This is a genomic window from Prauserella flavalba (assembly GCF_003202235.1).
In the GTDB taxonomy this organism is placed as follows: Bacteria; Actinomycetota; Actinomycetes; order Mycobacteriales; family Pseudonocardiaceae; genus Prauserella_A; species Prauserella_A flavalba.
In genome coordinates this window covers 1-114056 of sequence record NZ_MASU01000018.1, presented here as the reverse complement: position 1 = coordinate 114056, position 114056 = coordinate 1, and the positions used below count along the sequence as shown (strand labels likewise).

Annotated in this window: 93 protein-coding genes, 2 tRNA genes and 4 pseudogenes; 51 read left to right on the top strand and 48 right to left on the bottom strand. The window is 69.5% G+C overall.

The genetic code is table 11. The features are described from left to right. Positions 1-11: 11 nt before the first annotated feature. Together BA062_RS34900 and BA062_RS34895 are read left to right on the top strand one after the other, a co-directional pair. Positions 12-1307, top strand: a complete 1296-nt coding sequence (locus BA062_RS34900) for an MFS transporter (RefSeq protein WP_110343411.1) — start codon at positions 12-14, stop codon at positions 1305-1307. Between the two features lie 57 nt (positions 1308-1364). After that, on the top strand, positions 1365-2747 hold the full coding sequence (locus tag BA062_RS34895; RefSeq protein ID WP_110343410.1) for an APC family permease: 1383 nt from the start codon (positions 1365-1367) through the stop codon (positions 2745-2747). Between the two features lie 117 nt (positions 2748-2864). Here BA062_RS34895 and BA062_RS34890 read toward each other — a convergent pair whose 3' ends face one another. Next, a complete protein-coding gene (locus BA062_RS34890) occupies positions 2865-3440 on the bottom strand; it encodes a TetR/AcrR family transcriptional regulator (protein WP_110343409.1) in 576 nt (191 codons plus the stop codon). Between the two features lie 66 nt (positions 3441-3506). On the opposite strand from BA062_RS34890, the gene BA062_RS34885 reads away from it, so the two are divergent. Beyond that, positions 3507-4424, top strand: a complete 918-nt coding sequence (locus BA062_RS34885; RefSeq protein ID WP_110343408.1) for an aldose 1-epimerase family protein — start codon at positions 3507-3509, stop codon at positions 4422-4424. Positions 4425-4430: 6 nt separating this feature from the next. Beyond that, positions 4431-5642 carry an amidohydrolase gene (locus BA062_RS34880; protein ID WP_110343407.1) on the top strand — a complete coding sequence of 404 codons (1212 nt, stop codon included), beginning with the start codon at positions 4431-4433 and terminating at the stop codon, positions 5640-5642. Positions 5643-5712: 70 nt separating this feature from the next. Here BA062_RS34880 and BA062_RS34875 read toward each other — a convergent pair whose 3' ends face one another. Then, positions 5713-6861, bottom strand: a complete 1149-nt coding sequence (locus tag BA062_RS34875; protein ID WP_110343406.1) for an acyl-CoA dehydrogenase family protein — start codon at positions 6859-6861, stop codon at positions 5713-5715. A gap of 70 nt (positions 6862-6931) precedes the next feature. Here BA062_RS34875 and BA062_RS34870 point away from each other — a divergent pair, with 70 nt between their 5' ends. The 4 genes from BA062_RS34870 (at position 6932) to BA062_RS34855 (ending at position 12058) form a co-directional block, all read left to right on the top strand. Then, positions 6932-7537 carry a TetR/AcrR family transcriptional regulator gene (locus tag BA062_RS34870; protein ID WP_110343405.1) on the top strand — a complete coding sequence of 202 codons (606 nt, stop codon included), beginning with the start codon at positions 6932-6934 and terminating at the stop codon, positions 7535-7537. Between the two features lie 93 nt (positions 7538-7630). Beyond that, positions 7631-8551 (top strand): carbohydrate kinase family protein, encoded by a 921-nt coding sequence (locus BA062_RS34865; RefSeq protein WP_110343404.1) that lies wholly within the window; start codon positions 7631-7633, stop codon positions 8549-8551. Between the two features lie 235 nt (positions 8552-8786). Next, complete coding sequence (locus tag BA062_RS34860; RefSeq protein ID WP_110343425.1) at positions 8787-10100, top strand: citrate synthase; 1314 nt, start codon at positions 8787-8789, stop codon at positions 10098-10100. Between the two features lie 185 nt (positions 10101-10285). Further along, positions 10286-12058 (top strand): bifunctional metallophosphatase/5'-nucleotidase, encoded by a 1773-nt coding sequence (locus tag BA062_RS34855; RefSeq protein WP_110343403.1) that lies wholly within the window; start codon positions 10286-10288, stop codon positions 12056-12058. Between the two features lie 186 nt (positions 12059-12244). Here BA062_RS34855 and BA062_RS34850 read toward each other — a convergent pair whose 3' ends face one another. From BA062_RS34850 to BA062_RS34835, 4 genes are read right to left on the bottom strand one after another with little or no spacing between them, the layout of a single operon-like run. Then, positions 12245-13444, bottom strand: a complete 1200-nt coding sequence (locus BA062_RS34850; protein WP_110343402.1) for an ABC transporter permease — start codon at positions 13442-13444, stop codon at positions 12245-12247. Beyond that, entirely contained in the window at positions 13441-14352 is a 912-nt protein-coding gene (locus BA062_RS34845; protein ID WP_110343401.1) for an ABC transporter ATP-binding protein, read from the bottom strand. The genes BA062_RS34850 and BA062_RS34845 overlap by 4 nt, the downstream gene beginning before the upstream one ends. Before the next feature lie 58 nt (positions 14353-14410). Continuing rightward, complete coding sequence (locus BA062_RS34840; protein WP_110343400.1) at positions 14411-15961, bottom strand: glycerol-3-phosphate dehydrogenase/oxidase; 1551 nt, start codon at positions 15959-15961, stop codon at positions 14411-14413. Then, positions 15958-16599: a TetR/AcrR family transcriptional regulator gene (locus tag BA062_RS34835; RefSeq protein WP_110343399.1), complete on the bottom strand. Its 642-nt coding sequence runs from the start codon at positions 16597-16599 to the stop codon at positions 15958-15960. The genes BA062_RS34840 and BA062_RS34835 overlap by 4 nt, the downstream gene beginning before the upstream one ends. Positions 16600-16615: 16 nt before the next feature. Between BA062_RS34835 and BA062_RS34830 the strand changes: the two genes are divergently transcribed. Then, on the top strand, positions 16616-18247 hold the full coding sequence (locus BA062_RS34830; RefSeq protein ID WP_110343424.1) for an FAD-binding oxidoreductase: 1632 nt from the start codon (positions 16616-16618) through the stop codon (positions 18245-18247). Between the two features lie 60 nt (positions 18248-18307). Here the strand turns inward: BA062_RS34830 and BA062_RS34825 are convergent, their stop codons facing one another. From BA062_RS34825 to BA062_RS34805, 5 genes are all read right to left on the bottom strand, one after another. Next, positions 18308-18865, bottom strand: a complete 558-nt coding sequence (locus BA062_RS34825; RefSeq protein ID WP_210407083.1) for a gamma-glutamylcyclotransferase — start codon at positions 18863-18865, stop codon at positions 18308-18310. A gap of 65 nt (positions 18866-18930) precedes the next feature. Next, on the bottom strand, positions 18931-20031 hold the full coding sequence (locus BA062_RS34820) for an S-(hydroxymethyl)mycothiol dehydrogenase (protein WP_110343398.1): 1101 nt from the start codon (positions 20029-20031) through the stop codon (positions 18931-18933). Between the two features lie 81 nt (positions 20032-20112). Continuing rightward, a complete protein-coding gene (locus tag BA062_RS34815) occupies positions 20113-21318 on the bottom strand; it encodes a peptidase C39 family protein (RefSeq protein ID WP_110343397.1) in 1206 nt (401 codons plus the stop codon). A 52-nt stretch (positions 21319-21370) separates the two neighbouring features. Beyond that, on the bottom strand, positions 21371-21769 hold the full coding sequence (locus BA062_RS34810) for a PaaI family thioesterase (protein WP_110343396.1): 399 nt from the start codon (positions 21767-21769) through the stop codon (positions 21371-21373). 115 nt (positions 21770-21884) lie between these two features. Then, entirely contained in the window at positions 21885-23507 is a 1623-nt protein-coding gene (locus BA062_RS34805; RefSeq protein ID WP_110343395.1) for a long-chain fatty acid--CoA ligase, read from the bottom strand. A 316-nt stretch (positions 23508-23823) separates the two neighbouring features. Here BA062_RS34805 and mihF point away from each other — a divergent pair, with 316 nt between their 5' ends. Beyond that, positions 23824-24135, top strand: a complete 312-nt coding sequence (gene mihF, locus BA062_RS34800) for an integration host factor, actinobacterial type (protein ID WP_168214177.1) — start codon at positions 23824-23826, stop codon at positions 24133-24135. A gap of 40 nt (positions 24136-24175) precedes the next feature. Here the strand turns inward: mihF and BA062_RS34795 are convergent, their stop codons facing one another. Together BA062_RS34795 and BA062_RS34790 are read right to left on the bottom strand one after the other, a co-directional pair. Further along, positions 24176-25330 (bottom strand): isochorismate synthase, encoded by a 1155-nt coding sequence (locus BA062_RS34795; protein WP_110343393.1) that lies wholly within the window; start codon positions 25328-25330, stop codon positions 24176-24178. Between the two features lie 21 nt (positions 25331-25351). Beyond that, positions 25352-26056: a 4'-phosphopantetheinyl transferase family protein gene (locus BA062_RS34790; RefSeq protein WP_110343392.1), complete on the bottom strand. Its 705-nt coding sequence runs from the start codon at positions 26054-26056 to the stop codon at positions 25352-25354. 97 nt (positions 26057-26153) lie between these two features. Here BA062_RS34790 and BA062_RS34785 point away from each other — a divergent pair, with 97 nt between their 5' ends. Further along, positions 26154-27323, top strand: coding sequence for an acyl-CoA dehydrogenase family protein (locus tag BA062_RS34785; protein WP_110343391.1), 1170 nt, complete (start codon positions 26154-26156; stop codon positions 27321-27323). 69 nt (positions 27324-27392) lie between these two features. Here the strand turns inward: BA062_RS34785 and BA062_RS34780 are convergent, their stop codons facing one another. From BA062_RS34780 to BA062_RS34765, 4 genes are read right to left on the bottom strand one after another with little or no spacing between them, the layout of a single operon-like run. Then, the gene (locus BA062_RS34780) at positions 27393-27728 is read right to left on the bottom strand and encodes a hypothetical protein (protein WP_110343390.1); all 336 of its coding nucleotides are present in this window, start codon (positions 27726-27728) and stop codon (positions 27393-27395) included. 46 nt (positions 27729-27774) lie between these two features. Then, complete coding sequence (locus BA062_RS34775; protein WP_110343389.1) at positions 27775-28377, bottom strand: TetR/AcrR family transcriptional regulator; 603 nt, start codon at positions 28375-28377, stop codon at positions 27775-27777. Further along, positions 28368-29879, bottom strand: a complete 1512-nt coding sequence (locus tag BA062_RS34770) for an ATP-dependent acyl-CoA ligase (RefSeq protein ID WP_110343388.1) — start codon at positions 29877-29879, stop codon at positions 28368-28370. Before BA062_RS34770 ends, BA062_RS34775 begins: the two co-directional genes overlap by 10 nt. Continuing rightward, entirely contained in the window at positions 29872-30618 is a 747-nt protein-coding gene (locus tag BA062_RS34765) for an enoyl-CoA hydratase/isomerase family protein (protein ID WP_110343387.1), read from the bottom strand. The genes BA062_RS34770 and BA062_RS34765 overlap by 8 nt, the downstream gene beginning before the upstream one ends. A gap of 47 nt (positions 30619-30665) precedes the next feature. Between BA062_RS34765 and BA062_RS34760 the strand changes: the two genes are divergently transcribed. The 3 genes from BA062_RS34760 to BA062_RS34750 all read left to right on the top strand — a co-directional run bounded on the left by BA062_RS34760 (position 30666) and on the right by BA062_RS34750 (position 32419). Beyond that, positions 30666-31106, top strand: coding sequence for a GNAT family N-acetyltransferase (locus tag BA062_RS34760; RefSeq protein ID WP_110343386.1), 441 nt, complete (start codon positions 30666-30668; stop codon positions 31104-31106). 34 nt (positions 31107-31140) lie between these two features. Continuing rightward, positions 31141-31824 (top strand): metal-dependent transcriptional regulator, encoded by a 684-nt coding sequence (locus BA062_RS34755; protein WP_110343385.1) that lies wholly within the window; start codon positions 31141-31143, stop codon positions 31822-31824. Between the two features lie 253 nt (positions 31825-32077). Then, positions 32078-32419 carry a transcriptional regulator gene (locus BA062_RS34750; protein ID WP_110343384.1) on the top strand — a complete coding sequence of 114 codons (342 nt, stop codon included), beginning with the start codon at positions 32078-32080 and terminating at the stop codon, positions 32417-32419. Here BA062_RS34750 and BA062_RS34745 read toward each other — a convergent pair. From BA062_RS34745 to BA062_RS34725, 5 genes are read right to left on the bottom strand one after another with little or no spacing between them, the layout of a single operon-like run. After that, a complete protein-coding gene (locus BA062_RS34745; RefSeq protein ID WP_110343383.1) occupies positions 32369-33598 on the bottom strand; it encodes a pyridoxal phosphate-dependent aminotransferase in 1230 nt (409 codons plus the stop codon). The genes BA062_RS34750 and BA062_RS34745 overlap by 51 nt on opposite strands. 44 nt (positions 33599-33642) lie before the next feature. Further along, positions 33643-34782 carry a sulfotransferase family protein gene (locus tag BA062_RS34740; protein ID WP_110343382.1) on the bottom strand — a complete coding sequence of 380 codons (1140 nt, stop codon included), beginning with the start codon at positions 34780-34782 and terminating at the stop codon, positions 33643-33645. A gap of 10 nt (positions 34783-34792) precedes the next feature. Beyond that, on the bottom strand, positions 34793-35569 hold the full coding sequence (locus BA062_RS34735; RefSeq protein ID WP_110343381.1) for an SDR family oxidoreductase: 777 nt from the start codon (positions 35567-35569) through the stop codon (positions 34793-34795). After that, positions 35569-36738 carry a hypothetical protein gene (locus BA062_RS34730; RefSeq protein ID WP_110343380.1) on the bottom strand — a complete coding sequence of 390 codons (1170 nt, stop codon included), beginning with the start codon at positions 36736-36738 and terminating at the stop codon, positions 35569-35571. Before BA062_RS34730 ends, BA062_RS34735 begins: the two co-directional genes overlap by 1 nt. A 21-nt stretch (positions 36739-36759) precedes the next feature. Continuing rightward, a complete protein-coding gene (locus tag BA062_RS34725) occupies positions 36760-37254 on the bottom strand; it encodes a nuclear transport factor 2 family protein (protein WP_110343422.1) in 495 nt (164 codons plus the stop codon). A gap of 58 nt (positions 37255-37312) precedes the next feature. On the opposite strand from BA062_RS34725, the gene cysD reads away from it, so the two are divergent. The 3 genes from cysD to BA062_RS34710 are packed head-to-tail and all read left to right on the top strand — an operon-like array spanning position 37313 to position 40796. Next, positions 37313-38221: a sulfate adenylyltransferase subunit CysD gene (gene cysD / locus BA062_RS34720; protein WP_110343379.1), complete on the top strand. Its 909-nt coding sequence runs from the start codon at positions 37313-37315 to the stop codon at positions 38219-38221. Positions 38222-38229: 8 nt separating this feature from the next. Continuing rightward, positions 38230-40041, top strand: a complete 1812-nt coding sequence (cysC, locus tag BA062_RS34715) for an adenylyl-sulfate kinase (protein WP_425452995.1) — start codon at positions 38230-38232, stop codon at positions 40039-40041. Further along, positions 40038-40796: a 3'(2'),5'-bisphosphate nucleotidase CysQ gene (locus BA062_RS34710; protein WP_110343377.1), complete on the top strand. Its 759-nt coding sequence runs from the start codon at positions 40038-40040 to the stop codon at positions 40794-40796. Before cysC ends, BA062_RS34710 begins: the two co-directional genes overlap by 4 nt. A gap of 27 nt (positions 40797-40823) precedes the next feature. Here BA062_RS34710 and BA062_RS34705 read toward each other — a convergent pair whose 3' ends face one another. Then, the gene (locus BA062_RS34705) at positions 40824-41492 is read right to left on the bottom strand and encodes an SGNH/GDSL hydrolase family protein (protein ID WP_110343376.1); all 669 of its coding nucleotides are present in this window, start codon (positions 41490-41492) and stop codon (positions 40824-40826) included. Between the two features lie 140 nt (positions 41493-41632). Between BA062_RS34705 and BA062_RS34700 the strand changes: the two genes are divergently transcribed. Beyond that, positions 41633-42268, top strand: a complete 636-nt coding sequence (locus BA062_RS34700; RefSeq protein ID WP_110343375.1) for a TetR/AcrR family transcriptional regulator — start codon at positions 41633-41635, stop codon at positions 42266-42268. A gap of 151 nt (positions 42269-42419) precedes the next feature. Here BA062_RS34700 and BA062_RS34695 read toward each other — a convergent pair whose 3' ends face one another. Next, positions 42420-42725 (bottom strand): hypothetical protein, encoded by a 306-nt coding sequence (locus BA062_RS34695; RefSeq protein WP_245960155.1) that lies wholly within the window; start codon positions 42723-42725, stop codon positions 42420-42422. Positions 42726-43078: 353 nt separating this feature from the next. Here BA062_RS34695 and BA062_RS34690 point away from each other — a divergent pair, with 353 nt between their 5' ends. Beyond that, positions 43079-43729: a DedA family protein gene (locus tag BA062_RS34690; RefSeq protein ID WP_110343373.1), complete on the top strand. Its 651-nt coding sequence runs from the start codon at positions 43079-43081 to the stop codon at positions 43727-43729. Here the strand turns inward: BA062_RS34690 and recQ are convergent. The 3 genes from recQ to BA062_RS34675 are packed head-to-tail and all read right to left on the bottom strand — an operon-like array spanning position 43719 to position 47133. After that, complete coding sequence (gene recQ / locus BA062_RS34685) at positions 43719-45536, bottom strand: DNA helicase RecQ (RefSeq protein WP_110343372.1); 1818 nt, start codon at positions 45534-45536, stop codon at positions 43719-43721. The two genes, BA062_RS34690 and recQ, sit on opposite strands and share 11 nt — an antisense overlap. 50 nt (positions 45537-45586) lie before the next feature. Beyond that, complete coding sequence (locus BA062_RS34680; protein WP_110343371.1) at positions 45587-46381, bottom strand: alpha/beta fold hydrolase; 795 nt, start codon at positions 46379-46381, stop codon at positions 45587-45589. Then, positions 46378-47133, bottom strand: coding sequence for an SRPBCC family protein (locus BA062_RS34675; RefSeq protein WP_110343370.1), 756 nt, complete (start codon positions 47131-47133; stop codon positions 46378-46380). Before BA062_RS34675 ends, BA062_RS34680 begins: the two co-directional genes overlap by 4 nt. A 188-nt stretch (positions 47134-47321) precedes the next feature. Here BA062_RS34675 and BA062_RS34670 point away from each other — a divergent pair, with 188 nt between their 5' ends. Both BA062_RS34670 and BA062_RS34665 read left to right on the top strand, forming a co-directional pair. Next, complete coding sequence (locus tag BA062_RS34670) at positions 47322-50537, top strand: family 78 glycoside hydrolase catalytic domain (RefSeq protein ID WP_245960154.1); 3216 nt, start codon at positions 47322-47324, stop codon at positions 50535-50537. Between the two features lie 77 nt (positions 50538-50614). Further along, positions 50615-50827 (top strand): LuxR C-terminal-related transcriptional regulator, encoded by a 213-nt coding sequence (locus tag BA062_RS34665; RefSeq protein WP_391359423.1) that lies wholly within the window; start codon positions 50615-50617, stop codon positions 50825-50827. A 25-nt stretch (positions 50828-50852) separates the two neighbouring features. Here BA062_RS34665 and BA062_RS34660 read toward each other — a convergent pair whose 3' ends face one another. Continuing rightward, positions 50853-52388 carry a peroxidase family protein gene (locus BA062_RS34660; protein ID WP_210407081.1) on the bottom strand — a complete coding sequence of 512 codons (1536 nt, stop codon included), beginning with the start codon at positions 52386-52388 and terminating at the stop codon, positions 50853-50855. A gap of 177 nt (positions 52389-52565) precedes the next feature. Between BA062_RS34660 and BA062_RS34655 the strand changes: the two genes are divergently transcribed. Beyond that, positions 52566-53606, top strand: coding sequence for a M48 family metallopeptidase (locus BA062_RS34655; protein ID WP_245960153.1), 1041 nt, complete (start codon positions 52566-52568; stop codon positions 53604-53606). 111 nt (positions 53607-53717) lie between these two features. Here BA062_RS34655 and BA062_RS34650 read toward each other — a convergent pair whose 3' ends face one another. Further along, positions 53718-54080 (bottom strand): YciI family protein, encoded by a 363-nt coding sequence (locus BA062_RS34650; protein WP_110343368.1) that lies wholly within the window; start codon positions 54078-54080, stop codon positions 53718-53720. Between the two features lie 101 nt (positions 54081-54181). Here BA062_RS34650 and BA062_RS34645 point away from each other — a divergent pair, with 101 nt between their 5' ends. Further along, complete coding sequence (locus BA062_RS34645; protein ID WP_110343367.1) at positions 54182-55357, top strand: epoxide hydrolase family protein; 1176 nt, start codon at positions 54182-54184, stop codon at positions 55355-55357. A gap of 28 nt (positions 55358-55385) precedes the next feature. On the opposite strand, the gene BA062_RS34640 is transcribed toward BA062_RS34645, so the two are convergent. Continuing rightward, a complete protein-coding gene (locus BA062_RS34640) occupies positions 55386-56261 on the bottom strand; it encodes a Vgb family protein (protein WP_210407080.1) in 876 nt (291 codons plus the stop codon). A gap of 83 nt (positions 56262-56344) precedes the next feature. Here BA062_RS34640 and BA062_RS34635 point away from each other — a divergent pair, with 83 nt between their 5' ends. Further along, positions 56345-59503, top strand: coding sequence for an ATP-binding protein (locus tag BA062_RS34635; RefSeq protein ID WP_110343417.1), 3159 nt, complete (start codon positions 56345-56347; stop codon positions 59501-59503). On the opposite strand, the gene BA062_RS34630 is transcribed toward BA062_RS34635, so the two are convergent. The 5 genes from BA062_RS34630 to BA062_RS41110 all read right to left on the bottom strand — a co-directional run bounded on the left by BA062_RS34630 (position 59481) and on the right by BA062_RS41110 (position 63002). Further along, complete coding sequence (locus tag BA062_RS34630; protein ID WP_110343366.1) at positions 59481-60275, bottom strand: ABC transporter permease; 795 nt, start codon at positions 60273-60275, stop codon at positions 59481-59483. The genes BA062_RS34635 and BA062_RS34630 overlap by 23 nt on opposite strands. Continuing rightward, on the bottom strand, positions 60275-61231 hold the full coding sequence (locus tag BA062_RS34625; RefSeq protein ID WP_110343365.1) for an ATP-binding cassette domain-containing protein: 957 nt from the start codon (positions 61229-61231) through the stop codon (positions 60275-60277). Before BA062_RS34625 ends, BA062_RS34630 begins: the two co-directional genes overlap by 1 nt. Positions 61232-61319: 88 nt before the next feature. Continuing rightward, positions 61320-61811 (bottom strand): pyridoxamine 5'-phosphate oxidase family protein, encoded by a 492-nt coding sequence (locus BA062_RS34620; protein ID WP_110343364.1) that lies wholly within the window; start codon positions 61809-61811, stop codon positions 61320-61322. A 100-nt stretch (positions 61812-61911) separates the two neighbouring features. Next, positions 61912-62430, bottom strand: a complete 519-nt coding sequence (locus BA062_RS41115; protein WP_110343363.1) for a cation:proton antiporter domain-containing protein — start codon at positions 62428-62430, stop codon at positions 61912-61914. Continuing rightward, positions 62352-63002, bottom strand: coding sequence for a cation:proton antiporter domain-containing protein (locus tag BA062_RS41110; protein ID WP_110343362.1), 651 nt, complete (start codon positions 63000-63002; stop codon positions 62352-62354). Before BA062_RS41110 ends, BA062_RS41115 begins: the two co-directional genes overlap by 79 nt. A gap of 161 nt (positions 63003-63163) precedes the next feature. Between BA062_RS41110 and BA062_RS34605 the strand changes: the two genes are divergently transcribed. From BA062_RS34605 to BA062_RS40780, 4 genes and pseudogenes are all read left to right on the top strand, one after another. Then, positions 63164-65209, top strand: coding sequence for a GmrSD restriction endonuclease domain-containing protein (locus BA062_RS34605; RefSeq protein ID WP_168214176.1), 2046 nt, complete (start codon positions 63164-63166; stop codon positions 65207-65209). A gap of 151 nt (positions 65210-65360) precedes the next feature. Then, positions 65361-65789: pseudogene (locus BA062_RS41475) on the top strand (serine/threonine-protein kinase); the annotation flags it as partial. Between the two features lie 136 nt (positions 65790-65925). Beyond that, positions 65926-66084, top strand: a pseudogene (locus BA062_RS41470) (hypothetical protein); the annotation flags it as partial. A gap of 613 nt (positions 66085-66697) precedes the next feature. Next, positions 66698-66865 (top strand): hypothetical protein, encoded by a 168-nt coding sequence (locus BA062_RS40780; RefSeq protein ID WP_245960151.1) that lies wholly within the window; start codon positions 66698-66700, stop codon positions 66863-66865. A 526-nt stretch (positions 66866-67391) separates the two neighbouring features. Here the strand turns inward: BA062_RS40780 and BA062_RS34595 are convergent. Beyond that, complete coding sequence (locus tag BA062_RS34595) at positions 67392-68525, bottom strand: DNA cytosine methyltransferase (RefSeq protein WP_245960150.1); 1134 nt, start codon at positions 68523-68525, stop codon at positions 67392-67394. 240 nt (positions 68526-68765) lie between these two features. Here BA062_RS34595 and BA062_RS34590 point away from each other — a divergent pair, with 240 nt between their 5' ends. Genes BA062_RS34590 through BA062_RS34580 form a run of 3 tightly spaced genes read left to right on the top strand, consistent with a single transcriptional unit; the run spans position 68766 to position 75105 of the window. Next, positions 68766-70271: a sigma-70 family RNA polymerase sigma factor gene (locus BA062_RS34590; RefSeq protein WP_110343359.1), complete on the top strand. Its 1506-nt coding sequence runs from the start codon at positions 68766-68768 to the stop codon at positions 70269-70271. A 31-nt stretch (positions 70272-70302) separates the two neighbouring features. Beyond that, positions 70303-73356, top strand: coding sequence for a helicase-related protein (locus BA062_RS34585; RefSeq protein WP_110343358.1), 3054 nt, complete (start codon positions 70303-70305; stop codon positions 73354-73356). A gap of 12 nt (positions 73357-73368) precedes the next feature. Continuing rightward, the gene (locus BA062_RS34580) at positions 73369-75105 is read left to right on the top strand and encodes a hypothetical protein (protein WP_110343357.1); all 1737 of its coding nucleotides are present in this window, start codon (positions 73369-73371) and stop codon (positions 75103-75105) included. On the opposite strand, the gene BA062_RS34575 is transcribed toward BA062_RS34580, so the two are convergent. Further along, positions 75095-75511: a very short patch repair endonuclease gene (locus BA062_RS34575; protein WP_110343356.1), complete on the bottom strand. Its 417-nt coding sequence runs from the start codon at positions 75509-75511 to the stop codon at positions 75095-75097. The two genes, BA062_RS34580 and BA062_RS34575, sit on opposite strands and share 11 nt — an antisense overlap. Before the next feature lie 86 nt (positions 75512-75597). Between BA062_RS34575 and BA062_RS34570 the strand changes: the two genes are divergently transcribed. The 4 genes from BA062_RS34570 to BA062_RS34555 are packed head-to-tail and all read left to right on the top strand — an operon-like array spanning position 75598 to position 91544. Then, on the top strand, positions 75598-78459 hold the full coding sequence (locus BA062_RS34570; RefSeq protein WP_110343355.1) for a helicase-related protein: 2862 nt from the start codon (positions 75598-75600) through the stop codon (positions 78457-78459). Continuing rightward, positions 78459-83156: a class I SAM-dependent DNA methyltransferase gene (locus BA062_RS34565; RefSeq protein WP_110343354.1), complete on the top strand. Its 4698-nt coding sequence runs from the start codon at positions 78459-78461 to the stop codon at positions 83154-83156. Before BA062_RS34570 ends, BA062_RS34565 begins: the two co-directional genes overlap by 1 nt. Then, the gene (locus BA062_RS34560) at positions 83153-89398 is read left to right on the top strand and encodes a DEAD/DEAH box helicase (RefSeq protein ID WP_110343353.1); all 6246 of its coding nucleotides are present in this window, start codon (positions 83153-83155) and stop codon (positions 89396-89398) included. The genes BA062_RS34565 and BA062_RS34560 overlap by 4 nt, the downstream gene beginning before the upstream one ends. 16 nt (positions 89399-89414) lie before the next feature. Next, positions 89415-91544 (top strand): UvrD-helicase domain-containing protein, encoded by a 2130-nt coding sequence (locus tag BA062_RS34555; RefSeq protein ID WP_110343352.1) that lies wholly within the window; start codon positions 89415-89417, stop codon positions 91542-91544. Positions 91545-91580: 36 nt separating this feature from the next. Here BA062_RS34555 and BA062_RS41465 read toward each other — a convergent pair. Together BA062_RS41465 and BA062_RS34550 are read right to left on the bottom strand one after the other, a co-directional pair. After that, positions 91581-91795, bottom strand: a pseudogene (locus BA062_RS41465) (hypothetical protein); the annotation flags it as partial. 422 nt (positions 91796-92217) lie between these two features. Beyond that, a tRNA-Arg gene (locus tag BA062_RS34550) sits at positions 92218-92290 on the bottom strand. Between the two features lie 137 nt (positions 92291-92427). Between BA062_RS34550 and BA062_RS34545 the strand changes: the two genes are divergently transcribed. The 6 genes from BA062_RS34545 (at position 92428) to BA062_RS34520 (ending at position 98607) form a co-directional block, all read left to right on the top strand. After that, entirely contained in the window at positions 92428-93078 is a 651-nt protein-coding gene (locus BA062_RS34545; protein ID WP_110343351.1) for a response regulator, read from the top strand. 45 nt (positions 93079-93123) lie between these two features. Continuing rightward, positions 93124-93816, top strand: coding sequence for a response regulator transcription factor (locus tag BA062_RS34540; RefSeq protein WP_110343350.1), 693 nt, complete (start codon positions 93124-93126; stop codon positions 93814-93816). Positions 93817-93830: 14 nt separating this feature from the next. Beyond that, positions 93831-95246, top strand: a complete 1416-nt coding sequence (locus tag BA062_RS34535; protein WP_110343349.1) for a sensor histidine kinase — start codon at positions 93831-93833, stop codon at positions 95244-95246. Between the two features lie 72 nt (positions 95247-95318). Then, positions 95319-96116 (top strand): DeoR/GlpR family DNA-binding transcription regulator, encoded by a 798-nt coding sequence (locus BA062_RS34530; protein ID WP_110343348.1) that lies wholly within the window; start codon positions 95319-95321, stop codon positions 96114-96116. Next, positions 96113-97198: a galactose-1-phosphate uridylyltransferase gene (galT, locus tag BA062_RS34525; protein WP_110343347.1), complete on the top strand. Its 1086-nt coding sequence runs from the start codon at positions 96113-96115 to the stop codon at positions 97196-97198. The genes BA062_RS34530 and galT overlap by 4 nt, the downstream gene beginning before the upstream one ends. Before the next feature lie 68 nt (positions 97199-97266). Beyond that, a complete protein-coding gene (locus tag BA062_RS34520; protein WP_110343346.1) occupies positions 97267-98607 on the top strand; it encodes a S1C family serine protease in 1341 nt (446 codons plus the stop codon). Between the two features lie 110 nt (positions 98608-98717). Here the strand turns inward: BA062_RS34520 and BA062_RS34515 are convergent, their stop codons facing one another. From BA062_RS34515 to BA062_RS34505, 3 genes are read right to left on the bottom strand one after another with little or no spacing between them, the layout of a single operon-like run. Beyond that, a complete protein-coding gene (locus tag BA062_RS34515) occupies positions 98718-99335 on the bottom strand; it encodes a methyltransferase domain-containing protein (RefSeq protein WP_110343345.1) in 618 nt (205 codons plus the stop codon). Continuing rightward, positions 99332-100000 carry a TIGR04282 family arsenosugar biosynthesis glycosyltransferase gene (locus BA062_RS34510; RefSeq protein ID WP_110343416.1) on the bottom strand — a complete coding sequence of 223 codons (669 nt, stop codon included), beginning with the start codon at positions 99998-100000 and terminating at the stop codon, positions 99332-99334. The genes BA062_RS34515 and BA062_RS34510 overlap by 4 nt, the downstream gene beginning before the upstream one ends. Then, the gene (locus BA062_RS34505) at positions 99997-100659 is read right to left on the bottom strand and encodes a glycosyltransferase family 2 protein (RefSeq protein WP_110343415.1); all 663 of its coding nucleotides are present in this window, start codon (positions 100657-100659) and stop codon (positions 99997-99999) included. The genes BA062_RS34510 and BA062_RS34505 overlap by 4 nt, the downstream gene beginning before the upstream one ends. Before the next feature lie 143 nt (positions 100660-100802). On the opposite strand from BA062_RS34505, the gene BA062_RS34500 reads away from it, so the two are divergent. Genes BA062_RS34500 through BA062_RS34490 form a run of 3 tightly spaced genes read left to right on the top strand, consistent with a single transcriptional unit; the run spans position 100803 to position 103915 of the window. After that, positions 100803-102158, top strand: a complete 1356-nt coding sequence (locus BA062_RS34500; protein WP_168214175.1) for a hypothetical protein — start codon at positions 100803-100805, stop codon at positions 102156-102158. Between the two features lie 6 nt (positions 102159-102164). Next, complete coding sequence (locus BA062_RS34495; protein ID WP_110343344.1) at positions 102165-102869, top strand: response regulator transcription factor; 705 nt, start codon at positions 102165-102167, stop codon at positions 102867-102869. Continuing rightward, entirely contained in the window at positions 102866-103915 is a 1050-nt protein-coding gene (locus tag BA062_RS34490) for a sensor histidine kinase (protein WP_110343343.1), read from the top strand. The genes BA062_RS34495 and BA062_RS34490 overlap by 4 nt, the downstream gene beginning before the upstream one ends. A 98-nt stretch (positions 103916-104013) precedes the next feature. On the opposite strand, the gene BA062_RS34485 is transcribed toward BA062_RS34490, so the two are convergent. Beyond that, on the bottom strand, positions 104014-105075 hold the full coding sequence (locus BA062_RS34485; RefSeq protein ID WP_168214174.1) for an NAD-dependent epimerase/dehydratase family protein: 1062 nt from the start codon (positions 105073-105075) through the stop codon (positions 104014-104016). A 150-nt stretch (positions 105076-105225) separates the two neighbouring features. Between BA062_RS34485 and BA062_RS34480 the strand changes: the two genes are divergently transcribed. Continuing rightward, complete coding sequence (locus BA062_RS34480; protein WP_199543086.1) at positions 105226-105726, top strand: MogA/MoaB family molybdenum cofactor biosynthesis protein; 501 nt, start codon at positions 105226-105228, stop codon at positions 105724-105726. Between the two features lie 11 nt (positions 105727-105737). Beyond that, positions 105738-105920 (top strand): hypothetical protein, encoded by a 183-nt coding sequence (locus tag BA062_RS34475; RefSeq protein ID WP_110343341.1) that lies wholly within the window; start codon positions 105738-105740, stop codon positions 105918-105920. Between the two features lie 24 nt (positions 105921-105944). Here BA062_RS34475 and mscL read toward each other — a convergent pair whose 3' ends face one another. The 4 genes from mscL to BA062_RS34455 form a co-directional block, all read right to left on the bottom strand. Beyond that, complete coding sequence (mscL, locus tag BA062_RS34470) at positions 105945-106346, bottom strand: large-conductance mechanosensitive channel protein MscL (RefSeq protein WP_110343340.1); 402 nt, start codon at positions 106344-106346, stop codon at positions 105945-105947. A 30-nt stretch (positions 106347-106376) separates the two neighbouring features. Further along, a complete protein-coding gene (locus tag BA062_RS34465) occupies positions 106377-107030 on the bottom strand; it encodes an SAF domain-containing protein (RefSeq protein WP_110343339.1) in 654 nt (217 codons plus the stop codon). 137 nt (positions 107031-107167) lie between these two features. Then, positions 107168-107509 (bottom strand): FmdB family zinc ribbon protein, encoded by a 342-nt coding sequence (locus BA062_RS34460; RefSeq protein ID WP_110343338.1) that lies wholly within the window; start codon positions 107507-107509, stop codon positions 107168-107170. Positions 107510-107608: 99 nt separating this feature from the next. Next, a complete protein-coding gene (locus tag BA062_RS34455) occupies positions 107609-108202 on the bottom strand; it encodes a 5-formyltetrahydrofolate cyclo-ligase (protein WP_110343412.1) in 594 nt (197 codons plus the stop codon). Between the two features lie 111 nt (positions 108203-108313). Here BA062_RS34455 and BA062_RS34450 point away from each other — a divergent pair, with 111 nt between their 5' ends. The 5 genes from BA062_RS34450 (at position 108314) to BA062_RS34430 (ending at position 112316) form a co-directional block, all read left to right on the top strand. Next, positions 108314-109219 (top strand): UTP--glucose-1-phosphate uridylyltransferase, encoded by a 906-nt coding sequence (locus tag BA062_RS34450; protein WP_110343337.1) that lies wholly within the window; start codon positions 108314-108316, stop codon positions 109217-109219. Beyond that, positions 109216-110487: a molybdotransferase-like divisome protein Glp gene (gene glp, locus BA062_RS34445; RefSeq protein WP_110343336.1), complete on the top strand. Its 1272-nt coding sequence runs from the start codon at positions 109216-109218 to the stop codon at positions 110485-110487. Before BA062_RS34450 ends, glp begins: the two co-directional genes overlap by 4 nt. A 9-nt stretch (positions 110488-110496) precedes the next feature. Further along, on the top strand, positions 110497-111177 hold the full coding sequence (locus BA062_RS34440) for a GNAT family N-acetyltransferase (RefSeq protein WP_110343335.1): 681 nt from the start codon (positions 110497-110499) through the stop codon (positions 111175-111177). A gap of 186 nt (positions 111178-111363) precedes the next feature. Further along, positions 111364-112188: a divisome protein SepX/GlpR gene (sepX, locus tag BA062_RS34435; protein ID WP_110343334.1), complete on the top strand. Its 825-nt coding sequence runs from the start codon at positions 111364-111366 to the stop codon at positions 112186-112188. 55 nt (positions 112189-112243) lie between these two features. Further along, positions 112244-112316 (top strand) — tRNA-Ala (locus tag BA062_RS34430). An 835-nt stretch (positions 112317-113151) separates the two neighbouring features. Here BA062_RS34430 and BA062_RS40775 read toward each other — a convergent pair. Beyond that, a pseudogene (locus tag BA062_RS40775) lies at positions 113152-113991 on the bottom strand (recombinase family protein); the annotation flags it as partial. Between the last annotated feature and the right edge of the window lie 65 nt (positions 113992-114056).

Genomic DNA, 114056 nt, shown 5'->3' with positions numbered 1-114056 from the left:
GCTAAATAGTCGTGAGCGATCGAACCGAGGAGGCCCCGTCGAGAGGGCGCAGGCTCCTCGGTTCGATCGTCGTCGACGGCCGTCCGCTGCGGATCGCCGGTTTCCGCAGGCTGTGGGTCAGCTCGATGGTCACCGCCATCGGCAGCCAGCTCACCGCGGTCGCCGTGCCGAAGCAGGTCTTCGACATCACCGGCTCGTCGGCCTACGTCGGGCTGACCGGCGCGTTCGGGCTCGTGCCCCTGCTCGTCTTCGGCCTGTGGGGCGGCGCGATCGCCGACACCGTCGACCGCCGCAAACTGCTGATCGTCTCCAACACCGGCATCGCGCTCACCGCGGCGGTGCTGTGGGCGCAGGCGTTCCTCGAGCTGAACTCCGTGTGGCTCGTACTCGGTCTGCTCGCCGTGAACCAGGCGTTCTTCGCGGTCAACATGCCCACCCGCAACGCCGTGGTCGCCCGGCTGGTGCCCGAGCACCTGCTGCCCTCCGCGGCAGCTCTCACCGGCACGATGAACACCTTCGGCGCCGTGTTCGGCCCGCTGGCCGCCGGCGCGCTCATGCCGGTGGTCGGATTGTCCACTCTGTACCTCGTCGACACCGTCGCGCTCGTGGTGGTGCTGTGGGCGGTGTGGCGGCTGCCGCCGTTGCCGCCGCTGTCCGGTCAGGTGCGCAGGGCCGGGCTGCGCGACATCGTCGACGGCTTCCGCTACATGGCCGCGCAGAAGGTGCTACTGGCCTCGTTCGTCGTGGACATCGTCGCGATGGTCGCCGGGATGCCGCGCGCGTTGTTCCCCGAGATGGCCGAGCGCACGTTCGGCGACCCGCCGGGCGGCGGACTCGCGCTGGGCTGGTTGTACGCCGCGATCCCGGTGGGCGCCATGCTGATCACGCTCACCTCGGGCTGGGTCAGCCGCGTGCGCAGGCACGGCGTCGCCGTCGTGGTGGCGATCTGCGTCTGGGGCGCGGCCGTCGCCGGTTTCGGGCTTGCGCGGTCGCTGTGGCTCGCGGTGGTGTTCCTCGCGATCGCCGGTGCCGCCGACATGGTGAGCGCGATCTACCGCATGGCGATCCTGCAGTCCGCCGCGACCGACGAGATGCGGGGCCGGACGCAGGGGGCGTTCACCGTGGTCGTCGCCGGCGGGCCGCGCATCGCCGACCTCACGCACGGCTGGGTCGCGGCGGGCACCGGCACCGCGGTCGCCGCAACGGGCGGTGGCCTGCTCGTGATCGTTCTCGTCATCGTGGCGACCCTGCTCCTGCCCGCCTTCTGGTACTACCGGGCGGCCGCGGACGAGCGGGCGAAGTCTTAACACAACGCTAGGCATGCTGGTGTTTCCGTCACCCACGTGATGCGGCACACTCGCCGCATGGCGGATGCGACAACGACGGCTCCCGGCACCTCGGGCAGCGGGCAACCTGCGCTGCGCAGGGTCATGGGTTCGAAGCTTCTTCTCTTCTTCGTGGTCGGCGACATCATCGGCACCGGGGTGTACGCGCTCACTGGCCAGGTGGCCGGTCGCGTCGGCGGCGCGCTGTGGCTGCCGTTCCTGCTGGCGTTCATCGTCGCGTTCATGACCGCCTTCAGCTACCTGGAGCTCGTGGGCAAGTACCCGAAGGCGGCGGGGGCCGCGCTGTACGCCAACCGCGCCTTCCGCATCCGCATCCTCACGTTCCTCGTGGCCTTCGCGGTGATGTGCTCCGGCATCACGTCGGCGTCGTCGGCGGCGGTCGCGTTCGGCGAGACCTACCTCGCCGAGTTCATCACCTCGCCGATGCCGCTCGTGGCGATCCTGTTCATCCTCATGCTCGCCGCGATCAACTTCCGAGGCGTCAAGGAGTCGGTCACCACCAACGTGGTGCTCACGTGCATCGAGCTGGCGGGCCTGCTGATCATCATCGGGGTCGGCGTGTGGGCGGTCCTCAACGGGGACGGCGAGCCGTCGCGGCTGGTCGAGTTCAACACCCAGGACCAGACCTGGCTCGTGGCCATCACCTCGGCCACGTCGCTGGCCTTCTTCGCGATGGTCGGCTTCGAGGACTCGGTGAACATGGCCGAGGAATGCAAGGATCCGGTGCGGATCTTCCCGAAGGCGATGCTGTGGGGCATGGTCATCGCGGCCACGATCTACATCCTCGTGTCGGTGACGTCGTCGCTGCTGGTGCCCGCGAACGAACTGGAGGCCGCCGAGAGCAGCGCGCTGCTCAAGGTCATCGACATCGGCGCCCCCGGCATGCCCAGGGAGATCTTCTCCGCGATCGGCCTCTTCGCGGTGATCAACTCCGCGCTGATCAACATGCTCATGGCGAGCAGGCTCATCTACGGCATGGCCAACGAGCGCATCATCCCCAAGCAGCTCGGCGTCGTGCACCCGTTCCGCCGCAGCCCGTGGGTGGCGATCCTGTTCACCAGCGCCATCGCGATCGTGCTCGTGTCCACCGTGGACATCAGCGTGCTCGGTGGCACCACGGCGCTGCTGCTGCTGGCCGTGTTCGCCATCGTCAACATCGCCGTACTGGTGCTGCGCAAGGAGAAGGTGGAGCACAAGCACTTCAGGGCACCGACGGTGATCCCGGTGCTGGCGGCGATCTTCTGCATCTACCTGGCGAGCCCGCTGTCGGGCCGTCCCGCGAGGGACTACGTCGTGGCGCTGATCCTGCTCGCGGTCGGCCTCCTGCTGTGGGTCGTCAACTGGTTCTTCATGCGCGGCGCCGAACAGAAGGAACTGGACGAGAAGGCACTGGCCGAGTAGGTGCGCCGGCTGCAGTGAAGGCCACCTTGCCTGCGTTCAACGCAGGCAAGGTGGCCTTCACTGCGGTGGCAGTGGCGGGCCGCATGGTTCCCGCGTCGAAGTGGTGTACGCGCAGGGTCATCGCAGCTCCCCCTCGATGGTGATTCGCAGGTGCGCGGCGACCGCGCGCAGCGGAGCCGTGTCGTGCCGGGTCTTGGCCAGCAGCAGCGCGCCCTCCACGGCGGCGAGCACCACCGTGGCCAGCTCACCCGCTCGCCGGGCCGCGATGCCCGCGCCGGTGAGCGCGTCCTCGAAGACGGCCTGCCACGAGCCGAACCCCTCCGCGCACGCCCGCCGGATCGGCTCGCTGTCGGCGGCGTCGAGCGCGACCGTCGAGAGTGGACAGCCACGCCGGAACTCAGATGCGGCAAGGGTTTCGGCGAGGTGGCCGATGAGGGTCTCGATCGCGGCACCGGGCCCGTCGGCGGTCTCGAGGGTCTGCCGCAGCACGTCGTGCAGGCGTCCTCCGGAGATCGCGAGCGCCTCGGCCGCGAGCTGTTCCTTCCCACCGGGGAAGTGGAAGTACAAGGAGCCCTTCGGGGCGCCACCCGCGCTGAGCAGCTGGTTGAGCCCCGTGGCGTGGTAGCCCTGGGTGTGGAAGAGCTCGGCCGCCGTGCTGAGCATGCGGTCGCGGGTGTCGGTTCTGCGCGACATGGAAGCGACGCTACCGCGAACTATGACGACCGGTCTAGTAACTTTCCGGGCCGATACAGTGCGGCAATGGTCAATCCGACTGGGGAACAGTTCGAGCTCATCCGCGGCAACGCGCGCGCCGTCGTCACCGAGATCGGTGCCGGGCTGCGCGCGTTCGAGGTCGGCGGCGTGCCGTATCTGGAGACGTTCGCCGCCGAGGACGAGCCGCCGAAGGGTGCCGGCCAGGTGCTCGTGCCGTGGCCCAATCGCACCAAGGCCGCGCGGTGGACCTTCGAGGGCGAGCCGCAGGAACTGGAGGTGACCGAGGCCAAGCGCGGCAACGCCATCCACGGGCTCACCCGGCGCAAGGAATGGCAGCTCCTCGAGCACGCCGAGTACTCGATCACGCTGGCCTGCGACATCGAGGACGAGCCGGGCTGGCCCGTGCCGCTGCGCACCGGCATCGTCTACGAGCTGGCGCCCCGCGAGCTGACCGTCACGCACGAGGTGAGCAATGAGGGCGACCGCGCCATCGGCTTCGGCGTCGGCACGCATCCGTACTTCCGCATCGGCGACGTGCCGACCGACGAGCTGACGCTGACCCTCCCAGCGACGCGCGTGCGGCCCTACGCCGAGGAGGAGCAGCTGCCCTACGCCGAGGAACAGGCCGTGGAGGGCACCGAGTACGACCTGCGCGCAGGCCGCGTCGTCGGCGACCTCGACCTCGACACGGCGTTCGGCGGGCTCACCGAGGGCGAGGACGGCAGGCACCACGTGCTGCTCACGCACGGCAACACGACGCTGGACGTGTGGACCGAGGCCGACTTCCGCTGGGTGCAGGTGTTCACGCCTGCCGATCTCACGGGGCGTGGCAGGGCCATCGCGATCGAGCCCATGACGTGCCCCGCGGACGCGCTCAACTCCGGCACCGACCTCATCACCCTGGAACCGGGAGAAAAATGGCGGGGCAACTGGGGCATTCGGGTGGAGGATTCGTTAGCGTGACGAACCATGACTGAGGCAATCACCGGCGGCTACGTGGTGCCCGTAGACGGCGATCCCATCGACGGCGGCACGGTGCTCATGGACGGTGGCAGGATCGTCGCGGTCGGCCCGGAGGCCGATGTGGACATTCCGGACGGCGCGACGCTCATCGACGCGTCCGGCTCGTGGGTCCTGCCCGGCTTCATCGACGCCCACGCGCACCTCGGCGTGCACGAGGAGGGCGAGGGCTGGTCGGGCAACGACACCAACGAGATGACCGACCCGAACGGTGCCCGCTTCCGCGCCATCGACGGCATCGACCCGTACGAGGTCGGCTTCGACGACGCGCTGGCGGGCGGCGTCACGAGCGTCGTGATCAAGCCGGGCTCGGGCAACCCCATCGGCGGGCAGACCGTCGGCGTGAAGACGTGGGGCCGCACGGTGCTCGACATGCTGTTCGCCGAGGGCATCAGCGTGAAGAGCGCGCTCGGCGAGAACCCCAAGCGCATCTGGGGCGAGCAGAAGAAGACACCGTCCACCCGGCTCGGGGTCGCGGCGATCCTGCGGGAGGCGTTCACCAAGGCCCGCAACTACGCCGCTCAGCGCGACCACGCGCTGAGCGAGGGCAAGCCGCACGACGTCGACCTGACGCTGGAGACGCTCGCGAAGGTCCTCGACGGCGAGCTGTACTGGGACCAGCACACGCACCGCGCCGACGACATCGTCACCGCCGTGCGGCTGGCCGAGGAGTTCGGCTACAAGCTCGTGGTCAACCACGGCACCGAGGGGCACCTGATCGCCGACTTCCTCGCCGAGCGCGACGTGCCGGTGATCCTCGGCCCGCTGTTCACGTCCCGCTCGAAGGTGGAGGTGCGGCACCGCACGCTGCGCTCGGCGGGCATCCTGGCGCGCGCGGGCGTGAAGATCGCGATCACCACCGACCACCCGGTGATCCCGATCAACTTCCTCGTCTACCAGGCCGCGATCGCCGTGAAGGAGGGGCTCGACCCGGAGACGGCGCTGCGCTCGCTGACGATCAACCCGGCGTCGATCCTCGGCCTCGACGACCGGATCGGCGCGCTGAAGCCGGGCCTCGACGCCGACGTGGTGATCTGGTCGGGCGACCCGCTGGACGTGATGAACCGGGCGATGCGCGTGTTCGTCCGCGGCCGCGAGGTCTACCACTTCGACGAGGCCACCGGCGAAGGCGTGGTCGCCGACCGCCGCTACCGCGAGTAACCGCCCTGTCTTCCCCCAAGGCCACCTTAGGTGCGCTCAACGCAACAAAGGTGGCCTTGGGGGAAGTTGGCTAGCCCTTTCGGAGTTCGCGGGCGATCACCATGCGTTGGATCTGGTTGGTGCCCTCGAAGATCTGGGGAACCTTCGCCTCGCGCATGTACCGCTCGACGGGGAAGTCGCGCGTGTAGCCCGCGCCGCCGAGCACCTGCACGGCGTCGGTGGTCACCTTCATCGCCGCATCGGTCGCCACCAGCTTCGCGATCGACGCCTGGCGCTGGAACGGCAGCCCCCGGTCGCGGCGCCGCGCGGCCTCGAGGTAGGTCGCCCTCGCCGACTCCACCGCCGCCGCCATGTCGGCGAGCAGGAACTCGACGCCCTGGAACTCGATGATCGCCTTGCCGAACTGCGTGCGGCCCTTGGCGTAGGCGACTGCCTCGTCGAGCGCCGCCTGCGCGAGGCCCACCGAGCACGCGGCGATCCCGAGCCTGCCGGAGCTGAGCGACGCGAGCGCGATCCTGAGCCCCTCGCCCTCCGCGCCGATCAGCCGGTCGGCGTCCACGTGCGCGTTGTCGAAGAGCAGCTGCGCCGTGGTCGACCCGGTGAGTCCCATCTTGCGCTCCGGCGGGGCGGCCGCGAGGCCCGGTGTCGCACCGTCGACGAGCAGGCAGCTAATGCCTGCGCCGCCCGGCTCGTCGGACGTGCGCACCATCGTCGTGTAGAAGTCGGCCTGCCCGGCGTGTGTGATCCACGCCTTCGCGCCGTTGACGACGTAGGAGTCGCCTTCCCGGCGCGCCCGCGTCGACAGCGCTGCGGCGTCGGAGCCCGCGTGGGTCTCCGACAGCGCGTACGCCCCGAGCAGGTCACCGCCGAGCATCGCGGGCAGCCACCGCTCCCGCTGCGCCTCCGTGCCGTGGTGGGCGAGCGCGAAGCACGACATGGTGTGCACCGAGAGCCCGACGCCCACGGACATCCACGCGCTGGCGATCTCCTCCAGCACCTGCAGGTAGACCTCGTAGGTCACCTCGCCGCCGCCCCAGCGCTCCGCGTACGGCAGGCCCAGCAGCCCGGACTTGCCGAGCAGCCGGAACTGCTCGCGCGGGAAGCGCTCGGCCTCCTCGTACTCCGCCGCGAGCGGGGCCAGCTCGTCCCGGGCGATCTCCCTGGTCAGCGCGATCAGGTCCTCGGCCTCGGTGGTGGGCAGCAGTCGTTCCGCAGGCATCGTCGTCTCCGGCTTCTGTACTGAAACCAGTACTGTGGTGGCGTTCGCAGTACTAATATACGGTAGCAGGATGCCCTCGAAACAGGTCCGTGCCCGCAAGCAGCCCACCGCGCGTCAGCGGGCGCTGCTCGGCGAGCTGGAGGAGCTGTTCCTCGCGGAGGGCTTCGTGGAGTTCACGCTCGACGACCTCGCCGCCCGCCTGCGCTGCTCCAAGTCGACGCTGTACACGCTCGCCGCCAGCAAGGAGCAGCTCGCGGTCAAGGTCGTCGGCCACTTCTTCAAGGGAGCCGCCGAGCGGATCGAGCAGCGCATCGACGGCATCGACGACGCGCGCAAGATCATCGAGGTCTACCTCGCCGGTGTCGCCGACGAGCTGAAACGCGCCTCCGACCGCTTCATGGCCGACGTCGCGGAGTTCGAGCCGGCACGGGCGACCTACCGCATGAACTCGCAGGCCGCGGCGGGCCGGATCCGGTCGTTCATCGCCAAGGGCGTCGCCGACGGCGTCTTCCGGGAGGTCCACGCGACGCTCGTGGCGGAGCTGGCGAGCCTGCTCGTGGAGGGCATCCAGACCGGCGTGGTCCGCTCGCGCACCGGGGTCTCGGACGCGGAGGCGTTCACGGCGCTGGCGGAGCTTCTGCTAGGGGGAATACAGCGACGCGAAGCGTCTCCGTGAGCGGGTGGGGGCGGGTGACGGGTGGGAATACAGCGACGCGAAGCGTCTCCGTGAGCGGGTGGGGGCGGGTGCGGGTGGGATAGCATCGCCGCCGTGATTGTCTCCGGTGGTGAAGCCCTCGTCGACCTCGTCCCCGCGGAGTCCACTGTGGACCTGCTGGCTCCCCGGCTCGGCGGTGGACCCTACAATGTGGCGCTCACGGCGGCCAGGCTCGGCGTGCCGACGGCGTTCCTCTCCCGGGTTTCCACCGACCGCTTCGGCGACGCGCTCGTCGAGCGACTCCGGGCGTCCAACGTGGACACCTCGCTGCTGCAGCGCGGACCCGAGCCGACGACGCTGGCCGTGGTGGCGCTCGACGAACAGTCCAGCGCCCGGTACAGCTTCTACACCGAGGGCACGGCCGACCGGCTCGTCGCCGACCCCGGGCCGCTGCCGGAAAGCACCACCGCGCTGTCGCTCGGCACGCTCGGCATGGTGCTCGAACCCGGCGCGAGCGCGTATGAGGCGGTGCTGCGGCGCGAGTCAGAGCGGGGCGTGCTCACCGCGCTGGACCCGAACATCCGTGCGGACATGATCACCGACCCCGCCGCCTACCGGGCCCGGTTCACGTCCTGGCTGCCGTACGTGCGGCTGCTCAAGCTGTCGGTGGACGACGCCGAGTGGCTGGCCGAGGGCGCCGGCGTGCTGGAGGCCGCCAAGGGCTGGCTCGACGCCGGAGTGGAGGCGGTGGTGCTCACCAAGGGCGGCGACGGGCTCTCGGTCGTCACCGCCGACGGCGAGGTGGCGAGCGCCCCGACCGTGCCGGTCGACGTCGTCGACACGATCGGCGCGGGCGACACCGTGCAGGGCGCGCTGCTCGCCTGGCTCGTCCAGCAGGACACCCGGCGGCCCTCGGCGCTCGACCCCGCGGACTGGCAGCAGGCCCTTGGCTACGCGGCGCGCGCGGCTGCCATCACCGTGTCACGGAGCGGCGCGGAGCCGCCCACCGCGGACGAGCTCGCGCAATTTCTGTAACCGCATGAGGTATTCGTCACGGCACACCCCGCTGACCGTGTGAACCTGATCGCAAACGATTAGCTGTGGGTAACACCACGGCTGCGAAGAAGGCGTCTTCTGGACTAGCGTAAGGAGGAATAAATACCCCAGCGGGGCGGTGTGCGACGAGGCTCAAGGGCCCTTCGCGTACGAATGCGGTGACCAGCGAAACCTGCTGTCACCACCGGCCCGTGTGACCGTGAGAGGCATGTGCATGTCCGACGCGACTGCGGCGCAGTCCGGGGGCGAGAACGTCGTGCTCCGCCTGCCGAGTGGCGAACACGAGTTGAAGGTCGTCCGCGCCGTCGAGGGCGCCCCCGGAATCGAGCTCGGGAAGCTGCTGGCCCAGACCGGCTACATCACCTACGACCCCGGGTTCGTGAACACCGGGTCGACGTCCTCGGCCATCACCTACATCGATGGCGACCAGGGTGTGCTGCGTTATCGCGGTTATCCGATCGAGCAGCTGGCTCAGCACTCGAACTTCCTCGAGGTCTCCTACCTGCTGATCTACGGCGAGCTGCCGACCGCCGCGCAGCTCGAGGACTTCACCACGCGCATCAACCGGCACACGCTCCTGCACGAGGACCTCAAGCGGTTCTTCGACGGCTTCCCGCGTGACGCGCACCCGATGCCGGTGCTCTCCAGTGCCGTCTCGGCGCTGTCCACCTTCTACCAGGACTCGCTCAACCCGTTCGACGAACCGAACGTGGAGCTGTCCACCATCCGGCTGCTGGCGAAGGTGCCGACCCTGGCCGCCTACGCGTACAAGAAGTCGATCGGCCAGCCGTTCCTCTACCCGGACAACTCGCTCGGGCTCGTGGAGAACTTCCTCCGGATGACCTTCGGGCTGCCCGCGGAGCCGTACGAGATCGACCCGGACGTCGCGAAGGCGCTGGACCTGCTGTTCATCCTGCACGCCGACCACGAGCAGAACTGCTCGACGTCGACGGTGCGGCTCGTCGGCTCGTCCGAGGCCAACCTGTTCGCCAGCATCTCGGCCGGCATCATGGCGCTCTTCGGCCCGCTGCACGGTGGCGCCAACAGCGCGGTGCTGGAGATGCTCGACGGCATCAAGGCCGACGGCGGTGACGTGAACGACTTCGTCAACCGCGTCAAGAACCGCGAAAAGGGCGTCCGGCTCATGGGCTTCGGGCACCGGGTCTACAAGAACTACGACCCGCGCGCGAAGATCATCAAGAAGACCGCCGACGAGATCCTCGGCAAGATCGGCGGCGGCGACGAGCTGCTCGACATCGCGAAGGCGCTGGAGGAGCGTGCGCTCTCCGACGACTACTTCATCGAGCGCAAGCTGTACCCGAACGTCGACTTCTACACCGGTCTGATCTACCGGGCGCTGGGCTTCCCGACGAAGTACTTCACGGTGCTCTTCGCGCTGGGCCGCCTGCCGGGCTGGATCGCGCACTGGCGGGAGATGATCCAGGACCCGCAGACCAAGATCGGCCGCCCGCGCCAGATCTACACCGGCGAGAAGCAGCGCGACTACAAGCCGGTCACGGAGCGCTGACCCCTCAGGTCGGTCCCTCTGCAGTGAAGGCCACCTTGCCTGCGTTCAACGCAGTGAAGGTGGCCTTCACTGCGTCCGGGGGTGGGTGAGAAGTCGCCTGGTGTTCAACTGCGCGTTCGGTGGGAGCCGCCTGAGCGGGCAACGATGTGTCGATCTTGGTCGCACATCGCGAGAGGACTGCGTCCGTGCCCCGTCTTCCCCGCCTCACCGCCGCGTTGAGCGCTGCCGTACTGCTCGGCACGCTCACGCCCGCCGCCACCGCCGAACCACTGGCTCCGACCGTGCCGGTGCAACTGCTGTCCATCACCGACTTCCACGGCTACTTCGGCGAGTACACCGCCACGGTGCGGCCGACCGCGGGCGCACCCGCGGAGACCGTCGGCGGCGGTGCCTACCTGGCCACGCACCTCGACCGGCTCCGCGAGGGCGAACGGAACTCCATCCTTTTCTCCGCCGGTGACGACTTCTCCGGGTGGCCGGACGAGACGGAGTGGTTCTGGAACGAGCCGACCGTCGAGTACCTCAACCGGATCGGGCTCGACTTCTCCACCGTGGGCAACCACGAGATGGACCGCGGCATCGAGTTCCTCCGCCACATGATGGGCGGCACGTGTGAGGGCAGGCCCGACGACGACCTGTGCTTCACCGACTCCACGGGCCAGCGGTTCCGGGGCGCCGACTACGAGTACTACTCGGCGAACATGGTCCGCGAGCACACGGCGGTGCCAGTGGTGCGGCCGTACCATGTGGAGTACGTCGACGCGGGTGGCGGGCGGAGGCTGCCCGTCGGGTTCGTGCACACGACGACGAGCCTGACCTCCAGCGAGCAGATGTCCTACACCCCGCGTGGCATCGAGTACCTGCCCGAGGCCGGGGCGGTCAACACCTACGCGAAGATCCTGCGCAGGCAGGGTGTTTCGGCGATCGTCGCGGTGGTGCACGAGGGCTTCAGCCAGCGGGGCGGCGCGGGCTACAACGACTGCGACTCGCCGTCCGGTCCCGTGGTGGAGCTGAACCGCCAGATCGACCCGGCCGTGGACGCGATCATCACCGGGCATTGGCACGCGCAGGTCAACTGCATGCTGCCCGACCCCGCGGGCAACCCGAGGCCGGTGGTCGAGGCGGGCGACGCGGGCAAACTGATCAACGAGATCGAGCTGCGGCTGGATGCGCGTACCGGTGAGGTGGTGCGGGAGCTGACCCGGTCGGTGAACCACCCGAACACTCGGGACGTGCCGCCCGACCCGGAGATCCTGGGCATGACCGCGTACTGGAAGAAGCGGCTCGCCGAGCGCGCGAACACTCCGGTCGCGACGGTGACCGAGGACCTGACGCGCACTCGCGACGCCGCGGGCGAGTCGAGCCTGTACAACCTCACCGCCGACTCGTTCCTGTGGGCCGCCAGGCGGGACGGGCGGGCGGATCTCGCGATGGCGATGCCGGACATCCTGCGCCGGGACGTCACCCGCGCCGCCGCGGCGGGCAACCAGGCGGACGCCGACGGACGGGTGCTGTTCTCGGAGCTCGCGGTCGGGACCGTCTACGACAGCGGGATCGGCGTCGGGCTCGTGCGCGGGACGGTGAAGGGCCGGCAGCTCGACGAGCTGATCGAGAGCCAGTGGCAGCGCGCCGCCGACGGGTCGGTCACCTTCAGGCCGCTGGCCCTTTCCGGCAACGTGCGCTACACGTACGACCTCGGCAAGCCCGTCGGGTCGCGGGTCGACGCCGCCGACGTCCGGATCGACGGCAAGCCGCTGCGACCCGGCGCCGACTACCGGATCGCGACGCTGGCGAACAACTTCTTCGCCAAGAACTCGACGCCGGGCTTCACGGCGCTGTTCACCGCGCGGAACCAGGATCGCAGCAGCTTCAACGGTGGCGACGCGCTGTGGCGGTACCTGGAGGCCCGCTCGCCGGTCTCGGCTCCCGAGCCGGGCCGGATGCGCCCGGCGCCCTAGTCAAGCGGCGGAGGTGAGCAAGGGAGCTTTACTACCGGAAAACGGGAGTAAAGCTCCCTTGCTCCCTTCGTCGGCGTCGGGAACGCACGACTCGCGGTCGGGAACGCACCACTCGCGGTCGGGAACGTACGACTCGCGGTCGGGAACGCACGACTCGCGCTCGCGAACGCACGACTCGCGAGGGCGTCACGCCCGGAGGGCGTCCTTCAGGCGGATTCGGCTGCCCGTGCGCAGAATCGCCGCCCGGTACACGCGCCCACCCAGCCACGTCAGCGCCGCGATCGCGGCCAGGGTCAGCACCAGCGCGGCCACGATCTCCAGCGGGCCCGCCGAGCCCGTCGCGATCCGGCTCGGCAAGAGAATGGGCGAGAGCGGTGGCAGCAGCGAGAGCACCGTTGCCGTCGTGCCCTCCGGTTCCTGCACCACCGTGAACCCCGCGATGAAGCCCACCAGCAGCACCATCGACACCGGCGTCAGGACCGTCTGCACGTCCTCCTGCCGCGACACGAGCGAGCCCGCCGCCGCGAACACCGTCGCGTAGAGGAAGAAGCCCAGCACGTACCACACCAGGCCCCACAGCAGGGTTGTCGTCGCGACCCCGGTGATCGTCAGCACGCCGGTCGCGCTCGCCATCGCGAGCCCGGCCACGCCGAGGATCGCCAGCTGCACCAGGCCCGTCAGCCCGAGCCCGATCACCTTGCCCAGCAGTAGGTGCCACGGTCGCACGGTGGACAGCAGGATCTCCACCACCCTGCTCGACTTCTCCTCCACGATGCCCTGCGCCACCAGCGAGCCGTACGCGGTGATGCCCATGTACAGCAGGAACATCATCACCAGCGCGATCACCGTCCGCTGCCCCTGCGCCGGGTCGTGCTCCTCGAACGCCGTCACCTGGATCCGCGCCGCGTCGACGTCGCGCATCACCTCGGCCGGGTTCAGTCCCGCCTGCACCAGTTTGGCGCTCAGCACCTCCTGCCGCGAGATCCCGGTGAGCACCGCCTCCAGTTCCCGGTCCAGTTCGGACTTCACCTGCACCCGCAGGTTGGCCGGGCTGCCCGACACCAGCACGTCCAGGTCGCCGGACTCGACGTCGGCACTGCCCTGCGCGGCATCGGCGACCCGGCGCGTCTCGACGTCGAGCCCGAGCTGCCCGGCACCGGCCCGCAGCGGTTCCGCGATCGCGGCCGCCTGCCCGGTGAGCCCGACGGTCGTGCGTTGCGCGTTGTTCACGAGCGCGGCCTGGAAGAGCAGGTACGCGGCCAGCACGGCCAGGATCACGGCCGTGCCGATCAGGAACCCGCGCGTGCGGAGCCGGGCGCCCAGCTCCCGCTGCGCCACGAGCCGTACCGCCGCGGCGGGGGTGATGGGCCTGCGGACGCCGTTCACGTGCCGGCTCCTTCGGTGACAGCGCTGCGGAACAGTTCGGTGAGCGACGGGTGGTGCCGCGTGAACTCGCGGACCGGTCCGGTGGCGAGCGCGGCGGCCAGCACGTCCTGGTCGTCGGTGCCTGGCGCGAGCTCCACCACCGTGCCGTCGCCGTTCTCGGCGAGCACGCGCACGCCGGGCAGCGCCGACGCCCAGCCTGCGGGTGCCCCCGGTGCCCGCACGGTGATCCGGACCGACGCGCCCGAGGTCAGCTCCGCCGCCGAACCGCAGGCGACGATCCGTCCACTGCGGATGATCCCGATCCGGTCGCACAGCCGCTCCACCAGGTCGAGCTGGTGGCTGGAGAACACCACGGGCACCCCGGTGGCGGCCTTCTCGCGGAGCACCTCGCTCATCACGTCCACGGCGATGGGGTCGAGCCCGGAGAACGGCTCGTCGAGCACCAGCACGTCCGGGCCGTGCACGAGCGCCGCGGCCAGCTGCACGCGCTGCTGGTTGCCCAGCGACAGCTTCTGCACCTCGTCCCGTCGCCGCTCGGTGAGCCCGAGCCGCTCGATCCACAGCTCCGCGCTGCGGTGCGCGTCGTTCAGGGGCACACCATGCAGCTGAGCGAGGTAGACGAGCTGGTCGAGCACCTTCATCTTCGGGTACAGGCCCCGCTCCTCGGGCAGGTAGCCGATGCGGGTGCGGGTCTCGTGGGTCACGGGGGCACCGTCGAAGCGCACCTCGCCCGCGTCGGCCGCGAGCACGCCGAGCACGATCCGCATGGTGGTGGTCTTGCCGGCGCCGTTGCTGCCGACGAAGCCGAACAGCTCGCCGGGCCGGACGTCGAACGTCACCGCGTCGAGGGCCACGACGTCACCGAAGCGCTTCGACACGCGGTCGATCTCCAGTGTCCGCTCGCCCATGCCTGCTTCCCCTCTTCCCCACGTCCAGGGGAGAGGGTACGCGGTGAGCGGGATGCCGTCAGGCAGTATCGGTCAGTCCGCGCAGGGTGCGGGCGACCAGGTCCTCGACCCGCTCGCGCGCGGCGGCCGCCTCGGCCGGGACCAGGCCCAGCCGCGTGCGCCGGTGCAGCACGTCGTCGGCGTCGAGTGCGCCCTCGTGCCGCACGGCCCAGACCACCTCCGCGCCGGTGACCTCGCAGCCGGGGAACAGGGGCCTGCCGAGCTCGTCGTCCACCTCGGCGAGCGCGGCCACGCGTGGGGCCTCGGTGCCGTATTTGGCCACCAGCCGGGGTGGAGCATCCACTGTGGACAGCGCGGCGCGGTCGGCGGCGCCGAGCAGGGGCAGGTTCGCGGTGCGCACGGGACCCGCCGGCAACGCAGCGGTCCGCACGGCCGCGGTCACCGCGTCCTCGGCCATCTTGCGGTACGTCGTGAGCTTCCCGCCGACGACCGTGAGCACCCCCGTCGCCGGGTCGGTGAGCACCGCGTGCCTGCGGGAGAGGTCGGCCGTGGTGCCGTCGGCGGCCAGCAGCGGGCGCAGCCCGGCGAACGTCCCGAGCACGTCGCCGGGCCGCAGCTCGCGTTCCAGTACCGCGGAGGCGACCCCGAGCAGGAAGTCCACATCGGACTGGGGGGCCTCCGCGACGTCGGGCGGGTCACCGGCGAGCGGCTCGTCGGTGATTCCGAGGTAGATCCGCCCGCAGGGCTGGGGGAGCAGGAAGACGAACCGGCTGTGCGAACCGGGAACGGGCACCATCACCGACGTCTCGCCGAGCCCGGTCCGGCCCGCGTCGAGCACGAGATGGGAGCCGAGGGACGGTCGCAGCCGCACCGATGGCACGAGCGCGCCCGCCCACACCCCGGCCGCGTTGATCACCTGCCGGGCGTGCAGTTCCACGGCGTCGCCACTGTCTTCGTCGCGCGCGAGCACACGGTCGGCCCGTAGCTCGGTCGCCCGCACCCTGGTGAGGATGCGCGCGCCGTGCGCGGCCGCCGTCCTTGCCAGCGCGACCACGAGCCGGGCGTCGTCCGTCAGCGCGCCGTCGAAGGACAGCAGCCCACCGCGCAGGCCGGTGCGGCGCAGTCCCGGTGCGAGCGCCAGCGCCTCCGCGGCAGGCACCGAACGGGGCCTCGGCAGCAGCGCCGACGGTGTGCCCGCTGTCCTGCGCAGCGCGTTACCCGCGTGCAGGCCGGCCGTGGTGAGCAGGCGCGCCGAGCGCGGTGTCGTGGCGTAGAGCGGGAAGAGCTGCGCCAGCGGCCGGGTCAGATGCGGCGCGGTGCGGGTCATGAGGATGCCGCGTTCCACCGCGCTCTCCCTGGCCAGCGCCACGTCTCCGTGCGCGAGGTAGCGCAGGCCGCCGTGCACGAGCTTGCTCGAGAACCGGGAGGTGCCGAAGGCGAGGTCGCGGGCCTCGACGAGTGCGACGGAGAGCCCGCGCGACGCCGCGTCGAGCGCGATGCCCACCCCCGTCACCCCGCCGCCGACCACGAGCACGTCCACGCGCTCGCCGGCCGCCAGCTCGGCCAGTTCCCTCGTCCGCCTTCGCGCGGACAGCGACGCCCTGATCATGGCGCCAGCGCGGCGTCGAGCACGTGCCGCAGCTCGGCGAGCAGGGCCTCTTCGGCCACGTCAATGGTCGCCGGGCGCAGCGACAGCACGAACGACTGCACGACGAGCAGGACCGCGCGCACCTGGGCGGAGACGTCGCCGCGGCGAACGGAGCCCTCGCGCTGGCCCGCCTCGACGAGCGCGCGCACGACGTCCTCCGCCAGCCGCTGCGTCGCGCCGAGCCGCTGCGTGACGTACGGCAGCAGCAGGTCCGCGTCGAGGTCGAGCACCGTGCGCATGAGCGGGTCGGCCGCGAGCGCGCGCACGCCCGCGACGGCGCTGTCCACGAGCCGTTCGCGCGCGGTGCCGGTTGAGCGCACCTCCGAGGCGACGCCGTGCAGCAGCGCACCGAACTCCCGCGTCATCAGTGCCGCGAGGACGCTGCGGACGTCGGGGAAGCGGCGGTACAGCGTCATGCGGCTGACGTGCGCGGTGCGGGCGATCTCGGCGAGCGTCGTGCGCCGGACGCCGCTCGCGAGCACGCACTGCCTGGCTGCGTCGAGCAGCGCGTCGTCGGAGACGCGGCTCGCCGCGGGCCGTTCGCGGGTCTCGGCGAGCGCACTCCTGACCTGCACGGCAGTGTGACGTTCGGCCTTCATGTGTCACACTTTAGTGGTGAACGACAGTGTTGACCACCGGCTGCGGGGTTCGTGGACGCCCGAGGGGGCGAGCGCGGTCGAACTCGCTCCCAAGGCCGTGCGCTGGCTGACGCAGCGTATCGGCGAATGCACCGCGAATGCTCCTGTCGCACCGAATTCGGCCATGCCGGTCGCGCCGTCCCGGATACCCGGGGCCGCACACGGCAAACTCGCCGGGATCGTCGGCGAGGAGTACGTGCTCGACGATCCGGCCGAGCGGCTCGCGCGCAGCGGGGGCCTGTCGTACCTCGACCTCCTGCGGCGCAGGTACCCGTCCTCGCCGCCCGCCGTGCCCGACGCGGTGGTGCTGCCTGCCGACCCCGCGCAGGTGCAGCGGGTGCTCGACGTGTGCGTCGAGCACGACATCGGTGTGGTGCCCTTCGGCGGCGGCACGTCCGTCGTCGGCGGGGTCACCGCGCTGCGCGGCGGCAAGGACAGCGTGCTCGTGCTCGACCTGGAGCGGCTCGACCGGCTCGTGTCCGTCGACCCCGTCTCGCGTGTCGCCGTGTTGCAGGCCGGGGTCCGCGGTCCCGACGCCGAGCGCCTGCTGTCGGTGCACGGCCTCACGCTCGGCCACGTGCCGCAGTCGTTCGAGCGGGCGACCATCGGCGGGTTCGCCGCGACGCGCTCCGCGGGTCAGGCGTCCTCGGGCTACGGCCGCTTCGAGGACATGGTGACCGGGCTGCGCCTGGCGACCCCTCGGGGCGAGTGGCGGCTCGGCGTCGCGCCCGCGTCCGCGGCGGGGCCCGACCTGCGGCAGCTGGCCATCGGCAGCGAGGGCACGCTGGGCGTGATCACCGAGGTCGCCGTGCGCGTGCGCCCGCTTCCCGAGCGCGAGCGGTTCGAGGCGTTCGCGCTCGACGGCTGGGAACGCGGTACGCGCGCGGTCCGGCACCTCGCCCAGCGCGGACTGCTCGCCGACGTCACGCGGCTGTCCGATGTGGGCGAAACGGCGTCGACGCTCGCGCTGGCCGGCAGCTGGAAGACGGCCCTGCTGCGCCGGTACCTGAACGCCCGCGGGATCGCCGAGCCGTGCCTGTTGATCCTCGGCTGGTACGGCGACGCCGTGCACCGGCGCAGGGAAGCCGTGCGCAGCCTGCGGGCGGCGGGCGCGGTCGGGCTGGGCACGGCGCCGGGGCACGCGTGGCTGCGGAACCGGTTCGCCGGGCCGAGGCAACGGGACGCTCTGCTCGACCTCGGTGTGTGCGTCGAAACGCTGGAGACCGCGGCGCGCTGGGGCGACCTGGGGCCGCTGTACGAGCGCGTTCGGGCGGCGCTGCACGGTGCGCTCGACCGGCCGCTCGTGCTCTGCCACGTCTCGCACGCCTACGAGACCGGCGCGTCGCTGTACTTCACCGTGCTCGCCGCCCGCGACGAGGCCGACCCGATCGGCCAGTGGGAACGCGCGAAACGCGCGGCGTCGGAGGCGATCGCGGGCGACGTGCCCGCCACGATCTCCCACCACCACGCCATCGGCACCGACCACGCGCCGTACCTCGCGGCGGAGATCGGCGACCTCGGCGTGGACGTCCTCAAGGCGGCCAAGTCCGCGCTGGACCCCACCGGCATCCTCAACCCGGGCAAGCTCCTGCCACCCCACCCCCGGTAAAGGCCACCACTACTGCAGTCAAGGCCACCATGCCTGCGTTCAACGCAGTGAAGGTGGCCTTCACTGCAGTAGGGGGATCGGCTCGGCGTCGAGGCCGTGCGTGTCAGCGGGGATGCCCTGCAGGTGGATGGCCTCGTGCTGGGCGACGTCGGCCGTGCGCACCGGAGCGCCGTCCACCAGCAGCGGCATCCGCGCGGGCCCCGCGCCCACGTAGGTGAGCACGTCCTCGACCACCGAACCGTCCTCCAGCCGCACCCGGCCCGTGCGCAGCCTCGCGAGGTGGTAGCGCACGCCCCTGCCCTCGCACCGGTCGAGCACCTCGACCTGCTCCGGCGTCGCGAACCACACCGCGTGCCACTCCGTCACGCCCGGCGCCGCGGCGAGCGTCGCGGTGCGCTGGCCGTCCCGCGCGCGCAGGCCGGCCGCCCACACCGCCGCGACGCCGTGACACGCCGCCCGCGCTACCACCACCGGTTCCGCGCCGAGGCCGAGGTTCTCGCGCAGCCACGTGATCTTCGAGGGGCACGCGTTGGAGCCGTAGGCCAGCACCGGAACGCGCCCGGTGCGCCAGCCGTCCGGCGCGGTGCCCAGCGCGTACCCCGCTCCTTCCCGGTGCACGAACGAACGGTCCGGCCGCGCACCGGGATACGGAGCCTCGGGGAACTCCTCGTCGGTGAACAGAATCAGTCGAACACCACCACACTGCGCAGCACCTCGCCCTTGTGCATGCGGGCGAACGCCTCCTCGACGCCGTCCACCGCGATGCGCTCGGTGACGAACCTGTCCAGCGGCAGCCTGCCCTGCAGGTAGAGGTCCACGAGCATCGGGAAGTCCCGCGACGGCAGACAGTCGCCGTACCACGACGACTTGAGCGACCCGCCGCGCGAGAAGAAGTCGATGAGCGGCATGTCGTCGAGCCGCATGTCCGGCGTCGGCACGCCGACGAGCACCACCGTGCCCGCGAGGTCGCGCGCGTAGAACGCCTGCTTCCACGTCTCGGGCCTGCCCACCGCGTCGATCACCACGTCGGCGCCGAACGAGCCGGTGAGCTCGCGAATCGCCTCGACGATCTCGTCCTGGCTCTTGCCGCGCGCGTTGAGGGTCGCCGTTGCGCCGAACCCCCTCGCCCATTCCAGCTTCCTGTCGTCCATGTCGACGGCGACGATCGTGGTGGCCCCGGCAAGGTGCGCGCCCGCGATCGCGGCGTCACCGACGCCCCCGCAGCCGATCACCGCGACGGAGTCGCCGCGCGTGACGGCGCCCGTGTTGACGGCCGCGCCGATGCCCGCCATGACGCCGCAGCCGAGCAGGCCGGCCACCGCGGGCTCCGCGGCCGGGTTCACCTTCGTGCATTGTCCACTGTGGACCAGCGTCTTCTCGAGGAACGCGCCGATGCCGAGCGCGGGGCTCAACGCGGTGCCGTCGGCGAGCGTCATCGGCTGCGCCGCGTTGAACGTCGAGAAGCAGTACCAGGGTTTGCCCTTCTTGCACGCGCGGCACGTGCCGCACACCGCGCGCCAGTTCAGCACCACGAAGTCGCCCGGCTCCAGGTCCGTGACGCCCTCGCCGACCTGCTCGACGTAGCCCGCCGCCTCGTGGCCGAGCAGGAACGGGAACTCGTCGTTGATGCCGCCCTCGCGGTAGTGCAGGTCGGTGTGGCACACCCCGCACGCCCTGACCGACACCACCGCCTCGCCCGGTCCTGGATCCGGCACGAGCACCGTCTCCAGCGACACCGGCTCACCCTGCGCGCGCGACACCACGCCCTGCACCTCGTACGGCATTGGTTCCCCGTCCTTTCCGGCGACGTTGCCCAGGGCCGCAGCTTGCCACGGGTCATGCGCTCATCGCGACACGCGCATGGGTCACGGCGTGATGAGGTAGACGATGCCGCCGGGTCCGCTCGCGACGTCGCCCTCGGCGTCGTGGCGCTGGGTGCGCTGCCAGATCGTCTCGAACTGCGCGCGGTCGTAGACCCTGCGCACGCCGTCGGCCGCGGGGTCGTTGACGATCACGTCACCGTCCTCGGTGAACCCGGTGACCACCATGATGTGGCCCGCCGTGCCGTACCCGGCGCCGTCGAGCTCGCTCGCGAGGAACGACTGCGACGTGATCACGGGGATGCCGCGGGCGATGTAGTCCTCCAGCTCGGTCAGCGAGTGCAGCCGCGTGACGTGGCCCTTCAGTCCGTAGTGCCCGGCGTAGGCGGTGTTGAACGGCCAGTTGCCGGTGCCCTCGTAGGCGTAGTCGTAGGTGAAGCGCGCGGCGTGCGCGACGGGGCGGTCGGGGTAGTCCTCCGGGAGCCACGACAGCTCCTGCTCGCCGGGTCCCTTGCCCCAGAACTCCAGCACCATCGCGGTGGAGGTGGGGCTGCACCAGTTCTCGCCGCCTCCGCCGTACTCGGGGTAGTTGCCGCGGTGCACGTTCTGGGCGTAGCGGGGCACGGGCAGCTCGATGCCGCGGGCGCGGCCCGGCTTCGAGACCGGGACCTCGAAGCGGTCGGGCACGAGCGACGTCATCGCCCCCGCCGTGCGCAGCACGGGCGTGGCCGAGCTGCCGCGCTCGCGGTAGAGGCTGACCCTGAGCTGGTAGGACCGCAGTCGCACGCCGGGCTTGGCGACGACGGTGTCGACGTTGACGCTCGCATGCGCGTCGTCCTGTCCCGGCACCGACGTGCGCTGGAGGTCGGCGTCGCCGTGTGCCCATTTGCCGAGGACGTACCAGGCCGTGTCGGCGCCCGACGCCGTTCGCGCCCTGGCCTCGACCCGCAGCCACGTCCTCGCCGGGGTGTCGGCGGTCCAGGAGGCGATCAGCTCGCTCGCGTCGAAGCCGGGCGCGTGCGCCGGCGAGGTCCAGCGCCCGTACTCGTAGGCGCCGTCGACGCCGGCGGGCGTGCCGATCCGCAGGCCGTCCTCGCCGGCCTCGACGCCGGAAAGCTCGCCGGCGAAGCCGTGGGCGCCGCTCCAGCCGTGGTAGTCGATCTGTTCATCCTCCTGGGCCAGCGCCGGAGGCTGGGCGACCGTGGAAGCCACGATGACCGCCAGTACGACCGTGCAGAGACGTCCACGCATGGCAAAGGATTTTCGTCTTTGCCTTGATGGTGTGTAAACCGCTTTCGTCCGATCAGATCACGGCCTGAGTCTGGGTGACCTTGGCGACGAGGCGGCCGTCGTCGTCGTGGATCTCGGTCTCCACCACGATCACCCTGCGCCCGACGTGCAGCGGGCTCGCCGACGCGGTGGCGTGGCCGCCGCGGACCGGGCGCAGGAAGCTCGTGCGCGACTCGATCGTCGTGGTGCCCGACGCGCCCTCCGGCAGGTTGAGGAACGCGCAGACGGCGGCGGTGGAGTCGGCCAGCGACATGAGCACGCCGCCGTGCATCGTGTCCCCGAGCGTGCACAGCGTCGGGTCCCACGCGATGCGGCTGCGCACGAGCTCCTTGGCTTGTTCGAGCACCTCGACGCCGAGGCGCTCGGTGAACGGCATGGTCTTGTGGAACAACTCGGTGCCCTCAGCGTCCATGCCGTCCACCCTTTCGCGCCGGGAACGCGAAGTCGATTACCTCAGGGGTAACGCTCCCCAAGGCCACCTTTGTTGCGCTGGGCGCAACAAAGGTGGCCTTGGGGGCGCGTCGGCGTCAGAAGTGGGCGACGTCGAGCTTGCCCTCAGCGTGGGCGGCGCGCAGGCGCTTCTTGTCGAACTTGCCGACGCTGGTCTTCGGCACCTCCTCCACGAAGGTCCAGTGTTCCGGCAGCTGCCACTTGGCCACCTTGTCCTGCAGGAACGTCCGCAGCTCCTCGGCGGTCACGCGCTCACCCTCGCGCAGGACCACGGCGACCAAAGGGCGTTCGTCCCACTTCTCGTCGGGCACGCCGATCACCGCCGCCTCGGCGACGGCGGGGTGCGACATCACCGTGTTCTCCAGGTCCACCGACGAGATCCACTCGCCGCCGGACTTGATGACGTCCTTGGCGCGGTCGGTCAGCGTGAGGTAGCCGTTCGGGGTGATCTTGCCGACGTCACCGGTCCGCAGCCAGCCGTCGTGGAACTTCGCCGGGTCCGCGTCGCCGTAGTACCCGCCCGCGATCCACGGGCCACGCACCTCCAGCTCGCCGACGCTCTCGCCGTCCCACGGGACCTCGTTGCCGTCGTCGCCGATGAGCCGCGCCCGCACCGAGGCGGGGAAGCGGCCCTGCGTGTAGCGGTACCGCCACGCCTCCTCGCCGGTCGCCGACGCGGGCGGCCGGGCGACGCTGCCGAGCGGCGACGTCTCCGTCATGCCCCACGCGTGCAGGATCGGCACGCCGTAGCGTTCCTCGAACGCGTGCATCATCGACGGCGGCGCTGCCGACCCGCCCACCACGACCTCGCGCAGGTGGGAGATGTCCTGCGGGTTCGCGTCGAGGTGCTGGAGCAGGCCCTGCCAGATCGTCGGCACCGCACCCGCGAACGTCGGCCGCTCGGCGGCGAGGATCTGGGCGATGGGCTCCGGCTGCAGGAAGCGGTCCGGCATGATCATCGAGGCGCCCACCATGAACGCCGCGTACGGCATGCCCCACGACATCGCGTGGAACATCGGCACGATCACGAGCGCCTTGTCCGACTGGTCGAGCCGCATGCTGTCGCTCATGCACACCTGCATCGAGTGCAGCCAGATCGAGCGGTGTGAGTACACGACGCCCTTCGGGTCGCCCGTGGTGCCGGACGTGTAGCACATCGCGGCCGCGGACCGCTCGTCGACGACGGGCCAGTCGAACGTCTCCGGCTGGGCGGCGAGCAGCTCGTCGTAGGCGTGCACCTGCACGCCGTCCGGTGCCTCCAGCGTCGCGGGGTCCCCGTTGGCGACGATCACGTGCTTGACGGTCTTCAGCTGCGGCAGCTGCTTGGCGAACAGCGGCACGAGCGTGCCGTCCACGATCACCACGTGGTCCTCGGCGTGGTTGGCCACGAACACCAGCTGCTCGGGGAACAGCCGGATGTTGAGGGTGTGCAGCACGGCACCCATCGCGGGGATGGCCAGGTAGGCCTCGAGGTGCTCGGCGTTGTTCCACATGAACGTGCCCACGCGCTGGTCACCGGTCACACCGAGCCCGCGCAGAGCGTTCGCGAGCCGGGCGGCACGCTGGCCGACCTGGCCGTAGGTGGCCCGCCTCGGGCCGGAAGAGGTCCACGTGACGACCTCGCTCTCGGAATGCAGCGTGGAGCCGTGCCGGAGCAGGTCGGCGAGGGAAAGCTGGTCGTCCTGCATGGTGCTCAACATCGTGTTCTCTCCCGCGGGTCCGTTCGACTGTGAACTGGATTACGCGCGAGCCTAGTGCGGGAAAAGTGGCATCGGCATGTGCTGAGTGCACAACCGTTACGCACGAGCACTGGGCCCCTTCACCGCGGTAGTGGCCCCCTGACCTGCATGACCCGGTTGAGGGGACATTGCGTGTCGATTTCGCGGTCGCGGTCCTCTTGGCGTTTACTGGGGCCCGTGGTAAGTGACGGCCTGGCCAGCGCTTGCTCGGGCAAGCACCTGGGGACCCGGGTTGTCGCCGCTCTCACGCGGCACCCGAGAAGAAAGGATTAGTACGTTGGCTTTGCCTACGTTGACCCCGGAACAGCGGGCGGAAGCCCTGGCCAAGGCGGCCGAGGCTCGCAAGGCGCGCTCGGAGCTGCTCGCGTCGATCAAGTCCGGCAAGGAGAGCATCGACAAGGTGCTGAACCGGGCGAAGGAAGACAAGACGGTCGGCAAGACCAAGGTCACGCAGCTGCTGAAGGCCGTGCCGGGCCTGGGCACCGTCAAGGTGGCCGCGCTGCTCGAGCAGGCAGGCATCGACCCGGACCGCCGGGCCGCCGGCCTCGGCGAGCGGCAGCGCGAAGCCCTCATCAACGCGCTCAAGTAGCTTCTCCGGGCTGCTCATCCGACGTGGGTGGCCGGCCGGGTCAGAACTCGGCCAGCCACCCACGCGGTAGCCCCATGGCCTCGGCCAGGGTGGCGAACTTCGCGGACGTCTCGTCCAGCTCCGCCCCCGGGTCCGACTCAGGAACGATCCCGCCCCCCGCGTACAGCCGCAGCGACCGCTCAGCGACCTCGGCGCAGCGGATCGTCACCGCCCATTCCCCGTCGCCCTCGGCGTCCACCCAGCCGACCGCGCCCGCGTAGTACCCGCGCTCGAACGGCTCCAGCTCCGTCACCAGCTCCCGCGCCGACTCGGTCGGCGTTCCGCAGATGGCGGGCGTCGGATGCAGCGCCGCCGCGAGGTGCAGCGCTGTCACGTCCCGGTCGGCCAGCTCACCCGTGATCGTCGTGCCCAGGTGCCACATCGTCGGTGTCGACACCAGCTCCGGCTTCTCCGGTGCGTCCAGCTTGCGGCAGAACGGCCTCAGCGCCTCCGCCACGGCCTCGGCCAGCACCGCGTGCTCGATGTGGTCCTTGCGCGAGGCCAGCAGCGCCTCGCCGTTCTGCCGGTCGGTCACCGGGTCGGCCGAGCGCGGCATCGACCCCGCGTGCGGGTGCGACACCACGCGGTCGCCCTGGCGCGACAGCAGCAGCTCGGGGCTCGAACCCACGAGCGTCCGCCCGCCGGGCAGGCCGGCCGCGAACGTGTAGCCGCGGTCGTTGTCCTTGACCAGGTTGTGCAGGATCGCCTCCGGCCGCACCGGCTCGGCGAACTCCAGGTCGAGGGCCCGCGCGAGCACCACCTTGCGCAGGCCCCGCTCGCCGAGCCTCCGCACCGCGTCGGCCACCGCCTCGGCGTGCCGTCGTCCCTCGGGAACGGGGGTGACCCGTTCGGGAAGGCCGACGTGCCTGCGGGGGAGGCGGTCGACGGCGGGGTGCGGTCTGCCCGCGAAGCGCACGCCCTCCGGGATCACGAGCCGGGCCGGGGTGCCGCCATCGGCGGCGCTGTCGAACGGGAGCACACCCGCGGCGATCGGGGTGGGCGCGTCGCCCAGCGCCCTGCGCACGCGCTCGGCGAGCCGGGCCTCGTCGGTACCGGTCAGCTCGGTGGCCGCGCCGGAGCCGAGGATCGTGCGGTGCGCCGTGGCGAGGAAGAAGTCTCCTCGCGCGTAGTCCTCGAGCAGTCGCGCGGCGTCCATATCGACCCATTCTCCGCCGGTTCAGCGGCCTGGAGACCACCAGCGCTGCGTGACGTCCATCTCCTCGCCCGTCAGTTCCGTCAGTACGGCCACGGCGGCGCGGTAGCCGTCGCCGGGGTCGAGGTCGGCCATGCGGGTGTGCGCGGGGGACAGCGCGGGGTCGGCCGAGCCCGTCAGCCGCGCGGGCTCCCCGGGCGGGGCCATCGTGAGGCTCGTCAGCGGGATCCGAAGGCCACGCCCGGTGGCCTTCATGACGGCCTCCTTGCGCGTCCAGTACCGGAAGAACGCGTCGGCCCGCTCCTGCTCGGACAGGCCCTCGAGCGCGGCGCGCTCGGTGTCGTTGAGCGCGTAGCCCAGCAGCGCGTCGTCGGCCTTTCTCGTCGCGGTCTCGACGTCGAGGCCCACGGCGGCGCCGCCGGTGAGCGCGACGCCGATCCGCTCGCCCGAATGGGAGATCGACAGCGCCAGCTTCGCGCCCGGAACGCGCGGCGGGCCGTGCTGCCTGCCACAGTCGTCGCACGTCGCGTCGAACTCCACCTCGGCCGGCGCGATCCCGAGGTGCTCGGCGGCGACGGTCTTGGCGAGCACCCTGCCCGTCAGGAACCGGCGTTTGTCCTCGTCCCGGCGGTAGGCGGCGTGCCGCTCGCGCTCGGCCGGTGCGAGCAGCGCCAGGTGCTCGCCGCTCTCGGCGAGCGGGGCCGCCCACCACACCGCGCAGTCGATCACAGGGCGAATCTACGGGGCGCCCGGCAGGTGTCGCCAGGCCGATCGTGCGTTACCTTGGTCCCTAAGCAACCGCTTAGTAACGAGGGAGTCGGCGGCGATGGATTTCAGTCTCAGCGTCGAGGAGCGAGAGATTCGTGACTGGGTGCGGACCTTTGTGCAGCGGGAGCTGATCCCGCTGGAGCAGGAGGTGCTGCGCAGGGAGCGTGCCGGGCAGCCCGGCCTGCCCGCCGACGAGCTGGAGGAGCTCCAGCTCAAGGCCCGCGACTCCGGCTTCTGGGGCGTCCAGACCCCCGAGGAGTACGGCGGCATGGGCCTCTCCGCGGTGATGACGGCGCTGCTGGAGGCCGAGCTCGGCCGCTCGTTCGTGCCTTTCCGCTTCGGCGGCGCGGCCGACAACATCCTGTTCTACGCCAACGAGGAACAGCAGCAGCGCTACCTGCTGCCGACCATCGAGGGCAAGCGCAAGTCCTGCTTCGCCATCACCGAGCCGGGCGCGGGCTCTGACGCGAAGGCGATCCGGACCACCGCGCGCAAGGACGGCGCCGACTGGGTCATCAACGGCGAGAAGACGTTCATCACCGGCGGCAACGAGGCCGACTTCACGATGGTCTTCGCCATCACCGACCCCGAGAAGGGTGCTAACGGCGGGGTGACGTGCTTCCTCGTCGACCGCGAGATGGGGTGGCGCTCCGAATACATCGACACGATGGGCGAATGGGGTCCCGCGGCGCTGGTCTTCGAGGACGTCCGCGTGCCGGAGAGCCAGATCCTCGGCGAGCTCGGCCAGGGCTTCAACCTCGCCATGCAGTGGATCGGCCGCGGTCGTTACCTGCTGCCCGCCCGCGCGATCGGCTCGTGCGAGCGGCTGCTGTCGATGGCCATCGAGCACGCCAACACCAGGGAGACGTTCGGCGCGCCCATCGCCGACCGGCAGGCGATCCAGTGGATGATCGCCGACTCCGGCGTGGAGCTCGAGGCACTGCGCTGGCTGGTGCTGCACGCCGCGTGGCAGGTGGACTCCGGAATGGACTCCCGGCACGCGCAGTCCATCGCCAAGCTCTACGGCGGCGTCAAGGCGAACGAGATCGTCGACCGCGTGCTGCAGATCCACGGCGGCATGGGCTACACCCGTGAACTGCCGATCGAGCGGTGGTACCGCGAGCTGCGGCTGCTGCGCATCTATGAGGGCACCGACGAGATCCAGCGCAGGACCATCGCCCGCAACCTGCTGAAGGGCCACGTGAAGCTGGGAGGAGCCCTCGGCTGAGGAAGCCCGGAAGCTCGCGCTGTGGAGGCAGGACGCGAAGCCCTGCCTCCACAGCGGGGGTGGTTCTACTCAGGAACGGACGGTGTCGCCCTTCTGCCGTAGTGCCAGCGGCACGCCTGCGAGGTCCTCCTCGTTGCAGAGGATCTTCAGGTCGTAGTACGGAAAGCCGTCCCGTTCGTCGTAGTCGAGGTGGACTGCGAGCACGTCCACCGGCTCGCCGAGCCACTGCTGGGCCTGCCGGAGCCAGCCGGCACAGCGCTCCAGCGCGGCCGGGAGATCGTCATCGCGGAACTCGACCGGGCGGTAGGGCACGTCCTGTACCTGGTCCCGTGGGTCGGAGGGCGTCGGAAGCCCCGGAGCGAGACCCGCGTCGTCGAGTTCCAGCTGGATTGTTTCCTCACTCACCCCACGAGCGTCCCTCAGCAGCGGCTCCGGGGCAAGCGTGGGGGTGTCAGGAGTTCGCCAAACCACAGCGTGCGGGGGTGTGAACGCCCAGCGCACGCAGGGTGAGCTCGACGTGGTGGTCGGCCACCTGACGCAGCGTCAGCGCACCTCGCGGCGAGTACCAGCGGGCCACTCCGTTGCACATGTCGAGCACGGCGATGCGCGTGACGGCGGGTTGGCCGGTGTCGAAGACCCCTTCTTTCCGGCCTGCCTCGATCGTGTCGGACCACAGCCGCTCGTAGGCGTCCCGCAGCTGGACGACCTCCCGGCGCAGCCGCGGCGACAACACGTCGATGTGGTCGTCCACCACCCTCGTCTCGTTCGGCTGCCGGGCGTGCGCGGTGACGTGCAGGGTGACGAGCCTGCGGATCCGCTCGACCGGGTCGGCGACGCCGTCGACGGCGTCTGTCGCGTCGTCGAGCAGACGTCGCAGGCAGTCGCGCATGATCCCGGCGAGCAGCTCCTCCTTGGTGCCCATGTAGTGGTACAGGCTGGCCGAGGAAAGCTTGGCGGCCTGCGCGAGGTCGCGGATGCCGGTACCGTGGAACCCCTTGGTGGCGAACAGTTTCACCGCCGCGCGGCGCACGCGTTCGCCGGTGCTCACAGCCATGTGCGCTCCACCCGGTCGTAGGAGCCGGTGAGATCTCCGACGGTCCCGCGCAGCTCGCCCTTGGCCACCCGTTCCGACGGCGTCATGGGCAGCGTGTCCACAAAGGACCAGTAGCGGGGTACCTTGAAGTAGGCGAGCCGTTCGCCGCAGAACCCGGCCAGCGACTCGGGATCAGGCTCGCCGACGGCGACGACGTACGCCCGGATCTCCTCGCCCCGCAACGAGTCCGGCACGGGGAGCACCGCGGCCGAGCGCACCGAGGGATGCCGCAGCAGCGCCCGCTCCACCTCGTCGGCGGAAACGTTCTCGCCGCTGCGGCGGATCATGTCCTTGGTCCGCCCGGCGTAGAAGACCCTGCCGTGCTCGTCCATCCACGCCAGGTCGCCGGTGCGGAACCAGCCGCCGCGAAACGCCCTCGCCGTCGCATCCGGGTCGTCGTGGTAGCCGTGCATCAGGCCGACGCCCCGGATCAGCAGCTCGCCGGTCTCCCCCCGGGGCAACGGCTCGCCGTCCTCGCCCGCGATCATCGCCTCGCGCGCCGGCGTCGGCGTGCCGATGCAGCCGGTGCCCACCAGTTCGTCGTGGTCGGCGGGCCCGACCCGCAGGTCGCCGCCGGTCTCGGTCATGCCGAACGCCTCGAACCACGGCACGCCCCAGCGCTTCTCCAGCTCGGCGTGCAGCTCCCGCGGAATGGCCGACGCGCTGATCGCCCGCACCCTGTGCGCGCGGTCCTCCGGCGACTCCGGCTGGCGCAGCAGCAGCGTCGGCATCAGGCCGAGGCAGTAGAACCACGTGACGCCGTGCTCGCGCACCTTCGCCCAGAACGTCGAGGGGTGGAACCGGTCGAGCACCACGAGCGTCGCGCCGCTCGCGAGCCCCGCCGCGACGTTCCACTGTGGATCGACGTAGTGGAACGGCTGCGCGGTGAGCAGGACGTCGTTGTCGCTCAGGTGCGGGAACCCGGTGACGAGCCCCTCGGCGAGGGTCGTCCAGTACCGGTGCGGCAGGACGCAGCCCTTCGGTGCACCGGTGGTGCCCGACGTGTACTGGATGTTCACGGGCAGCTCGGGCGCGTGCACCGGCTTCGGCGCCCCTTCGGGCCGCAGCTCGTCGACCGTGAGCACGCGTTCCAGCGGCGTGCGGGGTGCGATCGTGGTGAGGAGGCCGGCGAACTCCCCGGTCGTGACCGCGAACCGCGCGCCGGAGTGGGCGAGCACGTGCTCTCCGTCCAGCTCGCGGTAGCTGGTGTTGACGGGCACCAGCACCGCCCCGATCCTGGCGAGCGCGAGCCACAGCAACGGGAACTCGGGCTGGTTGCGCAACATCACGGCCACCCGGTCGCCCCGCCGCGTGCCGAGCGCGGCGAGCGCGGAGGCGAGCTCGCCGCTGCGGCGGTCGACGTCGCCGAACGTCAGCCGTTCGCCGGTGGCGTCGAACACCCACGCCGTGCGGTCCTGCCACTCCCGCGCGGCGCCGGTGACGAGCGTGACGAGGTCAGTCACGGGCCCGGAACTCCGTAGTGGCGCGGGCGACCTCCGGCGTGTGCTCGGTGAGCAGGGCGTGGCTGATCTCCAGTTCCAGCGCCGTTTCCACCGCGCTGTCGACACCCCGGTCGATCGCGCGCTTGGCCAGCGTCACCGCGGCGGGCGGCTTCGCGACGAGCCGGCCCGCCCAGGCAAGAGCGAACTCCAGCAGTTCGTCGCGGCCCACCATCTCGTTGACCAGCCCCATGCCCTTCGCCACCGGTGCGTCGACGCGTTCGCCGAGCAGCACCAGTTCTTTCGCCTTCGCGGGGCCGACGAGCAGCGGCAGCAGGCGCGATGCCGCACCCGTGATGCTGAGCCCCAGCGTGGCCTCAGGGAAGGCGAACACCGCGTCGTCGGCCGCAACCACGAGATCGCAGCCGAGCGCGAACTCCGCGCCCGCGCCGATCGCGTAGCCGTGCACGGCGGCGATCACCGGCTGCGGCAGGCCCCGCAGCCTGCGGGTGACGTCCTGCAGGCGCTCCAGCCGAACCCGGGAGTCGCCGTCGCCGGAGGGTTCCTTCAGGTCGTGGCCAGCGCAGAACGCCCGGCCCCGCCCGGCGAGCACCACGGCGCGGGCACTCTCGTCGGCGGCGACCGCGTCGAGAGCCCCCAGCAGGTCGTCCACCAGCTCGGGCGACACGGCGTTGAGCCGGTCGGGCCGGTTCAACCAGACGAGCGCGACTCCATCGGCGACGGTCAGCTCCACGGTGTCCATGCCGCACAGCCTAGACGGACCGATCGATCGATCGATAGTCTTCCCGCATGCCGGTTCGTGATGCTGAGGCCGCCGACATCGAGGAGATCTGCGCGCTCATCGAGGAGCACGCGCGCTACGAGGGCAACGAGGATCTCGTGCTCGACCGCGAGGACATGGCGCGGCACCTGTTCGGGCCCGAGCCGAAGGCGTGGGTGCTGATGGCCGAGTCTGGCGGCGAGGTGGCCGGGATGGCGTTCTGCTCGTGGAACTTCTCGACGTGGGAGGCGCGGCCGGGTATCTGGCTCGACGACATCTTCGTGCGGCCCGCGTTCCGGCGGCTCGGCCTCGGCAGGGAGCTGCTGAACGAGCTGCGCAAGCGCACCAGCGGGCGCGTCGAGTGGGACATGCAGGAGGGCAACGAGCGGGCGGCGGCGTTCTACGCCGACCTCGGCGCCGAGCCCGTGCCCGGGTGGATTCGGTATCGTTGGCGTCCTGACCTGGCCTGATGGTGCGTGAAGTGAGGTCCGTATCGTGGAGGGCATGGCAGATGGCACCTACCGGCGTTCGTCCTCGATCGAGGATTACGTGAGGGCTATCTATGGCCTGGTCGAGCGTAGTGAGCAGGTCACCAACACGTCGCTGGCGGCGCGGCTCGAGGTGAGTCCGTCCTCGGCGTCGGGGATGGTGACGAAGCTGTCGCAGCAGGGGCTGGTGGCGCACGTGCCGTACCGCGGCATCGAGCTGACGCCCGCGGGCAGGCAGCTGGCGAGGTCGGTGCTGCGCAGGCACCGGCTGATCGAGTCGTACCTCGTTTCGGAGCTCGGCTACACATGGGACGAGGTGCACAGCGAGGCCGATCTGCTGGAGCACGTGGTGTCCGATCTGCTCGTCGAGCGGATCGCGGCGAAGCTCGGCAACCCGGTCCGTGACCCGCACGGCGATCCCATTCCCGCGGCGGACGGCAGCGTCGAGGAGCTGTCGACCCGCCTGCTCGACGAGCTGCCGGCGGGCTCGGTCGGCGAGATCGTGAGGGTGTGGGACACCGATCCGGACCTCCTGCGCTATCTCGCGGAGCGCTCGATCACCCTGGGTGACCGGATTGAGGTGGTCGAGCGTCAGCCCTTCGGCGGTCCGGTGGTGGTGAAGGTGGGCCCTCCGGCCCGCGCGGAAACCCACGCACTCGGTACGGAGATCGCGCAGGCGCTGTCAGTAGCGGTCCGCTGACGCCCCGCGAGTCTTGCGTTCCCGTTCGCGAGTCTTGCGTTCAGGACCGCGAGTTGTGCGTTTCGGCGCGGGGAGCCTCTTCCGGCGATGGGCAACTCGGCGTCGGGAATGCACAACTCGGCGTCCGGAGCGCACGACTCGCGTGCGGGAGCGTACGACTCGCGGGCGGGATGCTGACAAGGGACCTTTGCCCCTTCCGGCGCCTCTCGCGTTGCCCATACGCTGCACCGGTTCCTCGATGAGCGGAGCTGCGATGACCGGTCAGAGAACACCACAGATGGACCGGGGGCAGAGTGCTACGCGCGAGGTGGAGTCGCTGCTGGCGACCGGACCTTTCGCCGTGGCGTTGCGTGCGGCGATACGTGCCAGGGGCCTCGGGCTCGAGCGGATCCAGTACCGGTTGCGCCGCCGCGGCGTGCCGGTGAGCCTGGCGACGCTGAGCCATTGGCAGTCCGGCCGTTGCCGCCCAGAGCGCCCCGGTTCCCTCGCGGCACTGAGGTACCTCGAGGAGGTACTCGAAGTGCCGCCGGGAGCCCTCCTACGACTACTCGCCGTCGAGAACGGCGGACAGCGCGTCACGCAGGTGCCCCAGTGACCGCGCGATCCACGGCAACGTGACGGGATCGGGACTGCGCAACGCCGACCACCGCTGTTCGGCGTCGTCGCCGTAGAGCAGGCTCGTCGCCACGCGGAACCGGAGCGCGGCGGGGTCGTCGCCGAACTCGGCGCCCGCCAGTACCCCGACACCGTGCCGGTCGAGCAGGTGCTCGGCCAGCTGCGCGCCGGTGGTGAAGCCCTTGGCGCGCAACGGTTCCAGGTCCGGGTACAGGTAGAAGCCCGCCTGCGGCGCACGACAGTCCGCGCCTGCCGCGGTGAACTCGGCGTGCACGGCGCGCGCGACGGCCGCGTGCAGTGCCCTGCTCGCGTCGATGTGGGCGCGGACCTCGGGGGGCTCCGCCAGCACGTACGCCGCGACCTCCTGCATCGGTGCGGGCAGGCTCGACCACACCTCGCTCGCCACGCCGACGAGCGCGGCGCGCTGCTCCGGCCGCGGCACGCGGGCGAAGCCGATGCGGTAACCGCCGAGCGCCATGTTCTTGCTGAGCCCGGCCGTGACCACCGTGTGCTCGGGCAGTTCGGCCGCCGGGCTGCGCACCTCGGCAGAATCGTGGACGAGGTCGCGGTAGATCTCGTCGGAGAGCACCGTCAGCCCGTGCGCACCGGCGACAGCGCAGACCTCCTTGACCAGTTCGGCCCCGGCGAGGGTGCCGGTGGGGTTGTCGGGCACGGTCAGGATCAGCACGCCCGGCTCGGCGCCGTCCTTGCGCGCGCCGGTCAGTGCCCGGTCGAGCCGCTCCGGGTCGGGCACGCCGCCCGCGCTCTCCGGCACCGGCACGCCGAGCACCCGCCTGCCGAGCAGGGCGGCCTGTGCGGCGTAGCTGACCCACGACGGCTGCGGGAGCACGACGTCGCCGGGCAGCACGGCGAGCAGTCCGAAGAGCAGCGCCTTGCTGCCGGGCGCCAGCACGATGTCGTCGGCCTCGGTCGGCAGCCCGCGCCTGCTGAAGTAGCCCGCCGCCGCCTGCCGGGCCTCGGCGGAGCCGACGACGGCCCCGTACTCGTTGCGGTGCGCGGCCCCGGCCAGCACGTCGCGCACCTCGGGCAGGACGGGCAGCCCGGCCTCCCCGAAGCCGAGGTGCAGCACCTGCTCGCCCGCTGCCCGCTTCGCCTGCAGCTTCTCGTTGATCGCCAGGGTCGCCGAGTGCCTGATCACGAAGATTGCCTCCCTTGTTTGCGTCAAGGATAGCGGAGGCAATATTAGTTGCAAGGGGTGGCCGCGGCGAACCGCTCGGCGACATCCCCCTCCGTGAGCCCGAAGTCGGCGAGGCGGTAGCGGTGCGCCGGTTTGCGGACGCCCGTGGTGCTCTCGGCGTGCAGCGTGCGCATCGCGGCCCGCGCCTCCTCGCTGAACGGGATCCCGAAGTGGGCGTACAGCGACTCGACCGTGCCCACCGGGTCGGCGACGAAGTCGTCGTAGTGGACGTCGTAGAACCGCGCTTGGTCGTGCCTGGCCCGCTCGGCGGTGAACGTCTCGAGCCCGCGCGCCCACAGCTCCAGCTGGTCGCGCCCCACCGTCTCGCCACGGAAAGTCTCCGACCACTGCGCGCTCGCCTGCGCGTTGAGGCTGCACACCGAGGCGATCGCGACCTTGGGGGCGCGGTGGGTCTGCACCACGAGCGCATCCGGGTACACGGCGAGCAGCGCGTCGAGCGCGAACAGATGGCTGGGGTTCTTCAGCACCCACCGCCGGCCCGCGTCGGGCAGGCCGATCAGCTGCAGGTTGCGCCGGTGCCTGCGGTAGGCGGGTGCCCAGTCCTGTTCGGACAGCCACGCCGAGTACGCGGGCACGTGCGCGAGGCACTCGTAGGAGATCGAGCGCAGTGACTGCCGCAGCAGCTGCCAGCACTCCTCCACCTCGTCCGCCGACATCGCGTGCACGCCGAGGAACTCGGGGTGCTCCACGTGGTACTGCTCGTAGCCGGCCTGGATGCGCTGGAACACCGGGTTGTCCGCCCACGTCCGCCGAGGCGGCCTCGGCTGTGGCACCTCGGTCAGCCACACCTCCAGCCCCTGATGGGCGGGGTCGGCGGTGAGCAGCCGGTGCAGCGCGGTCGTGCCGGTGCGCGGCAGGCCCGTGACGAAGATCGGCCGCTCGATCGTGACGTCGGCGTACTCGGGCCGGGCCTTCCACGCGGCCTCGCTGAGCAGTCGCGCGACGAGCGCTCCCCGCAGGAACGCCCGCTTCACCCTGCGGCCCAGCTGGGTCAGTCCCGCCTCGCGTTCGTAGGACTCCAGCAGCACCGCGAGCCCGTCGGTGTAGTCGTCGGTGCCGAAGTCGTCGAGTCCGGTGATCTTCGTGGCCGAGGCGTGCAGGTCGGCGACGGTGCCAACGCTCATCGGGTTCCCCTCAGTGGTGGTACTCGCCGCCGTTGACGTCGAGGCATTGGCCGGTGATCGCCCGGGCGAGGGGGGAGGCCAGGAACACCACGGCGTCGGCGATCTCGTCGGGTTCGGGCAGCTTGCGCAGGTCGATGGTCGCCGCGGTCTCGGCGTAGACCTGCTGCGGGTCCACGCCGCGTTCCCTGGCGAGAGAGGAGAAGTACCACTTGAGCGAGCCCGCCCAGATGTAGCCGGGCGCCACCGAGTTGACGCGAATGCCGCGCGGGCCGAGTTCGGTGGAGAGGCTCTGCGCCAATGACAGCAGGCTCGACTTCGCCATCTTGTACGCGCCGAACGTGCGCCGGGAGTGCCGCAGCACCGCCGAGTTGATCATCACCACGGCGCCGCCCGTCTCGGCGAGCGCGGGCGTGCACAGCCGCGTGAGCCGCAGTGCCGCGAGCACGTTGGTCTCGAAGCCCGCCCGCACCGCGTCGAGGTCGACGTCGAGCAGGTCGGTCATCGGTGGGATGGCGAAGGCGTTGTTGACGAGCGCGTCCATGCGCCCGTAGGCGTCCACTGTGGTCTCGGCGACGCGGCGGGCCGAGTCGTCGTCGGTGATGTCGGCCCGCACCGTCACGGCCCGCCTGCCCAGCTCGGTGACCTCCTTGGCCACCTCGCCGAGCCGCTTCTCGGTCCTCGCCGCGAGCACGAGGTCGGCGCCCGCCTTCGCACACTGGACCGCGATCGAGCGGCCGAGCCCAGGCCCGACGCCCGACACCACGATCACCTTGTCCCGCAACAACATCAGCCGAGCATCCTCGTCGCGACGGCGGTCTGCCTGGCCGCGATGCGCGCGGTCCACTCCTCGGGTGTCACCCTGGCCTGCTCGTAGTAGGGCAGCTTCGCGGGCAGCTCGCCGACGTCCACCACGTCGACCTCGGGTCCGTCGTCCGGCGTGAGGTCGCGGGAGAGCCGCTGCCAGCGGATCTGCACGTAGCCGCGGGCGTGCCCGAGCCGTTCCAGCCAGTTGGCGACGCCGGGGTCGCGCTCGCTGATCACGAACCGCAGCTTGCCGTCGGGGTCCACGCGCGCCTGGTCGGCGGTGAGGCTCGTCTGGTGGTTGAGGTAGTCGAGCGAGACGTACCACCTGCTGCCGAGCTGGATGCCCTGGTACGGCGCCTCTGAGGCGGGGACCGTGACGATCATCGCCTGGTCGTCGGCGAGGTCGTAGTGGCCTGCCGAGGAGAACTGCGTCGCGAGCCCGCCGGGCGTGCGCCTCGGCTCGGTCATCGTGTTGACCGGCAGCTTCAGGTAGAACCACTCCGGGAACGCGAGGAACGTCCGCAGCCTGCTGAGCAGGATCTTGCCGGCCACGCCGTAACGCTTCTCCAGCGCCGTGCGGTCCTTCGGCTCCGGTGCGGCACCGAGGCGGTCGGCGCGGTGGATGCGCAGGGTGCCGCGCCGCTCGGTGGCCCAGTCGCTGTAGACCTCGCGCACCACGAGCATCGCCGATCCCTTGCCCAGCACGAAGTATCCGGGGCCGGCCTTGCCGCGATCGGGGCCGAACCGCAGCTCGAACCGCCCGTCGGCATTGATCTCCAGCTCACGGTCGTCGAAGGCCGCGAGGCTGTCGGGCACCTCCACCGGCGAGTAGTCGCCGTTGAGCACTTGGAAGCTCAGATCCCTTGTGGTGCCACGGGTTCCGGTGACCACGTACTCGGCGTCGTCACGCAGGTACGAGTGGAAGTACAGCGCGTCGGGGTTGTCGAGGCCCATCTTCGTGTAGGGCCCCGTGGAGGTGACGAAGTAGGGGAAGTCCCGTTCATACGCCCACGCGAGCTGCAGCGACGCCCTGATGCTGCCCGCGAGGTAGTCGTAGCCCTCGATCAGGTCCTGTTCGGTCTGGATGTGCGGCGCCTCGGCGATGACCTTCTCTGCTTCGACGACGGCGTCGGCGAACGGCTGGGTGAGCACCGACCGAGAGTAGAACGTGTTCTAGCTTGCGGTCAATGGCGGGGTCTTCGCCCAGCGGTTGGCCGTGAGCGTGAAACCGGGCAGGTCGCCGAGCGGCACGAGGTACTCGTAGGTGCGCGTGTAGCCGGTGTGCTGGATCCGCCAGACGCCGTCGGCGCCGCGCGTGTAGCGGTCCTCGTAGAACGCCGCGCCCTTGATCATCGTGTTGTTGTGCTCGGTGGCGAGCACCGTGTCCTCGAACGACCACGTGCCCTCGGCCGTGTCGCCGTCGATCTCGATCTCCGGCTGGCCCGCCGAGTGCACGGTGATGATGCCGGGGTCGAGCGTGTTGCGCAGGAAGTCCAGGATCGCCTCGCGGCCGGTGAAGCGGAGCGGCCCGCCGCCGGAGGGCGTGCCGTACTCGGCCGTCGCGTCGGGGGCGAGCGCGTCCTCAAGCTCGTCCCAGCTCTTGAGGTCGACGCAGCGGAGGTAGCGGTACTTGACGCGCTTGATCTCTTCCAGACTGGCGATGTCCATGTCGTTCAGCTTCCGCGCACCCTTGACCAGTTTCAAGAACTTGTTCTAATTTTTTCGGATGACGGGCTACGAGCTCTCGCAATCGGGTGTGCTCGAGGCCGAGGCCGTGCACGTGTTCCGCGAGGTGGCGGCGACCTTCGAGCGGCCGGTGCTGCTGTTCTCCGGCGGCAAGGACTCGGTGGTGATGCTGCACGTGGCGGTGCGGGCGTTCTGGCCTGCGCCGTTGCCGTTTCCGGTGTTGCACGTCGACACGGGGCACAACTTCGACGAGGTGCTGGAGTTCCGGGACCGGGCGGTGCGGGAGCTCGGGGTGCGGCTGCTGGTGGGGCGGGTGCAGGACGACCTCGACGCCGGGCGCGTGGTGGAGGAGCGCGGCCGGGGCGCGAGCCGCAACCGGCTGCAGACGGTGACCTTGCTGCGGATGATCAGGGAGCACTCCTTCGACGCGGTGTTCGGCGGGGCGCGCCGGGACGAGGAGAAGGCGCGGGCGAAGGAGCGGGTGTTCAGCTTCCGCGACGAGTTCGGGCAGTGGGATCCGCGCAGGCAGCGGCCCGAGCTGTGGAACCTCTACAACGGGCGGCACCGCAAGGGCGAGCACATCCGGGTGTTTCCGCTGTCGAACTGGACCGAGCTGGACGTGTGGTCCTACATCGCGGCGGAGCGGATCGCGTTGCCGTCGTTGTACTTCGCGCACCGCAGGCGGGTGTTCCAACGCGACGGGATGCTGCTGGCGTGCTCGCGGCACCTGGCGCCTGAGGCAGGGGAGGAGCCCTACGAGGCGGTGGTGCGGTTCCGCACGGTGGGGGACGCGACGTGCACGGGGTGCGTGGAGTCCCCGGCGGCGACGCCGGAGGAGGTGGTGGCCGAGGTGGCGGCGAGCCGGGTGACCGAGCGGGGCGCGACGCGGGCCGACGACCGCATCTCCGAGGCGGGCATGGAGGATCGCAAGAAGGAGGGGTACTTCTAGTGCCTCCGTTGTTGCGCGTGGCTACGGCGGGCAGTGTGGACGACGGGAAGTCCACCCTGATCGGCCGGTTGCTGCACGATTCGAAGGCGCTGTTCACCGACCAGCTGGCGGCGGTGGAGCGCACGAGCCGCGACCGGGGCGCGGGCGGGCCTGATCTGGCGCTGGTGACCGACGGGCTGCGTGCGGAGCGCGAGCAGGGGATCACGATCGACGTGGCGTACCGGTACTTCGCCACGCCCGCGCGGAAGTTCATCCTGGCCGACACCCCCGGGCACGTGCAGTACACGCGCAACACGGTCACCGGCGCCTCCACCGCGGACGTGGCGCTGATCCTGGTGGACGCGCGCAAGGGCGTGGTGGAGCAGTGCAGGCGGCACGCGTTCCTGGCGAGCCTGCTCGGGGTGGGCCATCTGGTGCTGTGCGTGAACAAGATGGACCTGGTGGGCTGGTCGCGGGAGCGGTTCGAGGAGATCAAGGACGACTTCGCCCGGTTCGCGACCCGGCTGGACGTGCACGACCTGACGTTCGTGCCGATCTCGGCGCTGCACGGCGACAACGTGGTGCACCGGGGCGCGGCGATGCCGTGGTACGAGGGCCCGTCGCTGCTGCACCACCTCGAGCAGGTGCACGTGGCCTCCGACCGCAACCTCATCGACGTGCGGCTGCCGGTGCAGTACGTGATCCGCGCCGGCGACTTCCGCGGCTACGCGGGCACGATGGCGGGCGGGGTGCTCAAACCCGGCGACGAGGTGCTGGTGCTGCCCTCGGGGTTCTCCACCACCGTGCGCGCGGTGTGGGGCCCCGGCGGGGTGCCGGTGGCGGAGGCGTTCCCGCCCCAGGCGGTGACCGTCGAGCTGGCCGACGAGCTGGACGTGGGCAGGGGAGACCTGCTCTGCCGCCCCGGCAACCGCCCGCACGCCGACGGCGACCTCGACGCGATGGTGTGCTGGTTCTCCGAGCACGCCGGGCTCGAACCCGGCAGCCACTACCTCCTGCGCCACACCACCAGTGAGACCGCCGCCACGGTCGCCGAACTGGACTACCGGCTCGACGTCAACACCCTGCACCGCGACGAGACCGCGACCGGGTTGAGCCTCAACGAGATCGGTCGCGTCCGGCTGCGCACCCGGCGGCCACTGCTGTTCGACCCCTACCGCCGCAACCGCACCACCGGCGGCTTCGTGCTCATCGACCCGGTCACCCAGGACACCGTGGCCGCCGGCATGCTCACCGGCCCCCGCCGGCCCGGCCGGAGCGTGGTCTGGCAGTCCGCCGCCGTCACCCGCGAGCAACGGCCCACCCAGGGCGCCACGATCTGGCTCACCGGCCTTTCCGGCTCCGGCAAGTCCACCATCGCCGTCGAGCTGGAACGCAGGCTCGTCGCGCTCGGCCGCCCCGCCTACCTGCTCGACGGTGACAACCTCCGCCACGGCCTCAACGCCGACCTCGGGTTCAGCGCCCGCGACCGCACCGAGAACGTCCGCCGCGCCGGCGAGGTCGCCCGTCTGTTCGCCGACGCCGGCGTGGTCGCCGTCGTCTCCCTCATCAGCCCGTACCGCGCCGGCCGTGATCGTGTCCGCGCCGTGCACGAGGCCGCCGGGTTGCCCTTCGTCGAGGTCTACGTCGACACGCCGCTCGAGGTGTGCGAGGCCCGCGACCCCAAGGGCCTCTACGCACGCGCCCGCGCGGGCGAGCTCACCGGCTTCACCGGTATCGACACCCCCTACGAGCCCCCGGCGGCCCCCGACCTGGTCCTCCATCCCGGCGACGGCGACCCGGCCACACTCGCCGCCCGAGTCCTTGCTTTGCTGGAGCGGTGACCACCGACGCGCGACTCGCCGCCCGGCTCGCCGACGAAGCCGGGCACCTGCTGCTCTCCGTGCGGGAGAACGGCACCGACCTGGAACCGAAAGCACTCGGCAAGCGGGGTGACGCCGAGTCCAACGCACTGCTGCTGAGCAGGCTCGCCGCCGAGCGGCCCGGTGACGCCGTGCTCTCCGAGGAGTCGGCCGACGACCCGGCGCGCCTCGACGCCGACCGCGTGTGGATCATCGACCCGCTCGACGGCACGCGCGAGTTCAGCAAGCCGGGCCGCTCGGACTGGGCCGTGCACGTCGCGCTGTGGGAGCGGGGCGGGGGCATCACCGCGGCCGCCGTCGCCCAGCCCGCGCTCGGACTGGTCCATGCCAGTGACGACGCCTCGCTCGGACCGAGGCATGACGGCCGGATCCGGGTGCTCGTCAGCGACAGCAGGCCGCCCGCGTTCGCCGCGCCGGTCGCCGAACGGCTCGACGCCGAACTGGTGCCGATGGGCTCGGCGGGCGCGAAGGCGATGGCGGTGCTGCGCGGCGAGGCCGATGCGTACGTGCACGCGGGCGGGCAGTGGGAATGGGACTCCGCCGCGCCGGTCGGGGTCGTGCTCGGGGCCGGGCTGCACGCGTCGCGCGTGGACGGTTCTCCCTTGCGCTACAACGAGTCCCACCCCTACCTGCCGGATCTGGTGATCAGCAGGCCCGAGCTCGCCGACCGGCTGCTCACGGCGATCCGGTTGGATGCTCCCCCGCAGGCTGGTTGAGCGGGGAATCCGCAGTGAAGGTGGCCTTCACTGCAGATGGGCTGCGAGGAGGCGGATGGTTTCGGTGGCCGCGATCGCGTGGCCCCTGCCGTTGACGTGGATGCCGTCAACGCTGTAGATCGACGCCTCCGACGACGCGGGGTGCGAGGTCAGGTCCGCGTGCCACGCGCCCTCGCGTTCGGCGATCGCGCGCGTGCGGCCGGACAGGTCGTGCAGCCGCGTTTCCAGCCCACCGGACACCTCGGGCGCCAGCACGGGTGACCTCGTGATGTCAAACAGTCCGACAGTCACCACCTCGCTGCCCGCCTCCCGCAGCGCGCGCACGATGCCCGCGAGCACCACCTCCACCGCGCCGGGGTCGTACGAGCGACGCAGCATGTCGTTACCGCCGCACGCCACCACGGCCAGGTCGGGTTCGAAGGCCAGCGCAGGGGACAGCTGGAAGCGGCTCACCTCCTCGGCGAAGAGCCCGCGTTTGCCGAGGTTGAGGTACTCCAGCACGGGGTTGTGCGCGCGCAGCGCGGCGGCGACCCGGTCGGCCCACGGCACCGGCGGGTAGCCGTCGAGCAGGTCGCCGACGCCCTCGGCGACGCTGTCGCCGAGCACGGCGAACCGGCGCCACGGTGCGCCGGAGAGCAGGGGGAACAGGACCTCGTCGGTCAGGCAGTGCGGATCGCTGTGCTCACTCAGGCTCATCTCATCACCTCAAAGTAAGTGGACGGTCGTACGGTAAAACTTTCGCAGGTGATGAGTCAATGTTCCGGACAGATCTAGCTTGATTAGTGGACAGTTGTCCCGTGGTTTACGCTGGTGCCGAGCGAAGGGCAGGTGTGGTGATGACCGGGCCACGGGTCGACAAGCGCGTCGAGCGCGGACAGCACTCCCGCCGGGCGATCCTCGACCGGGCCATGGACATCGCCTCGGTCGAAGGGCTTGAGAGCCTGTCCGTCCGGCGCCTCGCGGCCGAGCTGGAACTCAGCAAGAGCGGCGTGTTCGCGCAGTTCGGCTCCAAGGAGGAACTGCAGCTCGCGACGGTGCGCGCCGCCGTGGAGGTCTACGTCGACAAGGTCGTCCGACCGGCCCGGCGAGCCCCGGCGGGAATCCGGCGCGTGCGGGCGCTGTGCGAGTCCTGGCTCGCGTACGCCAGGGAGCCGGTGTTTCCCGGCGGCTGTTTCTTCCTGTCGGTGGCGGCCGAGTTCGATGCCAGGCCGGGTCGTGTCCGTGATGCCGTGGCCGCGGCGCGCCGCGACTGGCAGCGACTTTACGAACGGACCATCGACGAGGCTCGCGAACTCGGGGAAATCACGCCCGAGACCGACGCGGCGCAATTGGCGTTCGAACTCGACGCATTGGCCAGGGGTGGAGGCCAGGATGCGCTGTTGCACGATGATCCACAATTGTACGACCGCGTACGGACCGCGTTACTCGTGCGTCTTCGGTCCGTCGCGACGGATTCCGCGCTCCTCGATTGAGCCGTCGGCTTTCGACAATGATTGGCCGCCGAGTCGCGGCATTGTCGAATCCCAAAAGATCAAACACGCGAAATCGAACGCGGGCGGGGCGTGTGCCCCACCCGCGCTCGAGTGTGTGTATGTGTGTGTTCGCGCTGAAGTTCTGGGTGAATCAGTCCTCGGATTCGGCGACGCAGACGTCGGGGGCGGCTGCTTCGGTCTCGGCCGCAGGGGAGAGCAGCGGCACGCCGAGGCCGTTGAGCACGTCGGCGACCTGCACGCCCAGGACGTTCACGTGGTTGTCGCAGACGCCGACGTTGTTGTCGTTGAGGACGTCGTCGACGTTCACGAGGCCGAGCTGGCCGGTGTCGTTCTGCTCCTCGTCGATCTCACCGCTGGCGAACGCGGGCGAGCCGATCATCATCAGTCCGGCCGCCGCCGCGGCGACAAATGCAGATTTCTTCAACACTTCAACCATTCCTATCGACTCGGTTTCGGTTTTGCTTCGGCCGCGTGATCACCGCAACCGGCGACGAAGTTACTCGTTGACGAGCCCATGTACAGCGGGGCATTTGCGGACCTTCTCACCCGACGTAGTTGTGATACAGGTCACACAAGCTCCATGTTTAATGTCCCGTTAATCCGACGAGGAGCGACAATGGCATTTTCAGTCGTTTACTCTGGGTGTGGGCTTTTGCAGGCGCGTGCATGGGTTGGCCACCTGCCTTGGTGGCGACGGGTGTGCAACGGGTAATAAAAGGCGACACGCCAAATGGCCCGATAGGATGAAGAAATGCGACGTCCAGGCCCCGATTCGAAAGGGATTCGCCATTGCTGACCGACGTCCTCGACTGGTTGCGTGGCCTTCCTCCCGCGGGGCTGATCGCCGCCGCGGGCCTGCTCGTGTTCGGCGAGTGCACCCTCGGGCTCGGCTTCGTCGCACCGGGAGAGACCGGCCTGTTCATCCTGGGTACCACCGTCGGCAGCGTGCCCGAGTTCCTGCTGATGTGGTCGGTGACGACGGTCTGCGCGATCGCGGGCGACTCGGTGGGCTACCTGATCGGCTGGAAGCTCGGGCCGAAGCTGCGGCAAACCAAGGTCGTGCGCAGGCACGGCGCCGACGGCTGGGACCGCACCACCGACGTGCTGCGCAGGCGAGGCGCCTTGGCCGTGCTGATCGCGATCTTCCTGCCCGTGCTGCGTACGCTCATGCCCGCCGCCGCGGGCACGGCCCGGCTGCCGCTGCGCAAGTTCCTGCCCGCCGTGGTGGTCGGCGCGGCCGCCTGGTGCGCCCTGCACATCGGTATCGGGGTGGCGGCGGGCGAGGCGGCAAGGCGGATCGAGAAGGCCGTCGGCGCGGGCAGCTGGATCGTGCTCGGCGTGGTCGTGGCCGTGGTCGCCGTGGTGATCGTGGTGCGGCGCAGACGAGCCAAGGCCCAGGAGGCGAACGACGCGAAGGACGCGGGGGACGCTACGCGCTGAGCGCCTCGAGCAGCTGCTCCCCGTACTTGGCCAGCTTGTTCTCGCCGACCCCGTTCACCCCGCCCAGCTCGGCGAGCGTGCTGGGCCGTTCCGTGGCGATCTGCCGCAGCGTCGCGTCGTGGAAGATCACGTAGGCCGGAACGCCCTGCTCCTTCGCCGTCGCCGCCCGCCACGCACGCAGCTTCTCGAACACCGGTGCCGCCTCCTCCGGCAGCTCGGCGGCCTCGGCCCTGCGCGTTCGCGTGGATGCCTTCGCGGCCCGCTTCGGCTCGCGCCGCAGCAGGACCTTGCGGCCCTGGTACAGCACCTCGTCGCTGGCCGGCGTGGTCACGAGCGTTCCGTAGTCGCCCTCCACGGCGAGCAGGCCCTTGGCGAGCAGCTGCCGCACCACGCCTCGCCATTCGCTCTCGGCGAGCTCCGTGCCGACCCCGAAGACGCTCAGCGAGTCGTGGTCGTGCTGGACGACCTTGCTGGTCTTGCGGCCGAGCAGGATGTCGATGATCTGGCCCGCGCCGAACTTCTGCCTGCGCTCGCGGCGCAGCCGCACGACCGTGGACAGCAGCTTCTGTGCCGCGACCGTGCCGTCCCACGACTCCGGCGGCGCGAGGCAGGTGTCGCAGTTGCCGCACGCGGTGCCGTCCTGGCCGAAGTAGGCGAGCAGCTGCACGCGCCTGCACTCGACCGTCTCGCACAGCGCGAGCATCGCGTCGAGGTGAGCGCTCTGCTTGCGCCGGTGTGCCGCGTCGCCCTCGCCGCCGTCGATCAGCTTGCGCTGCTGCACCACGTCCTGCAGGCCGTAGGCCAGCCACGCAGTCGAGGGCAGGCCGTCGCGGCCTGCGCGCCCGGTCTCCTGGTAGTAGCCCTCCACCGACTTGGGCAGGTCGAGGTGAGCGACGAAGCGGACGTCCGGTTTGTCGATGCCCATGCCGAACGCGATCGTGGCGACCACGACGAGCCCGTCCTCACGCAGGAACCGGGCCTGGTGCTCGGAGCGGGTCCGCGCGTCGAGCCCCGCGTGGTAGGGCAGCGCCTCGATCCCGTTGCGTACCAGGAACTCCGCGGTCTCCTCCACCGACTTGCGGCTGAGGCAGTAGACGATGCCTCCGTCGCCCGAGTGTTCGTTCCGCAGCAGTTCCAGCAGCTGCTTGCGGGGCTCGTTCTTCGGGACGATGCGGTACTGGATGTTGGGCCGGTCGAAGCTCGCGACGAAGTGGTGGGCGTCCTCGAGCTTGAGCCTCGCGGCGATCTCGGCGTGGGTGGCCTTGGTGGCGGTGGCCGTGAGCGCGATGCGCGGCACGTCGGGCCAGCGCTCGTGGAGGTCGGACAGCGCGAGGTAATCGGGCCGGAAGTCGTGCCCCCACTGGGAAACACAGTGCGCCTCGTCGATCGCGAACAGCGCGACCTTCCCGCGGTCGAGCAGCTGGAGCGTGGATTCCACCCGCAACCGCTCCGGGGCGAGGTACAGCAGGTCCAGCTCGCCGGCGAGGAACTCCGCCTCGACCATGCGCCGCTCGTCGGGATCCTGCGTCGAGTTGAGGAAACCTGCCCGCACGCCGAGCGCCCGCAGCGCGTCGACCTGGTCCTGCATGAGTGCGATGAGCGGCGAGATGACCACGCCCACGCCCTGCCGGACGAGCGCGGGGATCTGGTAACACAGGGACTTGCCACCACCGGTAGGCATGAGCACGAGCGCGTCGCCACCGCCGGTGACGTGGTCGACGATCTCCTGCTGGCCCGGCCGGAACGAGTCGTAGCCGAAGACCCGGTTGAGTACCTGCAGCGTCTCGGACACCTCGGGGGAAGTCACCCCCGCGATCCTACGGAAGCGGCAAGCCCGCCCGGTGCATGTGGCGGGCTTCAGCGGGTGAGGAAGGCCGTCAGCACCGGGGCCAGGACCTTTTCCTTGATCATGTGGGTCTGGCCGGGGAGGGTGCGGTACTCGGCGCCGGGCAGGAGGTCGGCCAGCGCCTTGACGCCGGCCCGCATCCACGCCGGGCTCTTGCCGCCGTCGGCGACGAGCGTCGGCACGCCGACGCCCCTCCACCGGTTCTCCGGCAACGGCTTGCCCTGCTGGAAGGGCGTCACGAACGCGGCGTCGTAGGGCAGCGTCAGTGCCACGCCCTTGAGCTTGCGCCACACCGGCAGCAGCCGCATCAGCGCGATCATGAAGCCGGGAACCTCGACCTGCCGCATGAAGTTCGCGACCGCGTCGCCGGGCTTGCCCTGCGCGAGCGCCCGCTCGTACTGCGCGGCGAGGTCCGCCGGGATCGGCGGCCTGCTGTCGTCGACGATCAACGGCGGTTCGTACATTGCGAGCCTGCGCACCGGCAGACCGCTGTTCACGGCCTCCAGCGCCACCATCGCCCCGGATGAGGCGCCGAAGAGGTGCGCGGATCCGCCCGCTTCCTTGAGCAGTGCCGCGAGGTCCTCCAGCTCCCGCTCCACGGCGTAGGGCTGGGTGTCGCCGCTCTCGCCGCGGCCCCTGCGGTCATAGGTGTAGACGGTGAACGACGGCGCCAGCTCCTTGGCGAGTGCCGTCATGGGGCCCTGGCCCCGGTAGCACATGGCGCCGTCGACGAGGATCAGCGGTTCGCCGCTGCCGATCCGGTCGTAGGCGATCCTGGTGCCGTCGGCTGAGGTCACGGTGCTCATCTGTCGTTGCCTTCCTGGGAGAGGCCGGCCAGCCAGGCCTGCCAGACGTTTTCGGTGTGAGTGGTGTCCACAGTGGAGAAGAAGTGGTGGCCGGCGACGAGCGCGCCGTGGAAGCCCTGGAGGAGGCGGTACAGCGCGTCGGGCGTGCGGATGCCGATCGTCTGCGAGTTGACGGAGTAGACCACGCCCTCGACGACGTCTCCGTCCACAGTGAACCGTGCCGGGTCGCCCTCGGAGACGTGCTCGCCGAGGCCGAGCGCCGCGCGCGCGGCGCTCCACGTGCGCTCCCAGTCGCCGACCGGCGGGCCGAAGACGGTGAGCGGGGTCGCGACGCGGCCAGCGAAGTGCGTGAGGTAGGTGGCCAGTGTGCTGATGAACAGCGCGCCGCCCTTGCTCATGGCCTCGAACTCGTCGGCCCAGTCGTCGCCGGGGATGAAGCCGCTCGTCACCATGCGGAGCACGGTGCTGCCGCCGCCCCGGCCCTCGATGAGGAACTCGTAGGCGACGAACCGGCCGTCCTCGGCCTGCTCGCCGCCGTAGGCCAGGCGCTTGCCGGGTTCCCATGAGGTGATGGGTGACTCGGGCGCGTACCCGCCGAACAGTGTGCGGACGGTGCCGCCCTCGCCGGGTTGGACGTCGTTGCGGCCCATGAACCACGAGTCGATGCCGGGACCGGTCGCGATCGCGTCCCAGACCTGCTCGGGCGTGGCGTCCAGCGCGAGCTCGTCGTGCTTCTCGAATCGGTGGCCCATGTCGGTTCTCCTGTCGTGTCGGACACCGGAACTCTCCCACCGACAACTTTTGTTGTCAAGACTCTTTCTGTTGTCGGTGGGACGAGGATGTCCGAAACCGGACAATCTCGGCGGTCTTGCCGGTAAGTCGGGCTAACCTCCGGCACGTGACAGAGCCGTCCGGGTTTGAAACGATTCAGGGTCAGGGTTTGAGCCGCAGGGGTTTCCTTCACGGTTCGGCCGCCGGCGGCGTCGCGGCGTTCGCACTGCCCGCGGCGCAGGCGGGAGCCGAGCCGCCCGGCAGGCTGCGGGTGGAGCGCACCACGGTGGAGTACGCGTCGACGCTGCTGGGCACCGACGTCGCCGAGCCGCGCCTGTCGTGGGTGCTCGCCGCGCACGGGCACGGCGCGAGCCAGAGCGCCTACCAGGTACAGGTGGGCACCGATCCGCGCAGGCCGGGCGCGGTCTGGGACTCGGGCAGGGTCGTCTCGGCCGAGTCGGTGGGCATCGCCTACGCGGGCCCGCCGCTGCGGCCACGCACCCGCTACCACTGGCGGGTCCGCGTGTGGGACGGCGACGGCAGGCCGTCGGCGTGGAGCGCCGCGCGCTGGTGGGAGACCGCGCTGCTCGCAACCCCGTGGCGAGCCCGGTGGATCGGCGCCGCGGCTCCGCCCGCGCCGCTCGACTTCACCGGTACCTCCTGGATCTGGGGAACCGGAGCGACCCCGACCGGCGCGCCCACCGGGCCGCGCTGGTTCCGCGCCGCGCTCGACCTGCCCGCCGACGCCGAGGTGACGGAGGCGCGCGTGGTGGCCACCGCCGACGACGACTTCACCCTTCATCTCGGCGGGCGGCAGGTCCTGCACGCTCCCGAGCGGGTCGACGGCTGGAAGAGCGCACAGCAGGCCGACGTCACCGAGCAGGTGCGCGCCTCGGGCGGCCGCGTGGTGCTCGCCGCGCTCGCCACCAACCGCGGCAACGCGTCGGTCAACCCCGGCGGCCTGCTGGTGCGGCTCGTGGTGGACCTCGCGGGCGGGCAACGGCGCGAGCTGGTGACCGGCGAGGACTGGCTCGTCGCCGAGACCGAGCAGAGCGGCTGGCCGGACCCGGCGTTCGACGACAGCGGATGGGAGCCCGCGGTGGTGCTCGCGCCGTACGGCCAGGGTCCGTGGGGCGGCCAGGTCTCCGTCGCCGTCGACGAGGCGCCCGCGCCGCTGTTGCGCACGGAGTTCACCGTGCGCGAGCCCGTCGCCCGCGCCCGGCTCTACGTCAGCGGGCTCGCCTACTACGAGGCACACCTCAACGGCAGGCGCGTGGGCAGGCAGGTGCTCGACCCCGGCTTCACCGACTACGACGAGACCGTGCTGTACGCGACGCACGACGTGACGGAGCTGCTCCGCAAGGGCGCCAACGCGATCGGCGTGACCCTCGGCCGGGGCTTCTACGCGATGACCACGCCCAACGTCTGGAACTGGCAGCGGCCCACGTGGCGTGGCGAGCCGGCGTTGCTGGCGCAGCTGGAGATCGACCACCCGGATGGCACGCGCACGACGGTCGCCAGCGGCCCGGACTGGCGGCTCACCACTGGCCCGACCCTCACGAACTCCCTCTACGCGGGCGAAAGCCACGACGCGCGCCTGGAGCCGAAGGGCTGGACCGAGCCCGGTTTCGACGACGGCGGCTGGCAGGCGCCCGAGGTGCGGGCCGCGCCGAAGGGCGTGCTGCGTGCGCAGGACCACGAGCCGATCGAGGTGGTCGAGACCATCCGGCCCGTCGCGATCACCGAGCTGCGGCCCGGCGAGTACGTCGTCGACATGGGACGGACGATGGCGGGCTGGACGAGGCTCACCGTGCGCGCGCCCGAAGGCACCGAGGTGAGCCTGCTGCACGGCGAACGGCTCGGCGCGGACGGCAGCGTGCAGGCCCAGACCGGCCATGTGCCCGGGCGGTTCCAGCTCGACACCTACGTGTGCGCGGGAACCGGCACCGAGACGTGGGAGCCCAGGTTCTCCTACAAGGGCTTCCGGTATGTGCAGGTGAGCGGCCTGCCCGCGAAGCCGGCGCCCGAGGACGTGCTCGGCCGCGTGGTGCACAGCGCCGTGCGCGAGACCGGCTCGTTCCGCTGCTCGGAGCCGTTCTACGAGCAGCTGGACCGGGCGATGCGGCGCACCGTGCTCAACAACCTGCACGGCATCCCCACCGACACCCCGATGTACGAGAAGAACGGCTGGACCGGCGACGCGCAGGTCGGGGCGCCCACGATGCTCCACGCGTTCGGCATGGAGCGCTTCCTGACCAAGTGGATCGGGGACCTCGCCGACAGCCAGAGCGCGCCAGGGCAGCTGCCGGTGATCGTGCCGAGCGGCGGCTGGGGCTACACCGAGCTCGCTCCGGCCCCGGAGTGGACGACCGTGTTCCCGTTCCTGCTGCGCGAGATGTACCGCAGCTACGGCGACCTGCGGCTCGCGCGGCGGCACTGGGACCCGCTCGTGCGCTACCTCGACTGGGAGATCGGCAGGCTCCAGGACGGCCTCGCCGTGACCGCGCTCGGCGACTACCTGCCGCCCGGCTACGGCGGCAACCCGCCGGAGGACACGCGGCTCACCGCCACCGCGTACCTCTACCGCGCGCTGCTCGGCACGGCCGAGCTGGGCGACGTGCTCGGCGAGCCGGAGGTCGCCGAGCGCTACCGGTCCGTCGCCGACGGGCTGAAGGCCGCCCTCAACGCCGCGTTCCTCGCACCGGAGGGGCACTACCGGACCGCGAAGGACCCGGACTACCGGCAGACGTCGAACGCGGTCCCGCTCGCGTTCGGGCTCGTGCCGCCCGGTGCGGAGGCGTCGGTGGTGTCGAGCCTCGTCGCCGACATCCGCGCCCGCGGCGACCATCTCAACACCGGTGCGCTGGGCACGAGCGTGCTGCTGCGGGTGCTCAGCGCGCACGGCCACGCCGATGTCGCGCACGCCATCGCGACCCAGCGCTCGTACCCGAGCTGGGGCTACTGGTTCGACAGCGGCGCCGACACGATGTGGGAGATGTGGCATCTCGACTCGCGGTCGAGGGACCACTACTTCCAGGGCACCGTGACGCAGTGGCTCTACGAGAACGTTGGCGGCCTGCGGCCCGGCGACGCCGGCTACGCCCGGTTCGTGGTGCGCCCGGACGCGCGCACGGGCGTGTCGTGGGCGCGCACGTCGCTCGACACCGTGCGCGGTGAGGTGAGCGCGGGCTGGGCGCGGCTCGACGGCGAGCTGAGGCTCACCGTGGGCGTCCCGGTGGGCGCGACGGCCGAGGTGCACGTGCCCGCGGCCGCGCGCGCCGACGTCCGCGCGCCGCGCGGGACCCGATTCGTGCGGGCCGAGCCCGGCTTCGCCGTGTACTCCGCCGGGCACGGCGAGTGGACGTTCACGAGCCGTAACCCTTGACACCCGGGAGCGCAGACCGCAGGCTACTTGCAGCGCGAGTTTGAAACGATTTAGCGGACTCGGCCAGGGAGAGCGGCGTGGTGATTGCCAACGAAGGCGTTGCGCTGAGCAGGGACGAACTCACCTTGCTGCGGCTGCTGGCCAGTGGGCTGCCCATCGAGGCCATCGCACGAAGGCTCCAGCTTTCGGAACGCACCATCCGCAGGAGGCTGCGCGCGATGTGCGACCAGCTCGGGTTCCGCACCCCCATCGAGACCGTGGTGTGGGCGGCCCGCCAGGGCCTGGTATGACCGGCCAGGCCCCGGCGGGCCCGGCTCACCGTCCCGGCGGGCCGATCCGGTCGAGGCCGTGGCCGGACAGCGCGATCAGGTCGGGCATCGTGAACTCGCCCTCCGCCGCGCTCGGCAGGATCGGCTTCCACCCTGGCTCGTTGCGCAGGTACGACGACGGGTCGGCCTGCAGCAGCCCGAGGAACACCTCGGCCACGATGCGCCCGCCCACCTCGCCGAGATGCCTGCCCTGCGCCTGGATCTCGGCCTCCTTGAGCACGTAGTACCAGAGCGGGGCCGGACTCCCGGCGGGAAGCCCGAGGTCGGCCGAGCTCAGCACGTCCGCGCCGACGTGGCGGGCCACGTCCTGTCCCGACGGCAGGAGCAGCCGCGCGCCGCGGCGGAGGTTGCGCTCGATGAGCGAGGCCGGATCGTGGGCGATCTCCACGGGCAGGTCCGCGAGCGGATCGGCGAGCTTGGCGTCGATGAGCCGCGATTGCTGGAGGCTCTCCGAGCCGGGGCCCTTGATGCCGAAGAAGCGCGGCCATTCGATGGTCCAGAACGGCGGCAGTACGCGGAACCCTCCGAAGTGGCCGAGCGGGTTGATCGTGACGCTGCCAGGAAGGAACGTCGGCAACGGCCCGACGAGCGTGTTGAGCTTGTAACCGCCCCTGATCATCGAGTGGCCGAAGCGGTAGGCGGCCACCGAGAACTCCACGGGGATGAACGGTTCGCGCTGCCAGTGGTAGAACCGGCGGTCCACGCGCGTGTAGGGCCGGGACTCGTCGAGCACGTCCCGCAGCATCCGCTCGCCCACGACGCGCTTGAGGAAGTCGTGCACGACGAGCCATTGGTAGTGCCAGCGCACGAGGCGCTGCGCCGTCTCGAATGTCGTCTCGCTGCCCCGGCGCAGTGCGGGCTCGCCCTGCACGCGGTCGACGACCTTGTTGTGGAACTTCAGCATCGTCAGGTGCAGCTGGCTCACGAAGATGTTCTCGTCGTTGCGCGGGTCGCCGATCAGCGCGGTGTCCTGGACGTTGCGGGGGAGGTCGTCCTCGTCGTCGTGCCTGCCGATGAGGACCTTCTCGGCGCCGGACTCCTTGTCGTAGAGGAACGGGTCGTCGGCAGGCCCCCTGCCGTAGAGGCAGTCGAGGTCGAACCGGGGGCTGCGGAAGTTCGTCAGCGCGTCGGGATCGTTCTGCCGGTCCAGCTGCGACACCGGATCGAAGGTGAGGTCGTGGTCGATGAACTGACCAAGATATGTGTACCCGGCTGGGATTTCCGGATTGTCCAGTTCAGCTGCCGCGCCAGTGACGTTCTCCTTCATCAGCGCCGCGATCTCGGCGATTCTCTCGTCGGTGGGAACGAACGGCGGAAGTCGGAACATGCGGCCGAACCGGCCCTCGTGCAGGCGGGAAATGGGCAGGTGTGACAGGCCGCGGACCTCGTAGCCGTGCCCGCGGGCGGATCTGCGCCCGAAGCCGATGTCGTGCGCGGTCGCGGCCTCCGCGACGAGCTGTTCCGTGGTGCGCGGCGTATTGATCTGCTTTGTGGTGGCGCCGTTCTCGGTGTTGATCGACATTGGGTTTACCCCTCTTCTCCCGTACCGGGCGAGCAGACACTACGCCGCGCTTTCGAATTCCGACTGAGTCGTTGGAGTGGCTTTTTTCAAGCGCCCGTCGTTGGTTTCCGCCATCGCCTGGCGGCCGTGCGTCAGGCGATCTCCGTTACGCTTGCGCCACAACGAAAGGGGCCTGGGGTGGAGGACAAGGCGGAGGTTTCCGCTTCGACGGGCAGGGTGCGCTTTCCGGGGATCAGCCCGAGGGCCTACGAGCATCCGGTGGACCGCGGCGCGCTGGCGACGTTGCGGATGGTGCCGGGCTTTCCCGAGGTGATCAAGGCGATGACCGCGTTCTTCCACGAGCGCGGCGAGCGGCTCATGGCGCTGGGGTCGGCCATCCGCGTGGGATCCGCGCAGTACCCCGAGATCGACCGCCTGCGCCGCGAGTGCGCGGAGGCGCTCGACGTCGACCCGGTGCCGCAGGTCTTCGTCGCGCGCGGCGCGGAGGCCTACGCCATGACGATCGGTATGGACGAGCCGTTCATCGTGCTGTCGACCGGGCTCGTCGAGCTGCTCGACACAGAGGGCCTGCGCTTCGCGATCGGCCACGAGATGGGGCACGTCCTGTCCGGCCACGCCGTGTACCGGACCATGCTGCTGCGCCTCATCAAGCTACAGCTGAGCATGTCCTGGACGCCGGTGAGCGCGCTCGGCCTTCGTGCGGTGGTCGCCGCGCTCAACGAGTGGTACCGCAAGGCGGAGCTCTCGTGCGACCGGGCGGGCCTGTTGTGCTCGCAGGAACCGCAGGCCGCGCTGCGGGCGCACGTGCTGCTGGCCGGTGGTGTGGACCCCGAGCAGGTCGACGTGCCGTCGTTCCTGCGGCAGGCGGCCGAGTACGAGAACGTGGAGGGCATCCGCGACAGCCTGCTCAAGCTGCGCAACATCGAGCTGATGTCCCACCCGCTCGCCGTGGTACGCGCGGCGGAGCTGCAGAAGTGGGCGGCGTCGCCGGAGTACCGCGCGATACTGGGCGGCGACTACCCGAGGCGCGACGGCGACGAGCCGCAGGCCGACTGGGCTTCCGACGTGAAGTCGGCCGCGAGGTCGTACAAGGACTCCTTCGCCGCCTCTGCCGACCCGCTCGCGAAGGTATTCTCCGACGTCGGCGAGGCCGTGTCCGGTGCGGCCGGCAAGGTGTGGGGCCGCTTCACCGGCAACGGCGGCTCGGGACAGGTTTAGCGCGCGGGCGGCGCTCGCCTGCTCGGCGAGCCGGCCGCGCTCGTCGTCGCCGAGCCCGGTGGGCATCCGATCCTCCGCCTCGCGCACCACGTAACGGCTGAGGCCGGCGGGTCACATCTCCAGCCCCCCGGGGTGCATCACGGGGCGCACCTCGACGTGGCTCAGCGTCGAGTCGGGCATCCTCGCCGCGATCTCCACCGCGCGGCCGAGGGTCTCGCACTCCACCACGTAGTAGCCGGCGATGTGCTCCTTGACCTCGGCGAACGGGCCGTCCGTCGCTGTCACCACGCCGTCGCGCACCCGGACGGCCACCGAACACGAGGGGTCGGCCAGCGTGTTGCCGCCCACCCACTCGCCCGACTCCCGCAGCTCGTCGCCCAGCGCGGCGTGCTCCTGCCCCACCCGGTCCCGTTCCCGCTGCGAAAGGGCGTTCCACGACGCCGGGGAGCTGTAGATCATCAGCACGTACTTCACGGGGTCCTCCTCAGGTACTTCGCCTTCATGGTGAGGTCGAAGCCGCGTTCCGGGGATCGACGTGCCCGCGAATGTCGGTGGCCGTTCCTACTGTGGGGCGTATGGCAGAACACGTGACCCCGTTCCGCCTGGACGTGCCGGAGGCCGACCTCGCCGACCTGCGGCACCGGCTCGCGCGCACCCGCTGGCCGGAGCGCGAGACCGTCTCCGACTGGTCGCAGGGCGTTCCGCTGGCGTACCTGCGTGAGCTCTGCCGGTACTGGGCAGAGGACTACGACTGGCGGGCCACCGAGCGGCGGCTGAACGCGTTGCCGCAGTTCCGCACCGAGCTCGACGGGCTGGGCGTCCACTTCCTGCACGTCCGCTCGCCGCACCCCGGCGCCGTGCCGCTGCTGGTCACCCACGGCTGGCCCGGCTCGATCGTCGAGTTCGGGAAGATCATCGGCCCGCTGGCGGACCCACCCGACCCCGCCGACGCTTTCCACGTCGTGTGTCCCTCGCTGCCCGGGTACGGCTTCAGCGACAAACCGGCCGAACCGGGCTGGTCGGTGCAGCGCATCGCGGCGGCGTGGATCCGGCTCATGGACCGGCTCGGCTACGAGCGCTTCGCCGCGCAGGGCGGCGACTGGGGCACCAGCATCACCACAAGCATCGGGCAGCAGGCACCGGAGCGGGTGATCGGCATCCATCTCAACCCGCCCATCGCGGCGCCGGACCCGGCGACGTTCGGCGATCTCACCGACGGCGAGCGGGCCTCGCTCGCCGCCCTGGAACACGCGGCCGAGCAGGAGTCCGGCTACGCGGTGGAGATGTCGACCAAACCGCAGACCATCGGCTACGGCCTCGTCGACTCACCCGTGGCGCTCTGCGCCTGGATCGTGGAAAAGTTCCGCTCGTGGACCGACTGCGACGGTGACCCCGCGAACGTGCTCACGTGCGACGAGCTGCTCGACGACATCACGATCTACTGGCTCACCGGCACGGGGGCCTCTTCGGCTCGGTTGTACTGGGAGAGCTTCAAGGAGGTCTCCGACCGGTTCAGCCGCGCCACCACCGACACCGTCGGCGTGCCCACCGGCTGCTCGATCTTCCCGAGGGAGGTGCCCCGGCCCTCGCGACGCTGGGCGGAGAAGCGCTACACCGACATCCGCTACTGGAACGAGCTCGACCGGGGTGGGCACTTCGCGGCGTTCGAACAACCAGCCCTCTTCGTGAACGAGCTGCGCACCTTCTTCCGCCTGGTTCGCAATCCCCCAAGGCCACCTTTGTTGCGTTGAACGCAACAAAGGTGGCCTTGGGGGCACGTCAGCAGCGCTCGAGGCGCACGAGGCTGCCGATCTCCAGCGCCGCCCACACGGCGCCGTCGGAGCCGATGGTGATGCCGTGCGGCTCCGCCGACCCTCTCGGCAGCGCGTGGTGCTCGAAGCGGCCGGACTCGTCGACGTGGCCGATGCGGTTGCCGCCCCACTCCGTGAACCAGAAGCCGCCGCGCGGATCGGCGACGATCGCGTGCGGGCGCGCGGACCGGTCGGGCAGCGGGAACTCGGTGATCTCGCCCTCCGGCGTGATCCGGCCGACCTGCCCCGCGCCGATCTCCACGAACCACACCGCGTCGGCGCCGCTCGCGATACCGACGGGCGCGGCGGCCCCGGTCGGTAGCGTGTGGACGGTGATCTCGCCGTCCGTGGTGCAGCGGCCGATCGCGTTGGCCTGGTTCAGGCAGAACCACAGCGCACCGTCCGGTCCCGTGGTGATCGCGGCCGGGTAGGCGCCCTCCACGGGCAGCGGGAACGCCGTGAGCGCGCCGCCGGGTTCGAGGCGGCCGATGCGGCCCGCGTTCATCTCGGTGAACCACACCGCGCCGTCGGGTCCCGCGGTGATGCCGTACGGGCCGCTCTCGCCGACGTCCACCGACGACACCGTGCCGTCGACCGAGATCCGGCCGACGCGGTGACCCTTCGACTCGGTGAACCAGAGCGCCCCGTCCGGCCCCTCGGTGATCACGGTCGGCTGCCCGGACGGCGGGTCGAGCGGGTACGTCACGTACTCGCCGCCGGTGCTCATCCGGCCGACGGCACCGTGCACGAGGGTGAACCACAGGGCGCCGTCCGGTCCCGCCGTGATGCCGTACGGCGCGGCGCCGTCCTCGCCGACCGGAAACTCCACGATGGACACTGTCATGCGGCCAACCCTAGGTGAGCCCGCAACCCGGTTCCCCGCTCGCGACGGCAAGTCCTGCCGGTGTGCCCTCTAATCTTGTGTTCGTGACCACCGAGCTGACCCTGCTCTCGCGCGTGAGCTTCCGCGACCAGGAGATCACCGGTCCCCGGCTGCGTGGTCTGCTCGCGCTGCTCGCCGACGACCTGCGCACCGGCTGCAGCACCACCCGCCTCGTCGACGGGCTCTGGCCGCAGGAGCAGCCGGAGAACCCGACCAAGGCGCTGCAGGTGGTGGTCTCCCGCGCGCGGTCGTCGCTCGGGCCGGACGTCATCGCCAGCACGCCCACCGGCTACCGCCTCAACCTGCCCGAGGACAGGGTCGACGCCGCGGCCGTGCCGCTGCGGGCAGCGGCGAGCGCACGCCGGTTCCGGGCGGGGGAGTTCGCCGCCGCGCTCCAGGAGGCCGAGGCGGGGCTCGCGCTCTGGGACGGCCCCGCCCGCGAGCGGCCAACCCTTGACGACCCGCTCTCGGCACTGCGGGAGAGCAGGGCGGAGGCACACCGGGCGCTCGTGCGGCTGCGGGCGCTGGCACTGTCACGGCTCGGCAGGCACGCCGAGGCCGTCGAACCGCTCGCCGAGCTGGCGAGGGAACAGCCCCGGGACGAGGAGGTGCTGCTGGAGCTGCTGCGCAGCGAGGCCGCGACCTCGGGACCCTCGGCGCCGCTGGCCCGCTACGACGCCTACCGCAGGGCGCTGCGCGACAGGCTGGGCGCCGATCCGGGGCCCGCGCTGCGGGCGCTGCACCAGGAACTGCTGCGGGCGGGCTCACCCGCCGTCCGGCACGGCGTGCTCCACGAGCCGAACCCGCTGCTCGGCAGGGCCGGGGACATCACGGCCGTCGCGGGCATGCTGCGCACGTCCAGGGTCACGTCGATCGTCGGCCCCGGCGGCCTCGGCAAGACCCGGCTCGCCCACGCCGTGAGCCGCGAGGCCAGCGCGCGGGTCGTGCACTTCGTCCCGCTCGCCGGCGTCGGCGAGGGCGATGAGGTGGCCGGGGAGGTGGCCAGGGCGCTGGGGGTCGGCGAGGCCCGGCGCGGGCACTTCGGCGGCGTGCGCGACGAGGTGCGCGGCATCGTCGACGTGCTCGGCACCGGTTCCACGCTGCTGGTGCTGGACAACTGCGAGCACGTGGTCGAGGGCGTCGCCGACCTCGTGCGCGCGCTCGTGGCCATGACCGGCGAGCTGCGCGTGCTCACCACCAGCAGGGCGCCGCTCGGCCTGTCGTCGGAGTCGGTGTACCTGCTGCCGGAACTGGACCTGCCGACCACGGTCGAGCTGTTCGAGCAGCGGGTGCGCGCCGCGAGGCCGGGTGCCGAGCTGCCCGGCGACGTGGTGAGCCGCCTGTGCGCACGCCTCGACGGGCTGCCGCTGGCCGTGGAGCTCGCGGCCGCGCGAGCGCGCCTGCTGTCGGTCGCCGAGATCGCCGAACGCCTCGAGAACCGGTTCGCACTCTTGCGGGGCGGACCGCGCGACGCGCCGCAACGGCACCGCACGCTGGAAGCCGTCGTGGACTGGAGCTGGAACCTCCTCGGTCCCGACGCGCAGGCCGCGATGCGCGTGCTGTCGGTGTTTCCCGGCGGGTTCACCGAGGCGTCGGCCCGGCACGTGCTCGGTGACGCGGACGCCGTGCTCATCCTCGAGGACCTGGTGGACCAGTCGCTGCTGAAGGTCACCGAGACCGCCTCGGGCACCCGGTTCCGCATGCTGGAGACCGTGCGCGAGTTCAGCGCCGCCCGCCGCGAGGCCGAGGGGGAGGGCGAACGCGTCACGGCCGCCTTCCTCTCGTGGGCCCGGGACTACGGCATCGCCTACTACGACCTGGTGTTCCGGCCGGGCGAGCTGCCTCCGCTGGAGTTCATCGACGACGAGCAGGACAACCTGATGCAGGCGCTGCGGCAGGCACTCGCGCGCGAGGACACGGCCACCGCTGTGGCGGCCGCGGCTCCCCTGATCTCGCTGTGGATGGTCCAGTCCGCCTACGGGCGGCTCATGGCGATCGTCGAGGAGATCTCCCGGCCGCTGTCGCATTTCCGGCCGACCCCTGAGCTGGTCGAGCCGGCGCGCACGCTGGCGGCGCTGTGCGCCGGGGTGACGCTCATGCTGGACGGGCCAAGGGCCACGCGCTCGGTCGTCGTGTTGCGCAACCTCCCGGAGGCTCCGCCGGACACCATCATGCGCGCGTTCGGGATCGTGCTGCGTGACCCGGACGCGCTGCGAGCGGGCGACCCGCGGCTGCGGGAGCTGTGCGCGAGCGACGCGCCACTGCTGCGAGGGGTCGCGAACGGGGTGCTGAGCTACGTCGCGGCCGTCGAGGACGACGAGGACGAGGCGCTGGCGGCCGCCGAGCGCATGCTCGCGGCCGTCGACGACAAGGACATCGCTTGGGCGCGCATCATGGCCCACTCGCGTGTCGGCGAGCTGCACCTGCTCGCCGACCGGGGGGAGGAGGCCAGGCAGCGGCTGCACACCGCGCTGACGCAGCTGGAGAACCTCTGGGACTGGCCGGACATGATCGGTATCCAGTGGGGACTGGTGCTCGCGCACCTGCAGGTCGGCGACGCCGACGAGGCCGAGCGCTGGGCTCCGGTCATGCAGTACGAGCCGGACGACGAGTCGATCACCATCCGGTCCTTCGAGCTCGCCGTGCGCGCGGAGATCGACCTGATGCGCGGCGACGTCGACTCCGGGCTCGCCCGCTGGCGGCAGACGGTGGAGCTGCTGCTCGACACCACCGACCCGTACTTCCGTGGCGACCCCGGCCTCGAACCGTGGACACTGGAGATCCAGGCGACGACCGTGATCGCCCACGCCCAGCACGGGCGGCTCGGCGAGGTCCAGAGCATCGTCGAACGCCTGCCGCGCGCGGTGTCGGGGCTGCTCTCCGCCGGGGAGTCCGTCTCGCCCGCGCATTCGACGACGTTCCCGCTGTGCGGTGCGCTGCTCCTCGCACTGGCGATGGTGGACCTCGATCGCGGCGCCGTCCGCTCGGGCGTGCGGATGATCGCGCTCGCCCAGCGCCTGCGGTATCTGCGCCAGCTCCAGCCGACCATGTCGGAGTCCCGCGCCCGCGAGGCCGCCGAGCACGCCGACGGGGCGGCGTACGCCGACGCGGTGTCGGAGTACGCCGCCCTGGACAGGGCGGACCTGCGCGCCGCCATACTGGCGGCACTGCGGGACCGTCCTAACGCGACGGATCGCGGTTGAACAGCCTACGAGCCCACAGGTAGCTGGCCAGTGCGATAACGACGCTCCAGCCGATCGCGAACAGCGCGCTGTTGCCGATCGGCGTGCCGAGCAGCAGGCCGCGCACGGTCTCGATGAACGGGGTGAAGGGCTGGTAGTCGGCGAAGGCCCGCAGCCAGGCGGGCATCGAGTCGGTGGGCACGAAACCGCTGCCGAGGAACGGCAGGATGATCAGCGGCATCGGGTAGTTGCTCGCCGCCTCGACGGTCTTGGCCGCGAGGCCGAGCGCCACCGAGAGCCAGATGAGCGCGAAGGTGATCATCGCCAGCACGCCCAGCGTCGCGAGCCACTCGATCGGCGTGGCGTTGGGCCGGAAACCCACCAGCAGCGCGACACCGACCACGATGACCATGCTGAACAGGGTCTGGAGCAGGCTGCCCACGACGTGTCCCGTCAGCACCGACACGCGGGCGATGGCCATCGTGCGGAACCGGGCGATGATGCCCTCGGTCATGTCCATCGCCACCGAGATCGCGGTGCCCTGCGCCGCGGCGGCCACGGTCATCAGGATGATCCCGGGGGCCACATAGTTCACGTACGCGGCGCGGCCACCACCGTCGACGCCCCCGAGGCCGTTGCCGAGCGTCCCGCCGAAGACGTAGACGAACAACAGCAGGAACACCACCGGCATGCTGGCGAGCATCAGGGTCAGGCTCGGGTAGCGCAGCATGTGCTTGACGTTGCGGCGCAACATCGTCGCCGAGTCGGTCAGGGCCAGGCTCAGTGTGCTCATCACGCACTCACTTTCGTGTTGTCGGCGCGCCCGGTGAGGGACAGGAAGACGTCGTCGAGGTCAGGGGTGTGCACGGACAGCTCGCCGACCTCCACCGAGGCGTCGTCGAGCCGGGCGAGCAGGGCGCGCAGCGAGTGGACCCCGCCGTCGCTGGGCACCTGCAGCGTGAGGGCGTCGTGGTCGGCGGTGCCGTCGGGGAAGAGCCGGGCGGCGTCGCCGAGGTCACGCGCGCCGGCGAACCGCAGCAGCACGTGCCCGCCGGGAACGAGCCGCTTCAGCTCGCTCGGCGTTCCCTCCGCCACGAGCTTTCCGTGGTCCAGCAGGGCGATCCGCTCGGCGAGCTGGTCGGCCTCCTCCAGGTACTGCGTCGTGAGGAAGATCGTCACGCCGCCCGCCACGAGGTCGCGGATGAGCTGCCACAGGGTGCGCCGGCTGCGTGGGTCGAGGCCCGTGGTCGGCTCGTCGAGGAAGATCACGCTCGGCTCGGCGACGAGGCTCATGGCGAGGTCGAGTCTGCGCCGCATGCCGCCCGAGAACGTGGCGGCGACCTTCCTCGCGGCGTCAGTGAGCTCGAAGCGCTCCAGCAGCTCGGCGGCCCGCTGCCTGCGCCGGGCGCGGCCGAGGTGGTGCAGGTCGGCCATCAACAGCAGGTTCTCCTCGGCGGTCAGCAGGTTGTCGACCGCGGAGAACTGCCCGGTCACGCCGATCGCGGCGCGAACGGCGTCGGGCTCGGTGGCGGGATCGTGCCCGGCGACGCGCAGCGTGCCGTCGTCGGCGCCGATCAGCGTGGACAGGATCTGGACCGTGGTGGTCTTGCCGGCTCCGTTGGGGCCGAGCAGCGCGAAGGTCGTGCCCGTGGGAACGTGCAGGTCGATGCCGTCGAGCACGCGGTGCTCGCCGTACGACTTGCGCAGCCCGCTCACCGCGATCGCCGGCTGGGCAGTGACGGTGTTCATGGTCTCCTCGTCTCGTCCGGTGGCCTTTGGCGGCCACGACGGGAACGAGGATGGGCGGGGCCGGATTCACCGCGGTTTCAGCGCGGTTTCACCGTTTTTCGACCACCCGTTCCGGCTCGCCGGGCTTCCACACCGTGATCTCGAGATGGTCGCCGCGTACCTCCACGGCCGAGCCGCCGACGATGTCGGCAGCGTAGAAGTGGTCGAACTCCTTCCCTCGCAGGTCGAACCCTGTCTCCTCGTACAGCGCGGTGGCCCAGCGCTGGTGCAGTGCGGGATCGCGGACGTCCTCGACCACGCCCCACAGCTTCGCGTCGCCCTCCTTGACCTCGGTGTCGACGGTCGCGGTGTGCAGGCAGAAGCGGGGGTCGCGGGCGAGGTCGCGGAACTTGGTGGTGCCGGGCATGCCGACGAGCCAGAGTTGCCCCTCGAAGAACCGGGGCTCCAGCGGGCTGATGCGGGGGAACCCGTCCGAACGCAGCGTCGCGAGCAGGCAGAGGTTCCCGGTGGCGGCGTGGCGGCGGGCGAAGACCCCGGCGGTCCGTGGTGCGGCGTGGGCGAACTCTTTCCAGGTGGTCATGGGTGTCGACGCTAGGGCGAAACCCTGTCAACGGCTGGCATGGTTTTCGTGCCGAGGAGGTTCAGCAACGGTCCCGTCATCACGGTGGTGAGGATGGCCATCACCGCCATGAGCGAGTACAGCTGCGGTCGAGCACGCCGAGCTCGAGGCCGACGGCGAGAATCACCAGCTCGGTGAAGCCCCGGGTGTTCAGCAATGTGGCCAGCGAGGCGGTCTCCCTGCGATCGAGGCGGTGCAGGCGCGCGGCGCCGTAGACGCCGGCGAACTTCCCGGCGACCGCGACGAGCAGGATCAGGCCGAGTTCGAGCAGGCCGGCGAGTCCGAAGGTCGACAGGTCGACCTCAAGCCCGGCGATCACGAAGTAGACGGGCAGCAACAGCGCGCCGACGTGACCGACGCGGACCCTGAGCTCGCCGAGCGCCGCCGTCCGGGGTACGGCAAGGCCGAAGAGGAACGCGCCGAAGACGAGGTGCAACCCCATCCACTCGGTGAGCGCCGAGGAAGAGAGCACCCCGGCGACGATGACGGGCGTGCTGGTCGTCAGTCGCCCGATGAGCGGGCGGACGACGGTGAACAGCAGGACCGTGTAGGGAACGATGGTGAGGAGTTCCCACCGCATGCCCCGCCTGCGATGGCGACGACGCAGAGCACCGACCAGGCGAGCGCGTCGCACACGGCGGCGCTGGCGATGGAGAGCCCGCCGAAGCTGGTGTCGGTGAGTCCGCGATCGGCGAGAACCCGTGCGAGAAAGGGAAAGGCGGTAGCGGCCATGGCGACGCCGAGGAACAGTGTGAAGGCGAGCCGGTCGCCGTCGTCGTACAACCCGAGCGCGAGCAGCGCGCCGAGTGCGAACGGCACGAGCAGGGAACCGATCGACACGCTGGCGACGACGCGCCCGCGCCCCCGAACGAGCCGCCCCTCCAGCTCCAGCCCGGTGAGGAACATGAACAACGCGATGCCGACGTTGGCGAGCGAGCCGAGCAGAGGCCGGATGTCGTCCGGAAAGAGGAACGCGGAGTGCGCCCCACCGAACATGGAAGGCCCGAGCAGAACGCCGCCGACGAGCTCCCCGACCACGCCCGGCTGCCCCAGTCTCCTGGCCAACGCCCCCAGCACCTGCGCGACCACCAGCACAACGGCAAGCGAGAGCAACAACGAGCTGACCTGCGAGGTTGTGAGAAACTCCCACATCTGTTGACGTTGTCGGTGGTTCCTTGCTGGGGTGCGGCCAGTCTGCGCGCAGCTGGGTGAAGGTTGTTAACGCTGTCCGCCTTGTCACCGATGTCGGATCATGCGTACGAAGATCGTCAATGCCGCGGCCTTCTGCCGCACCCGGTAAACGGAGGACTTTGGTGAAGGCCAGCGAGACCACTCTCCGCAGCTTGCTGCAGGGAGAACGTCAGTACGTCGTACCGCTCTACCAGCGTCCGTACAGTTGGGAACACAAAGCTCTGGACCAACTGTGGCAGGACCTCATCGGGGTCGTGGAAAGCGACGCTACTGCGTCGCACTTCCTCGGCTCTGTGGTGCTGGCGCCGAGCCCGGCAAACACGCCGGCGGGCGTGCAGGTGTGGCTCGTCGTCGATGGACAGCAGCGTTTGACGACCCTATCGATCTTGCTGTGTGCCATTCAAGACCACGTGCGCGGACAGGATGCCCGGCTGGCCGAGAAGATCGACGACCTATACCTGTTCAACCGGTTCGCTGATGGCCAAGACCGCTACACGCTACTTCCCACTCAGGCGGACCGGCCGTCGTGGATAAAGCTCCTCGAACGAGCGCCGGACGCCGACGGAACCGATCGCATCGGCGAGGCGTATCGCTTCTTCCGCAAGGAACTGGCAGCGATCGACGACCCCGAGGATCCGCACGACATCGTGCGTATCGAGCAGGCGATAGCAGGCCAGTTGAGCATTGTGGAGATTGCGGCACACCCGGATGACAACGTGCACCGCATCTTCGAGTCACTCAACCACACCGGCCAACCGCTCACTCAGGCGGATCTACTGCGCAACTACCTGTTCATGCGCCTTCCTGCCAGCGCCGAACATGTTTACGAGCACCAGTGGTTGCCGCTACAGCAAACGCTCACCACCAAGCAACTGGAGGAGTTGGTGTGGCTGGACCTGGTGCTGCGCGGGGACGATCGCGCCACCCAGGAGGCCGTTTACCAGTCCCAGCAGCACTACTTGGGCAAGTTCACGACCGAAGCGGAGATCGCTGAATGGATCACTGAGTTGCACCATAAGGCGCGACTCTTCCGTCGAGTCCTTTCGCCCGACGCCGAGCCGAACCTGGTCCTTCGGCAGGCACTCGACCGGCTCAGACGGTGGGCGGCGCAGGTTGTGCACCCTATTGCGCTGTGCGTGATGGTCGCCCACGATCTCGGTCGCCTCGACGCCAATGAGGCCGCCCGCGCTTTACGTGTCGTGGAGAGCTTTCTGGTTCGCAGGATGATCGTTGGTATTGGAACCACCAACACCAACCGCATCCTCATGACCCTGGTCAAAGAGCTCGGGGACACGGTCCCCACTGCCGAAGCAGTCACCAGGTTGCTGTCGGGGCAACGTAAGAAGTTTCCCACGGATGAGCACGTGCGTGAGGCGGTTCTGGTCAACAACTTCTACTGGACCGGCCGCGGTCCCCAGCGGACTTTCGTCCTGCGTTGCTTGGAGGAGGACTACCGGCACGGCGAGCCTGTCGACTTCGCCAACTCCGCGCTGACCATCGAGCATGTCTTGCCGCAGTCGATGACTCAGGAGTGGCGCGACATGCTCGCCGACGAGGTGACTGGTGAGGAGACCGTTGAAGAACTGCACGCGAAGCTCGTACATACGCTCGGCAACCTCAGCCTGACCGCGTACAACGCGAAGCTTGCGAATGATGGTTTCGCCGCGAAACAGAAGATTCTCGCCGACAGCGGCATGGCGATGAACCGTGAGATCGCCGGCTGTACCCGTTGGGGCGCCCAGGAGATCCGCGAGCGCGGCCGCATCCTGTCCGAACGAGCGTTGCGAATCTGGCCCGGCCCGAACAGCAGTGCCGACGCTGCCCCTGTCGAGACGCGATGGTGGCGAATGAACCAGATCCTCGCCTGCATCCCGGCCGGACGCTGGACCAGCTATTCCGACGTGGCGGAGGTGATAGGCAGCCATCAGGTGGCCGTTGGGGCTCGGCTAGGTGGCGCCGCAGTCCCGAACGCTCACCGGGTACTGAGGTTCAGTGGTGAGATCTCTCCTGACTTCCGTTGGCCCGACCCCGACCGCACCGATGCTCCTCGCGACGTGCTCCAGGCGGAAGGAGTCAGGTTCGATGGAAAGGGTCGAGCATCAGCTGAGCAGCGTCTCACCGCGGTGGAACTAGCGACAATGGCGGATCTCGACGTGCCGGAGGAGTAGTTAGGGTGATCACCCGGTCTGCGGGGTCGCCGAGGGCTTACCGGGGCTTCATCAGCGATGCCTCGAATCGCCGGGTTCGTCCGGGGGAGGTGTCCGTGGAGGCGCGTGTGGGGTTGGCGAAGACCATCCAGTCGGGTCCGGCGGATCTCCGGTGAGGCCGTTGGCGGAGGCCGAGGCGGGCGTGGTGGGCCCGTACCGGGTGCTCCGGGAACTGGGGCGCCGCGGGACGGGCCGCGTGTTGTTGGCGTGGGGCGCGGACGGGGCGGCTGATGGCGGTCAAGCAGGTGCTGTCGGAGGCGCTGGCGGACGATGGGTTCCGCGCGCGGTTCGCCCGCGAGGTCGCCGCGTCGCGCACGGGTCTGGGGTCTACACCGCCCCGGTCGTGGACGCCGATCCGCAGGCGGCGGTGCCGTGGCTGGCGTCGGTGTTCGTGCCGGGACCATCTCTGCGGGAGGCCTTGGACGCGACAGGCCCCTTGCCGGAGGAGTCCGCGCTGGTGCTGGCGGCGGGGCTAGCGACCGCGTTGGCGGGCATCCACGCGGCGGGCGCGGTGCACCGGGACCTCAAGCCCTCGAAGGTCCTGCTGGCCGAGGACGGGCCGAGGTTGGTCGATTTCGGGATCGCCGGCGCCGCCGACGCCGAGGGCGGGCGCGGCGAGCTGACGCGCACGGGGGGCGTCGGGGTACGCGTCGCCCGAGCAGGCCGAGGGCGGCGAGCTGGGCCCGGCCAGCGACGTGTTCTCGTTGGGCATCGTGCTGGCCGTGGCCTGCTCTGGCGTGAGCCCGTTCGCCGGGTCCTTGACCCTGCGCACGCTGATCAACGTGGTGTCCGGTGAGCCGAACCTCGCAAAGATGCCCGGCCGGCTGCCCCGGATCGTCGCGGAGTGTCTGGCGAAGGACCCCGCTGTGCGGCCGACCCCGGCCCAGATCTTGGAGATGGTCGGCTCGCTGGCACCCTCCGTCCGCCCGTGGCCGGAGGCAGTGCACGGAATGATCACCGCCCGGCGCGATCGGGTGGCCGCGCTCGTCGCCCCCGCGCGGTTGGGCACGGCCGGCGGGGATGCCAGGCCGACCATGGTCCAGTCCGCACGCCTCCAGCCTGCGCCGCCCGCCGCGTGGCAGGTCCCGTCTCCGGGGCCGAACGATCCGCGGGTTGCTCTCGCGGCGCAGGCCGGGCAGCCGCACCTGGCTGTCGGTGGGCCCGCCCCGTGGGGCGGCGTGGGCTCGTTCAATAGGCGCCCCAAAGCCAACGCCGCCGCAGCGGCGATCGCCTGGTGCCTCACTCTGGCCACAGAGTGCATGCTCGTCTGGTTCGCGATCATCAACCTCCAGATCAGCGGTCCGTCCAGTGAATGGTCGAGCCTGGGATGGGTGAATGTCCTCGGCGGTCTCATCGCCGCTGCGTGCGTGCTGGTCACGGGGGCGTTCACGGTCGCGCGGAGGATCGCGGGCGCGTGGGCGTCTATGTGCCCTCTGTGCCTTTTTCGTCGTGGCGATCTTCGTGGTCCCGGTACTGAGTGGCGTGGACTTCGGAAACCAGGTGGACTTCGTCTTCGGCTTCTACGAGGCCAACGGCGTCGCAGCCGGGCTGACCCTCCGGCTGCTTCCTGGCGGCGATCGCGGCCAGCGTGAAGTCGTACCCACGCCACTTCGGTGACTGAGCGCAGCGAAGTCCACGATGCCAGGCAGCCTGGATGGATGCCGGCGTGAACCCTCCTGCCCATCGGCACGGCGAGTGGCAGGCCAAGGGCCAATGGCGGGAGTCCGGTGTAGGGCGGGCCGCGATCCCGCGGTGGCATTCGCAGCCAGTGTTGTCACGCCTGCCCCGTCAGAAGCAGACAGTTTCCGCAGGTCAGGACACATTGATCACAATTTGCGCCCCGGCGGGCATCGAACCTGCAACGCCCGCTTCAGGAGGGAACCAACCCAGCGCCCCCGTGCTGTCTACTTGCGATCTTGTTCGCTAGGTGCTTGCAGCACTGGTCGCGAGAGCCGCTTTAGCCCCCGGGTCGCACCACAACTCGCATCAAAGGTCTAGTCATACGCGAAGCGAAGACCGATGCGAGCCAGACGAAGGTGTCATGTTCAACGATGAGCCGTAGCCCTGCTGACCAGCATGATCTTGCGAGCTAATCGTCGGCAGTCGCGTCCTGCTGTCATTTTCGCTGGTGCTCGTGGTGGGATCACACGCCGCGTTTGCGTGCGCGTGCTGGTTGCTTTCGCCGGCGGATCTTCAGAGCGTTTGCGGGGTCGGTCGGCTCGACTACCGTCGCCTTGACATGTTCCACGATCGTCTGACCTATGGCCTCGGCGAGTCGAGGTGGTACAGCATTGCCGATGAGCCGACCAAGCGGAGCGAACTGGACTGGCTCGTCCGGGGCTACCAACTCGTAGTCCGGCGGGAAGCTTTGGAGGTTGGCCGCTTCTCGTAAGGTGAGTGCCCTGTCTTGCTCGGGATGACCGAACCGGCCAGTGCCGAAGTTGTACGCCATGGTGGTTATCGTGGGCGACGGCTCGTCCCACTTCATTCGTGCGTAGACGTTGCGGAACGTCGATCCTGATGCCTTTCTGTGGCATGCGGCCCGAAGCTCTTCGGGCCAATCCTCCCATGTGCCGCCAGGTGTGGAGCGCCTGATGCGCTTCAGATTGATCTTGGTCAAGCTGCGGCTCTTGTGAAGGCGATCATGTGGGTGTGTTTCTCCGTGTCCAATCGGCGGGAGAGCGTGGATCGCTTGGCGCACGGTGGGATACTCACTGGGGCCGAGTGTGCCCTTCGGCACAGTGATTACCCCTAACCGTGAGGCGAGAAGGACGAGTCGCCTGCGATGCTGTGGTACCCCGTGCGCCGGGCAGTAGCATGACTCGGCATCGACGTGATATCCAAGATCTTGAAGACCGACGACGAAACTCTTGAAGACCGAAGCGCTCACAATGCGAGTCACGTTCTCCATCGTCACGACCTCCGGCAACGTCGCTTCGATCAGCCGGAGCATCTCGTTGACCAGCGGCCAGGCGGGTTCTTTTGAGGTGTCGATGCCTCGTCGGTAGGAGGAGAACGGCTGGCAGGGCGCACAGCCGGCCAGAACACGCACGTGGGCGTCCGCGGGCCACATTGCTGCGAGATCGTCAGCCTCGACGTGGCGCACATCCTGCTGATGGAACGGCGCGCCGATGTTCGTGCGGAACGGGTATGCACAGGCCGGGTCGACGTCGATCCCGGCGGCGATGTGGACGCCTGCATCGCGCAGGCCGTACGAGAGCCCGCCGACGCCGCAAAACAGATCGACTGCTGAGATCATGAAGGGTCGTGCAGTCACAGGGGGACTGTAGTCGATTCTGGCTGCAGAGGGTGACAGGACTCCCCGTCTCGTGGCGGGCGATCCGGTGATCGTCCTGGGCTTCGAGTGTCGGTCCGCGGGTCCACAGCGGGGGCTGCGTCGGGACGCTTGCGTTACGTCTTGGTCTTGATAACGATTGGGGAAACAACTTCGCCTGCATGCTTACGTTGGGGTGCTTCTTCCCGACGTTCCTGTGGAGCTGAGGGAGGAGTTTGGTCAATGGCGGCCCCTGCACGCCACACGGTGCGTCGACCGTCGATCGCCACGAGCGTAGACGATCTTGTCGATGAACTGCGTTCGATCGCGGAGAGTCACGATGGGCGTTCGGACGCGCGGTCCTTGATCGAGTTTGCCTCGCGTCATCGCTTGACTCACCGCGACGTCGACCGGTTGCTGGTCGCTCTGGGCCAAAGTGTATCGAGCTCGGCCGGCGAAGGTGGCACCAACGAGAAGGGCGAAGAGTCGAGCCAGATGAGGGACGGAGTCCCAGTCGAGGCGCAGAGTGGCGATGCCGCTTGGTTGTTCTGGGGCGAGACAGAGTCGATTTCCTTGCGAGACGTTAACGACATCGTGGGACAAGCGTTCGACGATCTGCTCGGAGACTGGTTGCGGAGAGGCCGGCACCTTGTTCAGACAGACATCGCGCTGCTCGTCAGCAAGCGAGGGCTGAATCCTGTCCAGCATCACGAGTTGCTGGAGATGCTGGAGGATGCCGGAGTCGAACTGGTGAGCTCCAGTCCCGTCCGGCCGCGGCGCTCCGCGAACCCCGGGCACCACCAGGACGCCGTCAGCCAGTACCTGAAGGCAGTGGCTAGCTATCCCCTGATCGACGGCGCGCGAGAGATCGAGTTGTGGTCTCTGATCTCACAAGGCGTTGCCGCCAAGAACGAGCTTGATAGGCCGGCGGGTGACGCATTGGACGCGGCCTTGCGCCGCAGCCTGCATTCGCAGATCGAGGGCGGACGACGCGCTCGTACCGAATTGGTGTGCGCCAATCTGAGACTGGTGGTGTCGATCGCCAAGAACTCACGCTACGAGGCGTCCGGGGTGGAGTTCCCGGACCGCATCCAGGATGGCAATTGTGGGCTGATCCGTGCGGCTGACAAGTTCGACGGATCGAAGGGTTTCAAGTTTTCGACCTATGCCACGTGGTGGATCAGACAGGCGATCGAGCGCGGTATCGGTGACCGCGGCAGGTTGATCCGGGTCCCCATTCACTTCCACGAGCAGGTCCAAAAAGTGCGGAAGGCGGTTCACGGCCTGACCGGGCGGCTCGGCAGGGAGCCCGCGTTGGCCGAGATCGCTGAGGAAACGGGCATGGAATCAGGACAGATTCAGGCGATACGGGACATCGACAGGCCCGTGGTGAGCCTCGATGCCCTGCTTGGGGATGATGGTGATCTCCGTTTGTCCGATGTGCTGATCACGGAGGAGGGCCGCGATGCCCGCGCCGATCCGGCGCACATCGTCATCCACGCGCAGATGCGGGAAGATTTGACACGCACGCTTCACTCCCAACTGTCGGACAGGGAGGTCGAGGTCGTGAAACGCAGGTTCGGCATTGGGACGGGCAACGAGGAGACGCTTGACGAGATCGGCGTGTCGTTCGGGGTGACTCGCGAGCGTATACGGCAGATTCAGGGAACGTCGATTGCCAAGCTGCGTGAAAGCGCACGTATAACCTCGTTGCGGTCGTACGTCGCCGATGATCCGAAGTTCGACTGAACCAGCATCGCTCTGGAGGGGATCAAAGCAGGTGAACGGAACCAATACCCAGTCGCCGGAGCAAGCGTGTCAAGCGTTCGTCGGCTGGCTCGACCGCCGGGTCGTCGCAGCCGGGCGAGGTGATGGACTGGATCGCCTGGAGGTCGCCCCGTCGGGAACCTTCTGGCTGGGGCGGTTGGCCTGTGAGGATGAGGTCCAGAAAGCTGCTGGTGACGAACGGTCCGAAGGACTGGACCCCTGTGCCATCGGCATCCGGTTGCGCCCGGCAAACCCTCCGTCGTGGTCGATGACCGTGATCGTTCGTGCCAGGGGATGGGTGAAGGATGGCAGAGACGGGCCTGAGCCAGACAAGCGCTGGTGGCGTACGGGCCTCGTCGAGGAGAAGGTGCCAGTGTCGGTCGGCGCCAACGGCGGATCGTTCGGCTCCGCGCAACTGGCTGCGGCCTTCGCTGCCGTGGGCGCACAGGGTCTGACCGCCGAGATACGTGTCGACGTGGAGGACTGGCACCAGCAGACCGAACTGGTCGTGCAGTTGGTCAACACGAGCCCGCAGAGGGGGCTCACCGATTCGCACTTGTACGAGACCGAGATCGAAATCTCGGGCCTGGCCACAGTGCCGTTCCAGATGGAGTCACTTCCTGACAGCTTCCGATACGACCGGGCCGTGCCAGCGTACGGGGTCAACGTCGGGGTCGACGTGGTGGCGCCAGGGGTCTTCCGCAGCACGGACACCGTCACCGTGCAAACCCGCAGGCCCATCTACTGGGACGACACCTATGCGAAGCCGGACCTGAGCTTCACGACCCTGGCCCGGGACCCGTTGCCGCAGCTGGCGAAGCTGGTGGATGCGCTGGCCGAGTACGACGAGGCGCATTGGTCACCAGCCGTGCTGGACGCCCGGCAGGATGCTGAGGGCTGGACGGACGCCATGCGTGCCGAGGCCGACACGTCCGCGCAGGCCGTGTTTGCCGAGCTGGACCGGCTCCGTACCGGCCTTGCGTTGCTGGAATCTACACCCACACTGTTACGGGCCTTCCGATTGATGAACGAGGCGATCGGCGACAGCACCAGGGGAAAGTACCCGGACTGGCGACCGTTCCAGGTTGGATTCTTGCTGTCGTCGGTCCGGTTCCTGGCCGAACCGGCGGACGAAGCCAAGTACGTCGACACCGTCTGGTTCGCCACCGGTGGCGGCAAGACTGAAACGTACCTGGGGTTGTTGCTGACGGCGGCGTTCTACGACCGGCTCACCGGAAAGACGATGGGGGTAACCGCCTGGTCCCGATTTCCTTTGCGTCTGCTCAGTTTGCAACAGACTCAGCGGTTCGCCGACAGCCTGGCCTCTGCGGAAGTCGTGCGTCAGGACCACGAGGTCGGCGGGGCGCCGTTCAGCCTTGGCTTCCTCGTCGGTCAGGCAGGCACCCCCAACAAGATCGTGCCGACGGCGACGGCGAAGCACGACGACGTCAGCCCGGATAGCCCGGGGATGCCAGACAAGTACCAGGTGCTGTTGCGCTGCCCATTCTGCCGTGACGAGAACCTGCGCATGCGCTTCAACAGGCAGGTTTGGACGTTGGAACACTGGTGCACCAACAAGAGCTGTCGTTACGGGAGTCGTCCGCTTCCGGTGTACGTAGTGGACCAGGAGGTGTTCCGATTCCTACCGACGGTGGTGGTCGGCACTTTGGACAAGGCGGCGTCGATCGGTCTGCAGCAGGCCATGCGTGGGCTGGTCGGGCCACCGCGCAGGTTCTGTTCAGAGAAGTGGCACGGGTTCACCTACGCGGAACGCGCGAAAACGCCGAACGGCTGTCTGGTGCCAAACTGTCAGGGCAGTTCGAGGGAGTTGCCGATGGACGCGAAGCGGTTCGCCCCGACCCTACGGCTCCAGGATGAATTGCACCTACTGCGAGACAGCCTCGGCGCCGTCGACGCGCACTACGAGAGCCTGCTCGACCATCTGCAGTACGAAACGACCCGGAGTCGGGCCAAGATCGTGGCTAGCAGCGCGACGCTGACGGGCTACGAACGGCAGGTCGACGTGCTGTACCAGCGTGAAGGGCGGGTGTTTCCTCAACCTGGGCCCCGCGCAGGCGAGTCGTTCTGGACGGTGCCGACCGATCAACCGTTGCGCCGGTTCGTCGCCGTCGCACCTCGAGGGGTGACTCTCGAACATGTCAGTGACCGGACCCTGGACACGTTGCAGCGCTGTGTCAGGGAGTTGATCAAGGAACCGGTGAGGGTCTGTGCGGAAGCAGGCGTCGATCCCGACCACGCCGAGATGCTGGTCAGCCAGTACGGTACCAACGTCGTGTACGGCTCCACCCTCTACGACGTGGAGGCTGCTGGGCGAAGCCTCGGCAGCAACAACACCGTTGACGGGATCAACGTAGAACAGCTCACTGGCCAGACCGAGTTCGACGAGGTTAGGGCGATTCTGGAACGGCTAGAGAAGCCGGAGGACGACTTTCTCGAGCGGGTGCACGTGGTCGCTGCGAGTTCGATGCTTTCGCATGGGGTGGACGTAGAACGGCTCAACACGATGGTGATGCTCGGCCTGCCGTTGACCACCGCCGAGTTCATCCAGACGACTGCGCGGGTCGGCCGTACCCGACCGGGCCTTGTGTACGTGCTACACAAGATCGGCCGCGAGCGGGATGCGCAGACGTTCCGGCATTTCGGCCCGTACGTGCGCCAGGGCGACCGGTTCGTCGATCCGATCCCGATCACCAGGCGCAGCCGCCGCGTCCTCGATCTCACGATCGCGGGTGCGGTCGCTGCCCGCACGCTGATGATCCGGGAACCAGCGAGTAAGCAGCGGCTGAGCACGCCCGAGAAGCTGCGTGACTACCTGCGCATCATCGGGCTGACGCCGCAGGAGGAGGCGGACGTGGTCGCGGCGGTGTTCGGCCTCGACGGTGCCGAGGACTCCCTGCATCAGCAGCAGATCCTCGACTGGCTGAAGGAATGGTTTGTCGACCTTGAAGACCCGACCATGAAGACGAACTTCATTGGCGAGATCGGGCCGAATCCGCCGATGAGGAGCCTGCGGGACGTCGAAGCGACCGCGCCCATTCACGATTGAGCTTGGAACGACATGACGATTTTGGGAAGTCGAAGCGGCAGTCAAATCCTGCGGACATTTCTGCCGGAGCAGACCGTCGACCTTCGCGGCGACATCTATCGGGTCACCGAATGGTCGGCGCCTTCGGCGATCGAGGTGGACATCGATCGAGTGCGGTGGAGTTTGCTGCGCGAGATCGCGGCGTGGACTGCGAACGACAACGACAGTGGAATCGGGGCGGAACTGCATCGGGGTGCATCGGTCGAGGTCGTTGAATTGGACGAGCGGCGCGGCGTCACCGTCGAACGGTATCCGGAGGTGTGGTTGTGTCGCGCCTGCAAACGCATCGGGAAAAGCCTGAACCGGTCGTGTAAATGCGGACAGCGCCGCTGGGGTCAATTGCACTTCGTCGGCATTCACGACTGCGGTCGAATCGAAGTTCCATGGATCCGGCGCTGTGTCACCCACGACGATGTCAAGGTCGTCATTCCGAAAAGTGCCAAGGCGGCTGACATCACGTTCGAATGTCCGGAATGCCATACGAAAACGATGACCGGACTCGGGTTCAACAAACCATGTCCGTGTGGCAACGGTACGTTCCGGTGGAATGTGCACAAGGCGCGCACCGTCTACACGCCACGCGGCCTCGTTCTGATCAACCCGCCTCGCCCGGAACATCGGGAAAATCTCAAGCTGGCGGGCGGCGCTCGGAAGGCACTGGCGTGGGTGGTGGACGGTCTCACCGCGCAGCGTCCGGCGGACGTCGAATCGAAGCAGACCAAGGAAGAATTCCTCGCCAAGCTGATCAAAGATGGCATGGACGAGACGTTCGCCAAGAAAATGGCGGACATGGCCGAACAGGGCGGGCAACTGGCGAAACCCGGTGAGCATCCGGTTGATTCCTTATCCGAAGCGCGTCGAGATGAGGCGGAGCGCGCGGCTGTCGACATCGCCATGGCGCTCGCTGAAAGCAGGCAGCCGACCACCGCATTGCGCAGCGCAACGCCTGGCGACCAACTCGATCAGCGCTATCGCACAGCCTACCCAGCGGCGCTGGCGCGCGCGGGTATCGACGGCCTCGACTTGGTCGACCGGTTCCCGGTCCTCACGGCCATGTATGGGTTCACCAGGGGCGACGACAACCCATCGAAGTGCACGCTGGTGCCGTTCCGTCGGCGCGGAGGTGGCTACCGGCTCTACGGCAACCTGGCCGAGACCGAGGCGTACCTGGTTCGCTTGGACCCGGTACGGGCGGCGAACTGGCTCACCGGGCAGGGCCACGCGCTGGCAGGGTGGTCGGCGGGGGACACCGATCCTGTCGTGGCTAGGGTGGCGATCCTGGAATCCATCACACCGCCGGACAAGAAGGCCCCCCAGTCTACCGGCTCTGCGGGCGCGGACCTGCTGCAGTTGATCCACACCTACGCGCACCGGTTCATCCGGCAAACGGCGGCATTCTCCGGGATCGAACGAGACGCATTGAGCGAGTACCTGGTTCCCGGGCACGTGGGATTCTTCGTGTACGCGGCGGCACGGGGTGACTTCGTGCTAGGTGGTTTGCAGGCGGTATTCGAGTCGAATTTGGATGATCTATTGACGGCGTTCGTGGACGCCGAGCACCGATGCCCGCTGGATCCGGGGTGTAGCCGTGGCAGTGGAGCGTGCAGCGCCTGCGTGCATCTGGGCGAGCCGTCGTGCAGGTTCTTCAACCGGTTCCTGAATCGGGGCACACTGTTCGGTCCCCGCGGTTACCTGCGGATCAGCTCATGACCCTGCGCCGCCACTCGGTCTCGACCCGATCGGCGGCCGATTCGGTCGGCTCGTGTTCCCACACGTGCAACACGTGCCAGCCGAGTTCGCCGAGCGCGTTGTCCTTGGCTCGGTCGCGGTCGACGTTGCGATCGAATTTGGCCTGCCACCACTCCCGGTTGGTGTGTGGCAACGTGCCGTGCTCGGGACAGCGGTGCCAGAAGCAGCCGTCCACGAACACCGCGACCTTCACCCTGGTGAGCGCGATGTCCGGACGACCGGGAAGGCCGGGATGGTTGACCCGGAACCGCAGACCCCGGCGATGGAGTTCGCGGCGCAACGTCACCTCTGGTTTCGTGCCCGAGCGGGGCTGGCGGCGCAGTCGAGCAGACGTCGCGGTGTCCAGCGGCGTTGGCGGGTGGTCCATGACTGCATACCCTAACCATCGATCGGCGACGAATCCGTCCCGGTGACGACTCTTGTCAGTGACGTAACGACGACTGAGAGGTAGCTGTGACAGCAGCGAAGTCCGAAGCCGACAGTGCATTCGCGCCTGGCTCAACGGTGCTCATCAGGGGCGAGGAATGGCTGGTCACCGCGGTGGAAGACACGGCTGACGGGCAGCTGGTGCATGTGCAAGGACTTGGCGAGCTGGTCAGGGACACCAGCGCGTCGTTCTATCGCAACCTCGACGAGATCGTTCCGCTGGAGCCAGCCGACGCGACGGTCGTCGCCGACGACAGTCCTCGCTACCGCACGGCCCGGCTGTGGCTGGAGTCGACGATCCGGAAGACTCCGCTCCCCATCGGCGAACAGACGTTGTCAGTGGCTACAAGGGGGCTCGCCGATGCGTTGAGCTATCAGCAGTCGGCGGTACTCAAGGCGCTCGATCCAGCCAACCTGCGACCACGGCTGCTGCTGGCGGACGCGGTCGGGCTTGGCAAGACCCTTGAAATTGGCATGATCCTTTCGGAACTGGTGCGTCGCGGGCGAGGCGAACGCGTTCTCGTGGTGACGCCCAGGCACGTGCTGGAACAAATGCAGCACGAGCTCTGGTGCCGGTTCGCGTTGCCGTTCGTCCGGCTGGACTCGGCGGGCATTCAGCGGGTACGGCAGAAGTTGCCTGCCACCCGTAATCCGTTCACGTACTTCAAGCGGGCGATCATCTCGATCGACACGCTGAAGTCCGACCGCTACGTGGCGAGCCTGAGCAAGCAGCGCTGGGACGCGGTGGTGATCGACGAGTCACACAACCTGTCGAACTCGGCTACCTTGAACAACCGGCTGGCCAGGATTCTTGCCCGCAACGCCGAGGCGTTGATCCTGGCATCGGCGACGCCGCACAACGGTCGCGCCGACTCGTTCGCCGAACTGCTACGGCTGCTCGACCCGTCCGCGGTTCCACCGGACGGCCGGCTCGACAAGGACGAGGTACGCAGGCTGGTCGTGCGCAGGCACCGGCACAGCCCCGAGGTCGCACAGGTCGTCGGCGCCGACTGGGCGCCGCGGCAGGAACCGGAGAACATTCTCGTCCCGGCGACGGCCGAGGAGAACGCGGTCGCCCGCGAACTTGCGGACACCTGGCTGTGGCCAGGAACGGGCGGGAGTCCTTACTCGGGGCAGAACGCGTCGTTGTTCCCGTGGACCTTGGCCAAGGCGTTCCTGTCCTCACCGGCCGCTCTGCGTGAAAGTATCGAAGGCAGGCTGGGCAGACTCGGCAACGACGATCGGGCCGCGCGGGAACGTCTGGCTCTGCGGAAACTCGCCGAACTGAACGACGAATGCCGGACCTCGGCGAAGTATCAGCGCCTGGTCGAGCACCTGAAGAAGATCGGGGTGGGCAAGAACAAGCCGGTTCGCGCGGTGGTGTTCGCCGAGCGGTTGGAGACGCTGCGCTGGCTTCATCGCAGGTTGCCACACGACCTGAACATGCCCGCCGACGCCGTGGCGTTGATGCACGGCGGGCTCGCCGACGACGAACAGCAGGCGGTCGTCGAGGCATTCAAGCAGGAACAGGCGCCGGTGCGGGTGCTGGTCACCGGGGACGTCGCGTCCGAGGGCGTCAACCTGCATGCGCAATGCCACCACCTGGTCCACTACGACATTCCGTGGAGCCTGATCCGGATCGAGCAACGCAACGGTCGGATCGACCGCTATGGCCAGAAACACCCACCACTGATCACTGCGCTGCTGCTCGACCCGGACGGCGAGAAGTTTGCCGGCGACGTTCGGATTCTGGCCAGGCTGCTGGAGAAGGAGAACGAGGCGCACACCGCGCTCGGCGACGTCGCCTCACTGATGGGGCACTACGACGTGAAGAGCGAGGAGGACGACATCCGCGCGGTGCTGGCCGGCAGCAAGGAGCTTGACGACGTGGTCCGCTCGGTCGCCGACGTCGCCACCGGCAACGACCTGACCGCGTTGTTCGCGCAGCTCTTCGACAGCCCCGCCACTCCGGAGCCGGAGCCGAGCCGACCGGACACGACGGGACCCGGTCTCGTGCTCTACCCCGACGAGGTGTCCTACCTGGAGGACGCGTTGCGTCAGGCGTTCATCGACCCCACCGCGCCACTGGCCAAGGGCGGCGTCAGCTGGCGAAGGGACGTCGACTTCGGTACCGCTGAACTCGAACCGCCACCCGATCTCGCGCAACGCTTCGACGTGCTGCCGCAGCGGTACCTCGCTGAACGAAAGGTCACCGAGAAACTCGTGCTGGCGACGACCCCGGCGCGCGGCAAGGACAGGATGGCCGCCGCGTTGCGTGACGCCACGAAGCTGAGCTGGCCGGACGCGCACTACCTCGCGCCGCTGCACCCGGTGCTGGACTGGGCGGCGGACCGGGCGCTGGCTGCGTTGGGGCGCAACGAGGTGTTCGCGGTGCGTGGTGCCGTGGACGCGCCCACGGTGCTGCTGGTCGGCACCTTGACCAACAAGCGCGGCCAGGTCGTCGCGGTTGCATGGCTGACCGCACAGTTCCCGGACCAGGACGACCCGTCGTTCGCCTTGATCGCCCCGCACGCATCGGCCCGGGACGCGCTCGTCGAGCTCGGCTGGGACCAGGTCCGCACCAACCCCGGTCCGGTCGACGTCACGAACGTGAGAGCGCTCGTCAAGCCAGCTGTTCGACAGGCCGAACGTCACCTGGACACGTTGTTCGAGGCGGCGGCCAAGGACGTGGCGAGCCGGGTCGAGCAATGGTCGACCCGGCTGGACCACTGGGACGACGAGGCTGAGGCCCTGATTCAGCGCAGTGAGCTCAAACGCCGCCGGGCCACCGTGGACCAGGAGCGGGCGATGGTGGCCGCGATGGCCCCGGACCGCCAACTGGTTCGCCCGTTGCTGGCGGTCGTTCCGGAAGCCGAAGGAGAGAAATAATGGCCGGTTCGGACGCGATCATCGTCGGTGAAGGCTGGCTCTCCGAGCACTACTTCAACACCGAGGCGACCAAGGAGTCGTTTCGCGCGAAGGTGTCGGAGCGACGGAAGTTCTGGGACGACGAAGACAAGGAGGGTCGCGAGACGCCCCGATCCAGGTTCGTTGCCGCCCGTCAGGACCTGGAACGCGATCTTGCCGTCATCACCGAACTGCTGGACCCGTCCGCAGAGGCCGGCGCCCGTGACGGCCGCACGGCCGATGGCGTAGCCGCGGACGTGCATGAGCGACTGCTTGGCATCCTCGGCTTGATCGGCCACGGCCTGGTGCTCGAGCGTACCGGGCCGCTGCTGCGGGTGTCGGCGCCCGGCGTCGAGAAACATGCCCCGTTGGTGGTGCTTTCCGCTCGCCCGGTCGTCGTGGTGGAGGATCTGCTCGCCCGCGACGCGGTGACGTTGCCGGAACCAGTGCAGCTCTCCGAGGACGACGAGGAGATCAAGTCTGTTGCCCGGCTGACATCGTCGTTGTTCGTCGCCGAGGAAGCTCCGGAGTTCGTGCTGGTGCTGGCCGGCCGGTGGGCGCTGCTGGCGGAGCGGGAACGCTGGGCCGAGGGGCGCTATCTTGCGGTCGACCTGCAGTTGGTCTGCGAACGCAACGACACCAGGAAGGCTGGCGAGATCGACCGGGCGCTCACCTGCCTGTCCGCGGAGTCGATCGCCCCGGACGCGGAAGGCGCCATCTGGTGGCACGGCGTGCTTGAAGCGTCGGTCAAGCACACGGTCGGGGTGTCGAAGGATCTCCGCGACGGGGTCCGCCTGTCGATCGAGATCATCGCCAACGAGGTACTCGACCGCCGTCGGGCACAAGGACTCGATCCGCTGCCCGCCAGCGAGGCGCAGGAGCTGGCGAAGCAGTCGCTGCGGTTCCTGTACCGCATCCTGTTCCTGCTCTACGCCGAGGCGTCACCCGAGCTCGGTGTGCTCCCGGTGGGCGCCCCGGAATACGACCAGGGCTACAGTCTCGACCGGCTCCGTGAGCTGATTCAGGTGGAACTGGCCACCCCGCAGGCTCGTAATGGCACCCACCTGTACGAATCCCTGGCGGTGCTGTTTCGGCTGGTCGACAACGGCCATACCCCGTCGATCAGTCACGACGAGGCGGAGGCCGCGGCCGGACTCACGTTCAACCCGCTGCGGGCCGACCTGTTCCAGCCGGCGAAGACCGCGCACATCGACGAGGTACGGCTCGGCAACGCCGCGTTGCAGCAGGTGCTCACGCACCTGCTGCTCAGCAAGGAATCCCGTGGCAAGGACCGCGGCTTCATCTCCTACGCCGAACTCGGCATCAACCAGTTGGGCGCGGTGTACGAGGGCCTGATGTCCTACACCGGGTTCTTCGCCGAAACCGACCTGTACGAGGTGGCCAAGGGCGGCGACGCATCAAAGGGTTCCTGGGTGGCGCCGGTCGACCGTGCCGACGGCATCTCACCAAACGACTTCGTCAAGACCATCGACCCACGTACCGGGGAGAAACGCCCGGTGCTGCACCCGAAGGGCTCGTTCGTCTTCCGCCTGGCCGGCCGGGAACGCCAGCAGTCCGCGTCGTACTACACCCCAGAGGTCCTCACTCGCTTCACTGTGGGCCAGGCGCTGGAGGAACTCCTCGACCAGGATGGAACGACGAGCGCGGCGGACATCCTCACGTTCACTGTCTGCGAACCAGCGCTCGGCTCCGGTGCGTTCGCGATCGAAGCGGTCCGGCAGCTGGCGGACCAGTACCTCAAACGCAGGCAGGCGGAACTCGGCATCCGGATCGACCCGGACGAGTACCCGCGGCGCCTGCAAGAGGTCAAGGCGTACCTCGCCCTGCACAACGTCTACGGTGTCGACCTCAACTCCACCGCGGTCGAGCTCGCGGAGATCTCGCTCTGGCTGGACACCATGGTCTCCGGACTGTCCGCACCCTGGTTCGGCCTGCACCTGCGCCGAGGCAACTCCCTGGTCGGCACGCGCCGTGCGGTCTATACCCGCAACCAGGTGAGCACCAAGTCCTGGCTCACCGAAGTCCCGCGCGACATCCCGCTCACTTCGCTCGTTGAAGACATTGCCAACAACCGGGTCGCCACCGACGGCATCCATCATTTCCTGCTACCAGCCGACGGCTGGGGTGCGGCCGCGGACGCCAAGGAAGCCGCGGCGCTCGCGCCAGACGCGGCGAAGGCGTTGAAGGAGTGGCGCAAGAAGGTCCGCACCAAACCCACCCAGAAACAGGTGAACGCGCTCACCGAACTGGCCCACCGAGTCGAGGTGCTCTGGCAGATCGCCTACCGCAGGCTCACCATCGCCGAACAGGAGATCCGCCGGGACATCCCGGTCTGGGGCGCCGACGCTCTCCCGGTCGGCGGCTCGGTTAAACGCGAGCAGATCGAAGCCACCCTGGCCGACCCGAACGGCGCCTACCAGCGCCTCCGCCGCATGATGGACGCGTGGACTGCGTTGTGGTTCTGGCCGCTGACCACCAAGACGGTCACGGTCGACGGCATCCCAGTCGCGCCGCCGAACCTCGACGGCTGGATCGAGGCACTACAGGCATTGCTCGGACGTAGTCCGGAGATCCGCAAGAAGAACTCGGGACCGACCCTCGCACATGCGGCCGACTGGGACGAACTAAACGACGCCGAAGACCTGGACCTCACCTTCGCCGGCGCTCAACCGGTAGCCAAGGTCTTGAAAGCCCACCCCTGGCTGGTGGTGTGCGAACGAGTGGCCCAGCAGCAAGGCTTCTTCCACTGGAACCTCGACTTCGCCACCGTCTTTGCCCGAGGCGGTTTCGACATCCAGATAGGAAATCCGCCCTGGGTCCGTCCTCGCTCCGACATCGACGGCCTCCTAGCCGAAGGCGACCCCTGGTGGCAGTTGGCCGTCAAACCGTCCGAGCAGAAGCGAGCGGAGAAGCGCGAAACCACACTGGCCCTGCCCGGCGCCCGCGACCTGGTTATCGACGGCGCAACCGACATAGCCTGCCTGGCTGAGTACACTGGCTCCTTGGCCCAGTACCCACACCTGCAAGGGCTCCAACCTGACCTGTACCGCTGCTTCATGGAACAAACCTGGCGACACGTTTCGCCGCGCGGCACCATTGGTCTGATCACCCTCGAATCCCACTTTACCGACGAGAAGGCAGGCGATCTGCGGGCGGCGGCGTATTCACGACTGAGGCAGCATTGGGAGTTTATTAACGAACTTCAACTCTTTGAAATTCAACATCAAAAACATTATGGCGTAAACATTTACGGCACTTCGCGGGAGTATGTAAAGTTCCTCAGTGCGGTGTCGATGTATCATCCCGACACCGCCATTCGGTCACAGGAACACGATGGATCCGGTCCCGAACCCGGATTCAAGGACCCGGATGGCAACTGGGATCTGCGGCCGCATCGGAGTAGGATCACCACGGTCACCGAAGACACCTTGGCCACCTGGCACGCGGTCCTCGAATCGGACGACGTCCCGGTCCGCCAGACCCGGATGGTCTACGCCGTCAACCGCTCTGCTGCTGCCGCGCTGGACAAACTTGCCCACTTGCCCCGGGTCGGCGAGCTGGGTCTTCAGTTCTCTCCTGGTTGGCATGAGAAGAACGACCGAACGAAGGGCTACTTCGAGTCGAAGTGGGGCACGCCCTCGGGATGGGATGACGTGATCCTGCAAGGGTCGCATCTCTTTGTCGCTACACCATTTTACAAGTTTCCGAACAGTACGATGAAGAACAAGGATGACTGGTCTGTCGGCGACCTTGAGCAACTTGCCGCTGATGCTGTTCCAATCACCATTTACAAGCCCCGCGGGGACCGAAATCGCTATGACCTCAAGTACGCGCACTGGGGTGAAGATGGCGAGTATGCGGCTCGTGACTACTACCGCATCGGTTGGCGATGTATGGCAGCAAACACTGGAGAGAGAACGCTTACGCCGGCTATCATTCCTCCGAATGCCGCGCATGTTGATGGCATCTTTTCGATGGGATCCCCTGAATGTGCTCCGAGGGCGATCGCTTCTCTAGCTGCCAAGTTATCATCAATTGTGAGCGACTTCTCGGTGAGAGTCGCACAAAAGTCAACAATACGCGCAGGAGTGGCAAATCGGATACCAATCGGTGAAGATCATCCGCTGGACGATCTTCTGATCTTGAGGTCTCTCCGGTTGAACTGTATCGTGAACGCATATGGGGGACTCTGGCGTGAATGTTATAGCGAGGACTTTTCAGGTGATCAGTGGACTGGTGGGTTCAAACACAACCGACGAGAGCCTCTCGGCGATGTGGGTCCAGTGTGGAGCAGTGACACGCCCCTACGCATCGCGGCTGATCGACGGCAGGCGTTGTTGGAAATTGACGCGCTGGTTGCGCTTGCACTCGGGCTCAGCGCTGACGAGTTGTGCTCGATCTATCGGACGCAGTTCTCGGTCCTCTACGGGTACGACCGGAAAGTCTATTACTACGATGCCAACGGACGTTTGGTTCCCAACTCTGTGCTCGCCGTGTGGCGGAAGAAGGGGGAGCGGATGTCCGAGGAGGAGCGGACGGCTACCAATCAGGCTGGCAACACCTACACGTACGAGTTGCCGTTCATTACGTTGGACAGAGAGCACGACATGCGTGTGGCGTATGCGGAGTTCCAGCGGCGGCTTGAGGAGCGCTCGTGAGTGAGCTGCTGCCGACGCTGCAGGCCCATCGGATCAGGACCGGGCTCGTCGACTACCTGACGACCACGTTCGGGCTGACCGACGGGGATGCACGCGAGGCGCTCGACCGGTTTCTATCCGATCCGGACACCGGCATGTTCAAAGGGCCTTACGTCCGCCTCCGCCTGCCGTTCCGGCCCGCCGACGACGGCTGGCGCGACACGCTCGACTGGTACGAGGGCTTCCCGCCCTACGGACACCAGGCCGCCGCGTTCGCCCGGCTCGCATCCAGAGCGGATGGACAGGACCGCCGCCCGCTGCCGACGTTGGTGACCACCGGCACCGGCTCCGGCAAGACCGAGGCTTTCCTGTACCCGATCATCGACCACGTCCTGCGTGCCCGGCGCAACGGCGAAAAGGGCACCAAGGCGCTGATCCTGTACCCGATGAACGCGCTCGCCAACGACCAGGCGGCGAGGCTGACCACGCTGCTCACCACGCATCGCGAACTCGCCGACGTCACCGCAGCTCTCTACATCGGCCAGGAAGGACCGACGCGCACCAGAGTCACCAAAGACGGGCTGATCACCGAACGCGGCGTCATCCGGGACACAGCGCCGGACATCCTCCTCACCAACTACAAGATGCTCGACCAGTTGCTGTTGCGCGCCGAGGACCAGGAGCTTTGGCGGCAGTCGGCGACCAGTCTGCGTTACGTGGTGCTCGACGAATTCCACACCTACGACGGCGCGCAGGGCACCGATGTCGCCATGCTGCTGCGGCGCCTCGGCCTCGCGTTGAAAAGCCACTGGAACGACGACGACCCGAGCATCGACGCCGCCGCGCGACGACGGCCGCTTGGGCTTGCCGCACCGGTCGCCACCTCCGCTACATTGGGTGACAAGGGCGACCCGACGGTCATGCTCGACTTCGCCGCCACCGTGTTCGGCGAGGAGTTCGACGCCGATGCGGTAGTCACCGAGACCCGGCTCAGCCTCGACGAATGGTCCGCGGGGGCGAACCCGGGACATCCTCCGGTCCCCTTGGCCGACCTCGACGTGCGAGGCATCGTGAACAAGGTCGTGGAGCTCGGACACGACCCGACCGGCGAACGACTCGCGCGCACCATGCTCGGAGCGCTCTACGGTCTCGACGAAAGGGCGTTCGCCGACGCCACGCCGGAACAGCTCAACGCCGCATGCCGGGCCCACCCGCTGATCCACGACCTCGTCCGGCACACCGAATCCGCGATCGCCCTCGACGACCTGGCCACCGACGTGCTGGACACCGACCCGGAGTTCGTCGGCTACGTAGTTGGTGCACTCGGGCACGTACGCGCGGTCGCGGGCCGGGCAGCGTTGTCGGTGGAGGTACACCAATGGGTCCGCGAGCTGACCCGCATCGACCGGACCGCCGCCGCGACCACCCGGTTCCGCTGGAGCGACGACGGTCCGGTCGTCGCGGACGACACCGAGCCCCGGCCGTCGTTCCCGGCCATCTTCTGCAGGCATTGCGGCCGGTCCGGCTGGGGTGTCGGGCTTGCCCCAGTCGGCAACAGCCTGGCCGTCGAAGACGACGACATCCGGCGCAACCACGCTGCCCGTGAGGGCCGGTTCCGGGCGCTGCTGTACGCACCCGTCGAAGCCGTCGCGGGCCTGGAAGGCGACCGGCCCCTCGAGGGACTGATGTGGTTCTCCGTGCGGCACCGGGAACTGCTCACCAGCGTCGCCGAGGACGACCCAGAACTACGCGACGGCTGGATCCTGCCGGTGCTCACCACCACCGGCCCCGACGCAGACGCCGACGCAAACAAGGACACCTGCCCGTCTTGCGGCCAGGAAGACGGCATCCGGTTCCTTGGAAGCGCGATCGCCACTCTGCTGTCGGTGTCGCTGTCCACGTTGTTCGGCACGCCCAGCCTAGACTCCCGGGAGAAGAAGGCACTGGTGTTCACCGACTCGGTGCAGGACGCCGCGCACCGGGCTGGGTTCGTCCAGGCTCGCTCGCACACCCTCACCCTGCGTTCGGTCTTCGCCGACGCCGTCGCCGACGGCCAGCTCACCCTCGAATCGCTGATCGACGAGGTGATCCGGAGGGCGGGCGACGACCCGTTCGCCCGCTATCGCATCCTCGCACCGGAATGTGCCGACCGGGAATCGTTCGTCCCGTTCTGGAACGCCCCGACGCTGCGAGCGGTGCCTGCAGCCGTGCAGTCGCGGGTGCGGAAACGGCTCGCGCTGGCCGCTGCGTTGGAATTCGGGCTCAACTCACGAACTGGACGCACCCTGGAACTCACCGGCGCGGTGGCCGTCGAGGTGGAAGCTGGGACGGCGGACCGCGTCGCAGGTGTCGCGCGGGCCGCGCTGGTGGGCACGTCGTGGCAGGACAAGCTCGATGGCGTCACCCGGGACGACGCCCTGCTGGTCGCGTGGGTTCGTGGCGTGCTGGACCGGATGCGCGCGCAAGGCGCCATCGACCACCCATGGTTCGATCGGCTACGCGCCGAGGACGGCCGCGACTGGTCGATCTGGGGTGGCCGGCCCCGTCACGAAGGTATGCCCGCGTTCCCCAGAAACCGGCCCGCTCCCGCGTACCCGAAAGTCGGTGGGACCGGCGCAACCGGGCGCGGCGTGGATGCCGTCACCGCATCCCAGTCCTGGTATGCCCGCTGGACCAGCCGAGTGCTCGACGTGTCTCCGCTGGATGGTGGGCGGCTGGCCAAGCTGCTGTTCGACCGGCTCGCCCGAGACGGTGTGCTCAGCACGACTATCAGCGACTCCGGTGCCACCGTGTACGCCATCCCGGCATCCGGCGTCGTGATCGCGCCGCCGGACATCACGCCGCGACTTCTGGTCTGTGACACCTGCCGGGCCGTGACGCCCGGTTCGCCCGCCACCATCGATCAGCTCCTCGCTGCACCCTGCTTGCACGTCCGCTGCAGCGGCCGGCTGCGCGAGGAGGAGTTGCCGGACAACTTCTACCGACGTTTGTACGCATCACCGGACATGCGTCGTGTGGTCGCCCGTGAGCACACCAGCTTGCTCGACGACGAGACCCGGCTGGCCTACGAAGACGGGTTCCGCAACGCGGCAGGAAGCCCACAGGCGCCGAACGTGCTGGTCGCGACGCCGACGCTGGAAATGGGTATCGACATCGGCGACCTGTCCGCGGTGTTTCTCGCTTCGTTGCCACGCACCGTGGCCTCCTATCTGCAACGCGTCGGCCGCGCCGGTCGGCTGACCGGCAACGCGTTGAGCCTGGCGTTCGTCACCGGGCGCGGCGACCAGCTCCCCAAGATCGGCGACCCGTTGTCCGTCGTGGACGGTGAGGTCCGTCCGCCAGCCACGTATCTTGCCGCCGAAGAGATCCTGCGCCGCCAGTTCACCGCCTATCTTGCCGACGGGTTCGCCCGCGACCCGCGTCGCCCACATCCGCACACCGCGGTCGGCGCGATCGGCTCGGACAAGCCGGGCACCTTCCTCGGCGAACTCGTCCGGCATGCCGAACAAGGAGCCGACGAACACGTCGCTTCGTTCACCTCGACATTCGCGAACCTGCCTGCCGACGTCGTCACGGAACTACGAGAGTGGCTACGGCCCAGTTCTGGGCCAGCAACCAGTGGCTTCGCCGCGCACGTGCACGCTGCCAGCGCGCGCTGGCAGTCCACGGTGGAGACCTTGCGGCAACGGCAGGAAAAGATCGCCGAGTTGCTGCCGGATCTGGAAGCCAGGGTCACGTCCCCCGCTGCCACCGACGACGACGAGCAGGCACTGCGCTCGGCGAGGGCCACCGCGAAGCTCACCGCAGGCCAGCTCGCTCACCTGCGTAGCACGTATTGGATAAGCGTGCTGGAGGAGTACGGGCTGCTCCCCAACTACACGTTGCTGGACGACTCGGTCACTCTCGACGTCGGGTTGTCCTGGACCGACCCGGACACCGGTGCACATGAGTATGGCTCAGCCCAGTTCAATCGCGGTTCCGCGCTGGCGCTGCGCGACTTCGCTCCCGGCGCCACGTTCTACGCCCGTGGCTGGGAGATCACCATCGACGCGGTCGACCTCGGGCTGGACGGCGCGTCCATTCGTACCTGGGCGTTCTGTCCGTCGTGCGGCTATGCCCTGGACGTCGCCGAGAGCGGCCGAGACCTACCTGTCCCGCCGTGTCCCCGATGCGGCGACCGAGGCATTTCCGACACCGGGCAACGTCTCGACGTGGTCGAGCTGACCAGGGTCTCTGCCGAAGTCCGGCGTGACGAGGTGGCGATCTCCGACCGGCGCGACGACCGAGACCGGGCCGCCTTCAATGTCGTCACCGCCGCCGACATCGACCCGGCGAACGTGGTGCGTCGCTGGTTCGTCGAGGACACCGGGCTCGGCTGCACCTACCTGCGCAGCGTCGACATTCGCTGGATCAACCTTGGAGCACCTGGCCAGGGCGCCACCCGCAGGATCAGCGGTGAGGAGCGGCTGGGGCAGCTGTTCCGGGTGTGCTCCGGGTGCGGGAAGAAAGACACCGAGACCGGACGTAACCGGCCGCACGAGCACCGACCATGGTGTCCTTACCGGACGGCGACGGATGAGGTGACCAGCACGATCGCATTGTCCAGAACGTTGCGTACCCAAGGGCTGCTGATCAGGCTGCCGCGAGCGGTCACCGTTGGCGACGACTTCGCGGTTCCCAGCATCGGCGCTGCGCTCCTGCTCGGATTGCGTGAGCGTCTGGGTGGCCACCCAGACCACATCCAGGTCGAGTTTGTGGTGGATCCGACGCATTCGGACGGCGCCGACAACCACGACGCGATCCTCCTGCACGACGTGGTGCCCGGTGGCACCGGTTATCTCGCCGAAACCGCCGACCCGGATCGACTGCGTGAGTTGCTGTTGCTTGCCTGGCAACGGGTGCGTGAGTGCGAATGCAGGCACGAGCAACGCCTGGCCTGTCATCGCTGTCTGCTGCCGTTCGTGGCCCCTGGCATGGTCCGCCGAGCATCCAGGTCGTCGGCAGAACGGCACCTGCGTACCCTGCTGGGCTTGCCTGCCGACGAGTCGACAGCACCCGAAATGGGCTGGAAGGTGACCGAAGTAGCGCCCCACGAGGAACCGGATTCTCATCTGGAACGTGCGTTCCACCGGCTGTTCGTCGCCAAGCTCCGTCGTGCGGGCGCCACCGTCACCGAGACGCCCGGCTCCACAGGCAACGTAGTCCGGTTCACCTTGCCCGGCGGGCACCGGCAATGGACGTTGACCCCGCAGGCCAACGTGGCCGACGCGCGACCGGACTTTCTGTTGCACACCAACGACATGAACGTGCCGGACGTCGCCATCTTCACCGATGGTCGCGCCTACCACGCCACGTCGACCTGCAACAGGCTCGCCGACGATGCCGCGAAACGCGCGAACCTGCGTGACGCCGGCGTGCTCGTCGTCGCCGTCACCGTGGCGGATCTCGACGCACCCGAAAAGCCGACCTGGTACCACCCGGACCTGGCTGGGAGCCTGCAGACGGTCCCGCAGTTCCAGGCGCCGCCGGAGGCATACCGGGCACTCGGGCGCGGCCCAGTCGAGTGGCTTGTCGATTGGGTGCTCGCGCCGGCTCCGGACGCGGTTCGCGCGGTCGGCAGGGCAGTGCCGATGCTCCTCTCCCGCGGCGCCCAACCGGTTTCCGTCACCGACACCATCGACCTTGAGGTCGTCGCCAGGGCGGTCCTGCTCGACGAACACCTCCCAGTTGGCGATCGCAAGGTCCACCTGTACCGGGCAGGCGCGCTCGCCGCCGTCGTCGAGATGCTGCCGACGATGGTGGTGCGAGTTGCGGTCGTGCTGGACGACCGCGACGAGACCTTGGACGATGCGCACGCCGATGCATGGCGTGGTTGGCTGCGACTGGCCAACGCGCTCACCGCGCGCGATTGGCCGACGGTGATCACCACGACCAGTCTGGTCACCCCGGCATCGGCGCCAGTGGAGGAATCGACACAGGAAGACAGGCCGCTGGGTGCCTGGGCCGACGTGTACGACGCTGCCGCCTCGGACTTCGAACGCCAGCTGATCACTGCGCTTGCCGCGCACGGCGGGATTGTGCCACCGACGATCGGCACCGAAGGACCGGACGGGATCATGCTCGATGTTAGCTGGCCTGCACAGCGCGTCGCCGTTGCCTTCGACCACACGCCCCAGCAGGACCGCGAGGACTTGATTGCGGCAGGATGGCAGGTCGTGGAACCCACACTGGAACAGATCGTCGTCGCACTCGCATCGGCATAGGAAATTCGGGGGAACGATGCCGACCATCATCATGGGCAAGCTGGCCAGCAAGATCGACGGTTCGATCCGCGGCAAGGCCATGGCATTCCTGCAAAAGCTCGGGATCGACGACACCACGTCTGGCCTGCACGTCGAACCCATCGAGAACGCTGCCGATCCACGGGTTCGCACAGGCAGGGTGGACAACTTCTGGCGAGCAGTCATGTTCCGCCTCGACAGTGGCGGTGAGCGCCACTACGTCATCCACGGCATCTGGCCGCACGACGACGCGATCGCCGTGGCGTGCCGGGTTCGGTTGAGCGTCAACCCGATCAACGGGCTACCGCAGATCGTCGAGGTCGAACCACCGGCCGAGTCGTTCCCGACGGACGCCAAGCCGTCGGCGAGCCAGTCGTTGCTCGTGCGTCTGGGGCATGACCGCGACGCGTTGGTCACGACTCTCGGACTGCCGGAGCGCGTAGCCGATCAGGCGCTGGCCGCCGTGGACGAAGACGCTGTGTTGGATCTTGCCCAGCGGCACGACGGCTGGATCGGCACGATCCTGGTCGATCTCGCTGCTGGCGACACGGTCGATTCGGTCGTGTCGCGGATGGAACTCGAGAAGACCGCTCCTTCGGGAGATGACGACGCGGACGTTCTGCACTCCCTCAAACGACCAGGAGCGGCCCTCCAGTACGCCTTGATCGGCGATCAGGACGAGCTGCGTCGCGTCATCGAAGGAGGCGACTTCGGCGCCTGGCGGATCTTCCTGCATCCCGAGCAGCGCCGCTACGTCGAACGCAGCTACCAAGGCCCGTTCAGGCTGTCTGGAGGAGCAGGCACCGGCAAGACTGTCGTGCTCGTGCACCGTGCTCGCGCGCTGGCGCGCCGTGACCCTGATGCACGTATCGTGCTGACCACCTTCACCACGAACCTTGCCGATGCGCTCAGCGACAGCCTCACGCAACTCGACCCACGAGTACCGCAGGCGAAGAAGCTCGGCCAGCCGGGTGTGTACGTCACCGGTGTGGATGCCCTTGCATCTGCTGTTCTGCGCAGTGCCGGAAGCAGCCTGGCCGCCAGCGTACGTGAGGTGCTCGGGGAAGACCGGTCCGCGCCACTCGCCCGAACAGCCGGCACCCGATGGCGAGAAATCGTCGAGTCGACCGGTACGTCACTTTCGCCAGCGTTGGCCAACGAGTCGTTCTTGTCGAGCGAGTACGGGCACGTCGTGCTCCCAAACAAGATCCACGACGAGGCGGAATACCTTCGAGTGCGCCGCTCTGGTCGGGGCGTAGCACTGGATCGGGCCACGCGCTCAGCTGTGTGGGAGCTCATCGCGGCGTACCGGGCGCAAAGTCGCGTCGACGGGAGTCTCGACTTCTCGGAAGCTGCTGCCGTCGCTGCCGCACATCTGGCTAAGCAGACGGATAAGCCAGCCGACCACGTTCTCGTCGACGAAGGCCAAGACCTCTCGCCAAGCCACTGGCAGTTGCTGCGTGCACTCGTCAACGAGCATCCGAATGACCTGTTCATCGCCGAAGACGCACACCAACGCATCTACGGAACGCGTGTCGTGCTGAGCCGGTACCGCATAGCGATCGTTGGTCGTTCGCAGCGACTCACCCTGAACTACCGAACCACTGCGCAAAACCTGCACTATGCGATGAACATCATCGAAGGTGGTCAGTACATCGACCTGGAAGACCAGGCGGAAACCACCGGCTACCGTTCGGCGCGGACCGGCCCCGGACCGACGATCGTTCCCGTCGAATCCCTCGGTGCGGAATTGCAGGTCATCGGCGACCATGTCCAGGCTTGGGTAAGGGCCGGAACCGATGCCGACACCGTGGCGGTCCTCGTGCCGGACCGTTTCCATCGTGACCGGGTGGTGACGGCGCTCACCGAGCGTGGCGTCGATGCCCGCGCTGTCGATCGGGACCGACCACCGCAGGGACGCGTGGCAGTCATGACCATGCACCGCGCCAAGGGAACGGAATTCTCCAAGGTCGTGATCGCGGCCGACCGTCCGTCCCCAGTGGAATTGGCACGCCTGGAAGCGCTAGCCCCATCCGAACGAGCCGACGCCGAGCTTCGCCGTCGATCTCTGCGGTACGTAGCCGCCACTCGCGCCCGGGACGAATTGGTAGTCGTAGGCCACAAGTGAGATAACCACTCGTGTGGGAGCTAATGCCCGGAGGCACGTCGCGCCGAGCGTGAACCATTTCGCACGCCGCACCAACGGGCCCGTGTGTGAACGACATGCCGCGCGGTCACCTGCTCTGCGCGTAGGATCGCGATCAGCACGCGTGACACCGTCGGATCGAGCAGCCATGCGGCGGGTCCGGCAACTGCCGCCCGCCGCGAAGGTCCGGCAGATTTGGGGCTTCCGGTAGAACGAGACCATGGTCTCGGCATCGAGCTTCGCTAGCGTGACCTTGCCGAGCACTGGTCAGATGTGCGTTCGGATGACGGCCTCGTAGCGGCGCCGTGGCGTGACGTCGACATCAAGCAGCTTGAGGTAGCAGTCGATGAGCTGGTCGACGGTGGTATTCGTGCGCGGACTGCGCTGCTCGTTGATCTCGTCAACGAGCCTGACGCGGACCTTCTCGGCGGCCCTGGCCGCAGGGGCCGGCGGGGTCGGGCTCGAATTGAGAGTGACCAGGGCCAGTCAACGGTAGGCGCCGGCGTAGACACTCACCCCAGCGCGCCGCTTGGCAGGGGCTCGATCCTGCCAAGCGGACGCTTGGTGCCTGCTGTCCTTTCAGCCGCCATTGTGCGAGACCACGGCAGTTCGCACCATGAGTTGACCGAGTGGTTCAAAACGCCTCTGACTTGTGCGCCCCCGGCAGGATTCGAACCTGCGACACCCGCTTTAGGAGAGCGGTGCTCTATCCCCTGAGCTACGGAGGCTGGTCGTGCTCGGGCCTTAGCTTAGCCGTACCGGCCGCGCGTGGGTGAGGCGGACCTTGACTACACGCGAGTTGCTCACTGTAATACCCAGACTACCAGTGGGTAACTAGCCCTTGGATGCGGCGCGGAGGCTTCGGTTGATCAAGGTCATGTTCGCCGACGACGAGGAACTGGTCCGGTCGGGGTTGCGGGCGATGATGTCCGTCGCGCCGGACATCGAGGTCGTCGGGGAGGCCGTCGACGGCAGATCGGCCGTCGAGACCGCCCGGCGCTACCAGCCCGACGTCGCCCTCCTCGATATCAAGATGCGCGCCCCCGACGACGGCATCCGGGCGTTGCGGGCCATTCAGGCGCTGCCGGCGCCGCCGAGGGTGGCGATGCTCACCACCTTCGACGTCGACTCCTACGTCAGCCTCGCCCTGAGCTTCGGCGCCAACGGGTTCCTGCTGAAGGACATCGAGCCCGCCGTGCTGGTGAGGGCCGTTCGCGACCTCGCCCGCGGCGGCGCCGTGCTCGACCCCAGCGTCGCCGCCCGCATGGTCAACGCCCACCGCGACGAGCAGCGGGCCGCCGCCCCCGCGCGCAAGCTGCTGGCCTCGCTCTCCGAGCGCGAGCGCGAGGTGGTGGGGCTCATCGGGCAGGGACTGTCCAACGCCGAGATCGGCGGGTCGCTGCACCTCTCCGAGGCCACCGTGAAGGGCTACGTCTCGGCCGTGCTCTCCAAGATCGGCGCGGCCAACCGGGTCCAGGCCGCCCTGCTCGCGTACAGGGGTGGCCTGGTCGAGTGACGCGGCGTTAAGGACAGTCTCAGCTCAAGCGGTAAGACTGTTCCCATGCGCATTCTCGTTGTCGACGACGATCGGGCCGTCCGTGAGTCCCTGCGGCGGTCCCTGGAGTTCAACGGCTACCAGGTCGACGTCGCCAGCGACGGCGCGCAGGCGCTGGAGAAGGTCACCGGCGACCGGCCGGACGCGATGGTGCTCGACGTCATGATGCCCCGGCTCGACGGCCTCGAGGTGGCCCGCAGGCTGCGCAGCACCGGTGATGACCTGCCGATTCTCGTGCTCACGGCGCGCGACACGGTCTCCGATCGCGTCTCCGGGCTCGACGCGGGAGCCGACGACTACCTGCCGAAGCCCTTCGCGCTGGAGGAGCTCCTCGCCAGGTTGCGCGCACTCCTTCGCCGCGCCAGCGCCGAGTCCCAGGGCTCGCAGCATTCCGAGGTGCTGTCGTTCTCCGACCTCACCCTGGACCCCGGCACCCGCGAGGTGCGCAGGGGGGAGCGGCCGATCAGTCTCACCCGCACCGAGTTCGCCCTGCTCGAACTCTTCATGTCGTACCCGAAGCACGTGCTCACCCGCAGCCGCATCCTGGAGGAGGTGTGGGGCTACGACTTCCCCACCTCGGGCAATGCACTGGAGGTCTACGTCGGCTACCTGCGGCGCAAGACCGAGGCCGAGGGTGAGCCCCGGCTGATCCACACGGTGCGCGGCGTCGGCTACGTGCTGCGAGAGACCCCACCGTGACACAGGCACCACCCATGTCCGCTGTTCCCGGTGTCGAGCCACCCCGCTCGCACCCGCCGAAGAAATCAGACAGTCCGCGCCGGTTCTCGCTGCGTACGCGGGTCATGCTGCTCGCGGCCAGCTGCGTCGGCGGCGCGGTCGCGCTGGTCTCGCTCGTTGCCTACCTCACCGTGCGGGGCAACCTCTACCAGCAGTTCGACGACAGCCTCATCGAGCGGGCCAACGCCGCCGTGACCAGCGTCCCCGTGCAGGCCCAGTTCCGGGAGGTGCCCGCCGCGCTACTGGTGAGCAGTGACATCGACATCGGCCTGCTCCAGGCGGGCACGGGCCTCACGTGGCCCGAGCGGGGTGAGCCGCCACCCGTCGGTGACGCCGAGCGCGCCGTGGCGGTCGGCACCGCCGAGTCGTCGCTGCGCACCGACACCGCGACTGACATGCGCGTGATCGCGCTGCCCTCGGGCCCCGGGCAGGCGCTCGTGCTGGCGCAATCGCTTGCGCCCATGAAGCGAACGCTTGCGGAGCTGTCGCTCGTGCTCTTCCTGTTCGGCGGCGCGGGGATCGTCGTGGCGGCCGCGGCCGGTACCGCGGTCGCCAGGGCGGGCCTGCGGCCGGTCGAGCGGCTCACCTCCGCGACCGAGCGTGTCGCCCGCACGATGGACCTCCGGCCGATCCCGGTCACCGGCGACGACGAGCTGTCGCGCCTGACGCACAGCTTCAACACCATGCTCGCCGCCGTCGCCGACTCGCAGGAGCGGCAACGCCAGCTCGTCGCCGACGCGGGCCACGAACTGAGGACGCCGCTGACCTCGCTGCGCACCAACCTGGAGCTGCTGCTCGCCGCGAGCCGGGACGGCGCACGGCCACTGGCCGAGCTCGACCGGGTGGAGATGGAGGCCGACATCCGCGGCCAGCTCGACGAGCTGACGCAGCTGATCGGGGACCTCGTGGAGCTGGCGCGCGAGAGCGAGCCGAGGGTCGAGAACGAGCGCGTCGACCTCGCCGAGGTGGTGGAACGCGCCCTCGACCGTGCGCGGCGCAGGGCGGGCGAGACCGAGTTCGACGTGACGCTCGAACCGTGGGTGCTCGCGGGCGATCCGGCCGTGCTGGAACGGGCGGTGCTGAACCTGCTCGACAACGCGGTCAAGTTCTCGCCAGAGGGCTCCACGGTGCAGGTCCGGCTCCGCGCCCTCGGTGACGGCACGGCCGTGATCGAGGTCTCCGACGCGGGACCGGGCATCGCGGACGAGGACCTGCCCAAGGTGTTCGAGCGCTTCTACCGCTCCTCCGAGGCCCGCACGCTGCCCGGCTCCGGGCTGGGGCTGGCGATCGTCAAGCAGTCGACCGAACGGCACGGCGGCGCCGTCTACGCCGGCCGCAGCGAGTCGGGCGGCGCGCTGATGACGATGCGCTTGCCCGGTGTCCCGGGCTGACTTCTGTTTGATCGTGTAGAATTTTGTGAGAAATTCTGTGTAGTTCGGCTGCGGTTGCGGGATGGAGTCAACGTGCTGGCGCGGCAGCGGCAAGCGATCATCCTGGAGGAGGCGCGCCGGACCGGCGCGGTCCGGGTGAGCGATCTCGTCGAGCGGCTCGGCGTTTCCGACATGACCGTACGCCGCGACCTCGACGTCCTCGCCAGCCGAGGGCTCGTGGAGAAGGTCTACGGCGGCGCCACGTCCGTGGCGAGCCACAGCACCGACGAGCCGGGTTTCGAGGCCAAGTCGGTCCGCCAGCTCGAGCACAAGCAGGCCATCGCCTCCGCCGCCGCCGGACTCGTCCGGCCGGGAACCGCGATCGGCATCTCGGCCGGCACGACCACGTGGACCTTCGCCCGCGCGCTCGACGCGATCCCCGGGCTCACGATCGTCACCAACTCGATCCGCGTCGCCGACGTGCTGCGCGACTCCAGCCAGCCCGACCGGACCGTGGTGCTCACCGGCGGCGTCCGCACGCCCTCCGACGCGCTCGTGGGCCCGATCGCCGTGCAGAGCCTGCGCAGCCTGCACCTCGACCTCGTGTTCCTCGGCGTGCACGGCATGGCCGACGGGCCTGGGTTCACCACCCCGAACCTCACCGAGAGCGAGACCGACCGCGCACTCGTGGAGGCGGGCCGCAGGCTGGTGGTGCTCGCCGACCACACCAAGTGGGGCACTGTCGGCATCTCGACCATCGCCGAACTGGCCGAGGCGAGCGCGGTGGTGAGCGACGACGAGCTGCCCGACGACGCGCGGCGAACTCTGTCTGAACACGTGGGAGAGCTCATGATCGCTCCGACGAAACGTCACTCCGGAGCAGGCGGGTGAACAGGACCGTTCGTCACCTCGCCGACGGCCGCGAGATCATCTACTTTGACGACCACGAGGACGCGCCGCCCCGCGAGGCCGTGGACACCCGCGACCTGCCCGCCGTCGCGGCGGCGTCGGAGATCCGCCGTGACCCGCTGACCGGCGAGTGGGTCGCGATGGCGGCACACCGCCAGACCCGCACCTACAAGCCGCCCGCCGACCTGTGCCCGCTGTGCCCGACGCGGCCCGGCAAGCCGAGCGAGGTGCCGGAGTCCGACTACGACGTCGTGGTGTTCGAGAACCGCTTCCCTTCGTTCGCCCAGAACGTGTCGGGAGCGGCCACCACGGTGGATGGCGCGGGGCTAGTCCCGCTCGCGCCCGGCAAGGGGCGCTGCGAGGTCGTGTGCTTCACCAGCGACCACGAGCGGTCGTTCGGCGAGCTGAGCCCCGCGCGGGTGCGCACGGTCCTGGACGTGTGGGCCGACCGCACGGCCGCCTTGTCCGAACTGGACGGTGTCGAGCAGGTCTTCCCCTTCGAGAACAGGGGCGAGGAGATCGGCGTCACCCTGCACCACCCGCACGGCCAGATCTACGCGTACCCGTTCGTCACCCCGAGGACCGAACGGATGCTCGCCACCGCAGCCGCCTACCGGGCGGAGCACGGCAGGCACGTCATGGGCGACGTGCTCGCCGCCGAGCACGAGGCGGGCACCCGGATCGTCGCCGAGGGCCGGTTCTGGACCGCCTTCGTGCCGCCCGCGGCGCGCTGGCCGGTGCAGGTGCAGGTGGTGCCGCACCGCCAGGTCGCCGACCTCACCGAGCTCGACGACGCCGAGCGGGACGACTTCGCGCGGGTGTATCTCCAGGTGCTGCGCCGCTGCGACGCCCTGTACGACCGGCCGCTGCCCTACGTCGCCGGGTGGTACCAGGCGCCCCGCCACCGCGAGCGCGAGCTGTCGTGGCTGCACCTCGAGCTGTTCTCGGTGCTGCGGGCCAGGGACAAGCTGAAGTACCTCGCCGGCTCCGAATCGGGGATGGCCGTGTGGGTGAACGACGCGACCCCGGAGCAGATCGCCGAGCGCCTGCGCGCTGCGGGCTGAGCCGCTTCCACGTCCTTCCCACAGGTTCAGTTCAGCAAGCTCTCAGGAGCCTGGCCCATCATGGGTGCATGACCGAGAACGACCCCACAGCTGCGGACAGGTCCGGCGCATCGGCACCAGGAGGCCCGGAGCAGGGTGGTTGGCCGGGACCGGACGAGCCGAACCCGTGGTCGGCGCAGGGACAGGCGACACAGGGGCAGACCACACAGCCCGGTTACCAGTACCCGGCAGCTCAGCAAGCCGCTCAGCACCATGCGCCCGGCCCGTCCTACCCGACGGCCACGTTTTCAGCGCAGGGTACTCAGCCCGTGAGCGGCCCCGGGCACCAGCGCAAGGGCACGGCCAGACTCGTCGCCGGGGTCGCGGTGCTCGCGCTGCTGGTCGGGGGTGGCGCGGGCGTCGCGGGCGGATACCTCGCCGCGGACAACAGCACGACCACCGGCAGCTCGGTCAGCGCGCTCGACCAGACCCCGCCCGCCCAGCAGACGGGCAACGCCCCCGCAGGCACCGTCGAGGCGGCGGCGCAGAAGCTCATGCCGAGCGTCGTGCAGCTCCAGGTGGAGGGCCAGCGGGGCGCCAACGAGGGCTCCGGCTTCATCATCAGCGACGACGGCTACATCCTCACCAACAACCACGTGGTCGAGGGCGCCGCGAACGGCGGCACCGTCACCGTGGTCTTCCAGAACGGCGACCGCGCCGAGGCTTCCATCGTGGGACGTGACCCGACGACCGACATCGCCGTGGTGCGCGCCGAGGGCGTCAGCAACCTGCCGGTGGTGGAGCTCGGCCGCTCCGACGACCTCAGGGTCGGTCAGCAGGTGGTGGCCATCGGCTCGCCGTTCGAGCTCGCCGGAACGGTCACCGCGGGCATCGTCAGCTCGTTGCACCGGCCCGTCTCCGCGGGCGGCTCGGGCGACCAGGCCACCGTCATGGACGCGATCCAGACCGACGCCGCGATCAACCCCGGTAACTCCGGCGGTCCACTGGCGAACATGTCCGGGCAGGTCGTGGGCATCAACTCGGTGATCTACAGCCCCCAGTCCGCCGCCGGCGGCGAGGGCGGCAACGTGGGCATCGGCTTCGCGATCCCCATCGACCAGGCGCGGCGCACGGCCGACGACATCATCGAGAACGGCCACGCCACCCAGACCTACATCGGCGCGACCGTCGGCGACGCACCCAACGGCGGGGCTGCGATCGGCGAGGTGCTGCCCGGCAGCCCCGCCGAGAAGGCCGGCCTGAAGGCGGGCGACGTGGTCACCAAGTTCGACGACCGCGTGATCGAGGACGCCAACGCCCTCGTCGCCGCCGTGCGCACCAGGGCACCGGGGGAGCAGGTCACCCTCACGCTCCAGAACAACAAGACGCTCGAGGTGACCCTCGGCGGACAGCCGGTCGAAGGCAACTGACCCCACCGACGCTCGGCCGCGGTGGCGGCCGAGACCAGCTCCGGCCTCGGTCGCCGGGATCCAGAGCCCACGCGCAACCGGGACCCCTTGCCCGGTTGCGCGTGGTTGCGTCAGCAGGCCGTCAGCTCGGCGAACCACCGGCGCTCGTGCTTGCCGCTCCAGCGCAGCCGCAGGCCGGCCTCCGCCGCGGCGGCGCCGACCGCGTCCATTCCCAGCCAGGCCCAGCCGAACCAGCCGCCCGCCTCGGCGGGGCCGCCGACGCGGACGCGTTCCCTGCGCAGTCCGTGACCGGGCGGGTCGACCTCGACGACCGCGCTGCCGCACGGGCCGAGTAACCGCGCAACCCGCCGCAGCAGGCGCACCGGATCGCCGCCGATGCCGATGTTGCCGTCAGCCAGCAGCACGTGCCTCCAGCGCCCCTCGCCGGGCACCCTCGCGAACACGTCCCTGCGCAGCGCGATCGCTCCCCGGCGCAGGGCGAGCCGCACGGCGACCGGCGAGCTGTCGATGCCCAGCGTGGCCACGCCCCGCCCACTCAGCGCGGCGGCCAGCCTGCCGGGGCCGCACCCCACGTCGAGGGTGGGACCCGTGCAGCGCGAGAGCAGCAGGTCGTCCCCGGTCTCCGGCGGGCGGCGCCAGCGTTCGACAGCCAGCACGATCCGTTCGCCGCTCGCCAACTCCAGCCAGCAGCTGCCACCGAGCAGGCCGCGGTCGAACTCGCCGCTCATCGCGCGTGAACGGTGCGCAGCGCGGCCGCGAACCGCCCGCCGGGTGCTTTCCGGGCAACCAGTTCGGCGTCGCGCATGGTGTCCACATCGGATAGTCGGGTGGCGGTTGCGGTGCGCAGTCCGGCCGATTCGAGGGCCTTCCGCGTGAGAGCGCCGGTGTCGGGACGCGACATCGGCACGCCCCCGAGCGCGCGGGCCCGACCGGGATCGCGCAGCGCCAGTGCCCACCAGCCGCCGTCCTCGGCCGGTCCGAGCACGGCCTGGTCGCGCCGCAGGAGGTCCGCCGTCGCGTGCAGGAGGGCCGGCGTGATCTGGGGGGTGTCCATGCCGAGCTGCAGCACCGGAAGGCCACCGGTCGCCACGGCCGTGTCGGCATGCGCGTGCACGAGGCGCTCCGCGAAGTCCTTGCCGTGTTGGGGGATCAGCGTGCACCGCCGCAACATCGCCCGCAGCTCCGTGCTCCGCGCGGCGGCCTGCAGCTCGCCGGTCAGCGCGACGACGGGCACCGTGCCCGGCGTGGCCAGTACGGCGTCGAGCGTGTCGAGCAGCGCCGCGGCGGCCAGCTCGGCGGCCTGCGCCGGGGTCGCGGGCGGGCACAGCCGCGTTTTCGCCAGCCCCGGCACGGGCGCCTTCGCGACCACGAGCACGGCGTAGTGCGCGCTCATGCGCGCCACACCCCCGCCATGTCCCGCGCGGCTCGCAGCGTGCCCCGCAGCGAGCCGGAGACCTTGGACACGGTGCCGCTCGCGCGAGGGCCGTACGGTACGTCGAACTCCCGGACCCGCCAGCCCGCGCGGGCCGCCCTGATCAGCAGTTCCAGCGGGTAGCCGAAGCCGCGGTCCGCCACGCCGAGTGCGAGCAGCGCGCGCCGCCGCACCGCCCGCATCGGAGCGATGTCGTGCACGCCGAGCCCCTTGGCGCGCAGGGCCGCGGCCAGCACCGCGTTGCCGGCGCGGGCGTGCCAGGGCCACACGCCGGCAGACTCGGGCCTGCGCCGTCCGGCCGCGAGCTCGGCCTCGCCGGCACGGACCGGCTCGACGAGTTCCGGCAGCAGGCGTGCGTCGAGCGAGCCGTCCGCGTCGAGGAAACAGACGATGTCCGTGCTCGCAGCCAGGAGGCCGGTGTGGACGGCCGCGCCGTAGCCGGGACGCGGCTCGGTGACCACCGTGGCGCCGAACCCGGCGGCGACCCCGGCCGAGCCGTCGGTGGAGCCGTTGTCGACCACGATCGCGTGGTAGCCGGGCGGAAGGCCGGCGAGCACGCCGGGCAGGGCGGGTGCCTCGTTCAGGCACGGGAGTACGACGTCGACAGGGTCAGACCTCACGCCGGTCACGTTAGGTCCACGTTGGACGGTAAGGAACCGCTGCGGTGCTTACGAATTCCTGACGTGCGCGAATTTCTTACCAAGTTCTGACGATCGCCGCCGAGGTGGTGCCGAGGACCTGCGCCGGGGTTTACCGTGCGGCTGTGGTCGAGTCCCCCACGGCGAGCCCGCCTGCCCGCAAGACCCTCGGAATCCGAGGCGATCTGCTCGCCGTCGCGCTCGCCGCGCTCCTCGTCGGCGCCGCCGTGGCCGTCGGCGCGTACCTCAACCGGCCCGGCTCCGGCGTGGTCATCTGGGCCGAGGCTGCGCCGCTCTACGGCAGCTGGCTGCCGCACTACGGCAAGGGCACGGTGCTCGCCGTTCTGGTCGCCGGGTGCGTCCTGATGTGGGGGCCCGCGCTGGCGGAGCGGCTGCCCTGGCGGCGCCTGCTGCCGCTCGGCTACGTGGCCTCGCTCGCCTGGATCGTCTCCCTCGCGCTGGCGGACGGATGGACGCGGGGCTTCGCCCGCCGGCTCGCGACGCCCCACGAGTACCTGCACGAGGTGCCCGGGATCACCGACATCCCGGCGATGCTCGCCGGGTTCTCCGACCGGATACTGGCCGGGCAGCCGGACAATTGGACGACGCACGTGGCGGGGCATCCGCCCGGCGCGACGCTCGTGTTCGTGTGGCTCGACCGGCTCGGTCTCTCGGGCCCGGTGTGGGCCGCGATCGGGTGCGTGCTCGCCGGTGCGCTGGTGGCGGCGGCGGTGCCCGTCACCCTCGCCGCGCTCGGCAGGCCCGGCGCCGCGCGGGCGTCGCTGCCGTTCGCGGTGCTGTTTCCCGGTGCCGTCTGGCTCGGGGTGTCCGCCGACGGGCTCTTCGCCGGGGTCACCGCCGGTGGCATCGCGCTGCTCGCACTGGCGACGCGCTGGTTCCGCGAGGGCCGGGCCGCCGCGCTCCCCGCGGCGCTGGGCGCCGGTGTGTTCCTGGGCTTCGGCATCTTCCTGTCGTACGGCCTGCTGCTGCTCGGCACGGTCGCGCTCGCGGTGGTGCTGTGCGGGCACAGCGGCAGGACCAAGACCCTGCTGGTCGCGGCGGCCGGTGCGGCGGGCGTCGTGGCGGTGTTCGCGGTGGCCGGGTTCTGGTGGCTCGACGGCTACCACCTCGTGGTGGAGCGCTACTACCAGGGAATCGCCTCTCACCGGCCGTACGCGTACTGGGCGTGGGCCAATCTCGCGTGCCTGGTACTGGCGGCCGGCCCGGCCGTGGTCGCGGGCGTGCGCAGGCTCCGCGGCTGGGGGCCGGTGGTGGCGCTGACGGGGGCCGCACTGCTCGCGGTGACCGTCGCGGACCTTTCGGGCCTGTCCAAGGCCGAGGTGGAGCGAATCTGGTTACCGTTCGCCGTATGGTTGCTGCCCGCGACGGCGCTGCTGCCGCCGGGGACGCGACGGTGGTGGCTCGCCGGACAGGCCGCGCTGGCGCTCGCGGTGAACCACCTGGTGCTGACGGTCTGGTGAGGCGTGATGGGTGAGCAGGACGGGCTGGTACTCGTGGTCGACGACGACGAGAACGTCCGCGACGTCGTGCGCCGCTACCTGGAGGTCGCGGGTTTCAGGGTCGAGCTGGCCGGTGACGGCGAGCGGGCGCTGGAGCTGCTCGCCGGGCACCGCCCTGACCTCGTGGTGCTCGACGTGATGATGCCCGGCATCAGCGGGCTGGAGGTGTGCAGGCGCCTGCGGGAGAGCAGCGAGGTGCCGGTGGTGATGCTCACCGCCCTGGGTGAGGAGGAGAACCGGATCGCCGGACTGCAGCTGGGCGCCGACGACTACGTCACCAAGCCGTTCAGCCCTCGTGAGCTGGCGCTCCGCGTGGCCTCGGTGCTGCGCAGAGCACGGATGACGGCGCCGTCGTCGTCCGCGCCGGACCTCGTCGACGGAGACCTGCGCCTGGTGCCCGCGGCCCGGCAGGCGACGCTCGGCGGAATGGAGCTGTCGCTGACGGCCCGTGAGTTCGACCTGCTGGCATTCTTTCTGAACCACCCCGGCGAGGCATACTCCCGCACCGACCTGCTGGAGAAGGTGTGGGGCTGGGACTTCGGCGACCAGTCCACGGTGACCGTCCACGTGCGTCGGCTGCGGGAGAAGATCGAGCGCGACCCGGCCAACCCGAGCCGGGTGGTGACGGTCTGGGGTGTCGGCTACCGGTACCAAGCGGGGCGGCCATCATGATCGAGTCCGGTGAGTCCTTCGCCGACATGCTCCTGCACGCCTGGCACATCCTGCCGGTGGCGCTGCTGTTCGCCCTGCCGGTCGCCGCGCTGGGCGGCCTGGTGCTCTACTGGCTACGGCGGGGGTCGCTGGCGAGCACGATGACCGTCCTCGTGCTCGTGCCGCTCGTCGCGACGCTGACCGGCGTGCTCGGGGTCAGCGGATTCATGTTCAGCACCGCGCTCACCACGATTCTGCTCGTGTGCGTGCTGGTGGCGGTGGTGACCGTGCCCGCGGCCATCGTGCTTGGCCGGGTCATCGCGCGGCGCAGCGTGTGGGAGCGGGAGGCCCGCGAGCGGGAGCGCGCGGCCGAGGCGTCGCGGCGCGAGCTGGTGGCGTGGATCAGTCACGACCTGCGCAGCCCGCTCGCCGGGATCAGGGCGATGGCGGAGGCGCTCGCCGACGGCGTCGTGGCCGAGCCCGGTGAGGTCGCCGGATACGCGCAGCGCATCAACAGCGAGGCGGCCCGCCTTTCGGCGATGGTCGACGACCTCTTCGAACTGTCCAGGATCACCGCCGGAGCGCTACGGCTGGAGCTCACCGCTGTCCCGCTGCGCGACGTCGTGAGTGACGCGCTTGCCGCGCAGACCCCCGTGGCCGACCGCAAGCGTGTGCGGGTGCTCGCGAGCGCGCAGACGTGGCCCGTGGTGATCGGCAGCGACCCCGAGCTGGCGCGGATCGTGCGCAATCTCGTCGCCAACGCCATCCGCCACACCCCGCCGGACGGCACGGTCGCGGTGCGCGTCGGCGTGGACGGGCAGGAGGCGCTGCTCGCCGTCGACGACGCGTGCGGCGGCATCCCCGAGGAGGAGCTCGCCCGCGTGTTCGACGTCGCCTTCCGCGGCACGCGGGCGCGCACGCCCGAGCCCGCGGGGCCCACGGCGGGCGGCGGCCTCGGCCTGGCCATCGTCAAGGGCCTCGTCGAGGCACACCGAGGGCGGATCGGGGTGCACAACCACGACGGTGGTTGCCGCTTCGAGGTCCGCCTGCCGCTGGCCAAGCCCTGACGCTCGCCACGCCCTGATCCCGGCGATGCCGAGAGGGCAGGCACATCTGGGCGCCGAGGTACGCGGGGAAGCCTGGACGCGGCTACGGCTGGAAAGGGCTACGCCGTCACCGGCTCGCGCAGCGCCGCCGTGGCGAACTCGGCGATGCCCTCCGCGAAGGAGGTCCGCGCCTCGAAGCCCAGCAGTGCCCGTGCGCGCGCGGGGTCCGCGACGACGTGCCGCACGTCGGCGGGCCGCGCACCGCCGACGGTTCTCGGAGCAGGCCCCCCACATGCCTGCGCCAGCTCGGCCGCGAGCTCGCCCACCGTGTGCGGCTCGCCCGAGCAGACGTTCACGGCCGTGAGCTCGCCGGACACGCCCTCGGCGCGCAACGCGAGCACGTTGGCCCGTGCGACGTCGCGGACGTGCACGAAGTCGCGGCGTTGCCGCCCGTCCTCCAGCACGGTCGGCGCCTCCCCGCGCCGCAGCGCCGAGCGGAACAGCGACGCCACGCCCGCGTAGGGCGTGTTGTACGGCATCCTCGGCCCGTACACGTTGTGGTAACGCAGCGCCCACACCGTCCCACCCGTCTGCCTCGCCCACGCCGCCGCGAGGTGCTCCTGCGCGAGCTTGGTGGCCGCGTAGGTGCTGCGCGGTGCGAGCGGGGCGTCCTCCGGTACGAGCAACGGCGCCAGCTCGTCACCGCAAACCGGACATCGCGGCTCGAACCGCCCGGCGTCCACATCGGACCTCCTGCGCGCCGGTGGTACGACCACGCCGTGCACGGCACACGCGTACCTGCCCTCGCCGTAGACGACCATCGACGACGCCAGCACGAGCCTGCGCACTCCGGCCCGGTACATCGCGGCGAGCAGCACCGCCGTGCCGTAGTCGTTGTGCAGGGCGTAGGACGGCGCGTCCGACGGGTCGATCCCGTGGCCCACCACCGCCGCCTGGTGGCACACCGCTTCCACACCGTCGAGCAGGTCGTCGAGCAGCGCGCCGTCCGCGACGTCGCCGTACACGAACCGGTGAGTTCCCACGTAGTCCGGCGGCTCGTCGCCGCCGTGCGCGGTGGGCAGCAGCCGGTCGAGGACCACCGGCTCGGCGCCCGATTCGGACAGCAGGTCGGCTATGTGGGAGCCGATGAAACCGGCTCCGCCGGTGACGAGAACACGCACGCGGGCGACGCTAGGCGCGCCGCGGCGCCGCGGCAGCATCCGCGGAGAGGACGTAAGCCTTCGGTCACATGTCGGCACACCTTCCTGAGCGTTGGGATCGTGGGCGAGTGCGTCGGCGCGCGGGGGCCGCGCTCTACTACGGTGGTGCACATGGAACGGAGTGCACAGCGGCTCGGCCGCGCTCTCGTGGTGATCGTGGACGACCGCGCTGCCCAGGGTGAGAACGAGGAGACCGCCGGGCCCCTGGTCACCGAGTTGCTCGAGGAGGCCGGGTTCATCGTCGACGGGACCGTCGTGGTGCGCGCGGACCCCGTGGAGATCCGCAACGCGCTCAACACCGCGGTGATCGGAGGCGTGGACCTCGTCATCACGGTCGGTGCGACGGGTGTGTCCCCTCGCGATGTCACCCCCGACGCGACGGCCGGTGTGCTCGACCGCCCCATCCCGGGCATCGGCGAGGCGCTGCGTTCCTCGGGCCTCGCCGCGGGTGCCATCGACGCCGGGATCTCCCGTGGCCTCGTCGGGGTCTCCGGCAGCACCCTCGTGGTGAACCTCGCCGGCTCCCGCGCTGCCGTGCGCGACGGCATGGCGACCCTGTCCGCCCTCGTGCCCTACGTGATCGACGAACTCTCCGGCCTCGACGAGAACTGACCGGACCCGCCGTGACCGGTGACGAAGCCAGGAAGCCTTCCGAGCCACCTCGTCGATCCCGCAACCGCAGGATCGACGAGGTGTTCGGCGAAGTCCTTCCCGAGACCACCTCGGACGAGCGGGACCCCAAACCGGACCGCTCGGCTTCCGACGACTGGTACCTCGAGAACCGGCCGCCTCACCACGACCGGTAGCCCGGACCGTGGTGCGGCTCGTCGTCAGTCGCGGACCCGCTCCTCCCGCAGGAGGTCCCTGATCTCGGTCAGCAGCTCGACATCGGTCGGCTCGGCCGGACCCGGCTCCTGTCCCCGCTTGCGCCGCTCCTGGATCTTCTGCATCGGCAGCACGAGCAGGAAGTAGACCACCGCCGCGATGATCAGGAAGTTGATCGCCGCGTTGATGACCGATCCGAAGTCGAGGAACGTCGAGTCGTTGCCGCTCAGCACGTTGAACCCGAGGCCGTTCGCGGCGTCGCTACCGCCGATCGCGTTGATCAGCGGCTTGATCAGGCCCGTGGTGAACGCCGTGACGATCGCCGTGAACGCGGTGCCGATGACGACCGCGACCGCGAGCTCCACGACGTTGCCGCGCATCAGGAAATCCTTGAAGCCCTTCAGCACGCGTGCACTCCCTTCCACTTAGGACACCAGCTAGCGGAGGGTAACCGTCACGGGTTGTCCCAGTGAAACCGCCGCCAGGTGTGCGGCAACGGCTGTGGGAGCCGCCAGGAGCACCAGTGGCGCCTCGTCCTCACCGAGCGGGCCGTCTCTCGGCCTGCTTCCCTCGCCGAGCACCGTGAGTACCGTCGCGCCGCTGGCCAGCACCTTCTCGTGCTGCTCGGCGGCGCCGAGCGTGACCACGTCGACGAGAGTGCCCGGCCGGAGCAACTGGGCGACGCCCGCGTCGGCGAGCCGGACGGGCACGGTCGCCGTGCCCGGCGGGGTGCTGTGTGCGCCGACGATCCGGGCGTCCGTCAGAGGTTCACCCGCGCGGGCGACACCCATGAGCCGTTTCCCGGCGATTCGGTCAGCGTCGGTGAGCGCCCCGGCGGGACGCAGCGAATCGGGCATACGGACCACCCGCACATCGGCGGGACGCAGCGTGGTGCCCAGCGGAAGATCGCGCGCGGCGACGAGGACGGCGCCACCCGCGTCGCCGTCGGCGGTGCCGGGACGGGCCGCCAGCGCGGCCGCCAGCAGGAACAGCACGGCGGCGAGCGCGCGCCGGATGAGCGTGGCCGGATGGCCACGGGCGAACGCCGGAAGCCGGTGATGCCACCGGCGTGCCCTTGGCGAGTCGTTCATCGCCGTCCCCCATCGTCCGGGCGGAGGGCGGCCGTTCCGCCCTCGACCCGATCGACGCTAGGAGTGCCCGCCGAGCGCGGGGAAGCGGCGATTCACCAGCCTGTGGATAACCGGGGTGATGTGGACAACCCGCCCCGTCAGGAGGCCGCGGAGCTCGCCGCCGTCGTAGTGGAGGGGGAAGATGCCGAGCTCGTGCTCGAGTCGGAGCTCGACGAGCTGGACGTGCTCGACTCGGACTTGGCGGAGCTGTCAGAGCTCGTGGCCGAGCCGTTGGACTTGCCGCCCGAGGACGAGCGGGACTCCGAGCGTGAGTCGTTGCGGTAGAACCCGCTGCCCTTGAAGATCACGCCGACCGAGCCGAACAGCTTGCGCAGCGCTCCGTCGCACTTCGGGCACTCGCTGAGGCTGGCGTCGGAGAACGACTGGACCACCTCGAACTGGTGGCCGCACTCCTTGCAGGCGTACTGGTAGGTCGGCACTGGGGCTCCTTCGGCGTTGGCACTCGACTCCTAAGAGTGCTAACCCAATTTTGCTTGATGACATTCCGCCGGCGCAATCGAGGCCGAGATCACACCCGATCACTCGCGCGGCAGCTCGACCAGCCCCAGGCCAGGGGTGAGCACGGCGGTCATCCGCACGTCGTGCGGCTCAGCGGGCAGGCGCTCCACCAGCTCCGTGTCGCGAATCACGGCCACGAGGCCCGCCCCGGGAGCGGCGAAGCCGAGGGACCGGTCGTAGTAACCGGCGCCCCGGCCCAGGCGCACCCCTCGGCGGTCGACCGCGAGCGCAGGCAGCAGCACGAGGTCGGCTTCGCCGACGCCGCCGGGCCCCAGCCGGGCTCCGTTCGGCTCCAGCACGCCGCGAAAACGCCCCGCGACCAGCGAGGACGTGCCCGTGTACTCGGCCCAGTCGAGCGGCCCCGGCGCGGGCGGAACGACGGGCAGGAGCACGCGCGTGCCTGCTTTGCGCAGCACGTCGAGCAGTGCGATCGAGCCGGGTTCGGAGCCGAACGGGACGTAGCAGCACGCGGTGGTGGCGGAGAGCCCGGCGACCGCGTCGGCCAGCGCGGCGGCCTCGGCGACCCGCTGCTGGGCGGAGACCGCGGCCCTGCCCTTCGCCAGCAGGGCCCGCCACTCGCTCTTGGACGCCTCCGGCAGCACGCGGTCGGGCACGTCCACGCCTTCTCCTTCCCGGTGGGTCCGAGACTCACCAGGTCAGCGAGTCGCCGTCGCCGGACTGTCATTCTCAGTCACACACAGCAGATCAGGCTAGGCTTTGCGGCCATGACGGGCGCCACGAGTCACACCACGTTCCGAACCGCCATCGTGCCGGCCGCGGGGCTGGGCACGAGATTCCTGCCGACCACCAAGGCCGTGCCCAAGGAACTGCTGCCCGTCGTCGACACCCCCGGCATCGAACTCGTCGCGAACGAGGCGGCACAGGCCGGTGCGAAGCGTATGGTGATCGTCACATCGCCGGGTAAGGAGTCGGTCGTCAACTACTTCCAGCACCAGCCGGAACTGGAGGACACGCTCGAGCGCAAGGGCAAGACCCAGCTGCTCGAGAAGGTCCGCAGGGGCCCGGGCCTGCTCGACGTGGAGGTGGCGATCCAGGAGCAGGCGCTCGGCCTCGGACACGCCGTCGCGCAGGCGGAGCCCAACCTGACCGACGAGGACGCGGCCGTGGCGGTGCTGCTGCCCGACGACCTGGTGCTGCCCACCGGGGTGCTCAGCAAGATGGCAGAGGTGCGGGCCGCGCACGGCGGCAGCGTGCTGTGCGCGTTCGACATCCCGAAGGAACACATCTCGCCCTACGGCGTCTTCGACGTCTCCGACACGGGCGACGCCGACGTCAAGCGCGTGCACGGCATGGTGGAGAAGCCGAAGCCGGAGGACGCGCCCTCGACGTACGCCGCGGCGGGCCGGTACCTGCTCGACCGGGCGATCTTCGACGCGCTGAAGCGCATCGAGCCCGGCAGCGGTGGTGAGCTTCAGCTCACCGACGCCGTGGCGTTGCTCATTGCCGAAGATCATCCCGTGCATATCGTTGTGCATCGCGGCGGCAGGCACGACCTCGGCAACCCGGGTGGCTTCCTGCGTGCCGCGGTGGACTTCGCGCTGGAGGACCCCGACTACGGGCCCTCGCTGCGTGCCTGGCTGAAAGAACGAATCGAGAACGCCGAGTCATGACCGAACCCGAGCCGATCACCGCTGACGAGCCGGATGCCGCAGGCTTCCGGTCGGTCGACGAGCAGCTCACGCTCACCCTGGGCGCCGCCGTGCGGCCGCGCCCCGTGCGCGTGGCGATCTCCGAGGCGCAGGGCCTGCTCTGCGCGGAGGAGGTCGTCGCCGAGCACGCGCTGCCCGGCTTCGACCAGGCCGCGGTGGACGGCTACGCGGTCCGCAGCGTCGACGTGCGCACCGCAGGTCAGGAGCCCGTGCAGCTGCCCGTCGTCGGTGAGATCCCCGCGGGGTCCCGGCAGCCGCGCAGGCTCCAGCCGGGCCAGGCGGTGCGGGTGGCGACGGGAGCGCCGCTGCCGACGCTCGCCGACGCCGTCGTGCCCACCGCGTTCACCGACGGGCACCAGGCGAAGGTCACCGTGCAGCGTGCGGTGCCCTCGGCCGGGTACGTGCGCCGCACGGGTGAGGACGTGCAGATCGGCGACGTCGCCGTGCGCAGCGGCGACACCATCGGCTCCGCCCAGGTCGGCCTGCTTGCCGCCGTCGGCAGGTCGAAGGTGCTCGTCTACCCGCGGCCGAGGGTCTCGATCATCTCGGTCGGCGACGAGCTCGTGGACGTGGACCGCACCCCGTCGGTCGGCCAGGTCTACGACGTCAACTCCTACGCGCTGGCCGCCGCCGCACGCGACGCGGGCGCCGAGGTCAGCCGCGTCGGCATCGTCCCGCTCGACCCGAAGCGGCTGCGCGAGACCGTCGAGGGCAGGCTGCTGATGTCCGAGGTCGTCGTGGTCGCGGGCGGGGCGGGCGGCAGCACCGGCGAGGAGGTGCACGCCGCGCTGTCCGACCTCGGCGACATCGACCTGCACCGGGTGGCCATGCACCCCGGGTCCGCCCAGGGCTTCGGCAGGCTCGGCCCCGACTCCGTGCCGACGTTCCTGATCCCCGCGAACCCGATGAGCGCGCTCGTGGTGTTCGAGGTGATGATCCGGCCGCTCATCCGCGCGGCCCGCGGCACGCGCAATCCGCACCGCAGGATCGTCGACGCGCGCCTCCTCTCACCCGTCACCTCGACCAAGGGTCGCAGGGGCTTCCTGCGCGGGCAGCTGCTGCGCGACGAGAGCAACGGCGAGTACCTGGTGCAGCCGCTCGGCACGTCGGGTGCGCACCTGCTCGCGTCGCTCGCCGAGGCCAACTGCCTCATCAACATCGACGAGGACCTCACCGAGGTGGCCGCGGGGGAGCAGGTCAAGGTCACGTTCCTCGCCCAGCGGGCCTGATCGCCGGCGATGACGTCGCAGGTGTACGCAGGCCCCTACGGCACCGAGCCACGCCACCCCGGCTGGCCTGCGAGGCTCGGTCCGCTGGTGGTGCGTGCCGGCAACGTCGCGCTGCGGCCGGTGCACCTGCGCGACGGGCGCGAGTGGAGCCGCATCCGTCTGCGTGACCGCGACTACCTGGAGAAATGGGAGCCCACCTCGCCCGGCTCGTGGGCCGACCGCAACGGCTTCGGCGCCTGGCCGCCGCAGTGGCTCTCGCTGCGGGCGCTCGCCAGGCGAGGCCAGTGCCTGCCCTTCGCGATCACCGTGGACGGCGCGTTCGCGGGGCAGATCACCCTCGGCAACGTGATCAGGGCCTCGCTGCGGTCGGCGTGGGTGGGTTACTGGGTGTCGTCCGAGCTCGCCGGTGGCGGGGTGGCCACGGCCGCGGTCGCGCTGGTGACCGACCACGCGTTCCGGGCGGCAGGTCTGCACCGGCTCGAGGCGACCGTGCGCCCGGAGAACGTGGCCAGCCTGCGGGTACTTGGTAAGGCGGGTTACCGGCAGGAAGGACTATTCCTGCGTTATCTCGATGTGGCCGGTGATTGGCGCGACCACATCTCTTTCGCGGTCACAGCCGAGGAGATGGGGGCGGGTTTCGCCGCGCGGCTCATTGCCGACGGCAAGGCACAACTGCCTGAAGCGCGTTAACACTTTGTGAGATCTTCACCCGGTTTAGCTACGCGTTTGCGTGATCCGCCCGGCGAGTCGCCGGGTTTTCTGTTACTCCTGTGACTAGCGTGACGAAGGTCAGCGTGGTGACGGGAGTGGGGCGACCACCCGACTGGTCGCGCGATCCACGACGACAGCGGTAACGGTCGGGGGAGGTGACGGGAGATGCCAAGCTCGTTGATCATTGTCGCGCTCGCCGCGGCGTGGCTTGTCGTTCTCGTTCCCATGGTCGCGCGCAAGCGCCAGGAGATCACGCAGACCAACGATTCCGCGTTGGCTGCGCGGGTCGTGCGGAGCGGGAGTGCACACAACCAATGGCGGAGGAGGTTCGCCATGTCCGGAGAAGCCAAGCGGGCCGATGACGAGGACCTGGTCGACTCCGAGTACGACGACCTCGACGAGGATCTCGACGAAGACCTGGACGAGGACTTCGACGAGCCGGAGCCCGAACCCGAGCCAGAACCCGTCCGCAGACCCGTTGCCGAGGACGAGTCCGGGCGCCATTACCGGCCCGGCCGGGGCGGCTTCGACCCCGAGGCCGCGGAGATCGCCGCCCGCGCCAAGTACGCGTTCCGCCAGCGGGTGGTGCTCGGCCTGATCTTCGTGGTCGTGGTGACCGCGGTGGTCGCGGGCTTTGTGCTGCCGGTCGTGTGGTGGCTCAACGCCCTCGCCGACGTGGTGCTCGTCGGCTACCTCGTCTACCTGCGCAGGCAGGTGCGGATCGAGGACGAGATCCGCCAGCGCAGGCTCGCGCGGTACAACAATGCCGCGAGGCGTGCGCCGAGGCGGCCGCAGCCGGTGGAGGAGTCCGCGCACGTGGAGGTGGTCGAGCCCCCGCGCCGCGAGCTGGTGGGCCTCGAGCGCAAGCCGGTGCCGACGTCGCGCATCCGCAGGCAGGCCGTGGTCGTGGACCTGGAGGATGAGGACCCCGCTTTCCACGAGCTCGACGATCCCGGTCAGCTGCCGTATCGGAGGGCTGCCGGGGAATAGGACCCCCTTGCTCGGTGGGCATAGCGCCACTGTTATGCTCATCGAGCTTCCTCAAGGGGCTGTAGCGCAGTTGGTAGCGCGTCTCGTTCGCATCGAGAAGGTCAGGGGTTCGATTCCCCTCAGCTCCACCCTAGGGGTCTTACTAGAACAAGTGCCTGAATGAAGGCCACGAAGTAGGACCGTGACGCTTGACGGCGTGCAAGGACCACCCGCGTTGCGGGTGGTCCTTTTGTTTGTGTCCTCCGCGTTGGATGCGGCGGTCCGCTGACCTTGGATGGCGTGGAGTTCGCCGAAGGGTTCACGGAGCTCACCGTCTGTGATCTTGTCGTCCTCGATGTAGAGGGCGTGGAAGATCGCCTGGTTGAGGAGGCGGCGCTGTTGGTCGTTGCAGCGTCGGTACAGCTGGTCGGGCTGTTCGAGGAGGGCAAGGCTGGCGTTGACGAGCTGGGCGCTGTCGGTGAGGTCGGCGTTGGCTGTGTCGAGGCGCTCCTCCAGCCGGCGGCGCTCGCGGGCGATGTCGCGCAGCTTCTCCTTGACCTTGGTCCGAGGCAGCGTGCTGTCGGCGGCGAGGTCGATCAAGTTCTCCTCCTTCGTGTCGAGTTCCTTGAGCTGTGTGGTGATTTGCTTGCGCAGCAGGCGTGCGGACTTTTCCTGCTCGCCGAGCACGGCATCGATCTGGTCGCGCATGTCAGCGATGAACGGCTGGCTGAAGCGAATCGCGGAGTAGTGGCGCTCAACCGCGTCCTCGACGAGTGTGACGTTGACGTGGGGTGCTTGGCACAGCCCCTTTTGCCGGCCGCGGCAGAAAAAGTACAGGTACTCGGCACCCTTCGAGTTGATGGTCCGTTGGATGATCATCCGCCGCTTGATGCCGTCGCGTTGGCAGCGTCCACAGAACAGCGATCCCTTGAGGTAGTGGTGGTGGACGCGACGGCGTTCTTGTGCCGTCATGCGCGATTCGAGGATCTCCTGGACGGTGTCGAAGAGGTCCTCGTCGATGAGGGGCTCGTGTCGCCCCTGGATTTCTTCGCCGTCGTACTCGACGTATCCGAGGTAGTAGCGATCGCGCAGCATTTGCGAAATCTTGTTCTCGGAGACCTTCTTGGCTGGGTGTCGCCGGGTGGCCCTGGTGCGGAGGCCGCGGTCGTAGAGCTCGTCAGCCAGCTCTTCTTGCGTGTAGTCGCCGGTGGCGAAGAGCTCGAAACCCAGCTGGACAAAGGGCGCTCGTTCGGGGTCGACGATGATCGTGCGGATCACGCGGCCGTCGGAGTGGTCGATGTGGTTGAGGTAGCCGAGCTTCGCGCGGCCGAGCGTGCCGCCGTTGCGGGCCTTCTGGCCCATCTTGTAGGCGATGTCGGCACCGGACTGGCGGGATTGGTACTCGTTGAACGTGGCCAGGATGCCGTGCATCAGCTGGCCGACCGGGGTGTCGTCGATGGCCTCGGTGGCCGAGACCAGGGTGACGCCGCGCTTGCGCAGGTCTGCCATGACGATCGCGTCGTCGTAGCGGTTCCGCGCCATGCGCGAGAGCTGGTAGATGATGATGACGTCAACGTCGCCCTGGCTGCGCACCCGCGCGAGCATCTGTTGGAATGCTTCGCGCTTAGTCATCTCCATGGCTGAGCGTCCGGGCTCGACGTACTCGTCGATGACCGTGACGCCCAGGTCCCGCGCCTTGCGCAAGCACGCTTCCCGTTGGGCCGGAATGGAGATGCCTTCCGGGTTGTAGTCGGTCCGGACTTGCCCGGTCGAGGACACGCGCAGGTAGATCACTGCGCGAGTGCCGGGGGCAAGGTCGTCCATCGGCGGCTGGATGGGGATGGTGACGTCCTGCTGCAGTTCATCGATGAAGTCGGCATAGGCGCTGG

What these genes read in the sequence shown, in the direction of transcription:
- BA062_RS34875 (WP_110343406.1), bottom strand. Translation starts at nt 6,861, where the DNA reads ATGCCTGCGGAACGACTGCTGCCCACCACCGAGGCCGAGGACCTGATC.
- BA062_RS34820 (WP_110343398.1), bottom strand. Translation starts at nt 20,031, where the DNA reads ATGCCGTACGAGGTGCAGGGCGTGGTGTCGCGCGCGCAGGGTGAGCCG.
- BA062_RS34680 (WP_110343371.1), bottom strand. Translation starts at nt 46,381, where the DNA reads ATGAGCACCGTGACCTCAGCCGACGGCACCAGGATCGCCTACGACCGG.
- BA062_RS34660 (WP_210407081.1), bottom strand. Translation starts at nt 52,388, where the DNA reads ATGTCGATCAACACCGAGAACGGCGCCACCACAAAGCAGATCAATACG.
- BA062_RS34515 (WP_110343345.1), bottom strand. Translation starts at nt 99,335, where the DNA reads ATGAGCGGCGAGTTCGACCGCGGCCTGCTCGGTGGCAGCTGCTGGCTG.
- BA062_RS34540 (WP_110343350.1), top strand. Translation starts at nt 93,124, where the DNA reads ATGCGCATTCTCGTTGTCGACGACGATCGGGCCGTCCGTGAGTCCCTG.
- BA062_RS34885 (WP_110343408.1), top strand. Translation starts at nt 3,507, where the DNA reads ATGGTCAATCCGACTGGGGAACAGTTCGAGCTCATCCGCGGCAACGCG.
- BA062_RS34695 (WP_245960155.1), bottom strand. Translation starts at nt 42,725, where the DNA reads ATGGTTGAAGTGTTGAAGAAATCTGCATTTGTCGCCGCGGCGGCGGCC.
- BA062_RS34840 (WP_110343400.1), bottom strand. Translation starts at nt 15,961, where the DNA reads ATGATCAGGGCGTCGCTGTCCGCGCGAAGGCGGACGAGGGAACTGGCC.
- BA062_RS34590 (WP_110343359.1), top strand. Translation starts at nt 68,766, where the DNA reads ATGGCGGCCCCTGCACGCCACACGGTGCGTCGACCGTCGATCGCCACG.
- BA062_RS34895 (WP_110343410.1), top strand. Translation starts at nt 1,365, where the DNA reads ATGGCGGATGCGACAACGACGGCTCCCGGCACCTCGGGCAGCGGGCAA.
- BA062_RS34495 (WP_110343344.1), top strand. Translation starts at nt 102,165, where the DNA reads ATGGGTGAGCAGGACGGGCTGGTACTCGTGGTCGACGACGACGAGAAC.
- BA062_RS41115 (WP_110343363.1), bottom strand. Translation starts at nt 62,430, where the DNA reads ATGCGGTGGGAACTCCTCACCATCGTTCCCTACACGGTCCTGCTGTTC.
- BA062_RS34630 (WP_110343366.1), bottom strand. Translation starts at nt 60,275, where the DNA reads ATGAGCACACTGAGCCTGGCCCTGACCGACTCGGCGACGATGTTGCGC.
- BA062_RS34860 (WP_110343425.1), top strand. Translation starts at nt 8,787, where the DNA reads ATGTCCGACGCGACTGCGGCGCAGTCCGGGGGCGAGAACGTCGTGCTC.
- BA062_RS34815 (WP_110343397.1), bottom strand. Translation starts at nt 21,318, where the DNA reads ATGCGTGGACGTCTCTGCACGGTCGTACTGGCGGTCATCGTGGCTTCC.
- BA062_RS34735 (WP_110343381.1), bottom strand. Translation starts at nt 35,569, where the DNA reads ATGTTGTTGCGGGACAAGGTGATCGTGGTGTCGGGCGTCGGGCCTGGG.
- BA062_RS34575 (WP_110343356.1), bottom strand. Translation starts at nt 75,511, where the DNA reads ATGGACCACCCGCCAACGCCGCTGGACACCGCGACGTCTGCTCGACTG.
- BA062_RS34845 (WP_110343401.1), bottom strand. Translation starts at nt 14,352, where the DNA reads ATGGGCGAGCGGACACTGGAGATCGACCGCGTGTCGAAGCGCTTCGGT.
- BA062_RS34520 (WP_110343346.1), top strand. Translation starts at nt 97,267, where the DNA reads ATGACCGAGAACGACCCCACAGCTGCGGACAGGTCCGGCGCATCGGCA.
- BA062_RS34870 (WP_110343405.1), top strand. Translation starts at nt 6,932, where the DNA reads ATGCCCTCGAAACAGGTCCGTGCCCGCAAGCAGCCCACCGCGCGTCAG.
- BA062_RS34440 (WP_110343335.1), top strand. Translation starts at nt 110,497, where the DNA reads ATGACGTCGCAGGTGTACGCAGGCCCCTACGGCACCGAGCCACGCCAC.
- BA062_RS34765 (WP_110343387.1), bottom strand. Translation starts at nt 30,618, where the DNA reads ATGGACACCGTGGAGCTGACCGTCGCCGATGGAGTCGCGCTCGTCTGG.
- BA062_RS34755 (WP_110343385.1), top strand. Translation starts at nt 31,141, where the DNA reads ATGGCAGATGGCACCTACCGGCGTTCGTCCTCGATCGAGGATTACGTG.
- BA062_RS34700 (WP_110343375.1), top strand. Translation starts at nt 41,633, where the DNA reads ATGACCGGGCCACGGGTCGACAAGCGCGTCGAGCGCGGACAGCACTCC.
- BA062_RS34750 (WP_110343384.1), top strand. Translation starts at nt 32,078, where the DNA reads ATGACCGGTCAGAGAACACCACAGATGGACCGGGGGCAGAGTGCTACG.
- sepX (WP_110343334.1), top strand. Translation starts at nt 111,364, where the DNA reads ATGCCAAGCTCGTTGATCATTGTCGCGCTCGCCGCGGCGTGGCTTGTC.
- BA062_RS41110 (WP_110343362.1), bottom strand. Translation starts at nt 63,002, where the DNA reads ATGTGGGAGTTTCTCACAACCTCGCAGGTCAGCTCGTTGTTGCTCTCG.
- BA062_RS34880 (WP_110343407.1), top strand. Translation starts at nt 4,431, where the DNA reads ATGACTGAGGCAATCACCGGCGGCTACGTGGTGCCCGTAGACGGCGAT.
- BA062_RS34795 (WP_110343393.1), bottom strand. Translation starts at nt 25,330, where the DNA reads ATGGACGCCGCGCGACTGCTCGAGGACTACGCGCGAGGAGACTTCTTC.
- BA062_RS34565 (WP_110343354.1), top strand. Translation starts at nt 78,459, where the DNA reads ATGGCCGGTTCGGACGCGATCATCGTCGGTGAAGGCTGGCTCTCCGAG.
- BA062_RS34805 (WP_110343395.1), bottom strand. Translation starts at nt 23,507, where the DNA reads ATGTTGAGCACCATGCAGGACGACCAGCTTTCCCTCGCCGACCTGCTC.
- BA062_RS34465 (WP_110343339.1), bottom strand. Translation starts at nt 107,030, where the DNA reads ATGAACGACTCGCCAAGGGCACGCCGGTGGCATCACCGGCTTCCGGCG.
- BA062_RS34810 (WP_110343396.1), bottom strand. Translation starts at nt 21,769, where the DNA reads ATGGACGCTGAGGGCACCGAGTTGTTCCACAAGACCATGCCGTTCACC.
- cysD (WP_110343379.1), top strand. Translation starts at nt 37,313, where the DNA reads ATGACGGGCTACGAGCTCTCGCAATCGGGTGTGCTCGAGGCCGAGGCC.
- BA062_RS34480 (WP_199543086.1), top strand. Translation starts at nt 105,226, where the DNA reads ATGGAACGGAGTGCACAGCGGCTCGGCCGCGCTCTCGTGGTGATCGTG.
- BA062_RS34510 (WP_110343416.1), bottom strand. Translation starts at nt 100,000, where the DNA reads ATGAGCGCGCACTACGCCGTGCTCGTGGTCGCGAAGGCGCCCGTGCCG.
- BA062_RS34625 (WP_110343365.1), bottom strand. Translation starts at nt 61,231, where the DNA reads ATGAACACCGTCACTGCCCAGCCGGCGATCGCGGTGAGCGGGCTGCGC.
- BA062_RS34640 (WP_210407080.1), bottom strand. Translation starts at nt 56,261, where the DNA reads ATGACAGTGTCCATCGTGGAGTTTCCGGTCGGCGAGGACGGCGCCGCG.
- BA062_RS34890 (WP_110343409.1), bottom strand. Translation starts at nt 3,440, where the DNA reads ATGTCGCGCAGAACCGACACCCGCGACCGCATGCTCAGCACGGCGGCC.
- BA062_RS34450 (WP_110343337.1), top strand. Translation starts at nt 108,314, where the DNA reads ATGACGGGCGCCACGAGTCACACCACGTTCCGAACCGCCATCGTGCCG.
- BA062_RS34555 (WP_110343352.1), top strand. Translation starts at nt 89,415, where the DNA reads ATGCCGACCATCATCATGGGCAAGCTGGCCAGCAAGATCGACGGTTCG.
- BA062_RS34645 (WP_110343367.1), top strand. Translation starts at nt 54,182, where the DNA reads ATGGCAGAACACGTGACCCCGTTCCGCCTGGACGTGCCGGAGGCCGAC.
- BA062_RS34740 (WP_110343382.1), bottom strand. Translation starts at nt 34,782, where the DNA reads ATGAGCGTTGGCACCGTCGCCGACCTGCACGCCTCGGCCACGAAGATC.
- BA062_RS34785 (WP_110343391.1), top strand. Translation starts at nt 26,154, where the DNA reads ATGGATTTCAGTCTCAGCGTCGAGGAGCGAGAGATTCGTGACTGGGTG.
- BA062_RS34490 (WP_110343343.1), top strand. Translation starts at nt 102,866, where the DNA reads ATGATCGAGTCCGGTGAGTCCTTCGCCGACATGCTCCTGCACGCCTGG.
- BA062_RS34835 (WP_110343399.1), bottom strand. Translation starts at nt 16,599, where the DNA reads ATGAAGGCCGAACGTCACACTGCCGTGCAGGTCAGGAGTGCGCTCGCC.
- BA062_RS34580 (WP_110343357.1), top strand. Translation starts at nt 73,369, where the DNA reads ATGACGATTTTGGGAAGTCGAAGCGGCAGTCAAATCCTGCGGACATTT.
- BA062_RS34620 (WP_110343364.1), bottom strand. Translation starts at nt 61,811, where the DNA reads ATGACCACCTGGAAAGAGTTCGCCCACGCCGCACCACGGACCGCCGGG.
- BA062_RS34535 (WP_110343349.1), top strand. Translation starts at nt 93,831, where the DNA reads ATGTCCGCTGTTCCCGGTGTCGAGCCACCCCGCTCGCACCCGCCGAAG.
- glp (WP_110343336.1), top strand. Translation starts at nt 109,216, where the DNA reads ATGACCGAACCCGAGCCGATCACCGCTGACGAGCCGGATGCCGCAGGC.
- BA062_RS34675 (WP_110343370.1), bottom strand. Translation starts at nt 47,133, where the DNA reads ATGGGCCACCGATTCGAGAAGCACGACGAGCTCGCGCTGGACGCCACG.
- BA062_RS34760 (WP_110343386.1), top strand. Translation starts at nt 30,666, where the DNA reads ATGCCGGTTCGTGATGCTGAGGCCGCCGACATCGAGGAGATCTGCGCG.
- BA062_RS34705 (WP_110343376.1), bottom strand. Translation starts at nt 41,492, where the DNA reads ATGAGCCTGAGTGAGCACAGCGATCCGCACTGCCTGACCGACGAGGTC.
- BA062_RS34725 (WP_110343422.1), bottom strand. Translation starts at nt 37,254, where the DNA reads ATGGACATCGCCAGTCTGGAAGAGATCAAGCGCGTCAAGTACCGCTAC.
- BA062_RS34775 (WP_110343389.1), bottom strand. Translation starts at nt 28,377, where the DNA reads ATGGCTGTGAGCACCGGCGAACGCGTGCGCCGCGCGGCGGTGAAACTG.